The following is a 115,343-nucleotide window of genomic DNA, read 5'->3' as shown; positions in this document are numbered from 1 at the left end:
AGCTGCAAACCTGCCATCCCGACTAAGGCAAAAAGGGCGATTTTCTTCATTTTTTATGTTTAATTAGTTGTTTTCGATTTAACCTGTGAGCCTAACCAATTCGTTCTGAAATTTTGCATGGCAGGTGTTAAGGTTCCTCCTGTTTTTTCAATGCTCACAATTTCCATGGCCGGATTTTCGGTCAATGTTAATTTAGTAGTTTTTTCTATTCCCCGGTGCTGGTAAGTAATATCGAGGATGTCGCCGGGTTTATGATCGCTGTTAATTTTAACTACCTCCATCACGTTTTTCACTTTTATGCCGTCTATTGTTAATAAAATATCGCCAATATCCAGGCCTGCCTGATATGCCGGTGTTCCCGCCAGCGTTTGCGATAAAATAATTTTGTCGTCTATTGCGCCAATATTTCCAAAACCTGTATAGGCTTGCCCTGGGTTTGTCTTACGCAATACCAATCCTGCATTGAGCAGTAATTGTGCATAATCATTTTTTTCGGTGCCGTAAATATACTTTTTAAAGAAGCCGGAAGCAAAAGCTGGGTTTTTGGTTAAGCTTGCCAAAGTTTTTTCTAAATCCGGAATGGTATAGGCAATTTCCGGCTTTCCGTAAGCTTTCCACAGTGCACGCATGTAATCATCGAGCGTAAGCTTAAATTCTGCCCTTAAACGGAGATCTAATGCCAGCGCAGTTGCTGCCCCATAAGTATAGTAAGAGGTAAAAATATTGGCCTTGTTGGTTTGGTCGATCGCTACACCGGCATCGGCAAATACCGCGTATCTGCTCGCTTCGATGGGCGAAAAGTTGAGCGCTCCGGGCGAAAGCAGCACCGCGTTTGCTAAACCATTAAAAGTCTGGATGGCATTATCTTCTGTTTTTAAACCAGCACGGGTTAACAGCAGGTTGCCGTAATACTGGGTAAAACCTTCGGCGAGCCAAAGTTCGTTGCTCATGTTGGCATGTTCGAAATTAAAGGGCTCTAAGGTTTTGGGGCGTAAGCGCTCTACATTCCAGCTGTGGAAAAATTCGTGCGAAAATGTGCCCAGCAAATTGGATTCATAACCTGCAATTTTTGGCGTACGCTGTACAATGGAGGTCGAATTCCGGTGCTCCATCCCATCTCCGGCATTATCGGGGTAAACATCTTCTAAAAAGTAATAATGACCATAGTCGTAGGTTGGGAACTCGCCCCATACCGCTAAATGCTCATCAACCATTTTTTTAAGCATGCCTGCATAATTATCGATCGTTTGCTGATCATCATTTGAATGCGAAATGAGGTGGATGGTTTGCACTTTGCCGTCGGTATTTTTAACCTGCCAGCTTGCGGTTTTATAGTCTGCAATTTCAATGGGGCTATCCATAAAATATTGCAGGTTGGGTGCAAAATAACTTCCATCGGCCTCAGGTTTAAGCTGGGTGGCCACTTTCCAGTTTTGCTTACCGGTATAGTTAAACTTTACCTTTCTGGGGCGGTTATCCATTCCAATGGGGAAAGCAAAGGTTGCCGGAATATTCATGTGGGCGTGGGTTTCGTCGAAACCGGCATAGGTGCCGTCAATCCAGTTGCCGAAAATGGTATAGGTAATTTTAACGCTGTTGCCATGGCTGGGGATTTCGTAAACATCGCCTGCCGGCTGGTTAACCGTTAAGGCTTTTCCTGTACCATCGAAAGCTTTTAAATGGTATATGTTTTTGCCAAACTCGTGTGTGGCATAACGGCCCGGCGATGATCGGCTCATGCGCACCTTTAATGTGCCTGCCGGGACATTGGGAATTAGCATGCTGATTTCTGCCTCGTGGTGGATGGCATTTGGAAATGAAACGGCATAACTAATTTCGTTTTGGGCAAAAGCTGCAAGTGAGAGCAGGCTCCCGATTGCGGTACCTAGAAAATTCTTCATAAAAAGGGTATTATGAGGGCAATTTAATAAAAATGGGAGATTTTAAGCTAGCCTTTTTTGGCTAATGGTCGATAGTTAATGGTTAGATCGGGAACTGGCCGTTGACTATAAGCCATCAACTATAAACCATTGATAAACCTTTCACTTTCCCTATTCCCTCAAACCTAGCTGTCCCAGTCGTATTTTTCCAGGTCGCGGTAGGCTTTTCCTTTAATAATTTCCTTTCGTTTGGATGATTCTGAATCGACCCGGGTTTCGTGGATATTATCGGCGACTTCAAAATGAAAATCTTTATCTTTTTTAGAATGGTAGATCGAAACCTCATCTCCGTCGGCAATGGCATAATCGTAAGGGCCACGGGCGCTCATCAGTTTAACAAATACAGGCAAACATTCGAAGAAGATAAACAGCAGGCCAATAAAAGTTACTGCAATTGCGGTGTTATTGTCGCGGCTGCCATCTACGTTAAATTTAAGCTGACCAAGTGCCCAGTTACGATCGGCAAAACCTGCAATGTTGGCGAGGCTGTCTAATTGCTTTTTGGTGTATAGTTTTTCGGTAAACAGGCCATCAAATTCTTTGCGTTTATCAACAAAAGTTTCCGATTTATTAATGGTTGCTTTGAGCGAATCGAGCTCTGCTGTGCGTTGTGCAATTTCGGCTTCCTTGCGTTTGGCATAAGGGCCATAACCCATTACACCTGATGTTTCGGTTGTTTTATTCCCGAATATTTCAAAGTTCAGTTTTTGCCGGTCGGATTTAATGCCTTTTTCGAGCGAATCGCGGGTAGCTTTTTGCTGGTTTAAACGGCCAAATTCTACCTGGTATTTTTTCTCGAAAGCTTTATTCAGGGTATCTATTTTAGCGCGCTGGCCATTCAGGTAGCTCACTTTTAACCGTTCTTTAATCTCTTTATCAAAAATTTTAAGCTCAATTGGTCTCGAAATTACCATCCCAATCATAATGGCGAGTAAAATACGTGGCGTTGCCTGTAGCAGCTGCTTATTGGTACTTGCGCTTTTATTGATGCTGGATACGATGTAACGGTCCATATTAAAAATGGCAGCGCCCCACAAAAAGCCGAAAATGATGGCAAAAATTACCGCCAGATCATCGCCTTTAAATACAAAATACATGGCATAACCGCCTGAAAGGGCTGCAAATAAGCCTGTAAAAAAGATGGTGGCACCAATGCCGGTATATTTATTTTGTTCTGAAGGATATTTTTCCAGTGTCGGGATATGAGCGCCAGAGCAAAACCAAAAGAAACGGTTCAGTTTGTCCATTTGTAACTATTTATAATTAAACGCCTAAGGGTTTAAGTTGTTACAGTTTTTAGCAAAATTTTATGGCATTTTTTTGATGGAGGCAGTAAGGCTGATTTTCTTATATTTGCATAAATACATTTAATAAAATGAAAGAAATATCGGTACAAGAACTAAAAGAGAAAATCGACAACAATGAAGATTTTCAATTAATTGATGTTCGTGAAACATTCGAATATGAAGTTTCTAATCTAAACGGTGAAAATATTCCGTTGGGTGGAATTTTAATTGAGGCTGATAAGGTTGCGAAAGATAAACCAGTAATTATTCAGTGCCGTAGTGGTAAAAGAAGTGCTGCAGCTGTAATGCAGTTAGAACAACAATACGGATTAGATAACCTTTACAATTTAAAAGGCGGGATTTTGGCCTGGCAAGAGGCTTACGATCCGAATATGCCGGTTTACTAAATATAATTATTGAGTTTTTAATGAGTGAATGCTCAGGTAATAAGCCGACATTCGCTCATTAAAAATTTTCTCATTTAATCATTCATTTCCACGTGGGTAAAAAATTTGCTTTAAATATCTTCTATAACCTGGCCATTATCCTTTCTATTTTTGGATTGGTTTGGTGTTACAACAACGCGAAATATCTTCCTGCAGGATTTTTAGTGGGGGTAACCTGCTGCTTGTTTTATTTCAAGTATCAGCTTACCAAAGACATCAGGAAAAGCTTTAAGGAAAAAGATCCAAAATTATAAAAGGATTGAATTGTTGAATGACTGAATGATTGAATGTGCATTTTGGCTATTCATTCCACATCAGCTCATTAACACCTTCAAGTCCTAATCCGGGTAAATCTTTTAAAATATATCTTCCATTTTCGAAAGCCGGAGCGGTAAAAGGATTGTTTTTGGTTAACCATGGACCATCTAAATCTGCCCAGTTGCACAATGGTGCTAACGCGGCTGCAGCTAATGTTGCACAGCTGGTTTCGCTCATGCAGCCAATTAAAACCTTCATTCCAAAAGCACGGGCTTTCAAAATCATCTGATGGCCTTCGTACATGCCACAGCTTTTCATCAGTTTTACATTAATCCCGTGGTAAGCGCCTTTCAACTTGTCCATATCGGCTAAACGCTGTACTGCTTCATCGGCCAGTAGCGGAATCGGGCTGCGTTCGGTTAACCAGGCGTTACCAGCCAAATCATTTTTATCCATAGGCTGTTCAATTAGAACCACACCATTGTTATGCAGCCAGTAAATCAGATCAATGGCCTTAATGCGGTCTTTCCAACCCTGGTTGGCATCAACATATAGAGGCACCTGAGTCATGCTACGGATGGTTTCGATAATCTCCTGATCGTTATCTCTGCCCAGTTTAACTTTGATTACCTTAAAGGCACTGGCATCTTTCAGTTTTTCGCGGATAACTTCGGGCGTATCAATACCAACGGTATAAGAGGTAACAGGCATTTGGGTGGGGGTTGCCCCATAAATTTCATAGCAGGGTTTATTTAAAATTTTCCCTTGTATATCGTTCAATGCAATGTCGATAGCAGCTTTTATAGCGGGCTGTCCGGGCGCAATGCTATCGAGATAGCTAATAATCTCCCCAAAATTGAAAGGATGTTTAAACGCGCTTAAATCTACCTGTTTTAAAAAGCTTGAAGCCGTTTCGTAACTTTCGCCCATGTAAGGCACCATTGAGGCCTCTCCGTAACCTGTAATTCCCTCGTAAGTTATTTTAAGCAGCATTAAAGGTGTGCTGGTTCGGGTAAATTTGGATATCGAGAACGGGTGCTTTAATGCTAATTCAAATTCTTTGTAACTAATCTTCATGATCAATCGTCTTCTAAATAAATAGGGAAATTATTGCCTTACAAAAGTATATTTGTTTATTAACGCAAAAACCTCTGCCATGGAAAACGTTTCAAGATTACGGTATTTTATTTATTTATCCTTAATAATTATTGGAGGATGTACCACAGGAAAGAATGCGCTGCAAAAAGGCGACTACGATGCGTCGGTAAATAAGGCGGTTAGCAGGTTGCAAAACTCGCCTAAAAACACCGAAGCGATGCAGGTGCTTAAAACTGCTTATGATTTGGCCTTGCAGAGTCATTTGCGGAGAATTGATGAGGCCAAATTATCGAACGACTTGTTCAGATGGGAATCGATTATGTACGATTACCAGAAAATAAACCAGCTGGCCGATGATATCAACAGCTGTCCGGCTTGTTTGGCTATAGTGCCCAGCCCTTCGAAATATATCAATGAGCTTGCAGATAGTAAATACATGGCTGCGGGAGCGAGATACAACTCAGGCTTAGGTTACTTAAGGGAAAATAACCGTTTGGCAGCAAAAAAAGCTTATTACGAGTTCGAAAAAACACTGAACCTGCAACCGAATTACAAGGATGCGAAAGCAAAAATGGAAGATGCCTATTGGGCCGCGGTTACCCGTGTAGTGGTGCAACCCATTATTGTAAACAGCAGCCTGTATAAATTAAGTGCCGATTATTTTCAACAGCAAATCGATCAGTTTATTGGTAAATATGCGCGCAATAAATTTGTGATTTTTTATGGAGAGCAGCAGGCTACTGAGCAGAAAATTGTTCCCGACCAGGTATTGAGCCTAAATTTCGATAATTTTGTAGTTGGGCAGACTTACGTGAAAGAACGCGTGGAAAAGCTCAAACGCGATAGTGTAGTAATTGGCGAAACACGGGAAAGAAAACCCATTTACGGCACGGTTAAGGCCACGCTCAGTATTTTTGAAAAGAATATTTCATCTTCAGGCTTGCTGGATATGAGTATTATGGACTGGAATACTAAAAAACTGGTGCGCCAGCAAAAATTTCCGGGAACTTATGTATGGAGAGACAGTTGGGCGAGTTATAAAGGCGACGACCGGGCATTAAGCAAACAGCAACTGGCCATGACAAAACGCAGGGAGCTGCTTCCACCGCCACCAAGTACTTTGTTTCTGGAGTTTACCAAGCCGATTTATAACCAGCTGGTTGATGATATTGGCTATTATTATAATAATTATTAAGGAGCCTACGGGGTTCGTCATTAACGGCTATAGGCAATCCGTCATTCCCAACTTGATTGGGAATCGTAATGCATAAGTTTTAAGATTAGCTTTGCTGAGCACTACATGGTTCTCGACTTCGTTGCACTCCGCTCGAAATGACGACCATGGCTATGTTGTAATCTTTCAAGAATGGGGTATAGCAATTAAACCAGATATAAAAAGAGTCAGCTGGTAACAGCTGACTCCTCTTAAACAGATTCTTCACTATGTTCAGAATGACAGAAACTAGAAAATATACTTCGTACTTAAGAAGTTCGAATCATCTCCTTTAACAATCTCGTTCAAAAGTTTTTTATTGCTATCGGTAAACTTAGTGGCTACCAGTGATCTGATCGAGAACGAACGCAACGCATCTACAACCGAGAGTGTACCTTCGGCACTATCTTTACGGCCGGTAAACGGAAACACATCCGGGCCACGCTGGCACTGGCAGTTGATGTTTACGCGGCTCACCTGGTTAACCAAAGGATCGATTAACGAAGAAATAACCGCTGCGTTGTTACTGAAAATACTCACCTGCTGGCCGTGTGGCGAACCGATTAAGTACTCTATTGGTTCTTCTAAATCATCAAAAGGTACCACAGGTACAATCGGGCCAAACTGCTCTTCGCGGTAAAGTTTCATATTGCTGTTAACCGGATAAACAATGGCAGGATAAACAAAGGTTTCGAGGGTTTGTCCGCCGTTTTTGTTAATTACCTTGGCACCGTGTACAACAGCATCATCGATACAATCTTTTAAATATTCGGGTTTATTTAATTCTGGCAAGGGGGTAAGGTTTACGCCTTTTTCCCATGGCATACCGAATTTTAATTTTTCTACCTCGGCCGATAAACGTTTTAAGAACTCCTGCGCCAGGCTGCGGTGTACATAAACAATTTTAATTGCGGTACAACGCTGTCCGTTAAAAGAAAGCGAACCCAATACGGTTTCAGAAACTGCCAGATCAAGATCTGCATCTTTGGTTATAATGGCTGCATTCTTGGCATCAAGGCCTAAAATGGCCCTTAAACGGTTTACTTTAGGGTGTAGTTTTTTCAGCTCGTTGGCCACCTTGCTCGAACCGATCAGCGTAAGTACATTAATTTTCCCTGATTTCATTAAACCCGGAACAATAGTATTACCTCGGCCGTAAATGGTATTTACCACTCCCTTCGGAAAACTAGAGCGAAAAGCCTCTAATAAAGGGTAGTGCAATAAAGTACCGTGTTTAGGTGGTTTGAATAAAAGCGTGTTGCCCATAATCAAAGCCGGAATTAAAGTGGTAAAGGTTTCGTTTAAAGGATAATTAAACGGCCCCATACAAAGTACTACCCCAAGCGGCGAACGACGCACCTGGGCCACAATACCCTGCTCTATTTCAAAACGCGAAGATTGTCTGTCGATATCTTTTAACGCATCAATGGTAGCATAGATATATTCAACCGTACGGTCGAACTCTTTTACCGAATCGGCATAGGATTTACCGATTTCCCACATAATCAGTTTGGCAACAATCTCTTTTTGCTCAATCATTTTATGGGTAAAGTTTTCTACGCAGGCAATACGATCGGCAACGCTCATGGTTGGCCACTGGCCACGACCATTGTCGTAAGCCGCCACTGCAGCATCTAAAGCTTCTGTCGATTCCTTTTCGGTACATACCGGGAAACTTCCAATCCGTTTTCGTTTTAAACCTTCTGGAGTTTTAATACATACGGGAGAAAAAACTTCGTTAAAAGGTCCGTTCCAGGGTTTCATTTCACCATTGGAAAGGAATTCTTTCTGATTGATTTCTTCCTTGAGCCTAAATTCATCTGGAATCTGGCTCTCTTCAACGAAAATACTTTCGAGGTTTAGCGGTGTACTCAATTTTGGTTTGGTTGTTAGGGTTTATAATTGTTAGTCTATAGTTTAAGTATAGATTAACGTTTTTAAAAAAAGTATTAAGATTTAGGCACTTGTTATGATGCCTAAATCTTTTGTTTTGAATTATTTAACTTCTATCACTTTATATTTCGGAACAAGTGCTTTCATCACTGTCCATCCAATTAAATAAGCAATAGCACAGAAAGAGAAAACGATAAAATAACCTGCCTCTTTACCCTGGAAACCCATAAAAGTCATTTGGGTATCGCCGGCATAGGTAAACAGTACGCCTGAGCCTTTGTTGATGAAAAATGATCCTAAGCCTCCGGCCATACCGCCAATTCCGGTTACGGTAGCAATGGCCTGACGAGGAAACATATCACTTACGGTAGTAAATATATTTGCCGACCAGGCCTGGTGTGCAGCACCTGCAATACCGATGATAATTACCGGTAACCAGTAGGTGTAATGTCCTAAAGGTTGAGCCATTAAGGCCAATAATGGGAAGAAAGCAAAAATTAACATCGATTTCATCCTTCCATCGTAAGGGTTCATGTTTTTCTTACCGATAAAATAAGATGGCAACCAGCCTCCGATAATCGATAACAAGGTAATTACGTACAATATAAATAGTGGGAAAGCACTTTCAGTACCGCTCATTTTGTAAATATCTTTCAGGTAAGCCGGCGACCAGAACAGGTAGAACCACCAAACACCATCAGTCATGAACTTACCAAAAGCAAAGGCCCAGGTTTGTTTAAACTTAAGGCAATCGGTAAATGATAATTTCTTTGTTGGCGATGCTGCAGTAACCGTTTCGCTCACTTGCTCATGCGCAACAATATCCTGCTGGATATAAGCCAGCTCAGTTTTGCTTACACGTGGGTGGTTTTCTGGCTTGCCATAAAGTATAATCCAGAAGAACATCCAGATAAAACCTAAGGCACCAATGATAATGAATGACATTTCCCAGCCATAAGCCTCGGCAATGTACGGTATGGTAACAGGAGCGGCCAAAGCACCAACAGTTGCACCCGCATTAAAGATACTGGTGGCAAATGCACGGTCTTTTTTAGGGAAATACTCTGCGGTAGCTTTAATGGCTGCCGGAAAGTTTCCTGCCTCGCCCAGGGCCAGTACAAAACGGGCAAAAATGAACAGCGAAAGGCTGGTTGATAAAATTAAGGTCGTATTACCAACGGTAGAAAGTGCCTGCTTTGCTCCTGCAAAACTCATGGCCCAGGTACCCGTAATAATGCCTGAAGTGGCAATACCACAAAAAGCGTGGATACATGCACCTACCGACCAGATTCCGATGGCCCAGAGGAAACCTTTTTTGGTATCCATCCAGTCAACAAAACGTCCTGCAACCAACATCGATCCAGCATAAAAAAGAGAGAACAGTGCCGTAATGGTTCCATAGTCGCTATCTGTCCAATGAAATTCGGGAACAAAATAGTCTTTCCATGTAAGTGAGAGTACCTGTCGATCTAAATAGTTAATGGTGGTTGCAACAAATAACAGTGTACATATCGTCCATCTGTATTTGCTCATTTTTGTTTGGCTCATTTCGGTTGTGTGTGGTTAGGGATTGGGGTTATTTACTTTGTTTAATGAGGTTGAGTGCCAGTTGGGTATTTTCGTACAGTTCATCGTAAAGACCTTTGCTCATCACATCTTTACTGATTAGTTTACTGCCCATACCAACTGCGCAAACACCAGCTTTAAACCAGGTTTTTAAGTTATCGGCATCAATTTCTACACCTCCGGTTGGCATAAATAGCTGCCCGGCAAATAAATCTTTAATTGAAGAAATAAATTCGGGGCCTAAAATATTAGCGGGGAAAATTTTAATCAGCATGGCTTTGTGTTCTTGTGCCACGCTAATTTCGGTTGGGGTCATACAACCCGGAATCCATAGCATGCCTATTTTGTTGGCAATTTCGGCAACAGCCGGATTGATAATCGGCGCAACAATAAAATCGGTTCCGGCCTCAATAAAAGCATTCGCATCAGCAGGGGTTTTAATGGTACCAATACCCAAATAAAGGTCGGGCATTTCTGCATCGCGGATTTCTTTTAGCTTTTTAAAATTAGGCAAGGCTGATTTACCGCGGTTGGTGTATTCGAAAACACGAACACCGGCTTTATACAGGGTACGCAATATTTCTACACTTCCTACTTCGCTATCCTGATAAAAAAGGGGTAGCATGCCTTGCTCTAAAATGGCATCTAAAATTTTGTGCTTGTTACTGATCATGGTTATATAATTCGTTTTTCTATATCGGCCACGGTGCTGGTTGTGGCATCACTTGCAATGTATAATTTATCGTATGCGGCTGCGGTAGCAAAATTTAAGGTTTCTTTAGCCGGTAAACCGTTGTAGAAACCATAAATCAATCCGCCCATAAAGCAATCGCCGCTACCCACCTTGTCTAAAATTTCTTCCGAAACATATTCTTCTGAAACGGTTAGTTCGTTGTTGGTATAAATGGCGGTATAATAACGGATGCCTTTGCCGTGATCGAACCTGAAGGTATTGGCTACAGCTTTACATGCCGGAAACAAACTTAATATTTCTTTAGAAGTATCAGTTGCTTGTTGCAGTAACGTTTCTTTTGCATAACCTTCGGTTGGCAGCAAATCGGGGTGGAGTGCTGTACCCAGCATCTTATTTGCAGCCCAAACATTGCCCATAATTAAGGTACAATATTTAGCCAGCTCAGGTAAAATATCGATTGGCTCTTTGCCGTATTTCCAAAGCTTGGCGCGGTAGTTTAAATCTAAAGAGATGGTAATGTTTTTAGCACTGGCGGCTTTAAGTGCTTCCAGGCATACATCGGCAATATTTTGGTTAATGGCTGGGCAGATGGCGCTGAAATGGAACCAGGCTACATCTTCAAAAACTTCGTCCCAGTTAATTTGTCCAACTTTTAAACCCGCATAGGCCGAATTGGCCCGATCGTAAATTACACCAGCATTTTTAAGGTCTTTTCCTTTTGGTAAATAGTAGAGGCCCAAACGCTCGCCATCGTAAACCATTGGCGTAGTATCGATATTGCGGACATTAAGATATTCCACAATTTCGCGGGTTACAGAGTTATCGGGCACAGCCGACAAGTAAGCCGAAGGTACATTCCACAAGGCTAAGGCGGTGGCCACATTAAGTTCGGCACCTCCCACATAAAACGGCAGTTTGTTTTCTTTTAACCATTGGCCATCCATATCCGGACAGATGCGTAAAAGTATTTCACCAAAGCTTAAAACTTTTTTTCCTTTTTTTGATGAATCGAATATTTGGGTACTCATTTTTGTAGATAATCGGCTTTTTTCATGCTGTTTTCTGCAACGGTATGAAAATGGAAGTAAAACGTTTGAAATGCGTTGAATCCAATGAAATTCTTCGTTAAAGCCTGATTTTGGTTAAAATTTAAAGTAATTTTTTGCGTTAAAGTACGAAATATCCTGCACAATTTTACCAACCCACTCCAGGTCGTTAGGCAATTCTCCGTTTTCAATGTCGGTGCCAAACAGGTTACAAACAATCCTTCTGAAATATTCGTGACGTGGGAAAGAAAGGAAACTGCGCGAATCGGTAAGCATACCCACCAGGCGACTTAAAAGTCCCATGTTCGATAGTGCATTTAATTGTTTAATCATACCGTCTTTTTGATCTAAAAACCACCAGGCCGATCCAAACTGTACTTTGCCAGCTACCGAGCCATCGTTAAAATTGCCAATCATGGTGGCAATTAATTCGTTATCGGCAGGATTAAGGTTATAGATGATGGTTTTGGCCAGTTTATCCTGATTGTCTAAACGGTTTAAGAATTTAGAAAGCATACGCGCCTGGCTAAAATCGCCAATCGAATCCCAGCCGGTATCAGGGCCTAATTGCCTTAACATGCGGGCATTGTTGTTGCGTAGTGCACCTAAATGGTATTGCTGTACCCAGCCTTTTTCGTGGTCCCATTCGGCAAAATAAACCAGCATGGCTGATTTGAATTTCAGGTTCTCTTCGTAAGAAATTCCTTTTTTACCACGGATTTTATCAAAAATAGCGCTGATTTCGGCTTCGGTATAATCTTCGGCATAAATTTGCTCTAAACCATGATCAGATACCGAACAGCCATTAGCTGCAAAGTAATCGTGACGGCTTTTCAACGCATCGATATAATCCTGAAAACTGCTGATGGTTTTATCCACTACGCTTTCCAGTTTATCAATGTATTCGTTTAAACCTTCAATATCATCGCTGTTCATGGCCTTATCTGGACGAAAAGCAGGTAACATTTTAAGGTTTGCACCTTCTCTCGCCAATTGCTGGTGAAAGTTCAGGCTATCTAAAGGATCGTCGGTAGTGCAAACCGATTCTACATTCATTTTTGCCAATAAGCCACGTACCGAATATTCGGGTGTTTGCAGTTTAGCAGCGCATTCCTCGTAAATTTTCTGTGCGGTTTTGCCCGAAAGTAAATCAGTAATGCCGAAATAACGCTGAAGTTCTAGATGTGTCCAATGGTATAAAGGGTTACGCAAAGTGTAAGGGACGGTTTCTGCCCATTTCTCGAACTTTTCAAAATCTGAACCTGCGCCAGTGATATATTTTTCATCCACGCCATTGGCACGCATGGCCCGCCATTTGTAATGGTCGCCGGCCAGCCAAACCTGGCTCATATTGGCAAATTGTGTGTTGTTGGCAATTTGCTCCGGGATGAGGTGATTGTGGTAATCTATAATGGGTAATGGTTTGGCAAAATTGTGGTAAAGTTTCTCCGCAGTTTTGCTTTCCAAAAGAAAATTTTCGTCTAAAAAAGGTTTCATGCTATGGTTAGATGTACGATATGAATGTTGTTCTGGTCATATCTGGTTAATATTTCTGTTTGTTCCGGCTTGTGTCTCCACAAGCCGGAATTAAGATTAAGTTTAATCTTTGTGGTCAGTGCGGACACTGACCATGGCGCAATTAAAGGCTCACACCGCGTTTCCACGGAATAAAATCGTCTTGATTTAATAAGACGGCCTTTGGAATCACCTCGCCGCTTGCGGCTTTAATGCAGTATTCCAAAATATCCTCGCCCATTTGTTCGATGGTTTTTTCGCCTTCGATAACCGGACCACAATTGATATCGATAATATCGCCCATACGTTTGGTTAGGGCATTGTTGGTCGATACTTTAATGGTTGGGCAAACGGGATTTCCGGTAGGTGTACCCAGGCCGGTGGTAAATAAAATGAGGGTTGCGCCCGATGCCGCTTTACCTGTAGTGGCTTCTACATCGTTACCGGGTGTACAAACTAAATTGAGGCCTGGTTTGGTTGCAGGTTCGGTATAATCCAAAACATCTTCAACCGGCGATGTACCACCTTTCTTTGCAGCACCGGTGCTTTTTATCGCATCGGTAATTAAGCCATCTTTAATGTTGCCTGGTGAGGGGTTCATGAAAAAGCCCGAACCTACATTTTCGGCCGATTGGTTGTAAGCTGTCATTAACTGGATAAACTTACGAGCAGCAGTTTCGTCTTTAGTACGGTCGATTAGCTGTTGTTCCGCGCCGCATAGCTCAGGGAACTCAGCCAGCAGTACTGTTCCGCCTAAAGCTACTAATAAATCGGAGGTATAACCCACCGCAGGGTTAGCGCTAATGCCACTAAAACCATCGCTACCGCCACATTTAACGCCCAATACCAATTTGTTTAATGGTGCTGGCTGGCGTTCTATTTTATTGATTTCGGTTAAGCCGATAAAAGTTTTTCTAATGGCTTCTTTAACCAGTTGTTCTTCACTTTGCGATTGCTGCTGTTCGAAAACAAATAATGGTTTATCGAAATTAGGGCTGCGGTGTTTCAGGTCTTCCATAAAATCATGCACCTGCAGATTCTGGCAGCCCAGACTTAAAACGGTAACACCGGCCACATTGGGGTGATCGGCATAAGCCGCCAATAACTTGCTCAAAACGGCAGCATCCTGACGGGTACCACCACAACCACCCTGGTGATTTAAGAACTTTATACCATCAACATTTTTAAAAACACGGTTGGCTGATGGATTGGCCTGCCCGATGGATGCGGGATCAGCCTCTGCTAAAATTTCGCCGTTTTTATAAGCTTCTACCAGCTGGTGTGCGTACGATTTGTATTTGTCGGTTACAGCATACCCCAGTTCGTTATGTAAAGCTTCGCGAATTACATCAAGGTTACGGTTTTCGCAAAAAACAGTTGGGATGAATAACCAGTAATTGGCTGTTCCCACGCGGCCATCGCTGCGGACATAACCATTAAATGTACGGCCTTCAAATTTAGAAACATCAGGTGCCTGCCATTCGTAATGGTACGGACGGAATTCGAAAGGATCAGACGCATGTTTGGTATTTTCGGTATCCATTAAGCCACCTTTTAGGATGAAATGCTGTGCCTTTCCAACCAACACACCATACATAATAATGTGGTCGCCCTGGTTCATATCCTGCATAAAAAATTTATGCTTGGCCGGAATGTCATCCTGTAAAATATAGTCCTGCCCATCGTGGATAACAGTTTCGCCTTTTGCCAGGTTTTGAAGCGCAACCAAGACATTATCGTTAGGATGGATTTTTAAAATTCTCGTAACCATTTTATATTGTTCTTTCTGAATGCAAGTTACCTAAAGTTTCTTTTGCACCTTTATTTTGTAATAAATCAACGTACGATTTTACGGCCGCGTTAAAGCCGGGGTAATTGTTTAAGTTTTTATCCCAAAGACGTCTGTCGCCAAGGGTATTGTCTACCACAGATTCAGGATTTTTCCAGTATTCGTTTAAAATTCCGGCAAATTCATCGTCAATAGGGTAAGTTTTTCCGTTTAAGTTTGCAACAAAAGCATCGCCATCTTTAGCTACATTCATGAAAAGGATGTAGGCCGCTACACCCAGCGCAGTAAGCTGAGGCACCTCATTTTTTAAGGCGTAGTACCTTCTGATTAAAGGCATGTTGCGCATCTGCAATTTTGAAGTGTAGTTTAAGGTAATGGCCTGCCACTTGTGCTCTAATGCCGGGTTACTGAAACGGTCGATTACACTTTTTGCAAAAGCAAGGGCTTCTTCGTAAGTAATGTCTTCGTTTACCACAACTGGGGCAATTTCATCCTGCATCAGTTTTAGCACGTGGGCCGAAAACTCTTCGTTGGCCATGGCTTCTTTTACCGTATTAAAGCCGGCTAAAATGGCCAGCCCACAGCTAATGGTGTGGGTTCCGTTCAATAAACGGAGTTTTAATTCTTTAAATTTATCGATTGATGGAACAATGAAAATCCCTTTATCAGCTTTGGCAAACGATAAGATTTCTTTTACTTTTTCGCTCGATGATTCGATGGCCCAAAGTCTGAAAGGCTCTGCCATGATCATCAGTTCATCTTCGTAACCCAATTCGCTTTCAATGGCTTTTTGCTCGGCTGCAGGTAATTTTCCGGGTACAATCCGATCGACCAGGGTTTTGCAGAAATGATTGGCGGTTTTTAACCAGTTTTCGAAATCCCAGCCCAGTTTGTTCTGAATAGCCAGGTTCAGTACAATCTCTTTTAGTTTATCTGCATTATCGCTAATCAGTTCGGTTGGCACGATTACCATCCCGCTTTCTGCCGAACCGTTAAAGGCTTTGTAACGTTCGTGCAAAAAGGCAAGCAATTTGCCCGGGTAAGATTGTGGTGGGTTATCGGTAATTTTATCTTCACTTTTAACAATACCCACTTCGGTAGTATTCGAAATTACCACCTGCATTTCGGGCTGATGTGCTGCTTTTAAAATTTCAGCCCAGTCCTGTGTAGCCGATAGCACACGGCTGATTGATGAATTGATGGTATTTTCCTCAACGTTAACCCCATCTTCAATACCTTTAACACACAGGGTATACAGGTTGTCTTGTTGTGAGAAAGCATCGGCACCACCTTTTGAGGTCGATTTAACAACCAATACGCGGCCATTAAAAATACCCTGACGGTTGGCCTTATCGATGAAATAATCGGGTAAACCACGCAGTAAAACGCCTGTACCAAACTGGATTACTTTTTCTGGTAATGCCAAAATTTCAGCGCCTGGTTTGGTAACCTTTTCGCTGCTGATGCTGTTTAAATTTTCTTTGTTTAAAATCATTGGTCTTCCAATTTCCGTCATTGCGAGGCACGAAGCAATCTTAAAGCGGTAGTGATGCCCAGCTATAGTAGTAGGATTGCTTCGTGCCTCGCAATGACGAGTTATACAATGTTTATTTCCCGTTTGTGGCTAACCACTTCGGATATTCTTTTTCTATAAATTTTTGTGCCCAGCTACCGTACCAGGCATAACCGTTTCTGCGTTCGGGAATCAGCTCTTCCAGTTTTAACTTAATGCTGTTGTCCCTGTCGCCGAAAATCGGGATGTTTTTATCGAGGTCGTAAAAACGCGCCCAAACCACTGATGACTGATCGGCAACCAGTGCCGCACTTTTTTCTTTGGTTTTCGGGTCGGTGCCCCTTTCGAAACGATAACCTGCAATTTTGTAGGTATTAAACCAATTGTAGGCAGCGGTTATGGCGGCTTTAATTTCGGGCGAAGGATTTTTAAAACGCATTAAAAAACGGGTAATGCCCATCGATTCGCTTGTGCTTAAAGATGCAGGCTCAAAATTCCGTGCTTTTGCAGGTAACAGGCTGTCTTTATCGTATTGTGCAGCCCAAATGGTTAATGCCCCGTTTTGTTTAACCTGTGTTTTTAAAATGCAGCTTATGCCTTTTGAAACTGCTTTTTCCGCTTTTGGAATATAAGCCGCATTCACGACTTCAAAATCATTTTTTTGGGTTACAATGTCTTCGAGGATATCGAGTACATTAATCATGGCATCATCGTTATAGGTGATCTCTGAACGGTAAAGTGCTTTATCCGGATAATATTGTGGCCAGCCACCATTGGCATACTGTGCTTCCAGGATATAATCAATTCCTTTTTCAGCCGCCTTCAAATAGCTTGCGTTCTGTGTTTTTTTATACGCTTTAACTAAATAAACTACCTCCCTGCTGGTTGCTTTATTATCGAAGGTGGCATGTAAATCTTTAGTGGCTTTTATCCTGGCCAAAAGCTCAGGCGTTAAGCTTGCTCCATAGTTAACCACACTTTTATCTTCCAGTTGTTTTGGCCAGCCACCATTACCCAGCTGATAAACCAACATTTTTTCAGCGGTCGAATCTGTAGGCTGCTGCGCAAAGCACGACAGCATAAGTGTGCTACAAATCAGGGTTAATACTATTTTTATTTTCATTTTTTTGTTTGTTAGTTTTTGCCAGGGATGCCTGATCCGGGCCTGTTTGCTATGGAGGCACAGATTAACACGGAATGCTTTTCTTTTTCATGCGCCCATGGTTCGTGTCATCACGAACCATCATTTATTTCTTGCCCGGAACCTGCTTCGTTAGCCAGTTTACCAGATCGTTTGTTGCTTTAAAGTTTTCAAAATCTGTAGGTAACTTTCTGCCATCAATGTATTCGTTGTAAAACCAGGGATCTCCAACCGCGAAAACTGTTCCTTTACCATATTTTGCAGTAGCAATCAGTACATCGCCATTATCGGTCAATGCTGAAACGGCTGGCGCTTTAGCTACGATTGTCGAAATTTCTTTGATGTAAACTTTTTTAGCGGTTTTAAAAATTGCATTTCCTTCAGGGATTTTTACTGCCCCTTGTTCGAAGTTTGCACCCTGCACTTTATTGCGGCTGTCTTCATTGAATTTAATCCCGAAAGTTTCTGGCAGTACATTGAATTTGCTGATTTCGCAATTGCCCGCATCATTTAACAGCAAGACCAAAACTCCACCTGCTTTAACCCAGGCCGCTATTTGTTTAGCATAATCGGCATTCATGAAATTCGGATTGGCTGTTTCTTTTTCGGTATCCGGATCTACAATGATATAAATGTCGCTTCCTTTTAAGTTTGCGGCTGTTGGTGCGGCTTTAAGCGTAGTAGTTTTTGCACCTGCATCGTTAAATATTTTACCAAAAAGCGAGAATCCGTTGTTATCGTCTTCTTCCCAAACATAATGAAACGGGATTTTATCGCCCGTTGGCCCGGTTATGTATTCGTTGTTGAAGAAATTATCGACAGTTACGGTTAAGCTCTTGCCGGTTTTAGGCAACGCTGCAATTTCCATTTCGGCCGAAGCACAGATGAAAGCGCCAACTCCTTTCGGATCGTTGGTGATTACTTTTTCGCTGATGTAGTATTCAAAACTTCCATCACGGTATTTAGGTTTGCCGCCAAGCCCGGAAACGGAAACGGTTTTGGTGAGGTTGATCCTTTCGTTGCCGGCAGGCTCAACAAATTCTTTCTTTAAACCCGCGTATCCTTTATTAGCGGCAGCCATAAAAGATGAGGCTAACCAACCTTTGCGCACGCCTTTGGCCAGGCCATACACAAACATACTCGAAGCCGAACTTTCCAGGTAATTTCCTTTTCTGGTGGGCATATCTAAAATATCGAACCAAACACCCGATTTAGGATCCTGGTATTTTACAGCAGCAGTTGCCGTACGGTTTAGAATGGCTAACAATTCAGCTCTTTTAGGATGATTGGCGGGGAAATTATCGAGCACATCAACCAATGCCATGATGTACCAGCCCATAGCTCTGGCCCAAAAATTGGGTGAGCGACCAGTTGTTTTATCGGCCCATTGCTCAGCCCTGCTTTCGTCGTAGCCATGGTACAATAAGCCTGTTTTATTGTCGCGCGAGTTTTGCTCCATTAAAATAAACTGTTTGGCGATATCGTCAAAAGCAGCATCTTTTTTCATCAGTTTGGCATATTCTGCATAAAATGGCTCGCCCATGTACAATCCATCCAGCCACATTTGGTTCGGATAAATTTTCTTATGCCAGAAACCACCTGCTTTGGTTCGCGGTTGTTGCTGTAACTGATCATAAAGTTTGGTTGCCGCCAACAGGTATTTCTGCTGTCCGGTAACTTTGTAAAGCAACAGCAACGAGCGACCGTTTTTAACGTTATCGATGTTAAAATCTTCGGCTTTATAGGTGCTAATGTTGCCTTCTTTATCTAAATAGGCATCCATCGAGCTTTGCACATATTTAAAATATTTTCCCTCGCCTGTATTGCGCCAAACCGCTGCTGCACCTTCTAAAACTACGCCCATATCGTAAGTCCATTTCGGACCTTTCGCGCCTTTAAGTAAGGTGGTATCCTGAAACAGTTTTTCCATTGCCGTTAAGGTTAGCTGTTCAGATAATTTCTTTTGTGCCAAGCCATTTTGCACGAAAACAGTAAGGAACGCTAAGGTTGCTGTAAGGTATATGATTGATCGCTTCATCTTAATTATTTTGAAATCTCCAATACAGATTGATTTACTTCGGTGCCAAAAGCTGATGTTTTTTTGGCTTTTGAAACATCGGTTCCTGTTATTTTTAGGGCTTTTGTTTTTTCGCCAGTAATGTCGAACAAAAGTTCAGCACCATTTTTATACTGAAGCCCGTTGATATTGATATTGCTGCCATTTTGTACGTGCACAACCGGATTGGTATCTTTGGTAATAACCTTAACGTTTTTAAGGAAAATATTCGAAGCCTCAATAATTTCAATGCCTTTTTTAGATTGAATGGTTACGTTTTCGAGGTGAATATCCTTGATGTTCATTTCGGGTAAACCCCTGAAAAAGATTGCTTTTTCGGCACCATTGGCTACTACATCCTTAATGTAGAAATTTTTAAACTGAGGAGTTGCTTCGGTAGCCGGAACGGTAACGGTTTTAATGGCTTCGCGTTTTTCGCCTGCCAAAGGAACCGGATCAACAGCTGCATAATACATGTCGAACAAAATAGCTTCACCGGGGATATCGATCATGTTAATGTTGTTTACATAAATATTTTCGACCACACCGCCGCGACCACGCGTGGTTTTAAAACGCAGACCAATATCGGTGCCAATGAAAGAACAGTTGTATACCCAGATATTTTTGGCTCCGCCGCTCATTTCGCTTCCGATAACGAAACCACCATGCGCGTGGTAAACCACATTGTTTCTGATAATTACATTTTCGGTAGGTACACCACGTTTGCGGCCAGCTTCGTCCCTGCCAGATTTAATGCAGATACCATCATCGCCAACATCAAAAGTGCTGCCCTCAATCAATACATTTTTGCACGATTCTACGTCAACACCATCGCCGTTTTGTGCAAACCATGGGTTTTTAACTTGCAGGTTTCTCAAAGTCAGGTCTTCGCAAAGCAAGGGGTGCAGGTTCCAGGCGGGTGAGTTTTGAAAGGTTACACCTTCTAAAAGCACCTTTTTGCAACCGGTTAATACCACCAGGTTAGGGCGGAGAAAGTCTTTAATATCTTCATAATCGGCAGCAGTTTTACCCGCTTCAATTACCCCGGCATTTTTGGTGTTCGAGCCTTTAACCGTTTTTTCTGATGGGTACCACATTTTGCCATCGGCCCTTACCACGCCACCAGAGGCTACCAGTGTTTTCCATTGGGTTTCGGTAAGCTTATCTTTTTTTACCATGCGCCATGCACCGCCGTTTCCATCAATAATACCTGCGCCGGTAATGGCTATATTTTGTAGGTTAACCCCCGAAATAGGGCTTTGGTTACGCCAGGCCGGTTGTCCTTCCCAGTTTCCCTGAACCAGTTTATATTGGTTAAAGTCATCGGTGAACTGTAAGATGGCATCGCGTTTTAGATGTAGATTTACATTACTTTTTAATTCAATTGGTCCGGTTAACCATAGGCCGGAAGGGATTAACACCACACCGCCACCTTTTTGACTTACAGCCTCAATGGTTTTGTTAATGCTCTGTGTATTTAAAAAAAGCCCGTCGCCTTTAGCACCAAAGCTGGTAATGCTGGTGGTGTCGTTTTTAAATTTAACCTGCTGAATAACGGGCAATGCTTGCTTTTGTTGAGCAATAGCCGAACATGCAGCTGATATTAAAATACATGTGAGCGCTATTTTTGTCCGGCAGAAACTACCTGTTATCTGTTTCATTGTTGATGCTGTTAAATTATATTTGGTTAATCGTATAACAAGTGTACGTTGTTTGCTCCTAAAACAGAAGAGAAATCTATGCAATCGTTGCCGGAAAATAAACGCAAAAAGCACCTTGTTTAAGGTGCTTTTGTTTTGATTGTCAGTTATTTAAATGATTTATTTGCCCTCCGGAAGCCAGCCTCGGAAAACGTTTTCCAAAATATAGGCACTGTACTCAATATCCGTTAATTGGTGAGACCATTTGGCCCTCGCATTTGGATCTGCGCCCTTTCCAACACTTTTGTATTCAGCATAGTAGGCGGTTTGTTCATTGCTGGTCTTGCCCCAATTGTTCCAGCCTTCCGGGCGGATCAAATCGGGTAATGTGCAGTTTAGATAAGCCACTTTTGCATAAGGTCGCCAGGGCCTTCCTAAATAGAAGCTGTTTGCCGGGGCATCGCCTTTAACAGTACATTTGTTAAAAACATACCCAAATTTGGTAGTATCGGCGGTTGATGCTGCTGTAATGTAACCTGCCTTTTTGCAATAAAGCGTACAGTTTTCGAACCAGGCGGTTGCTGCGCCAAAAATGAAATCGACTGTACCTTCAATGTAACAGTTTTTATAATACTGGCGGTTGTTGCCGCCGTAGGTATAAAGCGTATCCTGAAAGCCCAAAAACCTGCAATTGATGAAAACCGATTTATCGCCACCGGCCCAAACCGCTACGGCCTGTCCAACCGGACCTGACGAATTTTCGAAAGTGATGTTCTCTGCCGAGAAGCTTTCGCCGTAAATGTAAAAGCTGGATGAACCTGAGGTGCCCTTTTCTTCGCCAAAGGTGTTTTTCTTTTGGGCATAATCATCGTAAGTTAAAATGGTTTCGTTAAGGCTTTCGCCAATCAGTTTCACATTTTTCTTCGATGCTGCTAAAATCAGTTTTTCTTTGTAAGTGCCTTTTTTAATGAAAATTACGGTGGTTTTATTTCGGAAATCGGGTACTGCATGGATGGCTTCCTGCACCGTTTTAAAATTCCCGCTCCCATCGGCAGCAACAATAAAATCGGGTTTAATCTCTTTTGCATGTGCTGCAAGGGCAATGACTATTAAAAAGAATAAGGCAATTGTTTTCATATCGATTTGGTTAGGTATAAAATAAAATCGGCCACGCAAAAGTATGAACTTCATCACGCAGCCGTGTTTTAAAATATATGATGAACAATTTTAAACATTAATATCCGCCGGAAAGAAGTTTTAGCGAAATTAAAAGATGCAAACGATGTCGGGAACGATTGCACAATATCTGTTTGCCTTGGAATAAAAAAAGGCTTAATCTTGTTGGTAAGCCATTGCTAGCCAAATATTACGAAAAACAGCATTGTAAAATGAAATACTTCCTTAGTTCGATCCTTATTATAGGTTTTGTTGCTGGCACATTTGCGCAGCAAAATCCGTCAAATAAATATGTTTCTAAAGTTTGGGTGTCGGATCAGGGCAACGGAACTTATCAAAATCCGGTTGTAAACGCCGATTATTCCGATCCGGATGCTATTCGAGTAGGCGACGATTTTTATACGATTGCCTCCAGCTTTGATGCTGTTCCGGGTTTGCCGATTTTGCATTCCAAAGATCTGGTGAACTGGAAAATTATTGGCCATGCCTTAAAGCGCCAGCCTCCTTTTGATCATTTTGAGAAAACACAACATGGCAATGGGGTTTGGGCACCTGCTATCCGTTACCACAATGGCGAATTTTACATTTATTACCCTGATCCGGATTTCGGGATTTATGTGACCAAAGCCAAAAAGATTACCGGCGATTGGTCTGCACCACAATTGGTTGCTGCCGGTAAGGGTTTAATAGATCCCTGCCCTTTTTGGGATGAAGACGGAAAAACTTACCTCGCTTATGCCTATGCAGGTAGCCGGGCTGGAATTAAAAGTGTTTTGGCCATTATGCCGCTAAGCAGCGATGGGATGAAAACAACAGCCAAAGGTCGCATTGTTTACGACGGACATGAGCTCGATCCCACTATTGAAGGGCCTAAGTTTTATAAACGCAACGGCTATTACTATTTGTTTGCACCTGCAGGGGGTGTTTCTACTGGCTGGCAGCTGATTTTGCGAAGTAAGAATGTTTACGGGCCTTACGAAAGAAAAGTAGCCATGGATCAGGGTAAATCGACCGTTAACGGCCCGCACCAGGGTGCCTGGGTGAATACTCAAACCGGCGAAGATTGGTTTTTACACTTTCAGGATAAGGATGCCTATGGCCGTGTGGTACACTTACAACCCATGAAATGGATTAATAACTGGCCGGTAATTGGTGTGGATAAAGACGGTGATGGTATTGGCGAGCCGGTTGCAGTTTATAAAAAGCCGAATGTGGGTAAAGTATATCCGATCGAAAATCCGGCTGAAAGTGATGAATTTGGAACAGTTGATTTAGGCTTACAATGGCAGTGGCAGGCAAACCCGCAAGCCACCTGGTGGTTTACCGATGCCAGCAAAGGAGTTTTAAAATTATATACATCTAAAATACCTGATGAGGCTAAAAATCTTTGGGATGTACCCAATTTATTGATGCAGAAGTTTCCTGCTGATGAGTTTAGGGTAACCACCAAACTTAATTTTAAGCCCAACCCTAAATTGGAAAATGAAAGCACCGGCTTGGTCATTATGGGGAGAAGCTATGCCCAGATTAGCGTTAAGCGTAAAAAGGATGGCTTATACCTGATGTATGGTGTTTGCCAAAGTGCAGATAAAGGCAAGCCTGAAAATGAAATGGAAATTGCCAGATTAAATCCGACAACTGTCGGATCGGTATCGGTGCAGTTAAGGGTGCAGGTAGTTAATGGAGCAAAATGCCGGTTTAGTTACAGCGAAGATGGTATTACCTTTCATCTGGTTGGCGACGAGTTTCAGGCTACAGCCGGGCAATGGATTGGTGCAAAAATGGGCTTGTTTGCCATACGCGATACACAGACAAACGATTCGGGAATTGCCGAATACGATTGGTTTAGGGTGGAGCCAATTAAATAATTGATCAGCAAAATGAAACACTCTAAAATTATTATTGCAGTTGTGGCTACTGGTTTTTTACTGATGTCTTTCATCACCAAACCTGGGCCCGTTAAGGTTTATTTAATTGGCGATTCGACTGTTGCAGATTATACCTTAGATGAGGGGTACTTGCAAAAGAAATATCCGCTTACCGGCTGGGGACAGGTTTTTCAATCCTTTCTGCAAAAAGATAGCCTGAAAAAATTAAGCCAACTGATAAAAAGTGATAGCGCTTTGGTGGTTGATAAGGCAAAAGGAGGCAGGAGCACGCGTAGTTTTTTTGAAGAAGGCCGGTGGAAAGAAGTTTTAGATAGTTTACAGAAAAACGATCTCGTATTGATTCAGTTCGGCCACAACGATGCCGCAAAAGATAAACCAGAACGCTATGTAGATATACCAGGTTACAAAGATTTTTTAAAAATGTATGTAAATGAAACCCGGGCAAAAGGTGCGTTACCCATCCTGATTACACCGGTTACACGCAATTACCCCTGGAAGGATGGTAAGTTGGGCAGTGCTCATGGCGAATACCCGCAAGCCGTAAAAGAGGTGGCCAAAGCATTGCATGTGCCGCTTATTGATTTAACCACACTTTCAGCCGGATTCTTTACCACAAAAGGTCAGGAATATGTGCGTAAAAATTACTTTATGAATTTAGATTCGGCCAGGTATGAAGCTTACCCGAAAGGGCAAAAAGACAATACCCATTTCCAGCCGGAAGGTGCTAAGGAAGTCGCAAGGTTAGTATTTGGGGAGCTAAAAAAGATTAAAAACCTATCAGATTTTTAAAATCTGATAGGTTTGGAAATTTTATCCAACAATTACTTTGGAGGTAATGGCAATTCTGTTCCAGGCGTTAATGGTAACAATGGCCATAATGATATTGGTGATTTCAGTTTCGCTAAAGAAACTGGCCACTTTGTTATAGGTAGCATCCGATACATGGTTGCTAATTAAAGTTACCTCTTCAGTTAAAGCAATAACCGCTTTTTCTTTTTCGGTAAACAGGGTGGTTTCTTTCCATGCGCTTAGCAAATACAGCCTTTGTTCGGTTTCGCCAATTTTGCGTGCATCGGCTGAGTGCATGTTTAAACAAAATGCACAGCCGTTAATTTGCGATGCCCTCATTTTAATCAGCTCTGAAAGAATCGGATCGATTTTACTGGCTGATAAATATTTTTCTAAAGCGTACATGGCCTGGTATGCTGCCGGATCTACTTTTGGGATATCAATTCTGCTTTCCATTTTTTTATTGTTTTTGATTACGATGTAAAGTTCCGCATCCTAAGCCTTAAAAAACTTAATGTAGTTTAAGAAATGCTTCATTCGTTTTCGTCATGTTAAATTTATTTCAATATCTCTCAGGTAATAGAGACCCTGAAATAAATTTAGGTTGACGGGATTTAGATTAAAAATTCAAAGAGAATTCCTTAAGGGATGAACACTCGTCCTATTTTCAATTAAATTGATCTCTTCGCTCTGATCTTACTCAAAAACTCAGGCGTAAAGCCAAGGTAAGAAGCCAGCATGTATTGTGGTACCCGCTGTACAAATTCGGGGAAGAGCTGGTTAAAGTGGCGGTATCTTTCCTCCGCAGTTTGGCTGTACAGATACCTGATCCGCATTTGGGAGGCCTGGTGGTTTTTTTGTAAAATCAGCCTGAAATACCTTTCCAGTTTAGGTAACTTATGGAACATTTCGTCGTAATGATGATGTTCAATGGCAATCATCTCGGTATTTTCTGCTGCCTGAATATAAAATTCTGAAGTTTTTTGAAAGAGGAAGCTGGTTAAGTCGGTAATCCACCAGTTTTCGATAGCAAATTGTGTGGTTTGCTCGGCACCTTTAATGTCGATAAAATAGAGTCGGAGGCAACCCTTTACCACAAAGTAATTGGCCCTGCAGGTTTGCCCTTCTTCCAATAAAAAAGCTTTCTTTTTAACCGAAAAAGATTTGAGTAATGAGGCAAGAAGTTCCTGCTCATCGTTACTCAAATCTATAAATTTATTAATATGGTTATAAAGTGCGCTGTACATTATTAATTTTCAAAGCTAAATTAATAATAATTCAGGCTTACATATCTGCCGCTTTCAAAATATCGCTGGCATAGTTGCCCCAATCTTTTAAAGCTCCTTTTAGAATATCGCTCAGCTGCTTTTTACTGACAGGTTTACCTTTAGCGGGCATTTTGAGCTGCGTAGTCGCTACTTCTGTATCTTTTACTGCGGTAGCAAACCAGGTAATATGCTCGCGCGGTAAAGCCACTCCTAATATCATACCTGGTAATCCGCTAAAAGTTTCAGGGCCGCCCGAAACCGGAATTAAATCAGTATAAAAGGCCACAACATAAATCGAATCCATGATTAGTGCATTTGCCCTGCGACAATTATAACCGGCAATTTCCCTGAATTCATCAGTTATTTTCCAGTTTATTTTACGTACAGAATCTTTAACCAGGTAGGTTTCCTCGTAAACCGATTTTTGATTGATACTGGTTGAGTTTTTTAAATTGGTTAAAATAATGTTGCTCTGCTTGGCCGAGGCAAAATTACTTGCCCAGTTGTTGCCAACACTTTCGTCGGGTATTGGATTAAAGTACGTTTGATCATTTTTAAAAATAAGTTCGCTTTTTAAAGTTTTAAACTGCGGATTATTTTTCTGATACTGTTCGAAGGCCTGCGCACTCCAGAAATTATCGGGGTAACGCTTAATCTGGTCTTTAAGCAAGGCGTATATATTTATCTTTTTCTCGAATTGAATCGTACCCTGGTGTACAAACCTTGCATGTTGTGCCATTGCATAATTTATCGTGCAAAAAAGCATCATTATGGCATATCTTAATTTCATTTTATAATAATTTTAAAAGATCAGGTATATAATATTTAGTCTTTTTTGGTTGATTATTTTTGAGGTGCTCCACCTCCCATTTTATTAAAATCCCAAACCAGCGAGAACATAAAATAACGGCTAATGTTGTTGTAGTTGGTTTGTGTGATCATGTTGGAATAAGCATACCTTCTGAAGCCACGGTTCTGGTTAAACAAATCGTTTCCGCGAATAGTAAATTTCAGGTCTTCCTTTTTAAAGAAAGATTTAGTGATGGAAGCATTAACCACAATCTGCTCGAAACTGGTATCAAAAGCTTGCGAACTTGGGGTATAAGTATATTCGCCATCGGCCTGAAGTTTAATTTTCTTCGGTAAGGTAAAGCTCATGCCTCCCCAGCCCTGCATACCCCATCCCTTGTTGGCGCGGTCTTTTTGTAAAGATGTTACCTGAGAATTGTAGCTTGGGCCAAAACTCAGATAAATTTCACTCTTATCTTTATAACGGTTAATGTTTATCGACGGACTGAAGCGGGTGGTTGTTATTTCGTTTAATTCGGTAACATCGCTTAACTGGCTTTTTACATAATTATAACTGGTATTGCCACCTGCATTTAAATTGAGGCCAATATTTGTATCAAATAAAAACTTCAGTTTTCTACTAATACCGCCATAAAAATTATAGTTAATAGGTGTTTTATCGGTTAAGTTAACCGATTTGGCGATTGTTTTACCAACAGCATCGGTTTGGGTGTTGCTTACAATAGCTTTGTTTACGAAACCAAAACTACCGCTGATATATAGTGACTGTTGTGTTAAAACTTTATAGGAGTTATAATTAACATTAAAACGGCTATCAAACGATGGTGCCAGATCTGGATTACCTTCAGGTTGATATAGTGGGTTATCGTTAACCCTTACTGGTTGCAACTGGCTAACTGAAGGTTGAGTGGTATTTCCGTTATAGCCAATGCGTAAAGATTTTTGGGCAGAGAATTTATAGAGGTAGCTTGCTTGCGGTAACCAGTTAACAAAACTTCTGTTGTAGGTTTTGTTCGAAAGCTGTTCTATCTGATCGAAATTTACTGCACTGATCCTGCTACCTAAACTAATGGTTGTTTTGGGTTTTCTGTAGTTAAAAACTGCTCCACCCTGATGGATGTATTGTGTAGCTTTAAAGTCGTTACTAAACTCTGTATCCAGTACATCGTAATTTCCCGGTGTAGACTGATTGAAAGATCTGCGGTCTGAGCGACTATCGTTAAGCACGAAACCATAGTTGAGTACCAAAGCCACTGCTTTAGTAATTGGTTCGTTATAGGTTACATTGGTGTTAAAAATGGCGCTTCGGGTATTATTGGTTTTGTACTGATCGGTTACTTCACCACTGGTTTGTGCTCCCAATGCATCGAAGTATTTAACATCCGAATGCAGAAAACCTGTGCCGTTAATCTGGTTTAATTTTTGACTAACACTAATCGAATAGTTTCGGCCTAATTTTTTAAGTTTTTTGGTATAAAGTGCAGATATATTAAAGTTCTGCTCCTTACCATCATTGCTGGTTGTTTGATCATTGCTGTTTAGCAAAGAATCATCACCTCTTCGACCCTTACTGTTTGAGCTGGAGGTATTGTCGCTATTTTTCAATGTGCCGTCAACAATTACTTTAAGGTTGCTTGTGGTATCTAATTTAATGGTATAGGTAGCATCCAGTTTTTGCCTGAATACATTCCGGTCAGAGTTTTCGTCGGTATTGGTGTTAATAATTCCATCTGGTAAATTGTTCTGGCTGATTGTATTTTTAGTGGTTTTAATGCCTAAAGCACCCAATTTGTAATTGGTATTTATGGTTTCTTTATCATCGTTCCACTTATTATCGTAATGCGCACCTCCTGTTATAGCTCTGGGTATACCTTCGCCATAATAGCTGCCACTTTCCAGTTCATCACCTCCGCCATAGCTAAACCACATACTGCCATCGTCGCTCACTTGCATATTATCGCCGCTTGTGCCTAGTTTATTATTGTCTTGCCAGCTCAAGCCGGTTGTACCATTATTACCGGCTGTTCCATAAACTGAGAATTTTTGTTTGGCTTTAAAACGGTTAAACAAAACCTGGCCTTTATAAAAATCGTCGGTACCATAGCCTAAATCTACCTTACCGAAATAGCCACTTTTTTTATCCTCTTTTAATTTAATATTGATGGTCTGTGTTTTCTGCCCGTCGTCTACTCCGGTAAATGCAGCCTGATCACTTGATTTTTCATAAAGTTGTACTTTATCAACCATATCAGCCCTTAAATTTTTGGTCACCAGTGTCGGGTCATCGCCAAAAAATTCTTCACCATCTACCAATACTTTCGGAACTGTTTTCCCTTGTGCCGTGATCTTACCGTCTTTATCAACCTGAATGCCTGGTAACTTTTTTAACAAATCTTCTACCTTATCGTTCGGCTGTATACTATAACTTGATGCATTAAATTCGGTCGTATCTCCCTTAATCTTGATAGCTGTTCTTTCTCCCTTAATAATTACATCTGAGAGGATTTTAGCCATCCCCGTTAGGTTTATTTTGCTGTAATCTTTAACCTGTGAAGTAGAATCGAGCGTAAAATGATCTACAAAGTCGGCATACTGGGGGTAAGAAACCAATAAGATAAACTTGCCGTTTTTAATGCCTGTAAGCTCAAAAGTGCCATTTTCTGCAGCTCTGGTAAATTTTACCAAAGTAGAGTCTTTTGCATTTAAAACTGCAATAGAAGCACTCGATAAAATGGCTGTCGAAGCGGTATCAACCGTTCGGCCTTTAATGGTATGCAGGCTCTGCGCTCTTGTGTACGATGCAATGGTAACAAAAAAGCACAGCGAGAGTAATAAACGTTTCATATAGAAAGAATCTGTTTTGTTTTTACGAATATAGAACTAATATATTAGTTGTGTGTTACGTTTTAACTTTTTTTAACATACTGTCTTTAATGCACCCTATCCTGACAATTTTTGGCCAAGCCATAAAACAATTTCGTATAGGTTATTCGGGCGTTCGTCTATAAATACATGGGCATGGTATAATAGCGTCTTTTTGCCTGAAACGTTTTGGATAATCGGCCGTCTTATTTACATAAAAACACCTGGTAATAAGGGATTTAAAATAAAAGGTTTATCCAACATAAAATATTAAGATCATGAAAAATTCTATTCAAAAATTATTTGCAGCTGCATTGGTAATGGTTACTTTAAGCAGCGCTACAGTGGCAGCTCACGCCACAGAAAACAATGCCAGCTATACCGCTTTAACCAATGTTAAAAACATCAGTAAGATTGTGGTATCGGGCAATGTGAAATTAATCCTGGTTCAGGATGCTAAAGAGAGTGTGGAGGTTTACGATCAATACTACGGCAAAAATGCGATGGTGCAACAACAAGGTGCTGAATTAAGAATCAGTTCTTTTGATAAAAATACCTTAATGGTTATCGCGCATGTTAATAATTTGGCTACAATCGAAGCTTCAAACACAGCAACGGTAAGTACAGCAGGCAAATTCAACCTGTTAAACCTAAACGTTGTGCTTAACGACAGGGCCTCGGCAGACATAGCTGCCAATACAGTTAATTTATCGACTGAGATTAAAGATGCTGCAACGTTAAAATTGTCTGGCTCTACCGAAGAACATACTGCTGTAATCGGGTCAGAATCGAAAATTAAAATGGGAGATTTTACTGCAGCTGAAAGTACTATTCAGGTAGCTGTAAAACCAGCTGTACTGGCCAACAGTAAGCTATCGCGCTATAGTGATATAGATGTAGCTTTATTAGAAAAACTATTCTAACTCCATCATACATTTTACCAAAAAGGCCCTGAATTTCTATCCAGGGCCTTTTTATTTTAAGAATATGTTCCTCGTTTACGATTAGAATTGCAGCGATCTGCATTTTTAATAGCGATAAAATCGCTTGTCTCACCGGTCTCCGTTGCAAACGGTGTGCACTGCATTTGTAATGCAACATTATCTACAAATCAAATTTGATACCCTGTGCAAGTGGCAGGGTATTGGCATAATTTATCGTGTTGGTTTGTCTGCGCATATAGGCTTTCCAGGCATCCGATCCACTTTCGCGACCACCACCGGTTTCTTTTTCGCCACCAAATGCCCCGCCAATTTCGGCGCCTGAAGTACCGATATTTACGTTAGCTATACCACAATCCGATCCGCTGGCCGATAAGAATTGCTCCGCTTCCCTCAGGTTTAAAGTCATAATGGCAGATGAAAGTCCTTGTGGAACACCATTTTGCAAGGCAATGGCTTCCTCCAGTGTTTTGTATTTGATCAAGTATAAAATTGGCGCAAAAGTTTCGTGCTGCACAATTTTAAAATCGTTTTTTACTTCAGCTATGCATGGTTTTACATAACAACCACTTTGGTAAGCTTCGCCCGATAATACGCCACCTTCTACAACAAAACGACCGCCTTCTGCTTTACATTTTTCAATCGAATCAAGGTATGCAGTAACTGCATCGGTATCAATCAGCGGACCAACATGATTGTTTTGATCTAAAGGATTGCCAATGCGGAGTTGCCCATAGGCATTAACCAGTTTTGTGACGAAGGTATCGTAAACACTTTCATGTATAATCAGTCGGCGGGTAGAGGTACATCGCTGTCCGGCGGTGCCAACAGCGCCAAATACCGCACCAATTAAACTCATATCTAAATCAGCATGTGCTGAAATAATAATGGCATTGTTGCCACCTAATTCGAGTAAACTCTTGCCCAGGCGTGCACCAATAGCAGTGGCAACGGCTTTACCCATTCGTGTAGATCCTGTAGCAGAAACCAAAGGAATGCGGCCGTCATTTGTCATCAGCTCACCAACTTCCTTATCGCCTAAGATCAAACTGCATACGCCTTCTGAAATTGCATTTGCTTTGAAAACCTGTGCAATAATGTGCTGGCAGGCAATAGCTGTTAAAGGCGTTTTTTCTGATGGTTTCCAGATGCATACATTACCGCAAACCAGTGCCAGCGCTGCATTCCAGCTCCAAACCGCAACCGGAAAGTTAAATGCTGAAATAATGCCCACAATACCAAGCGGATGCCATTGCTCGTACATGCGGTGGTTGGGGCGCTCGCTATGCATGGTTAAGCCGTATAGCTGGCGCGATAAACCTACAGCAAAATCGCAGATATCGATCATTTCCTGTACCTCGCCAAGCCCTTCCTGTAAGCTTTTTCCCATTTCATACGAAACCAGCGTACCCAAATCCGATTTGTTTTCGCGTAGGGCATCGCCAAACTGTCGCACAATTTCACCTCTTTTTGGTGCAGGGATGCTGCGCCATTCGGTAAACGCAGTTTGCGCCTGGCGCACCACAGTTTCATAATCAGAACCGGTGGCAACTTTCGCCGAGGCAATCAGTTTCCCATCTACAGGCGAAAAACTTTCCAATGTTTTTGCATTTGCTGCTCCTCCCCAATGGCTCCCTGTGCTAAATGCCGCATTATCGGCATTTATGCCCAATTTGTTTAAAATGGATTGAATATCTGTAATCATATCTCTATCGGTTTACACAAAACAACAAAAAAATAAAGGAAAGCAGCACACATTTGGAGCTTAACTTTATCACAATTCTTAATATCTTGCCCTAACATTTACTAAAACGACTACTCAATGAAAAACATTAAATTATTACTCATTGCTTTCCTGGGCTTTGGGCTTAGCCTTAATGCACAAACAAAAAAGGCCACCAATAGCCTGTTATGGGAAATTTCAGGAAAAGGCTTGAAGAAACCATCTTATTTATTTGGAACACATCATTTTACCAGCAGAAAGTTTGCCGATACCATGCGGGTTTTGCAGGAGAAACTGAAATCAGTTGATGGCGTAGTAGGCGAAATTGTAATGGATAGCACAGTACAGGGAAGAATGGCTCCGTTTTTAATGATGAAAAACAATACGCTCGATAGTTTATTTACACCGGAAGAGTATAAAGAAGTTGACGATTATCTGAAAACCAAAAATCCGGCTATTAATTTAAAACAAATGAACAGGTTTAAGCCAGCCATGGTTGGTGTATTGATTATGCTGCTCGAAAATCCCGAAATAAAGGAAGTGAACGATGGAATAGATGATAGCTTTCAAAAATATGCCAAAAGCAATGCAAAGTCCCTTTATGGTTTAGAGACCGCCGAATACCAGGGAGCACTTTTATTTGATGGCGATTTACAGAAACAACGTAAAGCCTTACTAAAATCTGTTAGAGAATCGGATAAGAATAAGCTTAAAATAAAGGAACTTACCACCTATTACCTTGCTCAGGATATCGATAAATTAAGCGATTTCTTTAAAACACAGGATGAAGAAACCAGGGAGTTTATGACCGAGATGCTCAAAAACCGGAACCAACGCTGGTTAGACCTACTGCCTGCTTTGATGGAAAAAGAATCGTTGTTTATTGCCGTTGGTGCAGGCCATTTGGTTGGTGATGAAGGCCTGATCAAAGGCTTGGCTGCTAAAGGCTACATTTTAAAACCCGTTGCAACCAATTAGTTTTAAATATTACTAAATTACCACAATTCTTAATACCTTGCCTCAAAGATTACTGACTTATTAAATCTTAAGAAATGAATAAAAATTTTATTGCCTGTGGGGTAATATTGGCTGCTGCTTTTATGGCCAATCCTCTTTTCGCACAGGAACAAACTGCTGAAAAATCAAATAACCTAAGTGTTTACCGCGTAACCGCAACCAAAGTTAACGACCTGGTACATACCAAACTCGATGTTTCTTTCGATTATGCAAAGCGCTATTTGTACGGCAAAGCCTGGCTAACTTTAAAGCCTCATTTTTATGCTACCGATTCGCTAACGCTTGATGCGCAAGGGATGGATATTAAAAGCATTGCGCTGGTTGGGCCAAAAGGGAATACACCACTTAAATACACTTACAACGATAATAAGCTGTATATCAACTTAAATAAAAAATATACCAACACCGAAAAATATACTGTGTACATTGCTTACACAGCCAAACCCGATGAGTTGAAGGTGAAGGGTAGCGCGGCCATAACCGATGCCAAAGGTTTGTACTTTATCAATCCGGATGGTGCCGATAAAAATAAGCCAACGCAAATCTGGACGCAAGGTGAAACAGAATCTTCATCGGCCTGGTTTCCAACCATCGATAAACCCGACCAAAAAACAACACAGGAAATTTCGATGACGGTAAAATCGAAATACACCACCCTGTCAAACGGAAAACTGGTGAGCCAGAAACCCAATACCGATGGTACAAGAACCGATACCTGGAAAATGGATTTGCCACACTCACCTTACCTGTTTATGATGGCCGTAGGGGAGTTTAAAATCACTAAAGATGCCTATAAAGGTAAAGAGGTGAGTTATTACTTGGAGCCCAAATACGCGCCTTATGCAAAGCAGATTTTTGGTAAAACACCTGATATGATTCAGTTTTACAGCAATTTGCTGGGAGTAGATTATCCATGGAATAAATATTCGCAGGTTGTGGGTCGCGATTACGTTTCGGGAGCAATGGAAAATACCACGGCTACCCTACATGGTGAGCACGTACAAAAAACAGACCGCGAGCTGTTGGATGGAAATGAAGAAGGTACCATTGCACACGAGCTTTTCCACCAGTGGTTTGGCGATTATGTAACAGCCGAATCATGGTCTAACTTAACCATGAACGAATCTTTTGCCACTTTTGGCGAGGTAATCTGGCATGGCCACGATGCCGGACAGGATGCTGAAGATAAATCGCGTTACGAAAAACTGCAATCTTACCTTGGTTCGACTAAAAAAGGCGAAAGCCCGGTGTTGGCCCGCTTTTATTATAACGATAAGGAAGATATGTTCGATAACATCAGCTATGCCAAAGGATCGATTATTCTTTATGCGTTGAAAAACCAGATGGGCGATGCTGCTTTTTACAAATCGCTTAACCGTTATTTAACTACCAATGCTTTTAAAAATGGCGAAACACACCAGTTACGCCTGGCGATGGAAGACGTAACCGGTAAAGACTGGAGCCCTTATTTTAACCAATGGTATTACAATGGAGGTCACCCGGTTTTAAGCATCGATTATGGTTACGAAAATGGTAAAGCAACCATTAAAGTTAAACAAACGCAAGATGCCAGCGTGCAGACTTTTACCCTTCCGGTTAAAATCGATATTTATGCCGGCGGACAAAAAATCAGAAAAGAAATCCTGATTAACAGCCGTGAACAGAACTTTAGTTTCGATGTAAGCAGCAAACCTGATTTGATCGATTTCGACGTGGATAAAATTGTGGTGGGCGAAACCAACGACAATAAAACAGCCGAGAATTATTACTTCCAGTATAAAAATGCCCCAAGCTATGCCAACCGGATTGAAGCATTGCAATTTATTATGCAGAGCAAAGCCAACAGCGGGCAGCAGGTATTGTTAGCGGCACTAAAAGATAAATCGGCCGATTTACGTGCGCTGAGCATTGATGGCCTGAATTTAGAAGATGCCCAAATTAAAGCTACGGCCTTGCCAATTTTGCTCCAACTAGCCAAAAGCGACAAAGATACCGAAGTAAGATCGGCAGCGATAAGCAAACTGGCAGAAACAGGCGACCAAACCTATAAAGCTTTAATGAACGAAAGTTTAAAAGACCGTTCATACAAGGTAATTGCTGCCGGAATTGGCGGTTTGGCAAAACTCGCACCACAGGAAAGTACTTCGGCTTTAGCAACTTTAGATGCCGAGACTAAAGACCATATTGCCGGTTCGGTTGCAACATTATACATCAGCGATCCAAGAGATGAACATCAGGCCTTTTACGAGAATATTATGGCTACCGGCGACAGAAGCAAAATTTTTGCCACCATTGGCCAATATTTTCAGTATTTAAGAGCTAACACTAACCCTGAGGTTACCGAAAAAGGAATCAAAAACATTGGTGGTGCAATTGAAAGATTGAAACTACAGGCTTATTTAAACAAACAATTGGCAGGTGCTTATACTGCAACCGTACAGGCTAAGCAAAAACAGGCTGCTGCGGCCACAGGTGCCGCTAAAGATAACCTGAACAAACAGGCCGAATTGTTTAAAAAAGGTGCTGCAGATTTAACTGAAAAATAGCATAAACGGGTTATAAGCCAATAAAACTTTGTGGTAACAAGAAGGCCTGTCGATTTAATCAACAGGCCTTCTTTATAAAACACTATTTAATCAGCATAATTTATCTGGCTGATTGATACGTTAACGTATCTGTTGCTGATCGGCTACTTGGACTGGTACCCCATTTAAATGAGATATAGAAAGTTTTAGTCGCCGGGTCATAGCGGCTATCGTATGCCGGATCGTTAATCAAAGTTGCATTGGCTGTACTTTTCATGGTTACCTTGTTGGTTACAGGGTTAACATTTATAGTTAAGCCATCAATACCACCAACACCACTACCGTTCGACCAAACCTGGCCAAAATCTACAGCGTTTGCACCATTACTCGGTAAATCTTTGGTTAAACCTTTAAAGTTTCCGGTTAAAATAGGGTCGCCTTCTCTAAAAACATAACCTTTGAAGCTATATTTTCCGTCATATCTGTTTCTTACAGCTACTTTAACCACTACCGAACCGAATTTTTTACTAATCACTTCTCCCGAAGCATCTGTAATGGTAACAGGTAAACCATAAGCTATTGCAGGATCGAGCGCTGTGCTTACAAATTTAACCGGAACCTGTACCCTACGCTGATTGGCGGGAATAGTAATCGTTGTTGGCATTGTAAATGCCGCCGAAGGCACCTGGGTTAATGCCGGATCTGAAGTATGTGCAGCATTATAAGCAGTAAGCGCTGCCGGATCGATTGACAGCGTTACCTTAATATCAGTTGCTTTGGTGCTTGATGCAGCATAATTAATGTAAAAAAAGTAATCGCTTGGTACATCCTGTTGAATAAGTGAGGTAGTTAAAGAATTTACACTGCCATCTCCAACCGGCGAACCAACCGGAATTTCTACCACAGGAGTTGTAGCCGAAAAATCGGGTTGCTCGTTTTTGTTTTTTAAACAAGAAGATAAACTTATTGCGCATATTGCTGCAATAAGTCCGTTAAATATGTTTTTATTTTTCATCGTTTTAATTGATTTATTTAACGTCCCAAAAAATTCTGGAAGTAAATTGGTTAATTGTACCTTCTGCAATTACATTGGCAGAGTTGGTATTGTATTCTCTTTGTGGATATAACATTCTTACCGGTATTTTTTTGGTAGTTACTGTTGAAGCAATAGAGATTGGCATATCTGCAGGAAGCTCTAAACGTCTGTAATCTGTCCAGGGCTCAATGTCGTTGGTACCGTTCATGGCCGCCCACTTTTGCTTAATAATCAAGGCCATTTTTTCTTCGTCGGTACCAGTCCATTTTGCCACAGCCTGATCGGTAAGATAAGTTGTTGCATCAGCCTCAGTCAAGCCAAGGTAAACGAAGTTAGCCGTAACGGCTGCTTTATAATTGGTTTCTGCACTGCTGGTAAGGTATCCTCTTTGTGCAGCTTCGGCCTGTAAGAATAAACTCTCAAAATCGGTCATAATCGGTTGCGATTGATCATATGATTTTAGTATTCCTTTACCGATACCCGATACTGTTGTTAGGGTTTGATCGAAATTAACATCCTGTCCCCAAACCAAACTTACGTAAGTACTGCCTGCACCGTCGTTAACGGTAGTGTAGAATTTACCTAATCTGGGATCATCATTATCCTGAAGAAAGTCTAATCCATAAGTGCTGGCCAACATGTAACCGTGCGAAGCGGTTTTTGTGCCATCAACACCATAGCCATAAACTGCCCAGAAAGGGTTTTGTTTACCGGCTGTGTTTAAATAACCCGGGTTGTTGGCAATTCCTTCGCCTTTTCCAATATATCCGAACCCATTTGCATTAATTTTTGCAATCTCATCTTTAATATATTGTGCTCTGCCTGGTATTTCCGATTGGCGCAATAGGATCCTTAATTTTAAAGTGTTGGCAAACCTTCCCCATTTTTTTAGGTCTCCCTTAGCATAAATATCTGCTGATGCATCGGCAGGAGAAACTGCTGCGGTTTTAAATAAGTTTGCTGCAGTATCCAGTTGTTTGGCCAGATCTTCATAAATCGCCTGCGCTTTATCATATTTTGGATTAAGGAAAGCAACCGATTTTGATGCTTGTGTATAAGGTACGTTACCATAGAAATCTACCAGATACTGGTAATCCCATGCTTTCATTGTTTTGGCAATAGCAACATAAAAGTTTTGTCCTGATGCTTTACTCTGTGTTTCTAAGTAAGTGTAATCGTTTACATTGTCGTAAAGATTAGCCCAAAGTGTTGTAGAGCCACTCCAGTTGGTGGTAAAGTTATAAGAACGTTCTTCGTACCAGCCAGAAACACCACCTGGTGTCATCCAGTAGTTCATCCATAAAGCGGCAAAGCTGTAAAAAATAGAACCACCGGTAGTATAGGCAGCTGTATTGTTTAAAGCACCTGTTAAAACCAACGCAGGCTTAACTACGGTAGCATTATTCGGATTATCGTTAATATCTAAAAATCCTTTTTTACATGCGCCAAGCAATAATACTGCCGACACTGTAAACATGTATATCAATTTCTTTTTCATGTCTTTTCGTTAATTATTAAAAGCCGATTGTTGCAGTAAAACCATAAATACGAGTAGGCGGTGTTTGGTTTAAGTTATTAACACCTTGCGCATTACCAGTACCCACGTTAATCTCCGGATCAGTGTAAATGTTGTCACTCGGTCTGAACATAAATAAATTTCTTCCTATCAGGGCTATACTCGCGTTTTTAATAAATTTCGCTCTGCTCTGTAACCATTGGGTAGGCACCTGGTAGGCCAGAGAAAGCTCTCTGATTTTCCAGAAAGCAGCACTCATTACATAGTTTGAAGCGGTATTGTTGCGGATTCCATCAGCCCAAAACGATCCATTACCATTTATTGTAGTTGTGTTTGTATTCGGTACAAATACGCCCGGAGAAGTTTGGATAACTGAGTTCGGATAAACAAAACGCTCACGGCCTGCCTGAGCAGATGTATAACTGATACCAGCAAAATCGAGGGTGCTGGCAAAACTATTATAGAAAACGTTACCACTGCGGTACTCTGCTACTCCTGATAAGGTAAAGTTTTTAAAGGTGAAACTCGTGTTGATACCTAAAACACTGCTTGGGTTAGTTTGACCAAAATCTTTATTAATTGGGCTCGAAAGCGGTAAACCAGTGTTCGCATCTACAATAACACGTCCTTGTGGATCTGTTTGGTAAGTACTTACCTGTAAAGATGGGAAGCTTTGGCCAACTACAATGTAGTTGTTATCGCCAATACCCAATTGGTTTTGTCCCTGGTATAACGATAATACTTTATTGGTGTTATAAGAGTAATTTACACCAACATTCCATCTGAAACCGTTGGCAAGGCCAATAACCGGAGCAGCATTTAAGCTAAACTCAATCCCTTTATTCTGGCCTTCACCTGTGTTGATAATGGCATTGGTGTAGCCGGTTGTACCAGATAAATCTATACCATTAATGATCTCCTGATCTTTTGTGTTTTGAAGGTATGCCGAAGTTTCTAAGGTAATGCGGTTATTTAAGAAACCAATATCGAAGCCTACCTCTTTGGAGATGGTTTGCTCTGGTTTTAAGTTCGGATCGTATACAACATTATCAATAGAGTAACCGGCAGTACTTCCGTAAGGGAAATTACTTGCTGGATTGATGGTAGAAACTAATTTGTACGGATCTATCTGTACAGCATAAACTTTAGATATACCCCCGCGGATTTTTAAGTTGCTGATCACTCTGCTTTCTTTTAATGCAGGAATTGCATCTGTAAGCGTTATGGCTGCATCAATGGCCGGGTAGAAGAATGAGCGGTTGCGTTTTGCCAATCTCGAATCCCAGTCATTTCTGCCCGAGATGTGGATCGTTAAGTAGTCATGATAAGTTGCGGTGATATCTCCAAAAACAGCCATTTGACGCGAGTTGCGTTCTGTTTCAGAGCCTACAATTTCACCTGTACGGTTATTAATGTTAAACAAGTTATCAACTACAAGGTTAGACCCCGACTGAGTCATGTATTTATAGTTTTTTTGGATCACCTGTGCACCACCAATTACGGTGAACTTAAATTGCTTAAACGTTTTAGTAGCCGTTGCAAGAAAATCTCCGGTATATCTGCTTTCAAATTCATTGTAATCGCCTACTGATGATTTGATGTATTGCGTGGCAGCAGTACCTTTGCCTGAGTCGTGTGCAAAATCAGAATAGGTATACGCGTAGTTTTTGTTTTTACCTTGCGTATTTTTTGTACTTAACCCACCCCTTGCCATTAAGCTAATCCAATCTAGTGGTTTATAGGTGAAAGATACATTACCCAACAAATCGTCTCTTCTTTCGTTGTTACGGTTTTGTTGTAAACCAAAATAAGGACTTTGGTAGTAATCGTTGTAATAATCGTTAGGGTTACCGTATTTGGAAGTTACATCACTATACTCCGTTAATGGCACGTTACCTGGTGTATTAATTACGTTGTTATATACCTGGTTGGTACTTTTATCGTAATTTCTTTGCGTGTAGTTAAATGAATAATCGGCTAAGAACTTGTTGATTTTGCGTGTTCCGTTAACGCGGATTGCTGTTCTGTTTGATTTATCGCCCGGTACATAACCTTTACTGTTTACACGTTGAAGGTTGATATACGTAGTTCCGTTTTCATTTCCACCTGAGTAGGCAATGTCGTTCTGCTCATCTATACCTGTTTCGAAGAAACTTTCTTTTTCGCCGTCTTTATAGGTATAAGGTACCATTTGGTAGCTTCCGTCTTCTAAAATACGTCCTAAAGGTCTTACGCTTCCATCAAAGCGTTCACCAAAGGTCTGGTTTTCGAAAGGTGTGTATAATCCAAATCCGAAATCATCCTGAGTAGTACCACCTCCAAATTCTGTTTGCATCTTTGGGAAGTAGCTTAAACGATTTAGTAAAGTGGAATTAGTATAAGTGATGGTACCTCCATCAGCAGATCCCCGCTTGGTACTTACAATCATTACCCCATTGGACGCATCCGATCCGTATAATGCCGCCGCATTTGCACCTTTTAAAATGTTTACATTTTCGATGTCATTCGGGTTAATCGAATTTAACTGGCTTAAGGGGACAATAATCCCGTCTAATACCAAAAGTGCTTGGTTATTTCCGGTAAACGACCTGTTACCACGCAATACTACCCTTACCTGGTCTCCGGCATCAATTTGGTTATTGGCCTGGTTAATCTGTAATCCAGCCACTTTTCCTGATAAACCGGTTGCTAAATTGGTTGGTCTGCTGGAAGTTAAAGCTTTGCCTGTTACCTGTTGTGTAGCATAACCAATTTCTTTTGGCTTACGTTTAATACCCAATGCGGTAGAAATGGTTACTTCACTCAGGCTTTTCGAATCGGGCTCCAGGCTAATGCTGAGGTTTGTTTGCGTACCAACAGTAATTTCTTTGGCAACAAATCCGATGTAAGAGAATTGAAGCACTTCATTCGGGTTAACGCTGATGGTAAATTTTCCATCTGAGCCAGTAGTTGTGGCTTTTTTTGTGTCTTTAATACGGATACTCACTCCTGGAAGGGGAAGTCCATCGTTTGATGCGACTATTTTTCCGGTAATACTTTTACTTTGGGCATTTACTTGCACAATGCTGCAAAATAAAAATATGAATAAACACAGTACGAGTTTTTTCATGGTTTTTAATCTTAGTTAAGTTAATAAATTGCGCGAAGTACCTTCTTTTTTGCCACTAAATCAAAAAAAAAGAGATTTATGTTAAAAATGTTATAAATTGCTTTTAAATATCTGCTAAAATGTTTTAGTATATTAACTTTTGTTAAGTTAAGCCATGCTAGTTCTTGTGTTTTTAGTTGTTTTCTTTGGTTTGTTTTGTTTTTTATTTTCGAATTATCTTATTTCTAAATGAAATAAACAGATGGAGTAAGTTTTATGGTTTTGAAATCAATTATTCTCATGAAAAAAATCTTTTTATTGCTGTTTCTGGTTTGTATTTTCGTTTCTTCCTATGCGCAAAATGTTACGGTTGGGACTGCGGGGAAACCACTTCGGGTATCTGTAGTGAAAAACAATATAGAAGGAAGTGCTTATTTTAATGAGGCCTATGCTGCTTGTAAAATAAAAACAGCTAACCAAGAAGAATTTACCCTAAAAGTTTTACGGTATAATATCGAAACCCAACAGCTCGAGTATTCTGAAAATAATAACGTTTATACTGTTCAAGATTCGGTACAATCTTTTATAGTACCCGATTCGTTAGGTAATGCCCATCATTTTGCCAAAATGAAAATCGATAATGCAGAAGGATTTTACGAAGTTGCCGTTAGTGGCAACATAATGCTGTTAAAACAGTATGTGATAAAAAAAGATGTGGCTGAAGACTGGTACACAAAAAAGAAGGTAACTAAATTGGGAATGTATATTAGTTACTCTGCGGGTAAAAACGGTACATTTCAAAAATTAATCCCATCTGCAAAGAATGTTGCGAATGCTCTGGTAAGCAAAAAAGATCAGATATTGGCTTATATCAAAAACGAGCAATTAGAGCCAAAGGAGGATCAAGACCTGATTAAAATATTTGAATATTACAACAGCTTAAATTAAGCCTGCCATTTAATCTTTGCAATCTTCCTTTCTTCTCGTATCAATAATATGAACAATCTGCCAGCCTTTATCGCCCTTTACCAGCTGAAAGGAATTTACACCGCAGTGGCTAAATTTATCGCCCAGGTAAAATTTGTAATCCGTCCAAACCGAAGCCAGCGGGCCGTCAATTAGTATTTTGGTAAATACAATCCGTTCATCATACTGTTCTGCATGTGGAGTGCCAATTAACTTGATGAAATTATTAACCGATTCGGTTCGTACACTCACTTTTCCATCTTTATTAACAATGGTTTGCATTACTGCGCCAGTAGCAAAAGCCGTACGCGTTAAGGTGCTATCGCTGGTTCTCATGCCGATAAAAAGATTATTTACTGCTTTTTTAACAGCGCTTTCCTCATCGTTTTGCGCAAAGGCCTGTAGGCCAAAGCAGATCCAAAGCAGGGCAAAAATGACTGATCCTTTCATGACTTCTTCATTACGTTTGTGTCATAAATTTATAGTATTTTTGTGAAAGAAGGGAAAAGGAACCGCGATGTTGCAAAAATCTATTGATTATCCACACATCTTAATCACACTTAATAAGCTTTATAGTCAGCTATTTACATCATTTTGAATGGTTGATGTTAATAATTATTTTAAAAACGGATAATTAAAAATAGTAAAATTATAATGTGTTTTTCTGCTAATTGGCACGGTTCTTTAATAGTATAATATATGGAAGAAGAATTCTTTTTTGAATCCAACGAAGACGCACAACGCTCAGTAGAACGTTACGAAGAAATGCTCCGCAATCAGGACCAATATTTCTTCGATGCAGGCGCTTTTGAATACATTGTAGATTTCTACATTGAGAAAAATGATCCGGTCAAAGCTTTGCAGGTAGTTGATTTTGCAATTAGTCAGCATCCTTACGCAACTGTTTTTTTAATTAAACAGGCTCACCTGTACATTTTAACCAACAACCATGAACAGGCTTTTATCGCTTTGCAAAAAGCCGAACTACTGGAACCATCAGAACCGGATATTTATTTGCTTCGTGGTAATATTTTTCAGAATACCGAGCGCTTTGACGAAGCTTTAGAGAATTATGAAAAAGCTTTGGGCCTTGCCGAAAGTACCGACGAAATTTTACTGCAAATGGCTTACGTTTACCAGAGCATGTCTGATTACGAAAATGCCATTACCTACATCAAGCTTAGTTTAGAGCAGAATATGGAAAACCAGGACGGATTATACGAGCTGGCTTTCTGTTACGATGTACTGGATAAGCAGGAAGAAAGCATTAAGTTTTATCAGCAATATATCGATACCGATCCGTATTCGTATGCGGCATGGTACAACTTGGGCAATAGTTTTCATAAACTAAATCTTTTCGAAAAGGCCATTGATGCTTACGATTATGCCATTCTGATTAAAGAAGATTTCAGTTCGGCATACTTTAACAAAGGCAATGCGCTGGTTCAGTTAGATAAGTATACCGAGGCCATTGACGTTTACAAACAGACTTTTGAGTACGAACCACCCAATGCCGATACCTATTGTGCCATTGGCGAATGTTACGAGAAGCTCGAGAAAATGGACGAAGCCCGTTCTTATTACAAAAAATCGGTAAAAATGGATCCTAAAATGGCTGATGCCTGGTTTGGAATTGGTGTTACGCTGAATTTTGAGGAGCGTTATTTCGAATCGCTTCATTTTTATAAAAAAGCAATCGATTTGGAGGCCGAAAATGCCGATTTCTGGTTTGCACTGGCCGATGCGTATTACAAACTGAACCAGATTGATGAATCAATAGAAGCTTACGAGAAGGTTTTAGAATTTAATCCGCTCGATATTGAAGCCTGGTTAGATTTTAGCACCGTATTGTACGAGCAGGGTAAACTACTGGAAGCATCGGAAACTATGGCCGAGGCCATTAAAAACAATCCGGAAGCAGCCGAGTTGTATTACCGCATGGTAGCCTACCTTTTTGCCCTGGGCAGCTATGCAGATGCATTAGGATATTTAGAAACCGCTTTAACAACTGATCCTGAAAAGCACTATATCTTATTCGAATATTTGCCACAATTACAAGATAATAGTGCCATTTTGAACGTTATAAACCGCTATATCAGGTAACGACCTTGTGAGAAAAATTTAACAAATAAATCTCAAAATTTTTTTCACTTTTGTACCCATATGAATTATCCATTATTAAACGTTCCCGAACGTCCATCTAAACCACGCCAGAAAGGCTTAACAATGGTTATGGATAAGGGATTAAGCCTGCGCCAGGTTGAAGATTTTATTGACGTTGCAGGCGTACATACAGATATCGTAAAATTGGGTTGGGCTACCTCACACGTAACACCGAACCTTAAAGAGAAATTAGCTTTATACAAAAGTGCAGGTATTCCGACTTATTTTGGCGGAACACTATTTGAAGCATTTATTATCCGTAATCAGTTTTCAGATTACCAACGGGTACTCGATCAGTATGGAATGGAGTATGCCGAAGTTTCGGATGGTTCTATTGATATTGAGCACGATAAAAAGTGTGCCTACATTAGCGAACTGGCCAAACAGGTAACCGTGATTTCGGAAGTGGGTAGTAAAGACGCTGCCAAAATATTTGCACCATACAAGTGGATTAAACTGATGCAGGCTGAAATTGAAGCCGGTTCATGGAAAGTTATTGCCGAAGCACGCGAAGGTGGTAATGTAGGTATTTACCGTGGAAGCGGCGAGGTACGCGAAGGATTGGTAGATGAAATCCTGACACAGATACCAGAAGAAACCATCATCTGGGAAGCACCCCAAAAAGAGCAACAGGTTTGGTTTATCAAGCTGATTGGAGCAAATGTAAACCTGGGTAATATTGCACCAGCCGAAGTTATTCCGTTGGAAACCATCCGTTTGGGATTAAGAGGCGATACTTTCGATCATTTCTTAAACTTAGGTAAATAATATAAAAATTTCTGCATTGCGAGGCATGGCTTACCCTGTTTGGGGAAGTACTGTCTCGCAATGAATGTATATAATGCTTATGAAAACTTACGGCTTAATCGGATATCCGCTCTCTCATTCATTTTCTAAAAAATATTTTACCGAGAAGTTTTTAAACGAGGGGATTGCCGATCATCAATACGAACTTTTTCCTATCGAAGATATTAAATCCTTACCCGATTTGTTGAGTGCAAACCCTACGCTTTGTGGCTTAAATGTAACGATCCCGCATAAGGTAAATGTACTTTGCTATTTAAACGAGGTAGATGAAGCTGCCGATAAAATTGGCGCGGTAAACTGCATTTCTATTAAAAGTTTTGAAGACAAAAACTATTTAAAGGGCTATAATACCGATGCCTATGGTTTTGAAGCATCATTAACACCTTTATTGGAACCGCAACATACCAAAGCATTGGTTTTTGGCGATGGTGGCGCAGCTAAGGCAGTAAAATATGTTTTAGAAAAGTTGAATATCGAATATCAGGTAGTTGTACGGAAAGCAGCTGAAGGGGCCATTTTGTATTCGGATATCACACCTGAAATTTTAACCTCACATCAATTATTAATCAATACTACTCCACTAGGCATGTCGCCAAATGTAGATACCTTTCCTGATATCGATTACAGTTTGGTTGGAGCTAACCATTTGGCTTACGATCTGGTTTACAATCCGCTCGAAACAGCATTTTTGATTAAAGCTGCAGCTAATGGGGCAAAAGTTAAAAACGGGCTGGAAATGCTACATCAGCAAGCCGAAAAAGCCTGGGCTATCTGGAATAAATAATTTGGTTTATCTTTATGCTGTTAACCATTAAGCAATCTTCTGAGGAATGAAACTAAAACTGCTGATTTTTTTACCCTTTGCACTGCTTTTATGTATAACAGCCTGCCAAAACCACGATTATAGTCCGAAACCAAAAAGTTATTTTCGAATTTATTATCCAGCAAGGGCCTATCAAAAATTTGCCACGAATGCACCGTTTAGCTTTGATTATCCGGTTTATGCTAAAATTGAAACCTATACTGGAAGAGATGCGCAGCCTTTTTGGTATAACTTGCATTTCCCTCAATTTAATGGATACATTCACCTCACCTATCATGGAGTAGCCGGAAAACCAGAATACGACAGGCTCTTGGAATATACCCGCGAGCTCGCCTTTAAACACACCATCAAGGCAAGTGCAATAGATCAGAAGCTCATCAACTATCCCGATCACAAGGTATATGGAATCTATTATGCCATTGAAGGAAATACTGCCTCATCGGTTCAGTTTTTTTTAACCGATAGTGCAAAACATTATTTCAGGGGGGCATTATATTTCAACGAACGTCCGCAGTACGACTCGATTGCGCCCGTAATCAATTTCATTAAAAAAGATATTGATAAACTTATTTCCACCTTTAGATGGAAAAATTAACAACAATATGATTACAGTAAAAACATTAACTTTTAATGCGTATAGCGAAAATACGTACGTTTTATACGATGAAACCGGAGAATGCGTAATTATCGATCCGGGAATGTACGAAGGCTACGAGCAGAATGAATTGGTTTCATTTATTAAAGAAAATAACCTTAAACCTGTTTTGTTGCTCAACACGCATTGCCATTTAGACCATGTTTTTGGTAATAAATTTGTGTTCGATACCTATGGTTTAAAGCCGCAGTTTAACAGGGGCGAATTGCCGATATTACAAGCTGTGCCAGGCTATGCGCCGCAAATGGGTTTTAACCATTACGAACTTTCGCCGGAGCCAGATACTTTTCTGCCTGAAACTGGAACCATTAGTTTTGGTAACAGCACACTGAGTTTAATTTTCGCTCCGGGCCATTCGCCTGCCCATTTGTGCTTTTACAATGCCCCAGATCATATTTTAATGGGAGGTGATGTGCTTTTTTATGGCAGCATCGGCAGAACCGATTTACCAGGCGGCAACCATCAGCAATTAATTCAAAACATTACCGATAAACTTTTTGTCTTACCAGATGAAACCAAAGTTTACCCCGGCCACGGACCGGCTACCAGCATAGGTTTTGAAAAGCAACATAATCCGTTTTTTTAATGTAAAATGTAAAATGTAAAATGTAAAATGGAAGATGGAAAAGGGTTGATAGAACTATACATTTTACATCATCCATCTTCCATCTCACATCATCCATTTTAACTATCTTTACCGCAGTGAACACATCCTTCTATATCGCCAAGAGGTATCTTTTTGCCAAAAAATCTACCAATGCCATCAACCTGATTTCGGGCATATCGATGGTGGGCGTAATGGTGGGCAGTGCTGCGCTAATTATCATTTTATCGGTTTTTAATGGTTTGGAAACGGTAGTACTGAGTATGTTCGATACCATTACCCCTCAAATTGCCATTACACCGGCTAAAGGAAAGACCTTCGACCCCAACACTTCCTATTTTAACCATTTGAGGGAAAATAAAGCCGTTTATGCTTTTACCGAGGTATTGCAGGAAAATGCCTTGTTAAAATACAACAATAAGCAGGCTGTGGGGATGGTTAAGGGCGTGAGCTTAGATTATTTGAAAAACAGCAAACTCGATAGTACGATAAAAGAAGGCCGTTTTGTTTTGCACAATAGCAGTGGAGCCAGCGCAGTAATTGGCTCGGCTTTGCAGAGCTATCTCGCCGTTAATACTGTCGACCCCTTTACCGAACTGGAAATTTATTCTCCTAAAAAAGATATTTCGGTGAACAATATCAACCCAGCCGACGATTTTGTAGCAAAAAGTATCCGTGTAAGCGGGGTTTTTGAAGTGCAGCAGGATTTCGATAATGGTATTATTGTTCCGCTCGATTTTGCCCGTGAGTTGCTTGGCGAAGATAAAAAAGTATCGGCTATTGAGATCAATCTGCAGCCGGGCACGGATGTAGACCGCTTTCAAAAAGAAGTGATTGAAAAGGTCGGAAAAGATTATGAGGTGAGGAACCAGGCAGAGCAGAATAAATCGCTCTATCACATTCTAAACACCGAAAAATGGGCAGTATATATTATTCTTACTTTTATCCTGATTATTGCTATATTTAATATCATCGGGTCGTTAACCATGTTGGTAATTGATAAGGTAAAAGATGTAGCCATTTTGAGTAGCCTGGGTGCCGGAAAAAAGTTAATAAAACGTATATTTTTATTCGAAGGGATGATGATTACCATGTCGGGCTGCGTGCTTGGCTTAATAATCGGACTTATTTTCTACTATTTCCAACACACCTATGGCTTTATTAAAATGGGTGAAGAGAATAAAACCTTGGTAAATGCTTATCCTATAGGGTTGAAGTGGAAAGATTTTGTTTTAGTTTTTGTTACTGTAGGCATCTTCTCATTTTTGGCATCTGCTTTGTCGTCCAATTTAAGTGTTAAAAAGATCGATCAAATAAATCAAACCATATAAAATGAAGTTATTTAAGCAAGCTTTTGTATTTGTTGTGCTCCTTGGCGTAGCGGTTACCGCTTGTAATAGAAAAGATAATGCCGAGGGAGAGAATAGTAACCTGAAAACGGTTAAGGGTTTGTATAGTTTTGGTCCCGAAATGAAATCGTTTACCCTCTGCGAAGACGGTCGCGAGTATTGGGTTAAAGACAGCGTAAGAACCCTTGAGCTATCTTACAGCAACCTGGGTTTCGAAAAGCCATATGAACCTGTTTACGTAGAACTGGAAGGCTTCTTTGCCAAATCAGATACCTCTACCGTTTCGGCTGATTTTGATTCAACACTGGTAGTTACCAAAGTCTTAAAAATCAGTAAGGAAATTCCTGATGGCCCTTGCGCGCAGTAATTACACGCCATGGCTTGTGTCTCCACGAGCGATATAATTTTACGCTATCGGTTGGTGTCCTGACCAACCGAAAATAGTGGTAATCCACCGATCAATTATTCCTCAGCAGGAACAGCTAGCCACCATGTATTATTCCATACGTCGGTAAAGCCAGCACTTAAACCATACTCCCTTTCATCAGGTGCTTGTACCGAAGTTGCCCCATTGGCAATAGCCTGATCGTAAAATGCCATTGCCCTGGGCGAAAAGATAAACAAAGCCGAACCATAGGGCGAATACATTTCGTTGGCTTGTGTAAACATAATTGTTCCTTTATCAATGGTGGCTTCTGCATGCATGGTGCTCCCATCCTCACGCGGTACAATTAATTTAATCTCAGCATCGAAAACAGTTTTAATGAAGTCGATAAATTGGCTCGCATCCTTAACACAGAGGTAAGGCATTATGGGTTGGTAGTAATCGGGTGCTTTCATAACATAGCTATTAACCTGTTGAATAAAGTTACCAATTCTCTTAACAAAAAAGGCTCACAATTTTCATTGCGAGCCTTTTGCATAATCTTGGTTTTTAATTTTACCAGAAAATAGAGTAAAGTGCAACTAAAATTCCGCACACTAACAGCGATCCAACTGCAAATGAAGGATGAACTTTAAACATACTTGTATCTACTTCTAAACCATGTGATTTATCTCCTTTGCTGTTTTCGAACATACTAATGGCATACATCACTACAATACAAATTACAAATACAAAACCCATTCTATCCAAGAAAGGTATTTCGTAAATCCCTTCAGCATTGGCTACCGAGAATCCGAAACTGTGTAGGAAAGATAGATCCATCATTCCTGGTAAGAATTTTAACAGTACCGATAAACCGAAACCACCAATTGTAGCAAATAAAGCTGCATTCGAAGTTGTTTTTTTCCAGAAGAAACCTAAAATAAACATGGCAAAAATACCCGGACTTACAAATCCTGTATATTCCTGAATAAATTCGAAACCACCTTTTTTGTCGATACCTAAGAAAGGCGAAATGGCGATTGCGATAGCCATTGCAACAATTACTACAGTACGGCCGGTTCTTACCAGCTTACGCTCGTTTGCTTCTGTGTTAATGTGTTTTTTAAAGATATCTAAAGTGAAAATGGTAGAGATACTATTGATTTTGCCCGCTAAAGAAGCCACAATTGCAGCAGTTAAAGCCGCAAAAGATAGACCTTTCAATCCTGTTGGCAAGATATTCAATAAAGTTGGGTAAGCCCTGTCCGGACGAAGTTCGCCACCTGGCATCATTGAATTTACATCGATACCTGTTTTTTCCTGATACAGCATGTAAACAGCGATACCCGGTAAAACCACGATTAACGGCATTAAAAGCTTTAAAAAGGCAGCAAATAAAATACCTGCTCTGGCCGTTTTTAAATCAGCACCTAATGCACGCTGGGTGATATACTGGTTACAGCCCCAATAGTTTAAGTTTACAATCCACATACCTCCAAGTAGTACAGTCATACCCGGTAAGGAAGCATAATTGGCACTATCTTTCTTAAATATCATGTGGAAATGGTCGGGTGCTTTTTCTCTTAAGAAGGCTAAACCATCCAGAACTCCGTTTCCGCCAAAGTGATCGCTCACTAAATTAAGTGCCAGATAGGTTGTTGCCAAACCACCGAAAATTAAGAATGCTACCTGGATAACATCCGTGTAACCAATTACTTTCATACCACCTAATGCTATAATTACAGCAAAAATGGCTAAGCCCATCATACAATACCAGAATCCAATGCCCGAAATACTGCTTACGGCTAATGCACCTAAATATAAGATTGAGGTTAAGTTAACGACAACATACAATAACAACCAAAACACTGCCATAATCATTGCAACAGTTCCATTGTAACGTTGACTTAGAAACTGTGGCATGGTGTAAATCTTGTTTTTAAGATACACCGGAATAAAAAATGTAGCAACAATTACCAATGTTGCAGCTGCCATCCATTCGTAAGTAGAAATGGCTAATCCCATTTTAAATCCGTCACCACTCATGGCTACAAATTGCTCAGCACTAATGTTCGAAGCAATTAACGATGTGCCAATTGCCCACCAGGTAAGTGAACCTTCTGCAAGGAAATAATCCTTACTGCTCATCTGCGTTTGCTTCTTACGGTGGTAAATCCAAAAACCATAAATTGCTACAATGGCAAAGTAGGCTAGAAAAATAATGTAATCTGTGACTTTCATTTAAGATAAGTTATTTGGTTTAGAGGGCTAAATGTAATAAAATCATTAGTTAAATTTCAAATTTTTTTGTTATAAAATGTTAAATTGACATTTATTATTTTGTAACCTAATCTTTTAGCCTGCAATTAGATGTACCTGTTAATTAAATTTTCCAGATACTCTTGTTTACCGCTGCGTACTTCTGGCTCGCCGTTTTCTGCTGCATAATTTCTTAAATCTTCTAAACTTAGTTTACCCTGCTCAAACTCTGCTCCTTTGCCGCTGTCGAACGAAGCATAACGGTCGGTCCTCGTTTTTTTGTAGTCCGATTTCTGTAAAATAGCATCTGCTGTTACTAGTGCTCTGGCAAAAATATCCATACCACCTACATGTGCGTAAAATAAATCTTTTGGATCCGTAGAGTTTCGACGGATTTTTGCATCGAAGTTTACACCGCCACCTTGAAGGCCACCACCTTCTAAGATGATCAGCATTGCTTCGGTAAGTTCATTGATATCGTTCGGGAACTGATCGGTATCCCAGCCGTTTTGGTAGTCGCCACGGTTGGCATCGATTGAGCCTAATAAGCCGCTATCTACTGCAACCTGCAGCTCGTGTTGGAAAGTATGGCCGGCCAAAGTAGCATGGTTAACTTCCAGGTTTAATTTAAAGTCGTTCAGTAAATCGTATTGCTGCAAAAAGCCCCTAACTGTAGCCGCATCATAATCATACTGGTGTTTAGATGGCTCACATGGCTTAGGCTCGATAAAGAAGGTGCCTTTAAAACCTTGTTTGCGGGCGTAATCTTTAGCTGTATGTAAAAATCTGGCTAAATGCTCCTGCTCACGTTTCATATTGGTATTTAACAGGCTCATGTAACCTTCTCTACCTCCCCAAAACACATAATTTTCACCGCCAAGGGCGATTGTAGCATCAAGGGCGGCTTTAACCTGGGCAGCTCCATGTGCCAGTACGTGGAAATCGGGATTGGTAGAGGCTCCGTTCATGTAACGTTTGTGACTGAATAAATTGGCTGTTCCCCAAAGTAACTTCACGCCGCTTTCGGCTTGTTTTTGTTTGGCGTAGGCCACCAATGCTTCAAGTCTGCGTTCGTTTTCTGCAATATCATCACCATAATCCACTACATCTACATCGTGGAAACAGTAGTAAGGAATTTGCATTTTAGTAATAAACTCAAAAGCAGCATCCATTTTATCTTTAGCTCTTTCTACAGCATCTTTCTTTTCATCCCACGGAAAAATATGGGTTGCACCACCAAATGGATCGGCACCGTTGCCATTAAATGAATGCCAGTACGAACAGGCGAATTTAAAATGCTCTTTCATGGTTTTGCCTGCTACTACTTTGTTGGCATCGTACCACCTAAATGCTAATGGGTTATGGCTTTCTAAGCCCTCGAATTGAATCTGATCAATACCTTTGAAAAATTCTTTCGCTCCTGTTACTACTTTTGTCATGGTGTTTTTTGTTGATGGTTTTTTGCCGATAGTTAAGGGCCAGTCAGGCTATTAACTATCAGCCATTGTCTATTTCCTGTTTATTTGTTTTACCAATATGTTTTTCCAGTCCTGATAAATTGGTTCGTATGCGTCGCTGTTTTGAGGTGTTAATGTTTTAATCGCCTCATGTTGTTTAAAAGCTTCTTCTGCGCTGCTAAAAATCCCCGACCCGATGCCGGCCCCTAAAGCTGCACCAACACTGCCATCGTTTTCATAGAGTTCCACCGGGATGCCGGTTACATCGACGAAGGTTTGGGCAAAAACATCGCTTAAAAACAGGTTGGCTCTACCTGCCCTGATCACCTGCGGCCTCATGCCGTTTTCCCGCATAATATCTAATCCATATCGGAAAGAAAAGGCAATGCCTTCCTGCACGGCCCTGAAAATATCGGCCTGGGTATGGATATTTAAATCGATGCCCAATAGTTGTGCGCCGGTATATTGATTATTTAACATACGTTCAGCACCGTTACCAAATGCAAGTACTTTTAGGCCATTGCTGCCAATCGGTGCACTTGCTGCTAAGCTGTTTAGTTCTGCATAGGTTGATTTTGGTGCAAAAGTGTGCTTAGCCCATCTGTACATGCTGCCGGTGCCGTTAATGCAAAGCAAAACGCCGGTGTGCTTTTGTGTTTCGCTATAAGTTACGTGCGCAAAGGTGTTTACCCTCGATTGTTTATCGCAGGTCAGGTTATTGCTTACGCCGTAAATCACGCCCGATGTTCCGGCAGTAGCGGCCACTTCGTCAGGTTTTAACACATTCAACGAAAGGGCGTTGTTTGGTTGGTCGCCTGATTTGTACGCCACCGGAATGCCTGTTGTTAAGCCAAGGTGTTTAGCAATATCTTCTTTTAAAAGTCCGTGGCTGGAGAACAAGGGTTTTATTTCTGGAATCAGGTTATAGCTGAACCCGTAATGGTTCATTACATCTTTCGAGATTTCGTGTCTTTCAAAATCCCAGAAAATACCCTCAGAAAGTGCCGAGATACTGGTAGTAATGGCTCCGGTTAATTTCATCGCAATAAAATCTCCGGGGAGCATAATTTTGTCGATTTTAGCATAGATATCGGGCTCGTTTGCTTTTACCCAGGCCAGCTTAGAAGCTGTAAAATTACCCGGCGAATTGAGCAGATGTTTTAACGATTTCTCTTGCCCAATAGCTTCAAAAGCCTGGTTGCCCAGTTCAACCGCCCTGCTGTCGCACCAGATAATGCTGTCGCGCAATACCTGCTGGTCTTGATCTACCACAACCAAACCATGCATCTGGTAAGCAATGCCTATTGCACTGATATCTTTAGGATTAAACAGGCCGGTTGCATTTAATTTCAAAATGGCTTGCTGCACATTTTGCCACCATTCGTTGGGCGATTGTTCTGCCCAGCCTGGTTTTAATGATTTGATTGGGGTTTCTTCTTCCGGATATTGGGCTGTTGCCACATTTTTTTGTGTTGCAACTTCTACAATTGCAACTTTTATAGATGAAGTTCCTAAATCAATCCCTAATAAATACATGGTTTTAAGCTAATTTAATATTTGGTTTATGCAAACGGTTGCATAAAGATAGCTGTTAAAATATAAAACACAAATTTTTTATAAAATCTGGGATATGAAACATGTTATGAGATAAACGGCTTAGGTAACATTTCTTTCATTTGATGGTATCGGAAGCAGATTTACACAGGAATTTATATTTTTGTTTCTTACACATTTAGATTAAAGTTATGCAAGAGATTAGCTGGGACGATTTCGAAAAAGTTGAATTGAGGGTTGGTACTATTTTAGAAGCCTTCGAATTTCCCGAGGCCCGAAGGCCTGCTTATAAGGTTAAGGTCGATTTTGGGGAGTTTGGAATAAAAATGAGTAGTGCACAGATAACCAAACACTACACCCTGGCAGAATTGCCTGGTAAACAGATTGTGGCGGTGACGAATTTCCCTAAAAAACAGATTGGTAAATTTATGTCGGAATTTTTGGTAACTGGTTTTGCCGATGAGAACGGGGATATCGTACTTACAGCTGTTGAACGTAAAGTACCTAACGGAAGTAAGCTGATTTAATATTCACGCCTTTCTGGGTTGCCAGCACTTTAGCTTTTGGAAACTTCGGAAGTGTTACCCTATCTTTACGCCATGAGTTTTTATAATTTCGAAGATACCGATCCTGAAGCAGAAGATATTCATTATATGAAACTGGCGCTTGAAGAAGCTAAAAAAGCTTTGGCTGAGGATGAAATTCCGATTGGGGCGATAGTGGTAAGTAAAAATCGGATTATTGGCCGTGGTTATAATTTAACCGAGCGCTTTAACGATGTAACTGCCCATGCCGAAATGCAGGCTTTTACCTCTGCAGCACAAACCATTGGTGGCAAATACTTAAAAGACTGCACTTTGTATGTTACCATCGAGCCTTGTGTAATGTGCGCGGGCGCGAGTTACTGGACACAAATTGGTCGCATTGTTTATGGTGCCAGAGAAGAAAAACGAGGCTTTATTTCTAAAGGAGCAAGTTTGCTGCATCCTAAAACGGTGTTGAAAGGTGGGGTAATGGCCGAGGAATGTGCAACATTAATGAAGGGGTTCTTCGCTAAAAAGAGGTAAGTTTTATGGCCTATAGTTGGTTAGTCGCTAAGTGATCTATAATCGAATCGAAGAAATCTGACTACCAACTATGTACCATCAAACATGAAGCATTTTTTATCTCCGGAATAAACAGCACTTATCGCCTTGATTGTCATAACTTTCAACTTCTGCAACATTACAACTTGCTAAAGAAAACCATTTGATGATAATAACATGAACAAATCTTAACGTTCTAATGTTATATTTGCTACAAGAAACATTTTTAAATCTTTAAACATAACATATTATGGCTTTTGAATTACCTGCGTTACACTACGCAACCGATGCATTAGAACCGCATATTGATAAAACTACCATGGAAATCCACCATGATAAACACCACCAGGCTTATGTTACCAACCTAAACAAAGCTTTAGAAGGTAAACCTGAAGCAACTGCTAAAATCGAAGACGTTGTAAAAAATATTTCAAAATTTCCTGCTGCTGTTAGAAACAATGGTGGTGGTCACTATAACCACTCTTTATTCTGGAACATTTTAGGCCCAAATAAAGGTGGTGAGCCAACCGGCGATTTAGCTAAAGCTATTAACGAAACTTTTGGTTCGTTTGCTGAGCTAAAAACTAAATTACAGGAAGCTGGTGCAACCCGTTTTGGTTCAGGTTGGGCCTGGTTATCAGTAAGTGCTGATAAAAAACTTCAGGTTTCTTCTACGCCAAACCAGGATAACCCTTTAATGGATATTGCTGAAGTAAAAGGTACACCAATTTTGGGTATTGATGTTTGGGAGCACGCTTACTACTTAAAATATCAAAACAAACGTCCTGATTACTTAGCGGCAATCTGGAACGTGATTAACTGGGATGCAGTTGCTGAGCTTTACAAAAAAGCATTGTAATTAAAACCCAATAAAATTTTGGAAAGTCCCGGTGTAAATCGGGACTTTCTTGTTTTAAGATAATTAAGTAACTTCGCAGATATTAAACGGTTAACATGAAAAGGCTTGTATTTTTATTTTTAATTCTTGTTGGTGTAAACGGATTGGTGCGTGCACAACAGAATAAAATGCCCACACCTACAGAAATTGCACAAAAGAATGTAGATGAGCTCGAAAAAAGGTTAAAACTGAATGGTACGCAAAAAAGTGTGATTTACAGTTTTACTTATAATCAAGCCAAAGAACAAGCCGAATTAATTAAGAGACAACAGGCAGGTAACTCGAAAGAGGAAGATGTAGATAAATTCTATAAACTTCAGAACGAAACCAGCAAAAATATCCGCAATGTTTTAAGACCTGAGCAACAGGTTGAGTACGATAAAGTTATTGAAGAACGTTTAAGCGGAAAAAGCCAGAAAAACAAGAAAAAGAAAAAAGGCGAGGAAGAAGTGGAAAGCGATATTAAAGGATTGTTATCTGCGCCTCCGGTAGAGAAACAAAATCAATAAGGGCTTAGCCAGTCTTTTTGCAAGATCTTATTCAATAAAACAGATGCCAGAAATTATCGTCGGCGCAGTTGTACTTGGACTATTATTATCACCCCAGTTGCTGGCTGGTTTTTTGGCTAAAAGAACCGGACGTAAATTCTGGTTCTGGTTTTTCATTTCTTTTTTAATTCCCGTTATCTCGCTCATTATCTTAATCTTTTTAGAAGATAAAAATCCGGCTACAACTGGCTATAAGCTGGCTGCGCATGTAGATAAGGATAAGGAATTAGCATCTTAGTTCGAAGAACTAGAACTCAAAGTGGCGATATTGGAGCAAGTAGCCTTAAATCCCAACAATATCCTTTTTCTTTTTTTGCTTCATGGCTTTCGGGATAATTTCCAATATCTCATCTTTTAAAGCATTCAGCATCCGCTTTTTAATGAAGTTTTTATGCGTTACCAAACTGATTTCGCGTACAGGTTCAGGCGATTTGAAATGACGTATTTTGCTTGTCTGTTTTGCATTGAGCTCCGCAATAGCCAATTCGGGCAAGAGCGTAGCCCCGCCATTTAAATCAACCATTCTAACAAGTGTTTCTACACTCCCTGTATTGTATTCCAGTCCCTGCAGCCTGTTGTTTTTGGTAGAACGGCAAATATTCAATACCTGGTTGCGCATGCAATGTCCTTCGTTTAACAGCCAGATATTTTCGTCGTTTAAATCTTCGGCATCTACAGCTTTCTTTTTATATAGTTTGCTGCTTTTACTAATGTAGCTTACAAAGTTTTCGTAATACAAAGGTGTTTCGGTAATATTTGGATCGGTTAAAGGTGTAGCCAAAATCCCGCAATCCAATACTCCCGTTTTTAGGTGATGGATAATGTCTTCGGTGGTATATTCCCAAATCAGTAATTTTAGTTCGGGATATTTCTCCAGCATAGCCGAAATTACTTCTGGTAATAAATAGGGTGCAATTGTTGGGATAACACCGATCTTCAATTCGCCTAAAACATCCTGCTGCTGACTGCTGATCAGCTCTTTGATTTTACCGCTTTCCTGCAATACAATTCTGGCTTGCGCAATAATTTGCACGCCAATTTCTGTTGGGCTTACCGGTTGTTTGCTCCGGTCAAAAATTTTAACATTCAGTAATTCTTCCAGCTTTTGCACCTGCATACTGAGCGTGGGCTGGGTTACAAAACACTTGTCGGCAGCGGTAACAAAGCTTCTGTAAGTATCAACTGCAACTACGTATTCAAGCTGGACTAAAGTCATATAGTTAAAATTTATTTATAGTATCAAATATATCAGTTTTAACTATAATAAAAAATGATTGCTACAGTAAATAAAAGAATGGCTGAATTTGAATGATTTATCAGATAAATAAACAGTTTGATGCTTTGCAGAATGAGACAATTAAACAAAAAATTGAATAGATTATATGAGTATTATTGATTTAATTAGTAGCATCTAACCATAAATCTTTTAAGCAGATTCAAATTTTGGCTTAACAGATTAATCAGATATCATAGCTTATGAACAAAATCGTTTTCAGGTTATTCCTTCTCGTAGTTTTTCTTCCACTGGCCTTTTCTGTAAATGCCCAGAATCAGCTTCCCGATTGGGCCTTAGGGCCATTTATACGGCCTGAAAATGTGAATCCCATTATTGCTCCAAAAGCTGAAAGCGTTTTCTTCGATCCGATGAGTAGGCAAAAAATTGCCTGGGAGGCGAGCGATGTGTTTAACCCTGCTGCTGCGGTAAACAAAAACAAAATATATGTGCTCTATCGCGGAGAGGATCGCTCGGGTAATGGAATTGGCAAGCGTACCTCCAGGATAGGAATTGCCGAAAGCAGTGATGGCATTAAAATGAAACGTAATCCTGAGCCTGTGCTTTATCCGAATGAAGATGGACAGAAAGAACATGAGTGGCCAGGCGGCTGCGAAGATCCGCGAATTGCAGTCACCGCAGAGGGGTTGTACGTAATGTTATATACCCAGTGGAACCGCAATGTATTCCGGTTGGCCGTAGCCACTTCCCGAGATTTAAAACACTGGACTAAACATGGTCCGGCGTTTAGGAAAGCCTATCACGGTAAATTTCAAGACCTCAAATGCAAATCCGGATCTATCGTTACCAAAGTAGAAAAGGGCAAACAGGTAATTACAAAAATAAATGGCAAGTACATGATGTATTGGGGAGAACGGTTTATGAATATTGCTACCTCGGTTGATCTTATTAACTGGGAGCCGGCTTTGAATGAAAAAGGAGACCTCGATTTGATTGTAAAACCCAGAAAACATTATTTCGACAGCGACCTGACCGAATGCGGGCCGCCAGCACTTGTTACCGATAAAGGTATTTTGGTTTTGTACAATGGTAAAAACAGAGGAGATGCTGACCGCGATTCTACTTATGTTGCCAACACTTATTCAGCCGGGCAAGTTTTGTTTGACTTAAATAATCCTTCAAAAGTTATAGCACGCCTTGATCAGCCTTTTTTTGTGCCTACAGCGCCTTTCGAAAAAAGCGGGCAATATCCATCGGGTACTGTTTTTATTGAGGGACTTGTTTATTTTAAAAAGAAATGGTTTTTATATTACGGTTGTGCCGATAGTCGTGTGGCGGTGGCGGTCTATGATCCGGCTGCCAAAAAATAGCGGGTAAATAATAAGTGCGCAGGATTTTAGGCTGCGCACTGTTGTAAGTTTATTTTAGTACCTGCTTTCGAAATCCTGATAAGCCAGGCCAATACCTTCTTCAAGTTCGATTGTATGTTTCCAACCCAGGTTATGGAGTTTGGATACATCCATTAGCTTGCGTGGTGTACCATCTGGTTTGCTGGTATCAAATACCAGTTCACCTTCATAACCCAGCACCGCTTTAATTAGCAAAGCCAGGTCTTTAATGGTTAAATCGTGACCGGTGCCGATATTGATCAGGTTAGGTTCGCTATAGTTTTGCATTAAGAAATAACATGCATCTGCGAGGTCATCAGCAAATAGAAATTCGCGCATAGGTGTGCCCGAACCCCATACTACCACTTCTTTTTCGTCGTTTGCTTTAGCCTCGTGCACCTTACGGATTAATGCTGGTAAAACGTGCGAGTTTTGTGGATGGTAGTTATCATTGTAGCCGTAAAGGTTGGTAGGCATTACCGAAATGAAATTACAGCCATATTGGTCGCGGTAGGCATCGCACATTTTAATACCTGCAATTTTAGCAATGGCGTAAGGCTCGTTGGTGTGCTCTAAAGTGCCGGTTAAAAGGTAATCTTCTTTTAAAGGCTGCGGTGCCATTTTAGGATAAATGCAGCTCGAACCCAGGAACATTAATTTTTTAACACCAGTTACATAAGCATTGTGGATCACATTGTTTTGGATGGCCAGGTTTTCGTAAAGGAAGTCGGCCCGGTAAGTATTGTTGGCTACAATGCCCCCTACTTTTGCCGCTGCGAGAAATACATAATCAGGTTTTTCTTCGGCAAAAAAATCGGTTACGGCCTGCTGGTTACGTAAATCCAATTCAGCTGAAGTTCTCGTTATAATATTGGTATAGCCTTCTTTCTGCAGTTTGCGGTGAATAGCCGAACCTACCATGCCACGATGGCCTGCAACATATATTTTAGCACTTTTTTCCAAAATCTGTTTCTTTAATAGCCTGCAAAAATACGATTGATTAATTAAAACAGACGAGTTATCGGCTGAAAAAACAAATTGCTAAATGATTTAATTGTAAATTTGTCTCAAAAAAGAAAACTTGGGCAAAGATAAACTTAGACGTTTTGCAGAGATAGAAACATTTGCAAACGTATACCAATTAGATGAAGGAAAAGCCTTAAAAGGTAAATGGGCTGCAGAACATTTTAAAAACAATAATCCGGTTGTATTGGAACTGGCTTGCGGAAAGGGCGAGTATTCGGTAAACCTGGCTCGACTGTTCCCTGAAAAGAATTTTATTGGCGTTGATTATAAAGGTAACCGCATTTGGCGTGGAGCCAAAACAGCAATTGAAGATGGGATTGACAATGTAGCTTTTTTAAGGATTCAGATCGAAAACCTGCTCGATTACTTCCATGAAGGTGAAGTGGATGAAATCTGGATTACCTTCCCCGACCCACAGCCGCAGGATAGCCGCGAGAAAAAACGGTTAACCTTTCCGGTATTTTTAAACCGCTATAAACAAGTGCTTAAGCCAGGTGGTTGTGTAAATTTAAAAACCGATAACGATCAGCTATACGCTTATACCTGCGAAAAGGTAGCGGAGCTGGGTTTAGTTGTGCACAAAAACACCGATCACCTCTATACTTCTGATTTGGTTGATGAAGTATTGTCGATCAAAACGTATTACGAAAAGAAATATTTATTACACGATAAGAATATTAATTATATTCAGTTTTCTTTTGAATAATGGACACCAACTTTTACGAACAGGTTTATGAGATTGCACGACTCATTCCGAAAGGAAGGGTTACTTCTTATGGAGCCATTGCTAAAAGTTTGGGAGCGGCTAAATCGTCGCGGATGGTTGGCCATGCCATGGCCTATGCCGGAACAGCAGAACCTAAGGTGCCTGCGCATCGAGTGGTAAACAGTAGTGGCTTGCTTACCGGCAGGTTTCATTTCGATCCACCCGAAGCCATGGAAGAACTGTTAAGAAAAGAAGGTGTTGAAGTTAAAAACGATAAGGTGCTTAACTTTAAGAAAGTATTCTGGAATCCGCTGGAAGAAATCAACTTCGATTAAATGCATTGAATTTAAGGCCAATGCGCATTCACTCATTAAAAAATCAACATTCAATAATTTGAATACATGGGAAAGTTAGTAGAAGAATTTAATAGCTATCGCGAAAAAATGAACGATAGGATTATGGAAACCGCAAATACCAACATTAAACGTTTCTTTGCTCTCGATACCACTTCCTATGCTGATGGTGCGCTGGATGTGAAAACCAAAGAAATGCTAGGTCTGGTGGCTTCGATGGTGCTGCGTTGCGACGATTGTATCAAATATCACCTCGGAAAATGTTTCGATGCAGGCGTTAACAACGATGAAATGAACGAAATTTTCATGATCGCTAATCTGGTGGGTGGAAGCATTGTAATTCCGCACTACAGAAGAGCTGTGGAGTATTGGGATGAATTAAGTTTGGAGTCGGGAGTTTAGCCGAAGAACAGGCCGAAAATCGTCATGCTGAACTCGTTTCAGCATCTCTCCTCAAATCACACTAAGTAGACCCTGAAACAAATCCGATAGCTATCGGATCAGGTTGACGATAAGGAATGAGAATTAATTTATAATTTAACCTTCAAAATTCGCCTAATATGACTCAAGATTCATCAATCCGCTGCTCCTGGGCCGGTTCCGATCCGCTGTACATTAAATACCACGATGAAGAGTGGGGTAAACCCGTTTACGACGACAAGATTTTATTCGAGTTTCTGATACTGGAAGGCGCGCAGGCAGGTTTAAGCTGGATTACCATTCTCCGCAGGCGCGAAAATTATCGAAAGGCTTTTGCCGGTTTTGAGGTAGAAAAAGTTGCTGCTTTTACTGAAAAGGATGTAGAAAGGTTGATGAACGACGAAGGCATTATCCGGAACCGTTTAAAAGTGAATGGGGCCATAACCAATGCCAGGTTATTTATCGAAATCCAGAAAGAATTTGGCAGTTTTTCCAAATACATGTGGAATTTTGTGCCAGACGGAAAACCGATTTTAAATCCCATCGAAAAAATGAGTGATGTACCTCCGCGTACTGAATTGTCTGACCGCATTAGCAAAGACATGAAAAAGCGTGGTTTTAAATTTTTTGGTACTGCCATTTGTTATGCACACATGCAGGCAACCGGAATGGTGAATGATCATTTGTTAAACTGCTGTGCCAGATAATGTTTGCACCGGCTACATTACATACCGACAGGTTTTTACTGAGGCAATTTTGTCCTGATGACCTGCCATTTGTTTTTGAAGGATTATCGCACCCCGATGTAATCCGTTATTATGGTGTAAATTACTCTACACTTGAGGAAACCAACAGTCAACTAAGCTGGTTTCGTGAAATTCAGGAAAATGAAACGGGTATGTGGTGGGCAATTTGCGATAAAAAAACGCTGAGTTTATTGGGGTCCATCGGATTTAATGATTTAAGCAAATCTGATCAAAGGGCCGAAATAGGTTTCTGGTTATTGCCCGAATATTGGGGCCTGGGCATCATAAAAGAAGCAGCCGCTGCAGTGTTTGGTTATGCATCGAAAGTGTTAAACCTGGCGAAAATTGTAGCGTTGGTTGAAACAGAGAACAATAACAGTAAAAAACTAGTGAAAAAGCTAGGCTTTATTTATCAGGAAACTTTATGGAATTGCGAGATTAAAAATGATCATCCAATCAGTTTAGAAATTTACAAAAAGAACATTCAGGAATAGGTTGCTGTTATTTCTTGATCGAATTATATTCTTTTACAAAATTAATTACATCACGGCTGTTAAATTCGGCGCTGGTTTCCACTTTGGCTTTTAGGGCAGGCTGATCGCCCATTTTTTGTAATAGGATATTTTTAACCTCAACTTTTTTAGCATCATCGGTTATGGCTTTCATGGGCACTTCTTGTAGCGGTCCAGCTCCAGGTTTTTCGATGAAATAACGTACAGCAGGTGCACCTGCTGGTCGTTCGGGAGCCGAATTGTTACCGCCTCCAATGCTGATTCCACCACCCATTCCCGTGCCACCAAAGCCTCCGGTCCCGGTGCCAATGCCAATGGAAGGTCTGAATTTTACCTTTTTTTCTTTCACGGCCGGAACAAGCGTACCACCTCCAAACGAATAAAGGTTAACGGTGCCCATCTCGATTACTTTTACAAAACGGTATTCGAAATTGCGTCCGTTTGCAAAACCTTTACTGACGAAGCTATCGCCGTTCCAGAAAAAATTCTTGATGTCTTTAGCTGGTAATATTACATCGGCTTCATCATTAGCACTAATAAAAACTGAAAAGTAATCGGTGCCTTTTATGGTGCCACGAATTACGTCATCGTTATTTTTAACGATAAAATCCTGGGCATGGATGGCGTATGTAGTAGTAAAAATAAGTATAATCAGCGTTAGGGCTTTTTTCATATCCATTCGGTTTTTTAAAAATAAGGCAATTTTACCGGTTTTGAGATACAGTTCATAAAATTTCATATTATTAGTTCTATAGATTGTTAACTTTGATCTTTAACAATCCGATAAATCAGTTTATCGAAGCTATCACAAAATCGGTGTAATCATAATATGAAAAAACTCTTTCTTCTCGACGGTATGGCGCTAATGTACAGAGCGCATTTTGCATTAAGTAAAAATCCACGCTTTACTTCAACAGGAATCAATACCTCGGCGGTAATGGGCTTTACCAATACTTTGCTCGATGTTTTAAAGAAAGAGAAACCAACACATATTGCGGTGGTTTTTGATACCGAAGCCCCTACCGAAAGACATACCACTTTCGAAGCTTATAAAGCCCAGCGCCAGGCCATGCCCGAAGATTTGGCCGCTGCCATGCCCTATGTAGTTAAACTAATTACTGGCTTTAACATTCCTGTAATTACCTCCGATGGTTATGAGGCCGACGATATTATCGGTACACTGGCCAAAAAAGCAGAGAAAAAAGGATACCAGGTATACTGCATGACACCTGATAAGGATTTCGGACAATTGGTATCCGAAAATATTTTCATTTACAAGCCCGCACGTATGGGCAACGATATGGAAATACTTGGTGTAAAAGAAATTCTGGCTAAATGGGAAATAGAACGGGTAGATCAGGTTATTGATATTTTGGGCTTATGGGGCGATGCGGTAGATAACATCCCCGGCATTCCTGGAATTGGTGAAAAAACGGCCAAGCTTTTAATTAAGCAATATGGCACGATGGAAAATATTATTGCCAACTCGCACGAGTTAAAAGGCAAACAACGGGAAAATGTAGAGAACTTTGCCGAACAAGGTTTGATTTCGAAAAAACTGGCTACCATTTTATTGGATGTTCCGGTTGAGTTGGATGAGGAAAGTTTAGAACTTTGCGATCCAAGCCGCGATTTATTGGATCCTTTGTTTACAGAATTGGAATTCAGAACGCTGGGTCGCAGGGTTTTTGGTGATGAGTTTTCGGTTACTACGGCCAAGTTTCAGGAAGGTACACAAACTGATTTGTTTGGCAACCAGTCTGGAGAGGTAATTCAGTATACCAATACGCTTGAAGAAGAACCAGAAGAAAAATTGCCTGCTAAGAGCATAGAAAATACTACGCACGATTATCAGCTGGTTGATACTGCTGAGCAACGTGCTGCATTAATTAAGTTGTTACAGGCCGAGAAACGGATTTCGTTCGATACCGAAACAACCGGTACTGATGCGAATATGGCAGACCTGGTTGGTCTTTCGTTCTCGGTAAAGCCGGGTACAGGTTACTATATTCCGGTTTCGGCTGTTCGCGAAGAAGCGCAGGCCATTGTAGATGAGTTTAGGGTTGTGCTGGAAGATGAAAACATTGAAAAGATTGGTCAAAATACCAAATACGATATTTTAGTATTGAAATGGTATGGCGTGGAGGTAAAAGGAAAACTTTTTGATACCATGCTGGCGCACTACTTAATTGATCCCGATACCCGTCATGGAATGGATGTTTTGTCGGAAAATTACCTCGGTTATTCGCCGATATCCATTACTAAGCTGATTGGGCCAAAAGGAAAAGGGCAATTGAACATGCGCGATGTTGCCGTAATTGATGTGGTTGATTATGCCGCAGAAGATGCCGATGTTACTTTGCAACTGGCACATGTATTCGAACCGAAATTAACCGAACTGAACGCAGCCAAACTGGCCGAAGAAATTGAAAATCCTTTGGTATATGTACTGGCTGATATCGAAAAGGAAGGGGTTCGGATTGATATTGAAACCTTGAAGGCTTATTCTAAAGAGCTTGAAACCGATATTATTAAGTTTGAGCAGAATGTTTATGATAAGGCAGGGATTAAATTTAACCTGGCTTCGCCAAAACAACTGGGCGAAGTTTTATTTGATAAACTGCAGCTAGATCCCAAAGCAAAAAAAACCAAAACAGGGCAATACCAAACCGGTGAGGATGTTTTAACCGCTTTGGCAAGTAAAAGTGATATTGTACAGGACATTCTGGATTTCCGCCAGTTGCAGAAGCTTAAATCAACTTATGTGGATGCACTGCCACTAATGGTTAATCCTAAAACCGGCAGGGTTCACACTTCTTACAACCAGGCTGTAGCAGCAACCGGACGCTTAAGTTCCAACAACCCGAACTTGCAGAATATTCCGGTCCGCACCGAACGTGGACGGGAAGTGCGCAAGGCCTTTATTGCTCGTGATGAAAACCACATGCTGTTATCTGCCGATTATTCGCAAATCGAGTTGCGTATCATAGCAGAAATCAGCAAGGAACAAAATATGCTCGATGCATTTAACAAAGGCATTGATATTCATACCGCTACCGCTGCAAAAGTATATGGCGTAAGTATTGAGGAAGTAGATGGTACGCAGCGTAGAAATGCCAAGGCGGTGAACTTTGGTATCATTTACGGTCAATCGGCTTTTGGTTTATCGCAAAATCTGGGTATTCCGCGTAAAGAAGCCGCCGAAATTATTGAGCAGTATTTTACGCAGTATCCTGGTATTAAACAATACATGAGCGATACCATGAACTTTGCCCGCGAAAATGGTTTTGTTGAAACGATCATGGGAAGAAGGCGCTATTTAAGAGACATTAACTCTGCTAACCAAACTGTAAGGGGATTTGCGGAGCGAAATGCCATTAATGCACCTATTCAGGGTTCTGCAGCCGATATGATCAAGATTGCTATGATCAATATCCACAAAGAGATGAAGGCACAAAATTTAAAATCGACCATGACCATGCAAGTGCATGATGAGTTGGTTTTCGATGTACTGAAAACAGAAAAGGAAGCCATGAAAGCCATTATCCAGGATAAAATGACCAATGCCATTAAACTTACCGTACCCATTGTTGTAGAAATAGGCGAAGGCGATAACTGGTTGGCGGCACACTAGTATGAAAACGCTCATTACGCTCTTTGCCTGCTTTATTTCGTTTGGATGCCTGGCTCAAAAAAGTGATACTTTAATTACTTATAACTTTAACGGAATCCCCACAAAAAAGATTAGTAAAGCAACCTCGATATATAAAATATTTAAAAAAGATAGTACAACCTGGATAAGAATAACATCTGACAAAAATTTCGTAATTATGAAAAGAGAAACTTTTTCAGATTCGCTATTAACGGTGCTGAACGGATATTACCTGGAATATAAAAATGGAAGAGCATTTATGAAAGGGATTTATATTAATAATAATAAATCTGGTGCATGGCTTAGCTACGATTCTACGGGGGTTGCCCTAAGTTCTGAAATGTATTTGAATAATGAGTTGAATGGGCCTTCTGTTTTTTATTGGCCAAATTCTTCAATTTATTCAGAAACAAATTATATGAATAATAAACATGTTGGCGAAAGGAAGGTTTTTTATGATAATGGTAACCTGGCAATAAAAGAAGTGTATGATGAAAAGAGCAATTTAACAGATACCTCATATTTTGATATTGAAGGGAAGCCAACATCGATGAATAAATTGCAAAAAGAACCTAGCTTTCCTGGAGGCATAAATAAATTATATCAATTTATAGCAAAGGGCTTAAAATACCCTGAATTAGCCCTCAAGGAAAGGGCTCAGGGGCGAGTTTTTCTTTCTTTTATTGTAAATGAGTTTGGTAATTTGGAAGATATAACCCTAACGCGTTCTCCAAATAAAAGCTTGGGTGAAGAGGCGTTGAGGATTGTAAAAACTTTTCCAAAGTGGATTCCGGGTACACTACTGAATAAGCCTACACGTACAAAATATAACATCAACATAAATTTTACTTTGAGTGGCATCGGTTATTAGAAAATAAAAATATTCGTTATCTTCATTAAATCTTCATTCCGAATAATGAACTTTATATCAACAAAATAAACGAGTAAAATAAAAATCGAAAAGGCGAAATCTCGGAGTAAAACGAAGACGCTTCTAACCACTAAAAAAACAAAATCAAAGAGTATGAAAAAGTTATTGAGTTTAATCGCAATCGCAGCATTTGGTTTAACAACAGCATTTGCTCAAACCCCTGCCACTACAGCACCAGCTAAAGCTAAAACTGTAGTTAAAAAAGAAGTAAAAACTACTGTAGCTCCTGTTAAAGCAGGCGTTAAGCAATCGGCAAAAAAAGTAGAAACTAAAACCACTACCACAGCTGCTAAAGTAAAAGCAGATGGTACGCCTGATATGCGTTTTAAAGAAAATAAAGCAAAAGCAGTAACTAAGGTTGCTGGCCCAACTAAAAAAGATGGTACAGCTGATATGCGTTATAAAGCAAACAAAGCCGCTGCTAAAAAGAACTAGGTTTAGGTTTTATAATTTGAAAGGGTCCCGGTGCAAATCGGGACCCTTTTTTATTTTGGTGCGTGCGGATAAAACCGCCGTGATCTCGATTGAGATAACCGATTTTTTTATCTGAAGCAAAATGGAGAGATCTGTCTCTAGGCAGATCTCTCCATTTCGTTGCACTTCAGTCGAAATGACGACACTACATTATGTTGGTCGTGATTTGCAATCACTGCCGTTCGAACTATGGATTTGTAATCCGTATAAAACTATAAACTTATCGTCTCACCTATCTCTGGCAACAATAAGGTTTTATTTTCGCGTTTAAACTTATCTAAAGCTACAGCTGTATCGATTTCAATAACCGGAAAGGTATTGTAATGTACGCCAATTACCTTGTCGCAATCGAAATATTTGGTAGCAACCAATGCATCATCTACATCCATAGTATAGTTACCGCCAATTGGTAAAATGGCATAGTCTAAATTGTAGATGTCGGCTAAAACCTTCATTTCAATGGTTAGACCGGTATCGCCGGCAAAATAGATTTGTTTACCATCTGCTTCTAAAACAAAGCCTGCAGGGTTACCACCATAACTTCCGTCAGGCAGCCCTGAAGAATGCGTAGCAGGTACCATGCGTACTGTTCCCCAATCAAAAGTAAATTTGCCAAAGTTCATTCCGTGTACTTTTTCTACACCTTGTTTGCTAGCCCAGTCGGTTACTTCGGGCATCGCAATTACAGTTGCCTGGGTTTGTTTCGCTAAAGCTACCAAATCAGCTACGTGATCACCGTGACCATGGCTTACCAATATATAATCGGCTTCAATAGCCTTAATATCTATGTTTTTGGCCAGCGGATTCTGCGAAATGAAAGGATCGAATAAGAGTTTTTTGCTAGTAGTTTCGAGCAAAAAACATGATTGGCCGTAATATGTATATTTCATAATTGTTGTTGCAAGTATCTGGTACGAGGAGCTTAATTTCTTATTGTCCGAACATGCCACCTAAGCCGCCCAGCATATCCTGTGCTGAAGCCTGCATTTCGGCTGCACTTACCTGTTCGGCACTGATTAAGGCTTTATTAATGGCAGTAAGAAGCAGTTCTTCTAGCTCTTCTTTATCTGCATTCTTCAAAAAGTCCTCATCTATAGCAATGCCTGTGATGGCTTTATTTGCTGTTGCAGTAATTTTAATGGCACCGTTTTCAACCTCACCATATACCGATATGGTATCTAAACGCTTTTTAATTTCTTCAGCTTTTTGTTGAGCCGCGAATAATTTATCGAACATACCTTTGTGTCTTTTATTTTATATTAAACGTTAATTCTGTAAAATGTATATCTCTCAAAGAGAAATTAATCGCAGTTAATCTTCATCCGAGCCTGGCAAACTTCCATTACCATGGTACGCTCCCTTACGTATAACTGGCATATTAAAATGCTTGTATAGCTCATCCAAATGCATTAAACTGCCATTAGTTAAATTACCTAAAAATATAATAACAATATTCTTATTTAAATCTCTAACGTAAATGTGGCGAAAACCGTGCCACCATCCTGTGTGATAAACCACTTTATCCATATTTTCACCATCGAACATTCTCCAGCCATAACCGTAGTTAAAATGGCCGTTTATAGGTTTATTACGACCTACATAGGCCGAATCGAGACTCTTTTTGGTGAGTAATCTTCCGTTTTTCAGGTATTTATCAAATAATACTAAATCGTGTACCGTGCTGTAAATACCTTTATCTCCAACAGGCCCATCCAAAAAGTTTTGCGCAACAGAATATCTAAAGCTATTGCGGTCATGTCCAACTACATCAACGGGTATTTTTTCGTATTCAGTAGTGCTATAGACATGGGTATGTTTTAAGCCTGCAGGTTTAAATACATGTTCCATCATGTATTGCGAATAGCGCTGACCGGTAACTTTTTCAATAATGGCACCCAGTACCATAAAGTTAGAGTTGTTGTAGTGGAAACGGTTATCGGGTTTAGTATATGGATTAGGTTTCCTTTCGGCAATTACGTTCATTACCTCCTGGTTGGTTACGCCTTTTTTCATGTTGCGTTTTTCCTTGCGCCAGATATCATCAATGAAATACACATAGTTCATCATACCGCTGCGGTGCGAAAGCAGGAGCTTTACGGTGATGCCTTCATAAGGGAAGTTGGGGTAGAATTTCTTAACGTTATCGTTCAATGAAAGTTTTCCCGCCTCTACCAATTGCATGATAGCGGTACCTGTAAACGTTTTAGTAATAGAAGCCAGCTCAAATTCTGAGTTAATGGTTAAGCTATCACGGTGCAGGTAATCGGCCCAGCCAACGGCTTTTTCGTAAAGGATTTTACCATCTTTGGCCACTAGCATATTGCCGTTGAAACCAAATTTTCTGTGCAGGTTATCTACAAAATCAGCAATCCACTTATCCCCTTTTTGTGGGTTGTAAACCAATAACAGACTATCGGCTTTGTCATCGTCTTTTGTGCGTATTTTTTTTTCGGCGGCCTTTTTCTCTTCAGATTTTTTGCTTGAGCAGGCAGTTATTAAAGTTACGGAGAGGGCTAATGCGGAACATATATATCGAAAATTCATTTATATCGGGGATAGTGTATTTAAAACCCGAAAATTAAAGAATTTTAGACGGTTACAACGAAAGAGTTTTACACATTTTCGCAATTTTGATTGTACCAGCATTCAAATAAATGCCCTTTGCTACCATAAACTGGGTCGCTGTCCGGATTTTTTACTTTTGCAATATCTTCATCAGCCTCTGGGCGCTCATCGGCCTTGCCATATTTAATGTTGTAATCGGCTCCATTCGGATAAGCACCCACAACGGTAAAGTCGTCGGTTGAGTTGAGTTTTTTATGTGCTACACCTGCTGGAATAATCACCACATCGCCTTTATCGAGCTCAATGCAAACACCATGGTCTCCACCAAATTGTACATCGGCCTTGCCACAAAATACGCCCATTACTTCGTGTGTATTGCTATGGTAATGGTGATAATCAAAAATACCATCAACCCAGGCATTGGTATATCCGTTCTGCGCAAAAACTTTTTTAATTACTTCTTCATTGTCATCCGGATGGAGCCTCAAGGTGCCTTTGTAAACCATTAAAGGAAGAACCGGATTATTAGGGAAGTTTCCGTTTTCTTCTATTTTATGCGCAACCAAATAGGCTTCCTGTATTAATTTTTCTTTATCCATGGCTAGGGTGTTTTATTAATTAACAAAGTAAGTGCGAAAGGGTTTAGAATTTTCTTTTATTGAGATGGGTTTTAGGTTATCGCAAAATTTAACCTTGGGTTTAAACCCAAGGCTAAATAATTACAATCTTTGCGAAATTTAAACCCTTCGCAAAAAGGCTAAAAAATTTATTTCTGGCTTTCTGCCCAGGCATCCATCTTAGCTTCGAAAACGGAAAGCGGGAAAGAGCCATCTTTTAAAACAGCGGTATGAAAAGCTGATAATTTGAACTTTGATCCAAGTTCCTTTTCATATTTGGTTCTTAATTCCCTTATTTTCATTGCGCCGGTTTTGTAACCCAATGCCTGTGCCGGAATTCCCATGTAACGTTCAATTTCTGCAGTTGCCCCATCTGTACTGATGGCTTCATTGTCGGTCATATATTTAATGGCTTGCTCACGGGTCATGTTTTTGGTATGGATGGCCACATCAACCACCAGGCGGATGGCACGGTGCATTTCATCGCCCAATGCACCCATATGCTGGTATGGATCCTGATATAAGCCCAATTCTTTTCCTAACGATTCGCAATAGAGTGCCCAACCTTCTACATAAGCATTATGGCCACCAAAGCGGCGGAAATTAGGCAATGATTTATTTTCCTGAGTTAAAGAGATCTGATAATGGTGACCAGGAATGGCTTCGTGCAGAAAAAGTGATTCCATACCTGAAGTAGTATTGAACGTTTTGGCATCTAAAATCGGAACATAAAAGATTCCCGGACGTTTTCCATCTGCCGAACCCTGATTGTACTCAGCGCTGGCCGATGCTGCCCTGAAAGCCTCTGTTTGTCGGATTTCGAATGGTGTTTTAGGCTCCACATCAAACATCTTTTTCAAATTGGGTTTCATGCGCTGATGAATGTCTTCAAAAGCTGCCAATACCTCTTTTGGCGTTTTGTAGGGCATGAACTTTTTATCTGTTTTCATGTATTCGAAAAAGGCCTTTAAATCGCCCTTAAAACCAACCAAATTTTTGATGCTATCCATTTGCCCTTTTATACGGGCTACCTCTTTTAAGCCAGTCTGATAAATCTCTTCGGGCGTTTTATTTGTAGTGGTTTGTTGTTTTACAAGGTAAGTGTACCACTCCAAACCGCCTGGCATCGCAGACCATCCAGAAGTGTTTCTTGCTTTCGGCAGATATTCGTTTTGCAGAAAATCTGCCAGTTTTTTATACGTAGGTACAATAACGGTGGTGATAGCATTGCGATATGCTTCTGTTAATTTTTGCTTATCAGCAGCAGAAAAATCAGCGGGTAGTGAATTAATTGGCCCATAAAATAAACTTTTTTCAGGAGTGCTAACCACCATACTTTGCATCTGTGGAATCATTTTAACCACCAAAGCTTTTGGCAAAACAATACCTGCGGCTTCACCTTTTTTAAAGTTGGCTATGGCTGTATCAGCCCAAACCGAAAAGGCAGCAGCACGTTTCAACCAGTTTTCATAATTTTTTACCGTTTTAAAGGGTTGTGCGCCGGTACCCGAACCCAGTTGACCGATGGTTAAAGGCAAGGCAAACATTTGATTAAACGGAAGATATTCTGAATGGTACTTTAAACCTTCTAAACTGATACTTAACTGATCTTTCAGATAGTCGAAAGAGAGCTTATCATTGGCATTAAGGTTTGCCCTGTCGTATTTACCCAGGCTATCCAGATAACGCTCGTTAAATGCCTTGTATGCTTTAATGTAAGCCTGTGAGCCATCGTTTGGCAGGAGATCATCATAACGCTCGTCTCCAATATAAGTTGCGCCGATTGGGTTAAGCTTTAAACCGTCCTGATAGTATTGCTCGCACATGCTCGCAAATGCCTTGTTTTCTGTACTGGTATCAGATTTGGTTCCTTGCTTGCAGGCAGATAAAGAAGCAATGCAGGCTGTAAAAAGAAGTATTTTCTTCATATGGTTTAAGTTAGTGTTTAACCAAAAATAATAAATTAAACGCCATTTTGTAAGGCAGGCGCAAAGCAAAAAAGCCACCCCGGTTAGGGATGGCTTTAATTTATGTTTTCAGTTTTAAAAACTGATTATGCTAATAATCTGATTGGTTCTTCCAATAAACCTTTTAAAGTTTGTAAGAAAGCTGCTCCGGTTGCACCATCAACCACACGGTGATCGCAACCTAAAGTTAACTTCATTACGTTACCTGGAACAACAGCACCATTTTTAACAACAGGAATGGCCTGGATAGCACCAACTGATAAAATTGCACCATCAGGAGAGTTGATAATTGAGGTAAACTCATCGATACCAAACATACCTAAGTTAGAAACAGTGAAAGTAGAACCTTCCCAATCTGCCGGTTGTAATTTTTTAGCTTTAGCTTTTGCACCAAAATCTTTAACTTCTGCAGAGATGTGCGATAAAGATTTACCATCTGCAAAACGCACAACAGGTACTAATAAACCATCTTCAACAGCCATAGCTACACCGATGTTAGTGTGCTCGTTGAAACGGATTTTATCGCCACCCCATGATGAGTTAACAGCTGGGTGTTTTTTCAATGCAACAGCAACCGCTTTAATAACGATATCGTTGAAAGAAACTTTAACTGGAGCAACTGCATTGATTGCCGTACGGGCAGCCATTGCGTTATCCATATCAATGCTGATTGTTAAATAAAAGTGTGGAGCAGTAAATAAGCTTTCAGCTAAACGTTTTGCAATAACTTTACGCATTTGCGAAACAGGAGCTTCAGTAAATTTAACTTCACCAACAAACGTTGGAATTACCGGAGCTGCAGCTGGTGCACTTCCTGCTTTCGGAGCTTCTGCCTGAGGAGTAGCCGATGGTTTGAAGTTCTCGATATCTTTTTTAATGATACGGCCACCTTCAGCACTACCCGAAACCTGCGATAAATCGATTCCTTTATCTTTAGCGATTTTCTTCGCTAACGGAGATGCTTTAACGCGGCTATCAGCTGATGAACTTTCAGCAACTGGTGCAGATGAACTTGCAGCAGCAGTTGTTGCTTGTTTTTCTTCTTTCGGAGCTTCAGCGCTTTCAGTTTCAGTTTTAGGTTTTGAGCTTTGAGCTCCGCCAGCTAAAATACCGCTAACATCAGTACCTTCAGGACCAACAATGGCAATAATGCCGTTAACTTTTGCTGCCGAACCTTTTTCAACACCGATGTGTAATAAAGTACCGGTTGCATAGCCCATAACCTCCATAGTTGCCTTATCGGTTTCTACATCAGCTAAAACATCATCATCTTTTACTTTATCACCAACTTTTTTATGCCATTCAGCAATTACGCCTTCAGTCATTGTATCGCTTAACAAAGGCATGCGGATTACCGTTACGCCTTTTGCTGCTAATTCTTCTTCACTTAATCCGCCACCCTGAGCAGGAGCGGCTTCTTCTTTTGGTGCTTCAGTGCTTTCTGCTTTTGGTTTTTCGCCTTCTGCCGCACCTTGCTCAGCAGCTAAAGCAGCTTTATAATCTTCACCTTCTTTACCAATAACGGCCATGATGGCATCAACCGGAACAGCCTGACCTTCTTCTACACCTACGTATAAAAGGGTACCATCCCAATAAGATTCCATGTCCATTGTTGCCTTGTCAGTTTCTACTTCTGCCAAAACATCGCCGCTTTTCACTTTATCGCCCACTTTTTTATGCCACTTCGCCAAAACCCCTTCGGTCATGGTGTCGCTCATTTTGGGCATTTTAATTACATCAGCCATTATATCTAATTAATTGAAATCTTATTAATATTAGTCCATTACGTAAGGGTAGTTCTCAGTTACATAAACATCTTTGTATAACTCAGATGCCTCTGGCCAAGGAGATTCTTCGGCAAATTTCACTGCCTGATCTACTGTAGCTTTAACTTTAGCTTCTACTTCTTCAATCCAGGCCTGGTCTGCATACTTTTCTTTCAAAATAGTTTCTCTTGCAAACTCAACAGGATCTTTTGCTTTATAATCTTCTAACTCTTCTTTAGTACGGTATTTTGCCGGATCTGACATGGAGTGACCGCGGTAACGGTAAGTTCTCATTTCTAAGAAAGTTGGTCCTTCACCTTTACGTGCACGTTGGATGGCTTCGTCCATTGCGTTGTGAACCGCAACCGGATCCATTCCGTCAACAGGAGCACAAGGCATATCGAAACCTAAACCAATTTTATAAATATCGGTCATGTTGGTAGTACGTTGTACCGAAGTACCCATTGCGTAACCATTGTTTTCGCAAACAAAAACTACTGGTAGTTTCCATAACATGGCCATGTTAAACGTTTCGTTTAATGCACCCTGACGTACAGCGCCATCGCCCATGTAACAAATGTTAACATTATCTGTTCCTTTATATTTTTCTGCAAAAGCAACACCTGCACCTAGTGGAATCTGACCTCCAACAATGGCGTGGCCACCATAAAAGTTATGCTCTTTACTGAACATGTGCATTGAACCACCTTTACCTTTAGAACAGCCGGTAGCTTTACCATACATTTCGGCCATAATGCTATCTGCACTAACGCCTAAAGCCAAAGCATGAGCATGATCACGGTAAGTTGTAATCATAGAATCGCCTTTTTGCATTGCAGATATTGCACCTGCAACTACAGCTTCTTGTCCAATGTATAAATGACAAAATCCACGTATTTTTTGTTGTCCGTATAACTGGCCAGTTTTCTCTTCGAACTTGCGCATCAGCAACATCGACTCAAACCACTTTAACCAGGTATCTTTATTTATTTCTACTGCACTCATTTTAGGGTATTTGTTTTTTTGCGACAGCAAATCTAATTTTTTTATTGTAATTTTTGGCACTTTCGAGTGTAAAAACATCATATTCCCGGCCATAAAATTACATTTAACACTTGTTTTACAATTGAATATGATTGGGAATCGCCTTTTCTAATCTTGTAAAGATTATAAGCCGATTTTTTATAATTAAAACAACACCCTTTATCGTAATCTGGAATTAAATTATTCTAAAATTTAATTTTGCGTATGCTATTATTTACATAATTTAAAATATTGCCACTTTGTGCGCTTTAGCCTGCCTGTTGAAAGGAAAAATTTTTGTGACAAAAGATGATTTTTCAGCAATTATTTAACTCAAAAAGGATTGCGTGAAAATAGAAATGTTAATAACTTTTACTTTTTAACATCTAACATTTGGATAACATTTGTATAATTAATACTTTTGGCAACCAACAATAAGCCCATGTGGTGTACGTTAATGTGTAAGTGAATACCCAAACATAACTGTATAACATGATTAAAAAATTTTTGTTTTCTACTCTAATCGCTATTTGCACGCTCTCAGCAGCATTTGCGCAAACTAAAACAAAAGAATCTGGTAAAGAATTAAATGACCCCGATAATCTTGCATCGCAGTATTTCTCGCAGGTAATGGGTGTTGCAGTAGATGCAACTTCGAATTTAAAGCTATACAAATTTATATACGAGTGGATCGGAACGCCATATAGTTATGGTGGAAATACCAAAAGAGGCATTGATTGCTCTGCTTTTACTAAAGCGATTTACGATAAAGTTTTCAACACTACTATCAGAAGAAATTCTCGCGATATTTTTAGCATGGTAGATCCCTTGTCTAAAGAAGATTTAAAAGAAGGTGATCTTGTTTTCTTTAAGATCAAAAGCAGAAGTATTTCACACGTAGGTATCTATCTGGGCGATAACAGATTTGCACATGCATCAAGTTCTCGCGGAGTGGTTATCAGTAACCTGAACGAGCCTTACTACAGCCGTTATTTTTACAAGGGCGGGCGCGTACTGGAATCGTTTAAGAAGGAGTTTACGGTAGAATAATCAGGTCGCAGTTTACAGTTATCAGTTTATAATTCTCAAAACTTAAAATATACAGTCCTCCTGAAGAAATTTTGGAGGATTTTTTGTTTACTACAAGCCCAAGCAGTCATTTCGAGCGAACCCGATAGCTATCGGGTGAAACGTAGTCGGGAAATCTGTTAAGATAGATCTCTCCGTTCCACTACGTTCCAGTCGAGATGACTACTTAAAAAAATGAATCCCTAATGAAGCTCATTAACACCATCTTAATCTTTCCCATTGCACTTATTATTTTAATCGGTTGTACCAGCAACAACGCTCAGGTTATTACTGCGCCAGTAGCCAAACAGGATACGGTAATTAGAAAGTTAAAGGATACGATTTCTATCACCGCTGTTGGCGATATTATGCTGGGGTCGGCTTTTCCATCCAAAACGAACCTTCCTCCCGACGATGCTGTAAATAGCTTTCAGGCTGTAGATAGTTTGCTTAAAGGCGATATTGTTTTTGGTAACCTGGAAGGCTGTTTCCTGAATTCGGGGAACTCTAATAAATGCAATGGCATTAACCCAAATAGCTGTTACGCTTTCAGGATGCCCGAACGTTATGCCGCGATCTATAAAAAAGCAGGGTTCAATGTACTGAGCATTGCCAATAACCATGTAGGCGATTTTGATACGAGGGGAAGAAAAAATACTGCACGGATTTTAGATTCTTTACAGATTCATTACGCCGGACAGGTAAACAAGCCCTTCGAAATTTTTGAAAAAGACAGTATTAAATATGCGTTTTGTGCTTTTGCCCCGAACGAAAATACGGTATCTATAAATAAGATAGATAGTGCTAAGGCACTGGTATCGCGCTTAAAAACTATGGCCGATATTGTAATTGTGTCTTTTCACGGTGGCGGCGAAGGTGCCCGATTTGAACATGTGCCACGCAAAAACGAAATCTTTTACAAAGAAAATAGAGGCAATGTTTATGCTTTTGCACATGCGGTAATTGATGCTGGTGCGGATGTGGTTTTAGGGCATGGCCCGCATGTAAGCCGCGCAGTTGAGGTGTATAAAAACAAATTTATCGCCTACAGTTTGGGTAATTTCTGTACTTATGGCATGTTTAGCTTAAAAGGAAATAATGGAATTGCGCCTTTACTCCAGCTTAAGATTAATTCAAAGGGCGATTTTCTATACGCCGATGTGGTATCTGTTCAGCAGGATAAAATTAACCGCTTAACCATTGATGATAGCCACAGAGCTTTTAAACGGATTAAAGAATTAACAGATATTGATTTTATTGGTCATCAGCTAAAATTCGATAACAATAAAATCAGTTTAAAAGATTAATTTTCTCCGACATCAATCTCGGTTTATTTCAGAATATTTGCGCTATGAAAAAAGGATTAATACTTCATTACATTATTGGTATCGCCGCAGTAATATTGGTATTGGCAGCAGCATATTATATTCAGCAAAATCCAAAGAATTTACTATCGGCGGGTATTATTATTCTGGCAGGTTGCCTTGTAGCTTTTAGCCAGTATCAGATTATCAAAAACAAAAAGAAGCAATAATATGCCTGCTGTTATTTTGCAGGTAAACCAAACCGATAATTTTAAAGATGGTATTTATTTAGCACTTGCAATCGGTGCGGCAATTCTCTTATTTGTTTTATCAAGGAAATTTAGAAGGAAGGGTTAACTCTCATCCTTCGTATTCTTTACTAATCCAATTCCGGATACAAAGAAAATTAATCCGATTATTCCATAAACCAGCAATCCCCTGCTGTTCTGATTGTGGTTAACAAAGCCATATCCGGCGTAAATTAAGCCGATAATACCTAAAATGGTTAATATGGTTCCGAAGGTTCGTTTTACGTTCATGATTTTTTTAGATAAGACAAAAAAATAAACCTTTTTGTTTTAACCCAATAAAAAAGTCCATTTCAATTCAAGAAATGGACCTTTAACTTTCTTAACTAAAATCTTAACTTACCATACGCCTAATCTTTTTGCGGGCGCCACATACATTTTTGCCGTGACAGGAATATTAAATGCTTTATAGAAGGCCTCCATGTTATAAACAGGGCCATTTACCCGGAACATTTCCGGACTATGTGGATCGGTTTTTAAGCGTACGCGCATACTTTCGTCGCGGTCTTTAATTCTCCAAACCTGGGCAAAACTTAAAAAGAAGCGTTGATCTGGTGTAAAACCATCAATTTTTTTGTCGTCTTTTGCTTGTTCGGTTAGTTTAAATGCATCATATGCAATATTTAGTCCGCCAATATCAGCCAGATTTTCGCCTAGTGTTAGCGATCCGTTTACATGTTGGTTGTCAAGTAAAGTGAAATTGTTATAAAAGGCCTCTACTTTACCTGCTTTAACTTTAAATTGATCTGCATCGGCTTTGGTCCACCATTCTTTTAAGTTACCTGCAGCATCGTACTGGCGACCCTGATCATCAAAGCCATGTGTCATCTCGTGCCCGATTACCGCACCAATTGCACCGTAGTTAATGGCGTCATCTGCAGCAAAATCAAAGAAAGGAAACTGTAGGATACCGGCAGGGAAAACAATTTCATTAAAAGATGGATTGTAATAGGCATTGACAGTAGGCGGTGTCATGCCCCATTCTGTTTTATCGACATTTTTACCGAGCTTATCGATCATTTCTTTATAGGCATGTTTATTTGCCGATTGGAGATTTGCATAATAAGTATTTTTCGAAACTTCAACATCGTCATATTTTTTCCACTTATCTGGATAGCCGATTTTTTTAATAAATGCGTTTAATTTTTCTAATGCCTTCTTTTTGGTTTCCGCTGTCATCCAGTCTACATTCTGGATTCTTTCTGCATACACTTTTTGTAAATTGTTTACCAAAGTTAACATGCGTTCTTTGGCTTCCGGCTTGAAGTATTTCTCAGCATATAACTGGCCCAAAAGCTCGCCCAGACTACGATCTGTAGCATTTACAATGGCTTTCCACCTTTCGGTGGGGGCTTGCTGTCCATAAAGTGTTTTAGAAAAGAAGTCGAATTTAGCATCTCTGAACTTCTTGGTAAATGAATTTGCAGATCTGCTTAAAGCATCAAATTTTAGCTTTTCCTTCCAGATTTCTATTGGCTGACTTTTTACCAGTGCTGATAAAGCCTGATAGTATTTTGGCTGTCGAACAATAACCGTGTCAGTTATAGTGCCCAATTTGTTCAAAACAGATACCCATTCGATGTTTGGGGTCTGTTTCTGAAAATCGGCCACTGTCATTTTATTATAGTTTTTCTGCGGATCACGTAATTGCACCGGGGTAGAATGCGATTGCGCAATACTTGTTTCAAGTTTTAAAATATTTTCAGCGTATTTGGCTGCATTTACCGAATCGCCTGCCAGGCTAAAAATTTTTGTGATGTATTTAGTATATTCAGCTCTTATTTTCTTTGCCTTTTCATCCTGTTCTAAGTAGTAACTCCGATCAGGCAAGGTTAAGCCGGCTTGTGAAAATGATAATGCATTTTTTGTACTTAATTTATCGTCCGGATCTATACTAAATCCCAATAAATCCCCTTCCCCATTTTTATAGCCATCAGCAATAAAACCGACTAAATCTTTATCATTTTTAATGCCATCTATTTTGGCTAGAAGTGGTTTTATGGGATCAATACCTAATTTTTCTATAGTTAATGTGTCCATACCACTGGCGTAAAAATCGCCCACTTTTTGTTCTACACTCCCTTTTGCCGCAACCGCTGTCGAAGCATTTTCGAGAATCTTATTCAGATTTTTAAGGTTGTCGTTATGGAGCGTATAAAAAGAGCCCCAGCCGGTTTCTGTTTTTGGGATTTCGGTATTTTTTATCCATTTGCCATTGGCATATAAGAAAAAATTATCTCCGGGTTTTACAGTAGTGTCCATCCCGGCTTTATCAAAAAATTCGGAGCGGTTAGTCACAACATCCGCATCTTGATGTTGCTTATTTTGGCACGCAGCCAACAGTAAAGAGCCAGCAGCAGCAAAGATTAGTTTAATTTTCATTGTTTATAAGTTAGCTAGAAAGCTTAAAGCTACAAAATGCCTGATGGAGTTTGTATGAATTTTTATAACTTCATAAAAAAATCTAATTATGCAATACACACTTTACATTCTCATCGCGCTTGGGGTAATTATCCTGTTAAGCTCATTTGTAACCGTTAAACAGGGTACAATAGCGGTAGTAACCGTTTTTGGCAAATACCAAAGATTACTTAGACCAGGGTTGAATTTTAAAATCCCTTTAATTGAGCAGATTTACTCGCGTATATCGATCCAGAACCGCTCGGTTGAATTATCTTTCCAGGCGGTTACACAAGATCAGGCCAACGTTTACTTTAAAGCCATGCTTTTATATTCTGTAATTAACCAGGACGAAGAGACCATCAAAAATGTGGCTTTTAAATTCGTTGATGCGACTAACCTGATGCAGGCTTTGATTAGAACCATTGAAGGTTCGATAAGGGCTTATGTGGCTACGCAAAAGCAGGCCAATGTATTGGCACAGCGTAACGAAATTGTACTGCACGTTAAAGAGCAAATCGATCAGGTTTTGGATGGCTGGGGTTACCACCTTCAGGATCTTCAGTTAAACGATATTACTTTTGATGAGGAAATTATGCGCTCAATGAGCCGTGTGGTGGCATCGAACAACTTAAAAGCGGCTGCCGAAAACGAAGGTCAGGCTTTATTGATTACCAAAACCAAAGCAGCCGAGGCAGATGGTAATGCCATTAAAATTGCAGCTACAGCCGAACGCGAAGCTGCCCAGTTACGTGGTCAGGGTATTGCCTTGTTTAGAGAAGAGGTAGCAAAGGGTATGACCAACGCTGCACACGAAATGCAACAGGCCAATTTAGATACTTCGGTAATTTTATTTACGATGTGGACAGAGGCAATTAAACAATTTGCCGAGTATAGCGAAGGTAATGTGATCTTTTTAGATGGCAGTACCGAAGGCATGAATAAAACAATGAAAGAAATGATGGCGATGCAGCAATCGCAAAATAATGCTAAAAAGGCTTAAAAATTCAAAGCTAAGAAGTAGATAGCATGTTCAGGTTTTATCCTGATTTTTCAATTTGATCTCAATAAAAAAGCCTATCAGATTTTTTACTGATAGGCTTTTTTATGATTAAGTATTTTACTACTTGTTAATTTTCTCTGCTGCAGGGATGCCCAGGTTCATTACATAATTACCCGATTGTTGCATAAAATCGCCCATTACTTTTAACGATTCATCTTCAATAAAATCGAAAGCGTCTTGTTTGGTAATTTTATCACCTTTTTTAATTGCTGGCAAGCCTCTTAATGCTCTTAATTCATTCTGTCTGGCAAGCGATTTAGCTTCCTGTGCATCACGCTCTGCTTTAAGTTTAGCTTCGTTCAAGGTTACAGAAGTTTCAGCATCACGTTTTTTCAGATCAGCAATATCTTGTTTCAGGTATTTAAAATCTAAAGAGCTGGCAATGCGTTGCTCACTGTTTTTAATCAGTTGAGCTTTTACAGCAGTTAAATTGGCTACAGGTTTAAAGTTAGAGCTGGCAATCACATCCCATGGCAGGGCAGATGGTTCGGTATCTTCTCCAATTTTATCCATTGGGTAAACAGAAGGGAAAACCACATCAGGTGTTACGCCTTTATGCTGTGTACTGCTACCAGCAACACGGTAAAACTTAGCCATGGTTAAATTAATCTGCCCCAGGTTAATATCTGCCGGGTTGGCCGAACTTGGAGAAGTACCAACGGTTTTATCTTTAGCAATTAATCCGGCTACCCTTTGCAACATGCTTGGGTTTACCAGTTTGTTCAAATCGATTGATGATTGAACAGTACCTTTACCATAGGTTTGGCTGCCCATTACAATACCACGGCCATAATCCTGAATTGCTCCGGCAAAAATTTCGGATGCTGAAGCACTTAAACGGTCTACCATTACGCCAAACGGACCGTTCCAGGCTACACCGCTGTTTTCATCTTCATCTACTTCTATTTTACCTCGTAAATCTTTCACCTGAACAACAGGGCCTCTATCAATGAATAAACCGGTTAACGAAATGGCTTCAACCAATGAGCCACCACCGTTTCCGCGTAAATCCAATACAATAGCATTTACTTTATCGATGTTTTTTAACGAATCAACCAGCTTTCTTACGTCACGGGTTGTGCTTTTATAGTTTTTATCACCTGCGTTTGCGGCTTTGAAATCTGCATAGAATGCCGGTAATGAGATGATACCGATTTTATAATCTTTACCGTTTGAGGTAATGGTTTTAACTTTTTTCTTAGCCGACTGATCTTCAAGAATGATTTTCTCTCTTACAAGCTCAATAATTACCGGCTTAGACGACATTTCTTTCCCGACAGGAATTACTTTCAAACGTACTTTGGTGCCTTTAGGTCCTTTAATTTTGGTTACAGTAACGTCAAGTCTCCAGCCAATAACATCAACAAACTCACCATCACCCTGTGCTACAGCAATGATCCTGTCGCCGGCGCTTAATTGTTTGCCTTTAAAAGCTGGTCCACCCGGAATAATTTCTGAAATTTTAACGACCTCGTTTTCCAATTGTAAACGGGCACCAATACCTTCGAAAGAACGCGACATTTCTTCGTTAAATTCTGTAGCCCTTGCCGGCACAAAATAATTGGTATGCGGATCGATAGATTCGGTAAAGGCATCCATCAGGATTTGGAAAACATCCTGGTTATTGGTTTTCGATGTTTGCGATTGTAAATTCTGGTAACGTTTGGTTAGAGTTTCTACGTTTTTAGCATCTGTGGTGCCAGCCAGGTTTAAGTTAACCAGTTCGTATTTAACACGTTTTTTCCAGGTATCGTTTAACGCAGCTGAAGTAGCAGCCCATGGCATTTTCTCGCGGTCGTAAACGTAGCTATCAGTCTGGTTAAAATCGAATTTGGTTTTAATCTGCGCCAAAGAATAAGTAAAGTATTCATTTAATCTTTTTGCGTAAACATTGTAGATGTAAAACGGACCGCTTAAATCGCCGTTTTTAAAGTCATCGTCAAGTGTATATCTGTATTTTTCGAACTCTTTGATATCAGTAGCAAGGAAGTAGTTTCTTCCCGGGTCTAAAGATTTGATGTACTTATCTAAAATAAGCGAAGATATAGAATCGTTGACCTGAATTTTTTTGTAGTTGTAGCTCTCAATTAAATTAACAACTTCTTTAATAACGAGTTGTTGTTGCTCATCTGGTTTCACATTCGTAACACCCTCAACCATTGGCTGAGTTTTAGGTGCAGCATGACAAGCAAGTACTGCTGCAGTAAAAATTACAAAAAATATTCTTCTTAACATCTCTTTAAATGATTTAAAATCCATTTCCAATTCTATATAGCCAATATGATACCATTTTAGCAAAAAAACAAAAAAGAGACAGCATTATTACCGTCTCTTGTTAAAACTTGATCAAATCTAGCTAAAAGCTTTTTATTTAACAATAACAATAGGAGAACGTTAGCGCTAATTTTTTGTTTTAACAAGCTATCGAAATTTGACCATTTGCAGACGATAAATGGTCAGTTTAGTACGAAAATCAATTTGCAAGACACTAATGTTTAGGCATGTTCGTATTGCTTTGCACAAAATGAGCTGCCAAATGAATAGTAACAATTAAATAATTGGGGCAGGAGCGCTTTATTTTAGCCCTTTTTTCCAGCGGTTTTACTGGCAATTACATCACGCGCATCTTTAATCTGGCTTTTGTATTGGGTTGTTTTAACAGAATTGGCAAACCATTCGGCCGATTTTAAATCGCGGAGGGCCAGGCTAAAATCTTTCTTTTTAATTTTAACCTGCACAATGCCCAGCATCGATTCGATGTAGGAATTATTGCTTTTTAATTGCTTAGCCAATATGCCCTGCTGGGTGTAAAACCACATGGATTGCGTGTATTTGGTATTGGCGAGATAAACTTTGCCTAAAAGGCTATAAGTATTCATCACACCCACCCTGTTGCCGGTTTTGGAATAATTTTTTAAAGCAACGTTTAACAGGATTTGTTCGGCATCAGAAAAGCGGCCCAATTGATAGTGCATGGTGCTCATTTTGATCACAGCCTGGCCATAGCGGTTAAAATTCTTTACCGCGTTATACTCGAATGCTGCCTTGCCAAATAGGGTTAGCGCTTCATTGTAGTCACCTTTTCGTTCTAAATCTTCTGCTTCCTCAAAAAAAGAGTTGCCGTCTTCCAATTCAAATTTAGATACGGCAATATTGATTGCGTTACCTCCGTTTGGTTCCTGGATTTCTGGTTTATCGATATTTTGAGCACGTAGTTGTACTGATGCAAAAAGGCAAATTAAAGCCAATACAATCCTGGTCATGCAACAAAAATAATACTTTAAATTTAATTTCAGCTAAATACCTGTAAATTAACATCGAAAGATGCCCAAACCATGTATGGATGAGAATCGCAGTGGTACACTTCGCCTGCTGCAGATATGCCTATAATGCCTGCAAAGCCATCAAAAGCTTTAAGTTCGGCGAAAGATTTATCGGCAGCATCTTTTAAAGAAAAACCATCCGTAACCCGTGTTACAATTTTAGCTGCCAGTGCACCGCTTACAATATCTTCGCCTACACCGGTGCACGAAATACCCGCATGGGCATTGGCAAAATTGCCTGCTACTGTGGCCGAATCGCTTACCCGGCAGGGAATTTCGAAGCCTTTACCTCCGGTAGAAGTGGCCGCGGCTATATTTCCAGCTGCATCGAGGGCTACACAACCAACGGTACCTTTGTTATTTTTTTGATTTAATTTGGCTTCGTATTCGGCTTGGCGCTGCGCAATGATAGGATTGAAGTACTCGAATCCGTTTCTGCGTGCAAAATCCTGCGCACCCTGTCCGCTTAAAACGCGGTCATCGTATGTTAGCAGGTTTTGCGCAATTTTAATCGGATTTTTAACATCTTCAACATTAATTACACCGCTGAACTTTTCAGTTTTACCATCCATTAAGGCCGAACTTAAGCGCACTTTTCCATCGCTTTGAATCTGTGAGCCAATACCTGCATTAAACAGTTCGTTATCCTCGAGTAAGGCAACGGTGTAAACTACAGTTTCTAAAGCGGTGTGGTGCTGCAAATAAGCATGGCCAAGGCTTACAATTTCTGCGAGTGCATCTTGCTTCGCTTTTTTGGTTTCCTGGTTGGTAGACGATTCGCTAAAAAAGCCTCCGTGTATAATTAGTTTCATTTTGTTAGGATGAAGTAGTATGATTTAGTATCAAGTTAGCAATAATTGCCCACTGATTACGCTATCGGCGCTACTTTTGGGTGCTGGATAATCAAACTATGGTCGTTCAGGTCGTAAACATCGCCATCGCACATTACATGCACCACCATGTTCTTGATCGATACCGGTTGCCCCATTTCAACATCTGTTAAATTGGTATCGGCCATTGTACGTCCATCCACTAAAATTACCATGCCAGAGCCTATGGCTTCCATCACGTGCCCATCCGAAATGAAAAGGCCGGTGTCTTCGCCAAGGCCAATGCCTAAGATACCCGGATTACTGGCTGCTGCATATAGTAAACGACCAATTCTGCCGCGTTGTACAAAATGTGTATCTACAATTACATCATCAATAAAGCCAAGTCCGCCAGTAATTTTAACTTCACCTTTCAATAAGGCATCTTTACTGCTGCCCTGGTAAATCATGTTTTTTGAGCTGGCTGCTGCTCCGGCCGATGTACCCGCAATAACCACTGGTTCGGTTCTGTATTTTTCGAGCAGGAGCTGATGGATTTTAGTGCCGCCAAAAATAGATGAAAGGCGAAGCTGGTCGCCGCCGGTAAAAATAATTACTTCTGCCGCTTTAATACGTTCGTAGTTTTCGTCGGCATTGGCCTCTTCACGGTTGGTAATGTTTAATACCCCAACATTGTGCACATCTAATTGCGCGTAGGCTTTAATGTATTCTTCGCCTACTTTTTCAGGCATTAGGGATGCTGTTGTGATAATTTCGAAACGTGATTCGGTATCTTTTACAGACTCGGTTGTAATCCGCTTTAAAATTCCACGCTCAAAAAAGTTCATGTTATCAGGCAATCCGAATTGAGTTTCGGCAAAGCTGCCTGTGTTTATTGCGCCTCCAATAATGATGAGTTTACCTTCCGGAACCATTTTTTGTGTATTTGATATCAAAAAATCCAAATATATAGGCTTATGATAAAAAACGCGACTTTTTTTGTCAATATTATTTAAGTTATTAACAAAAGTTGAAATAATATAACATAAAATTAACAAGCATGTACCTAAAAATAAAACAAATACCCATTAAAATTGATTTAACCAAAGGTAGGCGCTATTCTGAGAATAAATGCATAATTTACAGTCAGCATTTTATGCTGTAAACTGACTGGTAATTGGCCACCCCAACGCCTTGATTAACATTAAAAAGCGAGCAAAACATTACATGAAGATATCAAACATACAAGTACTAAGAGGGCCAAATATTTGGTCGATTAACAGGAAAAAGCTAATTCAAATGCGTTTGGATTTGGAGGATATGGAACAGAAGCCAACCAACGTGATCGAAGGATTTAGCGAAAGGATTGAGAAATTGCTGCCCAGCATGTTTACCCACCGTTGTTCTAAAGGTGTAGAGGGAGGCTTTTTTACCCGCGTGAAAGAAGGCACCTGGATGGGACACGTAATTGAGCACATTGCTTTAGAAATTCAAACCCTTGCGGGGATGGATACTGGCTTTGGCAGAACACGTATGACCAAAACCGAAGGCATTTACAATGTGGTGTTCAGTTATCTGGAAGAAAAAGTTGGCGTTTATGCTGCAGAAGCTGCCGTGCGGATTGCTGAAGCACTTATCGACAATAAAGAGTACGATCTGGAGCACGATATCCGCCGGATGAAAGAAATCAGAGAGCTTGAAGCACTGGGACCAAGTACTGCTTCTATTGTTGAAGAAGCGGTGAGCAGAAGCATTCCATGGATCAGGCTGAATAAAAGTTCGTTGGTGCAACTGGGCTATGGTAAAAACCAGGTCCGTTTCAGGGCAACCATGACCGAAAAAACAAGCAGCATAGCTGTAGATATTGCCAGTAACAAAGAGGAAACAAAGCGTTTGCTTACTGAGGCTGCCATTCCGGTTGCAGCAGGGGTAACCATTTCGAATATCGATGATTTAGAAGCGTCGGTTAAAAAAGTGGGCTTCCCGCTGGTATTTAAACCTTTGGATGGCAACCATGGCAAGGGAGCAACGATTAACGTGAAAACCATGGAAGCCGCAGTAGCTGCTTTCGAATATGCCAAAACTTACTCACGAAGGGTAATTATTGAAAGGTTCATAACCGGATACGATTTCCGGGTATTGGTAATCGACCATAAAGTGGTAGCTGCAGCGCAACGCGATCCGGCGCATGTAAGAGGAAACGGAATCCATACCATTCAGGAGTTGATTGATTTGGAAAATGAAGATCCACGCCGCGGCTACGGGCACGAAAATGTGTTAACAGAAATAGCAGTTGACCGCGATACGCTGGATTTATTGGCCAAGAAAGAATATACTTTAACAACTATACCCGAAAAGGGAGAAATTGTTTATTTAAAATCGACAGCTAACTTGAGCACAGGCGGAACATCGATCGATGTAACCGATGTGGTACATCCACAAAATATTTTTATTTGCGAAAGGATTTCGAGGGTAATTGGTTTGGATATTTGCGGGATAGATATCATGGCGCAAAACCTTACCCAGCCATTAACCGAAAACGGAGGGGTTGTTTTGGAAGTAAACGCAGCTCCAGGTTTCAGGATGCACTTAGCGCCAAGCGAAGGCTTACCCCGAAATGTGGCTGCACCTGTTATCGATATGCTTTATCCTCAGGGAAAGCTGTCGCAGATTCCAATCATTGCCGTAACCGGAACAAACGGAAAAACCACCACTACGCGTTTAATTGCACATATTATCCGCAGTAATGGTAAACGTGTAGGTTTTACTACCAGCGATGGGGTATACGTACACAATACGATGTTAATGAAAGGCGATACCACAGGCCCGGTGAGTGCCGAATTTATTTTAAAAGACCCAACGGTAGAATTTGCTGTGCTTGAAACAGCCCGTGGAGGAATTTTAAGGGCCGGATTAGGTTTTAATACCTGCGATATCGGCGTGGTAACCAATATTCAGGAAGACCACCTGGGGATTTCAGACATCCATAACCTCGACGATTTAACCCGTGTAAAGGCCGTTGTCATCGGGGCGGTTAGGCGTAAAGGCTGGGCGGTATTAAATGCCGATAACGGTTATTGTGTACGCATAGCGAAAGATGCCCGCTGTAATGTGGCTTATTTTAGCATGGATGAAAATAATCCGGTAGTTAAAGAGCATTGTAAAAAAGGTGGTATTGCCGCCATTTACGAGAACGGTTACATTACCATAAAAACTGGCGACTGGAAATTAAGGGTAGATAAAGCCACCCACATTCCGCTAACTTTTGGCGGCTCTGTAAATTTTATGATCCAGAATGTGCTTGCTGCAACATTGGCAACTTATTTATGGGGCTACAAACCTGAAGATATCCGTCTGGCATTAGAAACTTTTATTCCTTCTGCTGCACACACGCCGGGAAGGATGAACGTTTTCAGGTTCAAAGATTTTAAGGTGCTGGTAGATTTTGCACACAACCCCGATGGCTTTAATGGTGTTAAAGGTTTCCTGCAAGGTGTAGAGGCAACTGAACATGTGGGGATTATTTCGGCAACCGGCGACAGAAGAGATGAAGATATTATAGAAACAGCCCGCATTTCGGCTCAGATGTTTGATAAGATTTACGTATGTCAGGAGAAGTACCTTCGGGGACGAGCACAGCAGGAGCTAGTTGATTTACTGGTAAAAGGGATTAAGGAAGTTGATCCGAACAAGGAAATTATTATAAACAATAAAAGTACCGAATGTTTGCAAATCGCAATTGAGACCGCTAAAAAAGGTTCTTACTTAACCATTCTAAGCAATACGATCGATAATACCATTCAACGGGTTACCGAACATTTAGATAAAGAATTAGAAGCTTAGTTTTGTACTTCGAACATCGTCATTTCGAAGTGTAACGGAGTCGAGAAATCTCTTCTGCTTGCAACTTGAAAAAAAACTCCCCAGGTTATAAACTAGGGGAGTTTTTTCGTTTTTATATAAGTTATCAATTAGGCATGAGCGTCGCGCAATCTTTTAATTTCATCGTGCGAAGTCCTGAGTGATGCTTTTTGATCCGAAATCAACTCTCTGATGTTAGCTGGAAGATCTTCGCTCTCTAAAGCCATTTTATAAGCATTTTGGGCAGCATCTTCGCCAAATTCGCAATTATTTAAAACCGTTTGACGGTCGTTTCCAGTAAACATGGCCTTCACGTCCATCCAAACCCTGTAAATTTTACCCGAGTTGGTGGTTCCGGTTTCAATATCTTCGCCTAAGGCCGATACTTCAGTCGCCAAAGCCATTTTATATTTCTGGCTTTCGCCAATCATATTGAGGAAAAGTGATTTTAAATCGGCATCGCCATCTTTTAATTCCTGACGGCCCTTTTCGTAACCTTCAATGCGGTCGTTATTAATTTGGATGAGATCGTTTAATACTTCTGCGGTTGCTGTTGTTGTTTTCATGTTTTTATTTTTTATAGTTTCGATGTATAAAAAGAACATGACCGCTTAAAAAAAGGTTTGTCATTTTTTTAATAACTTACAACAAGAAGCTATAGCATTGATTGGCTTTTTAGCAAACTGCTATTTTTTAGAAAAGTATTGTGTTAGTTTTTCTTTAACAAAACGCCTGATTCGGGTTACCATATTTCCCTTCCTTTTGGCCAAAAATCCTCTTATCGATTTGTATGCGCTAGCATCTTCAGCAATTATTGTTGGGAACTCCGTTATGGCTTTCGGATTGATAATTACATTATAAATGTCGTTTATGCCAGAGTGTACACCGGTTCCATCGTGCCCGATATTATTGACCAGAGATTGCGAGGGATTAAGTGTTAAGCCGCCTTTTAAAAAAATAGAAGCATACCACCTGATGGCCCAGCTATTGTTTTTGCCTTTTTTAAATTCCAGCATCTGTTTCCAGAAATTCATGGTATGATCGATAGAAAAGGCTTTTCTCTTTTTCTTGTCGAACTGTTTCATTAGAAGGTTAATATCCGGTTCGAAGTTTTTCCAGGCCCTTCCCCAGGTCGCCCATCCCCAGCTGGTGGCAGCACGATAAAAAAACGATTGGGGGAGCTTTTCTGCAACCAGCGGATACATGTAGGCACCAATGTGCATTACTTTTTCCTCCTCGCGGTAACGGTTTAAAGCATCGTTAAAATAGCTTAAGGTATGCGGCGAAGTAACCAGATCGTCTTCAAAAACAATTACCTGGTCGTATTCGTCAACCAATTGACTTACACCAGCAATTACTGAATTGGCCAAACCGGCATTTTCCTGCCGCGCTATTACTTTAACCGATTTGAAACCTTTGGTTTTATTGATGATTGCCCTTACCTCTTTAACCTTCTCTTCATCCTGCGGAGTTTTGGCTCCATCAGAAAAAATAAATAACTGACTTTCGGCTGCCAATTCATTCTGTTGCAAAAAGTTTAATGTGCGCTCGGTATGCTGCGGACGGTTATAAACGAAAAGGGCTATGGGGGCAAGTTTTTGCATGTTTGTTTTATTTCAATTACCTATCAATAAATTGGACAATCGTTTTGCGCCTCGTCATCACGACCGGAACGCAGTGAAGCGGAGAGATCTACCTCGAGACAGATTCCTTGCCTTCGCTTCTCTTTACTCGAAATGACGATCATGCAGTCGTGCACTACTACCTAAAATATATGCAGGTTATGATCTGATTTTTGAGTGAGTACGGTATAAGCATTGGCAAACTGTTCTTGTTTTTTCTTTCCCAGTAAATTGCCTAAAGCTTTTTTAATACGATATTCCAGTTCTATTTTTAAGTTTTTGGTAAAGGTCTTCGGGGCTTTGCGGTTAATAAACTCATTAAATTTTACGGTTTCGGTGGCCGTCATCGAAACTTTATCGGCTAAAATCTCCAGGCCTTCACTTTGTAGTAAAAATCTTAGCGAAGTAGGGGTGTACATGTTAATGTGCCCATAATCCAAAAAGTGTTTCATGCGTTTGTCTACGCCAAAACGGTAATCCTTGGGTACTTCTACTACAATATATTTTGCTACCCGTTTTAATTCGCGGATAAGAATGCGTTCGTGCTCTACGTGTTCTAAAACATGCGCTAAAATCACCAGATCGAAAGCATCATCCTCGTAAGGGATTTTATAGCCATCAAAGGTTTGCACTTCTTTCAGTTTAGATAGGTTACGTTCTTTAATGATATCGACACCGCTTTGTGCAATTTCCAAAGCATAAAGTTCGGGTGCGAAGGTCCATTCGTTTAAAAAATGTAAGATACTGCCATCGCCTGCTCCAACTTCTAAAACTTTTTTGGGTTTAATGCCTTTGCAAACTTCGACAATGTTTTGTGCTTTATATTTGGCACCCAGCATTCGCCAGGCTACATCACTATTGGTATAAAAATTATCGTAGGCCGTTTTTACTTCTTCGCTTAGCATAACATAGTAGGATTAAATGCCTAAACAGTTGTTTTCCTTGTAAAAAACAGAAGTAGCCTTTTCGTAAAATAAGCCGGGCGAAATTCCGCTGAAACTGATTTCTTTGAAGCCTTGCGCTTTTAAAAGCACACGTGCTGGCTGGTAAACTTCGCGCTCACTATCATCTAAAACCAGAACACCGTTTGCCGATAAAGCATCCACACTGTATTTGCAGCAATTTACGCGGTCGCGGCCATCTACAATAATGATATCGAATTTACGGTTAAGCAGGGTTGCTTTTTTAGCGTATTCGCCATCTTTTTCTAACTGGCAGAATATCATTTCCGCATTAGCCGGGCTTGTATTTTTTACATTATCGTACCAACCCTTATCGTGCTCTACCGATGTAACTGAACCTGCGCGCTCTGCATAAAATAATGTAGAGCTGCCTGATCCATATTCGAAAATATGCTGCGTTTTGTTGATTCGTTCTTTAATGAAATCGATAAAGGAATAGGTCACCCAGGGTAATGCTCTCCCATTTCCATCCACGGCTTGTTTTTTATCAAAGGCCGTAAACCAGCCAATGCTGTTTAAGTATCCTTTATGTCCGTATGATAATAATGCCTTAAGCCTGTTTGGTTTGGCAATTAGTGTTGTTAATGCTTTAAGAGTACTCAACGTTTAAATATTTTTTGAAATGCTGTAACCAAAAGTAATGATTTTAACATCATTATACCCTGTTGGCGGGTTTTTGGGATTAATAATAGATAAAATGTGGAAACAAAACAAGCGATAAGGGTTGCAATTGACGCTCCAACACCACCATATCTTGGAATAAGCACAAGATTTAATAAGATATTAATTAACGCACCGGCCGCAGTTCTGTAAAACGAAATTTTTGTGAAACCTTCTGCTACTAAATATTGAGAACTTGCTGTGCCTAAAAAGACAAAAATTCCTGACCAAATGTGAATAGATAACATAGGGCCGGCACCATCATATTTTCCTTTATAAACGAGATGAATAATGTCTGAACCGAAAAAACTAATAAACAATGCAACCGGAAGGCTTATAAAAACCAATAAATCATAAAGGTTTTTTAAGCGTTTTTGGTAACGCTCAAGGTCAGTTTTACGGGCATTTAGTAATGCGGGGAATACAGAAGTTACAATTGCAACCGGGATAAAATACCAGGCCTCACTAAGATTTTGGGCAGAACTGTATATTCCGATTGCCTTGCTTCCTATACTTTTAAGCATTAGAACATCTATTTTCATGTAAATAGAAACCATAACCGCCGAAAGGATTAGCGGCGAAGATTGCTTTAATAATGATTTGGCCCTTTGTTTATCAAATGTCCAGTTAAAAATGCTAAAGCCTCTTTTTTGATAAACGATTACCAGTCCGGCCGCTAGAATTAGTCCCTCCAAAACGTAAGCTCCAACGATATAGATTAGTGGCAGACCTAAAACAATAATAGCAACCTTTATAATCGATACTGTAATTAGGCAGATATTTTGTACCTGAACCACATATTTGGATTGCACCTGCGATTGAAAATAGGCATCGATTATATTAAAGGATTTGAAAAAAGAAGCAAAAGCAAGCAGGCCAACCAATAAAGTTAAAGGAGGACCAGGATTAGGTGACAAGTTATGGCTGATTAAGTAAATACCAAGAGCAACAGGGATAAGTAGCGCATTGGCAACCATTCTAAGCCATAATGATGTTCCCAGAATTTCATCTCGTTTAGCAGGTTCCTGAATAATTTCGCGGATGATAAAAGTGTCGAGACCAAGGGCCCCAACTGCGGCAAGAATGGCAACCAGAGATAGGCCAAAGCTCAAATCACCAAATAAAACGGGGCCAAGATAGCGTGTGATTAAGACGTTTACGATCAAGCTTAATGCCTTCCCGAACATAACCCAACCTGTATTTTTAAAATACTTGTTAAATGCTTCTTCGTCAAAACCTTTTATGGCGGGTAATTTCATTAACGCAAAGATGTAAAAAAATGTGCGTTAAGCGCGATATTGAAAATTCAAATTGTGCAATAACTATTTCCCTTCGGTTTTGGCTTCTATGGCTTTGGTTTCGGGTGTTTTGGTTTCGACAGCCGGAGGAGGAACTACGATTGGGGCTGGTTTGCTGTTTAAGGGAGCACCAACGGCAATGTCGCAACGGTGGTTAGGTTGCCCGTGTGGTGGATTTAAGCCTTTGCCCACTTTAATATTCGAAACCTGTGTAACCGTAGGCTGAGCCGGCATTGTTTTGGCTATAGCCAAAGGCTTAGAATCTAAGGGGGCACCCACTGCAATATCGCACCGGTGACCAGGTTCGCCATGTTTGGGATTTAATTTTTTGCCTGCGGTATTGGCTACAGGCACTGCAGGTGCTGGAGCAGGTTGGGTTACCACCGCTGGTTTGGATTGAACGGCAGCCGTTCTGTTTAAGGGTGCTCCTACTGCCAATGCGCAGGTATGTCCGGCCTCGCCATGTGGTGGATTAAAAATAAGATTACTTTTTGTGCTGGCTGTTGGAGCAGCTGTTGTATTACCTTTCTGAAGTCCCTGTATCCCTGCAGGTGTAGGGATCATGGCCTGTGCGGTTTCTTTTTTTTCGCTTTTGCAGGCGCAACAAAAAATAAGGGCTAACAGATAAAAAGCGTTCTTCATGAGGTTGAGTGTTAAGGATTACTCAAATATGGTGAAATTAATTTACGCCAGAAAACTCTTTTCTATTCTTTCTAACTGCCTTAGGTGATGTTTTAAATGAATTTCGATAAACCTTAGCCATTGTTTGGCATTTAAATACCCTAGCCTTGGATGTTTGGTTTTGCAGGTAGCGGTAGCTAAGCCAACCAAAGGATAGTTGTCATCTAAAGCCTCTTCAAACTCTAAAATAATATCGAGTGCTTCCGTTTTGCTGATTTTTTTAACCCTGTCGACCAGCCTTTGAGGTACTTTATACTGCTGCGCCGGAGGAAGTGCCCCTAAAAGCAAAATGAGTTTAACCGCAAAATGAGTGGGTTTATCTTCGCCTTTACCTTTTGCAGCGTGTTCTAAAGCCATAAGCGATAACAGGCTCGAATCGAAAATATGTGAATATACTTCGCTGTAACTCCAACCGGCTATTGGCGGTTGCTGCTGAAAAATATCATCAGCATAAGCAGAAAGTTTTGATTTATAGGCATCGACCGTTTTATGTATCGATGCCTTAATTTTTGCAGCCCTCATAGAATAAAGATAAGCGAATTATTCTTTAGCAATGAAATTCAAAAAATCATCTTTATAGTTGAAAAATTCGAACGTTTCGGCAATTGTAAAATAATTTTGTGGGTCTATAACCGTTTGATACAGGCTTTTTGCAATTTTTAAACGTTCAGCATCAAAAGTAAATGATTTGAGTATGAGTTTGCATTGACTGCTGGAAAATGAAGCTTTCTTATTTACTGCATTGATAAGCCTCACCCTTTCGTTATCAAAACTTGATTTTTTATAGCTGGTATAAAATTCCTGAAAAGCTTCGGGTGATAATAGCCTGTAGTTTAGGTCGGCAAGTGTTGGCTGAATAGAAGCTGTATTGGGATCTCCGGTATAACCATAAAAATCATCTAAAGCATATTGATTGTTACGGAACAGACTAAGTTGTTTAATTACATTCAACCTGCCGTTATCGAAACCTAAAAGGAGGCGTTCCTGTGCATTTACGTTAATCCGCTCTTTTAGGATTAACCTATCGCCCTGCATTATAGACAGCTCGGGTTTAGAATTATATACATCGTAAAAACGGAATCTGCCCGTGGCCGATCCCACAAGTTCATCGTCTAAGTATACGGTATACTTGCCGGTTTTGGTAATTTGCAGGAATACTTCAGCTGAATTGCGGTTGTTTTGAGCAAAACTTAGGGTAGCAAAGAGCATTGCCAGGCCTAATAGGATGGTTTTTTTCATGTTAATTAAGGTTTCATTTGTGTGTGTATTGAAACCTTGCCAAAGCAATGCCAAAACCAAACAAAAAAGGAGTAAACTTAAAAAAGTTTCAACAACTCTTCTAGGTGAACAATTTGATGCTTCACATCTTGCGGTTTCTCTTTTTGCATAGGGTTGAAAAAGATGGCTTCCATACCAAAGTTTAATGCGCCGTAAATATCTGCTTCAAGACTGTCGCCAATCATAATGCTTTCTGCTTTTAGTGCTTTTGCTTTATCGAGTGCATATTCGAAAATAACGGGATTGGGTTTATTAACGCCCACATCTTCTGATATGATCACATTTTCGAAATAGGGATTTAGCTTCGATAAATTCATTTTGGTTAAAGTTGTTTCCTTAAAGCCATTCGAAATAATATGCAGGGTATATTTTTGTTGAAGATAAGCCAATACCTGCTCGGCACCTGCAAACAAATTGGTTTTTGTTGGCGAAATGTTTACGTAATCGGCTTCAAACTGGTGTGGCACCGCATCCGGATGGATACCCAGTTGAATGAAGGTTTTACTGAACCGCTCAGCCCTTAAGAAATCCTTGCTAATTTTTCCTAAATGATAATCGGCCCATAGCAAGTGATTGTTTTCGGTATAAATGCTGATGAAATCGCTACAGGATGTAATACCCAGTGTGTCTAATTTATAGGTCTGGTAAAGCTCTTTCAGGGTTTCTTCGGCATTGCGGTCAAAATCCCAAATGGTATGATCAAGGTCAAAGAAGATATGTTTTTTCATTAATGTAATTGTCGTTTTTGCAAAGGTAGGTGCTATTGCTGCTGGAATTATAAATAAGCCGTCATTTTTGATTGAATCTCTTCCACCAGTTCTTCGTCCATATATTCGTAATCATCAGGGATGTTCAGAATGATGATTTCTTTCTCTAATGCTTCATCTTCGAAACGTTCGGTAAGGATTTGTTTATGCTTTTTCTCCATTACAAAAATTGCATCGGCCCACAAAATAAGCTTTGCATTGATTTTAGTCCTGGCAGATGCTGCGGTGCCAGCCGAACGCACATCATGATCCGGGTGGTTTTTGTAAAGGGTTTCAGCAGTGGCACTACGCCATTTGTTTCTACTGCATACAAATAGAATATTCACAGGTTTTGCGTTATAGGTTTTAAAAAGGTTATTACTTAAACCTTTTCTCCGTAGGCCAGGTCGCCGGCATCGCCTAAACCCGGAACAATGTAGGATTTGCTGGTCATTTCTTCATCAATGGCCCCAAGCCAAAGTTTTGCTTTGGGTAAATTGGCCCTAACATGGGTAATGCCTTCAGTACTGGCTATGGCGGCGACAATATGCAATTCGGCAATTTTATAGCGGTTAATCAATTCCTTACAACACATCACCATACTTTGGCCGGTGGCCAGCATCGGGTCGGCCATAATCAAAACCCTGCCTTCCAGATCGGGTGTAGAAACATAATCCATCTGGATAATAAAATCGCCACTCTTTTTAACTTTCCGGTAGGCCGAAATGAAACAGCATGGTGCTTTATCGAAAATGTTAAGCAAACCCTGCTGTAGTGGCAAACCTGCACGGAGTATTGTCGCAAGCACAGGTTGTTCGGTTAATACTTCGCATGTTGACAATCCAAGCGGGGTGGTAATTTCTGTGGTTTTATATTTAAGTGATTTACTGATTTCGTAAGCGAAAAACTCTCCAACCCTTTCCATATTTTTGCGAAAACGCATCGAATCTTTCTGGATATTTTCATCCCGAAGTTCGGCAATAAAGGTATTGGCGATAGATTGGGTTTTGCTTAGATCGAAAATCATAATATCGGTTTTGCTGTGCCCTGTTTAAAGATAGACGGTTACAGTTTTTCTGCCCTAAATTTAGCAATTTTAAGCTTAAGAATTTAAACTAAAATCAATTACCTGCGTAATTAAGCATCTCGTTAAACACCCTTTTTAATTTCTTGTACCTGGGGTTCTCCGATAAACTTTTTAGCTGCCAGCTACTGTGAAAAGTACCGTTTACCACTTTTACCGCATCAACATATTGGTTCACCGTTTTTATGGCAGCATCGGTAGTTAAATACTGAAGTACATGGTCGGTTAGGCAGTAAGGGTTTACGGTTAAAGGCGTAACCTTTTCGAGTTGTAAATCGTACCAGTTAAAAGGTGTGCAGGTTCCTGCCCTGAAACCGGGTACTGTGCTGTAGCCCATGGAATAATCAGTAGTGATACCCGAGTTGAGGATATTCAGGTAACAAATTGGAAATTTTAAAATTTCCAGTTGCTGGCTGCTTAAAGGAATAATATTCGGGCGGATTTTCTTCAGTTTTGCCAGGCCGTCTTTAATTTCGCTTATCTTTTGTTTATCGCTTGCACATGGCCTTAATAAGCCAACGGCTTTGGCCGTTAGGGCTTTTGAGATCACATTTACATTGCTGTGAGCTAGTGGTATCTGCTGGAAATCAACAAAATATAAAGGCTGGTGCCTTTTAGTACGGAATAACCCGTTTACCTGATCCAGTACTTCCTCGCTTTTTACATCGACACCTGTTAGCTGATCAAATTTTGAACGGAAATAGCTGTTTTCCTTTTTGAAAACCGAACTAAAAATAAATCTGGTCTTATTTAGAACACCTTTCGGCATTTTGGGTGTAATGTTGAAATTGATGGTGGGTTGATGATGGAATTTTTTCTCATGGAATTTAAAATTCGGATGTTTTTTCCGGATCATGCTCTTGATGATCAGTGCCCACTCATCGATAACCGGCCGGTTTAAAACCTGCCATTTGTGTTGCCTGCTTTTAGTAGGGTTAAAATCGGTAGCGGAAACTTTTTGATGGAGGTATTCTTCATATCTGCTGATGATGAAAAAAGAAGCTGCAAAAACATCAAAAGTCAACGCAGAGCCTTCCACTGCAAACGGAACCTGATAATCGCCAAACGAAATGCTTTTAAGTTTGATTTCTTCGAGCTTGTTCGAGAAAAGCAGCGGTGTACTTTTAAAAAAAAGTTCATCACCCAGGGCTTCATCGCCATAGCTGATTTTTACCTGCTCGCTTTGCAGAAAATACTGACTATTGCTTGTAAATTCCACTTCCGTTTTCAGTATATCCTTAAATATAAAACTGAAAATATATTTAATCCGAGGCGTTAATATGTTGGAGAAGATGATTAGGTGCATAACTTATTTTAACAACACGGATTTAAAAAAAGATAACAAGAAATATTCCTCAGCTCATACTAACTTAAATAATATAGCTATTAAAATTAATGGTAATTTAACGCCTAACCATTATCTAATACAAAAATTACAATTAAAAGTTTGCAGCAAACTTCTTTTCAGGGTAGAGTATCTTGCTGCTTTTACGGACAGGACCTTTCACAATATGTATAATACTCATCTGGTCGTCAAATAGATCGTACAGAATGGTATTGTTAACTTCAATCGATTTTACAGTTGATATTTTTTCAACTTCAAGGTAAATATTGGTGGCTTCGTGGTCTATTTCATAGCCAATGTAATTTATGGTTGTTGCTTTTCCATTAGCCTTAACCTGTAAATGCGATAACAAATATTTTTTAACCAGCTCATCCATCGCACTTTTCATGTTTGGGTTGCTTAGGTCTGTTTTTTGTTTGTATAATCTGGCTAAAATCGATTCAAAATCATCCGAAAAAATTTTGCAGCTAATTTCGAGCGTTTTGTCTTTTGCATTAAAGTTTACTTCGGTGGTACTCACATGTAAAGGATGCTTAACGCCAGCCTCAACAGCAAAAAATGTACAACACAACAACAGAACAACAAATTTTAATTTACGCATCGGTATATTTTGGACTATAACGCAAAGTTAACAGATAAATTGGCTACTTGTTAAATGTAATCAAGGTGTTATGTCCACGGCGTTCTACCTGCAGGTTTTTAAAATCAAAACGGCCAAATATTCTGCTCAGTTTCTGGTGCGACGGGTGTACGTTTAATATTAAAATTTTCGTTGAGCCAGTAACTAAGCCTGATCAATAATTTTTTTAATCCGCGTTCTTTTGCGGGGCCTTCCTGAAGAAACTTCTAATTGTTAGCCCAAAACCTTCAAAATGCCATATAAAATGAATTAAATTACCCGTATGAATATACCGTGTTGTCCATGTATAATGAAACAACAGTTTAGTTTACAACTGTAAACACAGGTGTTTCTTAAAACTTACCGTTCTAAAAACGGTAACAAATTTGGGATTTATCTTTTTCTGTAAAGGATATTTGGTGTTTTTATAATTAAAAGCATAATTTTAGTCTTTATAAACTATTTTTAATTGAGATAGTTAGCTTACTATTCATGCCGTTACAAGATTTTATCTTTTATTTTAAACTGGGTTGGGAACACATTATCAGTATTGATGCTTTGGATCATCAGCTTTTTGTTTTGGCGCTTGTTGCTATTTACAGCTATACAAACCTGAAACAAGTGCTCATACTGGTTACTGCTTTCACCATTGGTCATTCGCTAACTTTGCTTTTAAGTGTTTTAGATTACATCAGGTTCGATAGTAAGTGGGTAGAATTTTTAATCCCTTGTACCATTGTAATTACCGCTGTCAGTAATATGTTCAGGAAGAACTTTTCATTGAAATCGGTCAAAATTAACTATTCCCTGGCCCTGGGTTTTGGTTTAATACATGGGATGGGCTTTGCCAACTCAATAAGGATGATGCTGGCCAAAGACCAAAATATAGGTTGGGGGTTATTTGGCTTTAACGTTGGCCTGGAGGCAGGACAGATTTTTGTGGTGATGATTGTGTTACTCATTACCTTTTTAATTTTTAACTATACCCGCATCAAGCGATTGAGCTGGGTTTTATTTATATCAGCAGCCGTATTTAGCCTGGCTTTAAAGATGGCTTTAGAACGAATTCCTTTTTAACTAACATCATAATGAATAAACTGTTTACTTTAACAGGCCTGCTACTTTTTTCTGGTAGCTTAGCTTTTGCCCAAAATACCCAGAATAATCCTGGTAGTAACCACGGTAATAAATTTGAGCAATTGGGTACCATTTTACCAACCCCAAATGAGCAGCGTACTGCAAGTGGCGCACCGGGAGTTAAATATTGGCAGCAACGTGCCGATTATAACATCAAATGTGAATTGGATGAGAAAAATCTATTACTCACAGGGTCAGAAACGGTAACTTATACCAATAATTCGCCCGATCCGTTAACCTATATCTGGTTACAACTCGATGAAAACGAACACAGCACCGATAAAAATGCCAATTACCAGGATGCAACTAAAATGCCTGCTTTCGGCACCACACAAAGTTTAGATCAGCTGAGTGCAAAAGGCAATAATGGTAACGGCATCAACATTACTAAATTAACTGATGCTACTGGTAAGAATTTAAAATATACCGTTAACAAAACCATGATGCGTGTTGATTTACCTGTTGCGCTAAGAACCGGACAGAAATTGATCTTCAACATTGATTGGAATTATAAAATTACCGACCGTATGGCGGTAGGCGGCCGTGGAGGTTACGAGTTTTTCCCGGCTGACGGGAATTATTTGTTTACCATGACGCAATGGTACCCGCGTCTATGCGTATACAGCGATTTCCAGGGATGGCAAAACCACCAGTTTACAGGCAGAGGCGAATTTGCCCTGACTTTCGGCGATTTTAAAGTGCAAATGACAGTTCCGGCTGATCACCTTGTAGGTTCAACAGGCGAATGTATTAACTACAGTGCGGTTTTAAATCCAACACAGTTAAGCAGATATAATGCAGCCAAAACTGCTGCCGCTCCGGTTGAAATCCAGACTTTAGCTGAGGCTAAGGCTGCCGAAGCTAAGAAATCGACAGCCAAAAAGACCTGGGTTTTCAACGCCAACAATGTGCGCGATTTCGCCTGGACTTCTTCACGTAAGTTTATCTGGGATGCCATGCCTCAAAAAATACAGGCCAATAACAATACGGTAATGTGTATGAGCTTTTATGGGAAGGAAGCCTATAACTTATATAGCAAATTTTCTACCCGTGCTGTAGCCCATACCATTAAAACTTATTCTGATTTTACGATTCCTTATCCGTACCCGGTTGCACAAAGTATTGAGGCAGCTAATGGAATGGAGTATCCGATGATCTGTTTCAATTATGGCCGTACAGATGCAGATGGAACTTACAGCGAAAGTACCAAAAACGGTATGCTGGGTGTAATTATTCACGAAGTTGGGCACAACTTTTTCCCTATGATTGTAAATAGTGATGAGCGTCAATGGACATGGATGGACGAAGGTTTAAATTCTTTTGTTGAGTATTTAACCGAAGAGCTTTGGGACAATAAATTTCCGAGTAAAAAAGGACCGGCCTACACGATTGTTGATTACATGAAGCTGCCAAAGGATGAGTTGGAACCAATTATGACCAATTCAGAAAATATTGCCCGTTTTGGTCCGAATGCCTATTCAAAACCTGCAACTGGTTTAAATATTCTTCGCGAAACGATTATGGGCAGAGAACTATTTGACTATGCATTTAAAGAATATGCCAGAAGATGGGCCTTTAAACACCCCGAGCCTGCAGATCTTTTCCGTACCATGGAAGATGCCAGTGGCGAAGATTTAGATTGGTTTTGGAGAGGCTGGTTTTACGGAACCGACCCATGCGATATTGCTTTGGACAGTGTGAAATTTGCGAAAGCCGATTTCCCGAAAGAAGTGCCTGCAGCAAGATCGAGAATGATTAAGATTGATAAACCAGCTGTAAATGCCTTTGAAGATATTTCGAAAATCAGAAACCGCGAAGACAAGAAAATCAATTTCTATGTAGATAAAAATACTGCAGCTCAGGATTTCTACTATAAATATGACCGTGGAATGGTGAGCATCGATACCACTGTTGTAACCAAAATGGAAGGTACTATCCCGGTTGAAGTAGTCTCATCAGCCGATCAGGATAAATATGAAAATAAATTCCTTTACGAGCTAAGTTTTAGCAATAAAGGCGGTTTGGTTATGCCAATCATTGTTGAGTTTACCTATAAAGATGGCACCAAAGAAATTGACCGTATTCCGGCGCAGATTTGGAGACACAACGAATTGAAAACTTCTAAGTTTTACGTAAAAGATAAAGAGGTGGCTTCTATTTTAGTCGATCCATTACGCGAAACAGCTGATATCGATACCAGTAACAATGGCTGGGGCGGTAAAGCGAAAGAAAGTAAATTTAAAGTTTACAAAGCAAAAACCGGTGGTGCGGTTAGAGGCCAGTCGGTTGGGAAGAACCCAATGCAGCAAGCTGCAAGTAAATAAATCGTTTACAGCTGACGTTTTCTGTCAAATCCCCATTGAAGAAATTCAATGGGGATTTTTGCTTAACAGTTGGTTTAGTTTTTATTTTGAATTTACATAGTTTCTATTTTGAAATTACATAGCTTTCATTTTGAAATTACATAATTATGTAAGCGCTGTTTTCTTTGCTTTTTGAATTTTACTTTTTTGTTTTTCCAATTCCTCCACACAAAATTACTTTTCGATGGTTGAATAAAGCGTGCTAAATTGTTTAGCATCATAAAATTTCAGTAAATTTGGTTACCAATGAAATTTAAAATCACCTCAGAATATCAACCTACCGGAGATCAACCCAATGCCATCAAACAACTGGTTGATGGTGTAAACGCCAACGAGCATTATCAAACTTTACTCGGCGTAACCGGATCAGGCAAAACTTTTACGGTAGCAAACGTAATTGAGCAAACCCAAAAGCCAACATTAATTTTAAGCCACAATAAAACACTGGCGGCACAGCTTTATGGCGAATTCAAGAATTTTTTTCCTGAAAATTCTGTCAATTACTTTGTTTCTTACTACGATTATTATCAGCCAGAGGCTTTTATCGCTTCGAGCAACACTTATATCGAAAAAGACCTGAGCATTAACGAAGAGATTGAAAAGCTGCGCTTGCGCACCACATCATCTTTAATGAGTGGCAGGCGCGACATCATCGTGGTATCGTCCATCTCGTGTATTTATGGTATGGGTAATCCCGAGGATTTTTCTAAAATGGTTTTCCGTTTTGGAGTTGGATTAAGAATTTCGCGGAATGCCTTTTTGCACAGTCTGGTAGAAATTTTATACTCCCGTACCACAACCGATTTTAAACGCGGAACATTCCGGGTTAAGGGCGATACGGTAGATATTTATCCTGCTTACCTCGATCACGCTTACCGCATTTCGTTTTTTGGCGATGATATTGAAGAGCTTTCTACTATTGATCCGGTTTCTGGTAAAACTTTAGAAAAATTAGAAGACATGGCAGTTTATCCGGCCAATCTTTTCGTAACGCCTAAAGATCGTTTCAATTCTTCTATCTGGGGCATTCAGGAGGAGCTCGAGATTAGAAAAAACCAATTAATAGCCGACAGGCATTTACTCGAGGCCAAACGTTTAGAAGAACGAACCAATTTTGATATCGAAATGATGAAAGAACTGGGCTATTGCTCAGGTATTGAAAATTATTCGCGTTTCTTCGATGGCAGGCAGCCGGGCATGCGCCCTTTCTGTTTGTTAGATTACTTTCCGGATGATTATTTAATGGTAATTGATGAAAGTCACGTTACAGTACCACAAATCAGGGCCATGTATGGTGGCGATAGGTCGCGTAAGCTCTCGTTGGTTGAATATGGTTTCCGTTTGCCGGCTGCGCTGGATAACAGGCCTTTAAATTTTAACGAATTTGAAGCACTTGCTCCACAAACGATCTACGTAAGTGCCACACCGGCCGAATATGAACTGGAAAAATCAGAAGGGGTAGTAATTGAGCAGGTAATCAGGCCAACGGGCTTGTTGGATCCAATTATCGAAATCAGGCCTGCCATTAACCAGGTTGATGATTTACTGGATGAGATAGACCTGACCATTAAAGATGGCGGACGGATTTTGGTCACAACTTTAACCAAGCGTATGGCCGAAGAGTTAACCAAATATCTTGATCGTTTGAATATAAAAACGCGGTATATCCACTCTGAAATTAAGACATTAGAGCGGGTAGAGATCCTTCGTGGCCTGCGATTGGGCGAATTCGATGTTTTGGTAGGGATTAACCTGTTGCGTGAAGGTTTGGATTTACCTGAAGTAACACTTGTTGCCATTTTGGATGCCGATAAGGAAGGTTTTTTACGTTCAGAAAAATCATTAATTCAAACCATTGGCCGTGCAGCACGTAATGATAGAGGCCGGGTTATTATGTATGCTGACGGGATGACTGACAGTATGGAGAAAACCATTGATGAAACCAACCGCCGCCGGGAAAAACAGATTGCTTATAATTTGGAGCATGGTATTACACCGAAGACAGTTGGCAAATCGCGTGAAGCAATTTTAGAACAGACTTCCGTACTCGATTTCTCGCAAAAGGCAAGTGATAATAAAGCCAGAGCCTATGTCGAAAATGCTGAAATCAGTATTGCTGCCGATCCGATTGTGCAGTACATGGGCAAGGGAGAATTGCAGCGTGCCATTGATAATACCCGTAAAGATATGCAGAAGGCAGCCAAAGAAATGGACTTTTTACAAGCCGCAAAATTGCGTGACGAAATGTTTGCTTTGGAGAAAATGTTTAACGAGAAATTCGCTAAGTAACGTTTTGGTTTTAATAAGTGATTTTTAGATAATTTCAATTAGAATTGCAATTCAATAAGTTATCTAAAAATCATTAAATGAAATCTTTAAAACTAGTAACGCTGATCGTGCTCAGCGCTATCGGGCTGGATGGTTATGCCCAAAACCAGGGAATTATTACACTTCCGCTTGGTGGTAATGCTTACAGCTCATTACATCAGGATTCTGAGAGAACACTGTCAAATAGGGGAATTGTAAACTGGTCAAATTCGAAAGAGTATTTTACAGCATATTTTAGAGTGGCTAAACCGGGTACAGTAATCGTTTCTGTAAATGAAAAACCAGTTGTTGAAGGGCAGTCAACCTTATCGTTTTCAATTAACAATCAACCGAAAGAAGTAAACTTTGATGAAAGTAAGACTTTGGATGGCAAAATTGGCGAGTGGACGGTTAAAGATACAGGCTACGTTGCCCTCACCATTAAAGGCTTAAGCAAAAGTGGTAGCAAATTTCCATCTCTGGCAAATTTAGCAATCAGCGGATCGGCTGTTGAAGGTAAAACAGCCTATGTTAAAAATAATGAAGGCAATTTCTTTCATTGGGGCCGTCGTGGGCCATCTGTTCATTTGAACTACCTGCAACCCGAAAATGTAAATGCCGAATGGTACTACAACGAAGTTACCGTGCCCAAAGGCGAAGATATTCTGGGCTCTTATTTTATGGCTAACGGCTTTGGCGAAGGTTATTTTGGGATGCAGGTTAACAGTCCTACCGAAAGACATATCCTGTTTTCGGTTTGGAGTCCTTTCAATACCGACGATCCTAAAAGCATTCCTGAATCGCACAAAATTAAAATGTTAAAGAAAGGCGAGAATGTACATACCGGCGAATTTGGCAATGAAGGAGCAGGCGGACAGAGCTATTTAAATTACATGTGGAAAGCTGGAAACACCTATAAGTTTTTACTACATGGTGTTCCGGGAAGAGATAGCCTAACCACTTATACCGCTTACTTTTTTGCCCCTGAAACCAATAAATGGCAATTGATAGCCAGCTTTACCAGACCACAAACCAAAACTTATTTAAAACGTTTCCATTCCTTTTTAGAAAATTTTTCGCCGGTTCAAGGAGATCTATCCAGGAAAGTACTGTTTAATAACCAATGGATATGCGATGATAAAGGCGTTTGGACGGAGTTGAAATCGGCCAGGTTTACGACCGATAATACAGGCATGAAGGGTTACAGGATGGATTATCAGGGTGGAATTAACAAAGGATCTTTTTATCTCAAAAACGGCGGTTTTTTTAATGATTATACCTCGCCAAGAAAAGTGTTGAACAGAACCACTGTTGGTAAGCAACCAGAAATAGATTTCAGTAAATTACCATAGATATTCAAAATTATTGTGGAATTTTGGTGTTTCATTCATCATCACAATACAGCACAATGGACGGGCAGAACAGAAAAGATATTTATCCGGGATTAGAAGTCGGAATTATTTTGAAGAAAGATCAAAGATCGGGAAACATTACCTACGGCGTAGTAAAAGATCTGCTTACTTCATCCGCATTCCACTCCAGGGGAATAAAAGTTCGGCTCGAAGATGGCCAGGTAGGCCGCGTTGCTGAAATTGTAGAAGATTAATGAAACACCTTTATTTTTGCTTTTTAATTTTTGCATTAACTACTACTGCATTTGCCCAGGAATCTATTAATACGAAGGCAACTATTAGTCCTGTTGCCGATCGGAAGATAGTTATGATTTGCAGGGTTTCAATTCCAATAAGCAAGTCTCCCTTGTATGTGGTGAATGGTGTCGTTGTTGATAGTGCGGCAATAACAGATTACATCCGTCCTTCCAGCGTCCTGGCTATAAATGTGCTAAAAGATGCCTCTGCCACAGCGGTATATGGAAGTAGGGGACAAAACGGGGTAATCTTAATAGATCTAAAAAAGGATTTGAAGTTATGGAGTTTGAAGGATTTGTTTAAAAACTTCAGGATTAGAAAGAAGAACTGGAATTGGCCTGTATTTGTGGATGCAAAAGAATTGCCTAGCCGCCCTGATTTCTTTATCGTTAACGATATTGTAGCAGGTGTAAAAGTTGTATCAGTTGAAGATAAATTGCCTGGTAAAGACAAGGTGATTAAAATCTCCCTAAAACCTTTATAGCGCTTTATACGTATTATATTTGTAATCAAATTGCAATTAAAGACCTAAAAAGTAACAAAATAAATTTTGTGTCGTCTATATTTGTAATAAGCGTAAATTATTAACATGACATTAATAAAATTCATTTTCATAACAATATTGGTGCTCTGGCTGATCAGAATGTTGATCAGGTTGATACTACCTATGCTGTTTAATAACCTGGCAAGCAAGATGCAAAGTCAGGCCACAGGTCAGCAGCAACAAAGAAGATCTAAACCCGAAGGTTCTATTTCAATAGATTATATGCCGCCACGGCCCGATCAGAGTAAAACAGATAAACTCGGCGATTTTGTCGATTACGAAGAAGTAAAATAATTCTAGCCCTGAACTTGTTCAGGGTTTTTTGTTTTAAGGGAGTTCTGCTGCTAACTTTATGACTTGATTTCGGGCAATTAGTAATTTACACATATAACGCTTCAAAAATAACAGATCGACCAAACGACCAAGTAAACCCACGGGCGATTGGAATGCAAAAATATCCGTCATTTCGGTATATGCATTTGTTAAAGTAAAATGGTGCTGATGGTGCAGTTTTTTAAAAGGTCCGCTTAGCATTTCATCAACAAAATAAAACGGAGGTTTCATTGCCGTAATTTTGTTTGTCATCTTAAAACTTAACCCAAAATGCCTGGCCTGCCAGGTAACGTTCTCGCCAAGTCCGATTAAACCACTCAATTTTCCAGCTATCACTTTTTCTTTAGTACCTTTCATCGACTCCATGTGCAGGTCTAAATTTCTGGCTAAATCGAAGCACTTTTCTACTGGTGCATAAATTCTTGTTTTTAACAATAAGGTGGGCATCACGTCTGTTTTGAGATTTTTAATGGATTCGGTTATGCATGCAAAAACTTATTTTAAAATAGCTTCAACCGCACATTCAATGCTTGGGTATTTAAACTCAAATCCGGTATTTAACAAGATTGTAGGTTTAACCCACCTGCTTTTTAAAATCAGTTCAGTCTCAGTGCCTATAATTTTAGCACCTATTGCCAGGAACCATGCGGGTGCTGGAAAACCAAAGGTTATTCCACAGGTTTTTCGGATGGCGGACATTAGCAGGTAATTTTTAACCGGTTCAGGAGCCGTACAGTTAATAACCCCGCTAATTTTTTCCTGTTCGAGCAACCATTGGATACTGAGGGCAGCATCCTGCTCGTGCACCCAGCTTACATATTGCTCGCCATTGCCCTGCTTGCCGCCCATACCTGCTTTTGCAAGATTTAGGAGCCGTGGAAAGGCACCATCTTTTTTACCGAGTACTATGCCCATTCTTAAAGCAATTTTCCGGGTATGCGAGGTATTATTCTCAAAAAAGCTGCTTTCCCAGGCTTTACATACCTCGACAGAAAAACCTGTACCGATTTCTCCGTTTATTTCATCCTGATACCGGTCTTCGGCATGGCGATATATCGTAGCAGAAGTAACATTGATCCAGAGTTTAGGTGGGTTATCCATTTTCTGTAGAACCTTTCCCAACAAAGCCGTAGGTTGTAGTCTTGATTGAATAATTTCTTTCCTGTTTTTGGTGGTGTACCTGCAGTTTACGTTTTTACCGCAGAGATTTACAAGCAGGTCGGCATTGTTGAGTGCTTTAGTCCACTCGTTTGTTGTTTTTCCATCCCAAACCACAGTTTCAATATTGCCGTTTTTGGGTTGTGCTTTCCTCGAAAGGATAATAATTTCATCGGTTATTGGACTGAAATGTTTGGCCAGTACGCCACCCAAATAGCCGTTTCCACCTGCCAGGACAATTTTTCTAAACTTCATGATTTTAAAATAATAGGATTAGTATTAAAACAATTAAACGATAAAGTACCCAGCTAATACTCATGGCCCAGCCGAGGTTTAAAATTTTGCTTCGGCGCAAATGCTCCAGCAACATGAGCCCTGCTACGATTAAAAAATAGAGAATAAATAAAATAGGATCGAGATGAAAGTAATGAGCAGCTGTAAGTACGGGTAAAAGCAAGATTGCTCCGGCGAAAGAGATGGTCATCATGTTACCGAGGTAATCCCAGAGTTTATCTTTTCGGTAAATAAGGATAATTATGCCTTGAAATAACATCTGTCCACCACAAATCAAATATTCCCTATAGCTAGTACCCAAGGGTACAAAGCGGGTTAGCAGATGAGCATAAGCCGTTAAAATATAAGCCGTAACCAGCCAGGTAAAAAGTAAATAAATCAGGCGGTATTGTATTTTGAAATCTGGCTGAATTGCATTCGTTTTGGGTCTTACAGGAATGATAACTTTTCTGTTGTAAGATATAAAAGCATAAAATTTTTGCATGAAATAAACAAAGGACCCAAATGAAAAAAGCGTTTTGAAGATAGGTAAGGCATGGCCAATAATTTTAAACAAGCTTTGTATGCCATAAGTTACCTCGCCTGTTAGGGTATTTACCAGTGCAATTTCATTGGCTGCCCGCCGACGATCAACCAGCGGGCAAATATTTGCGGGCATGTTTTGATAAGCTTCACGCCCATTTTTATCGAGCATACCGGTTTTGATAAATGTTTTGGTATAGGCATAACACATGGGGCATTCATCATCGAACAGGATAACATGATTTTGAAGTGTTTTCATTTTATTTAAATTTTAGTATTTTCAATAAATATTGAAACATGTGGTTAAAAAATAAAGCCAGGTTTAATACACTAGCTTAGCTTTTTTTTGATACTTACTACTTAGTTCTTATTCTTTGCTTCCTACTCGATACCTTACTATTCTCCTATTTACTTAAACACTTTCAATATTGATCCCCAGAACCAGTTTTCTTCTGCTTTAAGCATGGTTTCGAGGGTTTTATCAACATTGCCAGCCAATTTGTTTATATCGCTAATCGATTTTTTGAAAGTCTTAAACTCAGGGTCTTTATCATCGCCTTCAACGTTCGAGAGCTCGTTTAATACCTTTAAAACAGGTTCAAGTTCTCTTTTTTTGCGTTCTTTAGCTACTTGGCGTGCAATGTTCCACACGTCTTTATCGGCAAAGAAGTACTCTTTACGCTCACCGGCTTTGTGTTGTTTTTCAATTAATCCCCAGCCAATCAAATCGCGGAGGGTCATGTTGGCATTTCCCCGAGAGATACTCAGCGTTTCCATAATCTCTTCAGTGGTAAGTGCTTCTGCAGAAATTAACAGTAAAGCATGAACCTGTGCCATGGTACGGTTAATGCCCCATTCTGAGCCAAGTTTGCCCCAGGCTTCTATAAACTTTAATTTTGCTGCTGCTAATTCCATAAACAAATATAAAATATTTTATTAAACTTTCAAAAATTATTGAAAGTTTATTTGTTCTGAATTTTGTTACTATCCTGTTGCAATTGATCTAAAATACCCGACCAGCTTTTTTCTTTACCATTAACTGATTGGAGCACCTCGACTAAGCCAGGGTCAAAATAGACGGCTAATTTTAATACGGGTAATGCCAGCTCTGGTTTAAACATGGTTCCTGGGGCAAATCCTGCTTCATTATTTTTCGCCCGGTCCCGGTCGAACTTTACAGTGGTATTTACATATTCTTCGTGCTGTTTTTCGCCTTTAATGTATGGGATTAACCAATTGACTGACTTTTGAATCGATGAACCCCTGGGCGATTCGTAGCTATAAAAATTGATTCCTTTTGCATGGTCAATCATGATCGCCAACCTTAACATAGGCTCCAAATCGTAAATGTGGTAATGCATGGCATCACGTTCTTTAAAATCCAGGCTGGTGCCATCGGCATATAAATTAATGTTAATGTGGCTTTTGAGGTTATCGATAGTCCAGTTAATAAAATCAAGGTTGTTTAATGCGTAGCCAATTTCGCCAACTACTTTTAAGCGGTGGGCATTCCAGTTGTTAATGGCGGTGGCCCTTCCCGCTTTCATCCGCTTGCTGTTAATTTCAGTTAGTGCAGTTTCAGCAAGCCACTTTTTAATTGTGTTTTTAGCTGCAGGATTGATATCAGCCTTAATCAGGTCGTAAGCTTCTATGGCTTTATCCAGGTTGGTGTCATCAATTGGATCGCCGTTGGGCTGGTTTGTTTTTGCCCAGGCTTCAAGAAACTCTACACATTTGTGGAGATATTTTTCATCATCACTTAAACGGTACTGCAAAGCCAGTGCAAACATTTTGTTCATATCGGCCAGTGCCTGCCGCGTACGTTCTTTTTTAGGATTACCTTTTAATAAACCTTCAGTGCGGATGGTATCAACAGCATTAGGCTGCTCTTCGAGGTAATTTAATGCATTTTTTGCGAAGCCTGCATATAATTTTTGAGTTTCTGAGTTGTTTTTAAGCTGGGCTTTAAGTTTTTTAATTTCATTGGTATTTAGGCTAACCACTTGCGAAAAAGCAGTTAAAGCCAGACTCAGTAATGCGATTGTAACAGCAAACTTTCTCATCTTTAAATAGATTGAATTTTTATTCTCTTCTACAAATCTAGTTTTTATTGCGTTGCATTTAATTTATTACTTTTTTATACCGCCCATTTTTTTATTTTTGACGTTCGTTTAAACTTAAACAAACCTTAATGAATAACTGGTTTAATAAAAATGGCATACACCTGGCCATTATTGCATTTTTTGTAGTCATTACATTTGCCTACTTCAGTCCTGTTTTGGTAGGTAAAGCTCCTGCGCAGAGCGATGTGATTCAATCACAAGCTATGCAAAAGGAAATTATGGAATTTAAAGAAAAAGATGGTAAGGCACCACTTTGGACTAACCAGATGTTTGGCGGTATGCCCGCCTATCAAATTTGGGTACCCTATGCTTATAACGGTGCAACTTATGGAATTGCTTTAATTACTAAAGCGCTACCAAACCCTACTGGAACGGTTCTTTTATTGCTTTTTGGCGCTTATTTCTTATTCATTGTACTAAAAGTCAATCCCTGGCTGGCAGCTGCGGGTGCAATAGCCTTTACATTCACAATGTATAATTTTGTTTTAATTGCCAGCGGGCATAGCAGCAAGGCGCTTGCAATTGGCTTTTTTGCGCCCATAATAGCAAGTATATTATTAACCCTTAGGGGAAAATATTGGTATGGAGCAAGTTTAACCGCATTGTTTTTAGCCCTCGAAATAAGAACAAACCACGTTCAGATGACTTATTATCTGATGTTGGCTATATTTATTTTTGTTGTTATCGAAATCTATCAGGCCGTTAAAAATAAGACTGTTTCGAATCTCTTAAAGTCATTTGGGTTTCTTGCTTTTTCTATAGTAATCGCGATAATGATCAATGCAAGTTTACTATGGTCGACAGCAGAATATGCCAAAGAAACAAATCGTGGTAAATCTAATTTAACCTCAACAGAGACTGCATCCACAGAAAAAGAGAGCGGGATGTCGAAAGAATATGCTTACCAGTGGAGTCAGGGGGTTGGAGAAAGCTTTACATTTTTGATTCCTGATTTATATGGAGGACCGTCTGGTGTAGAGGAACTGGTAAAACCAGAAGGCAATATGTATAAAGCAGTTGCTGAAATCACTGGTGGTGATCCAACTCAAACTTCACAAGCCATTCAACAATTGGGTGGACAATTAAATATGCAACAGTATTGGGGCGAAAAACCTTTCACGCAAGGTGGATATTATTTTGGTGCTATTATCTGTTTCCTGTTTGTTTTTGGATTATTCATTGTTCGGAGTCAATTAAAATGGTGGATATTAGCGACAACTACATTATTTATCTTGCTTTCATTCGGCCGTCACCTTCCTTTTGTTAGTAACTTGTTTTTTGATTATTTCCCACTGTACAATAAGTTCCGTGCAGTTGAGTCTATTTTGGCCGTTGTTGGATTAATGGTTCCAATTTTAGCGGTTTTAGCCGTTAAAGAGGTGCAGGAGGGAAATACAGATCAAAAGGTGTTGATTAAAAAATTAACCTGGTCTGCTGGAATCACAGGTGGTTTTGCTCTAATTGTAGCAATTGTACCTACATTGTTTTTTAGTTTTAAGGCTTCAAATCATAACCAAATTGTTGAAGCTTTAACTCAGACTTTACAAAACAATGCTTCTATCGCCCACAAAATTGCAAATGGATTGGTTGAGGATAGAATTGCTATAGGGCGCGCAGATGCTTTGCGTTCGTTTTTCTTTGTAATTATCGGATTTGGAATTATTTGGGCGCTAATAACTAAAAAATTAAATACACAGTTTGCTTTAGGTTTGTTAGCGCTGGCAGTGCTGATTGACATGTGGCAAGTAGATCGCAGGTATTTAAATAATCAGAATTTCGAATTTAAAAAAACGGCTTCAGATTTCTTCAAACCAAGAGATGTGGATAATTTTA

General features: G+C 40.1%; 105 protein-coding genes (2 of these 105 cut by a window edge). 43 read left to right on the top strand and 62 right to left on the bottom strand.

The window, feature by feature from the left end:
- The 3 genes from HWV58_RS08450 to HWV58_RS08440 all read right to left on the bottom strand — a co-directional run.
- Window positions 1–50, bottom strand: partial view of a M20/M25/M40 family metallo-hydrolase gene (locus tag HWV58_RS08450; RefSeq protein WP_175633683.1) — the beginning only. 1,258 nt of this gene lie to the left of the window's left edge; the window shows 50 of its 1,308 coding nt (coding positions 1–50); the start codon lies at window positions 48–50; the stop codon falls past the left edge of the window.
- 9 nt (window positions 51–59) lie between these two features.
- The gene (locus HWV58_RS08445; protein ID WP_175633682.1) at window positions 60–1,901 is read right to left on the bottom strand and encodes a M61 family metallopeptidase; all 1,842 of its coding nucleotides are present in this window, start codon (window positions 1,899–1,901) and stop codon (window positions 60–62) included.
- A gap of 164 nt (window positions 1,902–2,065) precedes the next feature.
- Window positions 2,066–3,187, bottom strand: coding sequence for a DUF4407 domain-containing protein (locus HWV58_RS08440; RefSeq protein ID WP_175633681.1), 1,122 nt, complete (start codon window positions 3,185–3,187; stop codon window positions 2,066–2,068).
- 128 nt (window positions 3,188–3,315) lie between these two features.
- Between HWV58_RS08440 and HWV58_RS08435 the strand changes: the two genes are divergently transcribed.
- Together HWV58_RS08435 and HWV58_RS08430 are read left to right on the top strand one after the other, a co-directional pair.
- A complete protein-coding gene (locus HWV58_RS08435; protein ID WP_124561952.1) occupies window positions 3,316–3,633 on the top strand; it encodes a rhodanese-like domain-containing protein in 318 nt (105 codons plus the stop codon).
- A gap of 92 nt (window positions 3,634–3,725) precedes the next feature.
- On the top strand, window positions 3,726–3,926 hold the full coding sequence (locus tag HWV58_RS08430; RefSeq protein WP_124561953.1) for a DUF6358 family protein: 201 nt from the start codon (window positions 3,726–3,728) through the stop codon (window positions 3,924–3,926).
- A gap of 46 nt (window positions 3,927–3,972) precedes the next feature.
- Here the strand turns inward: HWV58_RS08430 and HWV58_RS08425 are convergent, their stop codons facing one another.
- Window positions 3,973–5,007, bottom strand: coding sequence for a dipeptide epimerase (locus HWV58_RS08425; RefSeq protein WP_175633680.1), 1,035 nt, complete (start codon window positions 5,005–5,007; stop codon window positions 3,973–3,975).
- Between the two features lie 79 nt (window positions 5,008–5,086).
- Here HWV58_RS08425 and HWV58_RS08420 point away from each other — a divergent pair, with 79 nt between their 5' ends.
- Complete coding sequence (locus HWV58_RS08420; protein ID WP_175633679.1) at window positions 5,087–6,223, top strand: hypothetical protein; 1,137 nt, start codon at window positions 5,087–5,089, stop codon at window positions 6,221–6,223.
- A 267-nt stretch (window positions 6,224–6,490) separates the two neighbouring features.
- Here the strand turns inward: HWV58_RS08420 and HWV58_RS08415 are convergent, their stop codons facing one another.
- The 11 genes from HWV58_RS08415 to HWV58_RS08365 all read right to left on the bottom strand — a co-directional run bounded on the left by HWV58_RS08415 (window position 6,491) and on the right by HWV58_RS08365 (window position 22,231).
- Window positions 6,491–8,116 (bottom strand): NADP-dependent glyceraldehyde-3-phosphate dehydrogenase, encoded by a 1,626-nt coding sequence (locus tag HWV58_RS08415; protein ID WP_175633678.1) that lies wholly within the window; start codon window positions 8,114–8,116, stop codon window positions 6,491–6,493.
- A 120-nt stretch (window positions 8,117–8,236) separates the two neighbouring features.
- Window positions 8,237–9,682 carry an MFS transporter gene (locus tag HWV58_RS08410; RefSeq protein ID WP_175633677.1) on the bottom strand — a complete coding sequence of 482 codons (1,446 nt, stop codon included), beginning with the start codon at window positions 9,680–9,682 and terminating at the stop codon, window positions 8,237–8,239.
- Window positions 9,683–9,710: 28 nt separating this feature from the next.
- A complete protein-coding gene (locus tag HWV58_RS08405) occupies window positions 9,711–10,373 on the bottom strand; it encodes a beta/alpha barrel domain-containing protein (protein WP_175633676.1) in 663 nt (220 codons plus the stop codon).
- Between the two features lie 2 nt (window positions 10,374–10,375).
- Entirely contained in the window at window positions 10,376–11,422 is a 1,047-nt protein-coding gene (locus HWV58_RS08400; RefSeq protein ID WP_175633675.1) for a sugar kinase, read from the bottom strand.
- Window positions 11,423–11,536: 114 nt separating this feature from the next.
- Entirely contained in the window at window positions 11,537–12,937 is a 1,401-nt protein-coding gene (gene uxaC, locus HWV58_RS08395) for a glucuronate isomerase (RefSeq protein WP_175633674.1), read from the bottom strand.
- Between the two features lie 142 nt (window positions 12,938–13,079).
- Window positions 13,080–14,726 (bottom strand): UxaA family hydrolase, encoded by a 1,647-nt coding sequence (locus HWV58_RS08390; protein WP_175633673.1) that lies wholly within the window; start codon window positions 14,724–14,726, stop codon window positions 13,080–13,082.
- Window position 14,727: 1 nt separating this feature from the next.
- Window positions 14,728–16,239: a tagaturonate reductase gene (locus tag HWV58_RS08385; RefSeq protein ID WP_175633672.1), complete on the bottom strand. Its 1,512-nt coding sequence runs from the start codon at window positions 16,237–16,239 to the stop codon at window positions 14,728–14,730.
- Window positions 16,240–16,351: 112 nt separating this feature from the next.
- The gene (gene pelA, locus HWV58_RS08380) at window positions 16,352–17,380 is read right to left on the bottom strand and encodes a pectate lyase (protein ID WP_175633671.1); all 1,029 of its coding nucleotides are present in this window, start codon (window positions 17,378–17,380) and stop codon (window positions 16,352–16,354) included.
- Window positions 17,381–17,504: 124 nt separating this feature from the next.
- The gene (locus tag HWV58_RS08375; protein WP_175633670.1) at window positions 17,505–19,436 is read right to left on the bottom strand and encodes a glycoside hydrolase family 88/105 protein; all 1,932 of its coding nucleotides are present in this window, start codon (window positions 19,434–19,436) and stop codon (window positions 17,505–17,507) included.
- Window positions 19,437–19,441: 5 nt separating this feature from the next.
- Complete coding sequence (locus HWV58_RS08370; protein WP_175633669.1) at window positions 19,442–21,115, bottom strand: glycoside hydrolase family 28 protein; 1,674 nt, start codon at window positions 21,113–21,115, stop codon at window positions 19,442–19,444.
- A gap of 159 nt (window positions 21,116–21,274) precedes the next feature.
- Entirely contained in the window at window positions 21,275–22,231 is a 957-nt protein-coding gene (locus tag HWV58_RS08365) for a pectinesterase family protein (RefSeq protein ID WP_175633668.1), read from the bottom strand.
- 251 nt (window positions 22,232–22,482) lie between these two features.
- Between HWV58_RS08365 and HWV58_RS08360 the strand changes: the two genes are divergently transcribed.
- Entirely contained in the window at window positions 22,483–24,138 is a 1,656-nt protein-coding gene (locus tag HWV58_RS08360; RefSeq protein WP_175633667.1) for a glycoside hydrolase family 43 protein, read from the top strand.
- Between the two features lie 12 nt (window positions 24,139–24,150).
- Window positions 24,151–24,948, top strand: a complete 798-nt coding sequence (locus HWV58_RS08355; RefSeq protein WP_175633666.1) for a rhamnogalacturonan acetylesterase — start codon at window positions 24,151–24,153, stop codon at window positions 24,946–24,948.
- 21 nt (window positions 24,949–24,969) lie between these two features.
- Here the strand turns inward: HWV58_RS08355 and HWV58_RS08350 are convergent, their stop codons facing one another.
- The 4 genes from HWV58_RS08350 to HWV58_RS08335 form a co-directional block, all read right to left on the bottom strand.
- Window positions 24,970–25,404 carry a carboxymuconolactone decarboxylase family protein gene (locus tag HWV58_RS08350; RefSeq protein ID WP_175633665.1) on the bottom strand — a complete coding sequence of 145 codons (435 nt, stop codon included), beginning with the start codon at window positions 25,402–25,404 and terminating at the stop codon, window positions 24,970–24,972.
- Window positions 25,405–25,619: 215 nt separating this feature from the next.
- Window positions 25,620–26,195: a Crp/Fnr family transcriptional regulator gene (locus HWV58_RS08345; RefSeq protein WP_175633664.1), complete on the bottom strand. Its 576-nt coding sequence runs from the start codon at window positions 26,193–26,195 to the stop codon at window positions 25,620–25,622.
- 37 nt (window positions 26,196–26,232) lie between these two features.
- On the bottom strand, window positions 26,233–27,006 hold the full coding sequence (locus HWV58_RS08340; protein ID WP_235972681.1) for a GLPGLI family protein: 774 nt from the start codon (window positions 27,004–27,006) through the stop codon (window positions 26,233–26,235).
- A 53-nt stretch (window positions 27,007–27,059) separates the two neighbouring features.
- Window positions 27,060–29,870 carry a TonB-dependent receptor gene (locus HWV58_RS08335; RefSeq protein WP_175633663.1) on the bottom strand — a complete coding sequence of 937 codons (2,811 nt, stop codon included), beginning with the start codon at window positions 29,868–29,870 and terminating at the stop codon, window positions 27,060–27,062.
- 296 nt (window positions 29,871–30,166) lie between these two features.
- Between HWV58_RS08335 and HWV58_RS08330 the strand changes: the two genes are divergently transcribed.
- Window positions 30,167–30,811 carry a GIN domain-containing protein gene (locus HWV58_RS08330; RefSeq protein WP_175633662.1) on the top strand — a complete coding sequence of 215 codons (645 nt, stop codon included), beginning with the start codon at window positions 30,167–30,169 and terminating at the stop codon, window positions 30,809–30,811.
- A 181-nt stretch (window positions 30,812–30,992) separates the two neighbouring features.
- Here HWV58_RS08330 and amaB read toward each other — a convergent pair whose 3' ends face one another.
- Window positions 30,993–32,534, bottom strand: a complete 1,542-nt coding sequence (gene amaB, locus HWV58_RS08325; RefSeq protein WP_175633661.1) for an L-piperidine-6-carboxylate dehydrogenase — start codon at window positions 32,532–32,534, stop codon at window positions 30,993–30,995.
- Window positions 32,535–32,651: 117 nt separating this feature from the next.
- On the opposite strand from amaB, the gene HWV58_RS08320 reads away from it, so the two are divergent.
- Together HWV58_RS08320 and HWV58_RS08315 are read left to right on the top strand one after the other, a co-directional pair.
- Window positions 32,652–33,530, top strand: a complete 879-nt coding sequence (locus HWV58_RS08320; protein WP_175633660.1) for a TraB/GumN family protein — start codon at window positions 32,652–32,654, stop codon at window positions 33,528–33,530.
- A gap of 74 nt (window positions 33,531–33,604) precedes the next feature.
- Entirely contained in the window at window positions 33,605–36,115 is a 2,511-nt protein-coding gene (locus HWV58_RS08315) for a M1 family metallopeptidase (protein ID WP_175633659.1), read from the top strand.
- 100 nt (window positions 36,116–36,215) lie between these two features.
- Here HWV58_RS08315 and HWV58_RS08310 read toward each other — a convergent pair whose 3' ends face one another.
- From HWV58_RS08310 to HWV58_RS08300, 3 genes are read right to left on the bottom strand one after another with little or no spacing between them, the layout of a single operon-like run.
- Complete coding sequence (locus tag HWV58_RS08310) at window positions 36,216–37,109, bottom strand: DUF1735 domain-containing protein (RefSeq protein WP_175633658.1); 894 nt, start codon at window positions 37,107–37,109, stop codon at window positions 36,216–36,218.
- A gap of 13 nt (window positions 37,110–37,122) precedes the next feature.
- Window positions 37,123–38,628: a SusD/RagB family nutrient-binding outer membrane lipoprotein gene (locus tag HWV58_RS08305; RefSeq protein ID WP_175633657.1), complete on the bottom strand. Its 1,506-nt coding sequence runs from the start codon at window positions 38,626–38,628 to the stop codon at window positions 37,123–37,125.
- A gap of 16 nt (window positions 38,629–38,644) precedes the next feature.
- The gene (locus HWV58_RS08300; protein ID WP_175633656.1) at window positions 38,645–41,755 is read right to left on the bottom strand and encodes a SusC/RagA family TonB-linked outer membrane protein; all 3,111 of its coding nucleotides are present in this window, start codon (window positions 41,753–41,755) and stop codon (window positions 38,645–38,647) included.
- A 279-nt stretch (window positions 41,756–42,034) separates the two neighbouring features.
- On the opposite strand from HWV58_RS08300, the gene HWV58_RS08295 reads away from it, so the two are divergent.
- On the top strand, window positions 42,035–42,682 hold the full coding sequence (locus HWV58_RS08295) for a hypothetical protein (protein WP_175633655.1): 648 nt from the start codon (window positions 42,035–42,037) through the stop codon (window positions 42,680–42,682).
- 9 nt (window positions 42,683–42,691) lie between these two features.
- On the opposite strand, the gene HWV58_RS08290 is transcribed toward HWV58_RS08295, so the two are convergent.
- On the bottom strand, window positions 42,692–43,150 hold the full coding sequence (locus tag HWV58_RS08290; RefSeq protein WP_175633654.1) for a nuclear transport factor 2 family protein: 459 nt from the start codon (window positions 43,148–43,150) through the stop codon (window positions 42,692–42,694).
- Between the two features lie 249 nt (window positions 43,151–43,399).
- Here HWV58_RS08290 and HWV58_RS08285 point away from each other — a divergent pair, with 249 nt between their 5' ends.
- The 7 genes from HWV58_RS08285 to HWV58_RS08255 all read left to right on the top strand — a co-directional run bounded on the left by HWV58_RS08285 (window position 43,400) and on the right by HWV58_RS08255 (window position 49,468).
- Window positions 43,400–44,803: a tetratricopeptide repeat protein gene (locus HWV58_RS08285; RefSeq protein WP_175633653.1), complete on the top strand. Its 1,404-nt coding sequence runs from the start codon at window positions 43,400–43,402 to the stop codon at window positions 44,801–44,803.
- Window positions 44,804–44,863: 60 nt separating this feature from the next.
- The gene (locus tag HWV58_RS08280; protein WP_175633652.1) at window positions 44,864–45,631 is read left to right on the top strand and encodes a phosphosulfolactate synthase; all 768 of its coding nucleotides are present in this window, start codon (window positions 44,864–44,866) and stop codon (window positions 45,629–45,631) included.
- Window positions 45,632–45,710: 79 nt separating this feature from the next.
- On the top strand, window positions 45,711–46,454 hold the full coding sequence (locus HWV58_RS08275) for a shikimate dehydrogenase family protein (protein WP_175633651.1): 744 nt from the start codon (window positions 45,711–45,713) through the stop codon (window positions 46,452–46,454).
- Window positions 46,455–46,500: 46 nt separating this feature from the next.
- Window positions 46,501–47,088: a gliding motility lipoprotein GldD gene (gene gldD / locus HWV58_RS08270; protein WP_175633650.1), complete on the top strand. Its 588-nt coding sequence runs from the start codon at window positions 46,501–46,503 to the stop codon at window positions 47,086–47,088.
- Window positions 47,089–47,095: 7 nt separating this feature from the next.
- Window positions 47,096–47,734 (top strand): MBL fold metallo-hydrolase, encoded by a 639-nt coding sequence (locus HWV58_RS08265; protein ID WP_175633649.1) that lies wholly within the window; start codon window positions 47,096–47,098, stop codon window positions 47,732–47,734.
- Between the two features lie 116 nt (window positions 47,735–47,850).
- Window positions 47,851–49,083: an ABC transporter permease gene (locus HWV58_RS08260; protein ID WP_175633648.1), complete on the top strand. Its 1,233-nt coding sequence runs from the start codon at window positions 47,851–47,853 to the stop codon at window positions 49,081–49,083.
- Window position 49,084: 1 nt separating this feature from the next.
- Window positions 49,085–49,468, top strand: coding sequence for a hypothetical protein (locus HWV58_RS08255; RefSeq protein ID WP_175633647.1), 384 nt, complete (start codon window positions 49,085–49,087; stop codon window positions 49,466–49,468).
- Between the two features lie 95 nt (window positions 49,469–49,563).
- On the opposite strand, the gene HWV58_RS08250 is transcribed toward HWV58_RS08255, so the two are convergent.
- From HWV58_RS08250 to HWV58_RS08235, 4 genes are all read right to left on the bottom strand, one after another.
- The gene (locus HWV58_RS08250) at window positions 49,564–49,941 is read right to left on the bottom strand and encodes a VOC family protein (RefSeq protein ID WP_175633646.1); all 378 of its coding nucleotides are present in this window, start codon (window positions 49,939–49,941) and stop codon (window positions 49,564–49,566) included.
- A 100-nt stretch (window positions 49,942–50,041) separates the two neighbouring features.
- On the bottom strand, window positions 50,042–51,709 hold the full coding sequence (locus tag HWV58_RS08245; RefSeq protein WP_175633645.1) for a sodium/sugar symporter: 1,668 nt from the start codon (window positions 51,707–51,709) through the stop codon (window positions 50,042–50,044).
- Between the two features lie 125 nt (window positions 51,710–51,834).
- Window positions 51,835–53,166 (bottom strand): xylose isomerase, encoded by a 1,332-nt coding sequence (xylA, locus tag HWV58_RS08240; protein ID WP_175633644.1) that lies wholly within the window; start codon window positions 53,164–53,166, stop codon window positions 51,835–51,837.
- 69 nt (window positions 53,167–53,235) lie between these two features.
- Window positions 53,236–54,720, bottom strand: a complete 1,485-nt coding sequence (locus HWV58_RS08235) for a xylulokinase (RefSeq protein ID WP_175633643.1) — start codon at window positions 54,718–54,720, stop codon at window positions 53,236–53,238.
- A 209-nt stretch (window positions 54,721–54,929) separates the two neighbouring features.
- Between HWV58_RS08235 and HWV58_RS08230 the strand changes: the two genes are divergently transcribed.
- From HWV58_RS08230 to HWV58_RS08210, 5 genes are all read left to right on the top strand, one after another.
- Window positions 54,930–55,265, top strand: a complete 336-nt coding sequence (locus HWV58_RS08230) for a tRNA-binding protein (RefSeq protein ID WP_175633642.1) — start codon at window positions 54,930–54,932, stop codon at window positions 55,263–55,265.
- A gap of 72 nt (window positions 55,266–55,337) precedes the next feature.
- The gene (locus HWV58_RS08225; protein ID WP_175633641.1) at window positions 55,338–55,805 is read left to right on the top strand and encodes a nucleoside deaminase; all 468 of its coding nucleotides are present in this window, start codon (window positions 55,338–55,340) and stop codon (window positions 55,803–55,805) included.
- A 268-nt stretch (window positions 55,806–56,073) separates the two neighbouring features.
- Window positions 56,074–56,682, top strand: coding sequence for a superoxide dismutase (locus tag HWV58_RS08220; RefSeq protein ID WP_124561989.1), 609 nt, complete (start codon window positions 56,074–56,076; stop codon window positions 56,680–56,682).
- Window positions 56,683–56,777: 95 nt separating this feature from the next.
- Window positions 56,778–57,230, top strand: coding sequence for a hypothetical protein (locus HWV58_RS08215; RefSeq protein WP_175633640.1), 453 nt, complete (start codon window positions 56,778–56,780; stop codon window positions 57,228–57,230).
- 43 nt (window positions 57,231–57,273) lie between these two features.
- Entirely contained in the window at window positions 57,274–57,507 is a 234-nt protein-coding gene (locus tag HWV58_RS08210; protein WP_124561991.1) for a hypothetical protein, read from the top strand.
- Window positions 57,508–57,552: 45 nt separating this feature from the next.
- Here the strand turns inward: HWV58_RS08210 and HWV58_RS08205 are convergent, their stop codons facing one another.
- Complete coding sequence (locus tag HWV58_RS08205; protein ID WP_175633639.1) at window positions 57,553–58,485, bottom strand: hydrogen peroxide-inducible genes activator; 933 nt, start codon at window positions 58,483–58,485, stop codon at window positions 57,553–57,555.
- Between the two features lie 260 nt (window positions 58,486–58,745).
- Between HWV58_RS08205 and HWV58_RS08200 the strand changes: the two genes are divergently transcribed.
- Window positions 58,746–59,873, top strand: coding sequence for a glycoside hydrolase family 130 protein (locus HWV58_RS08200; RefSeq protein WP_175633638.1), 1,128 nt, complete (start codon window positions 58,746–58,748; stop codon window positions 59,871–59,873).
- Between the two features lie 54 nt (window positions 59,874–59,927).
- Here the strand turns inward: HWV58_RS08200 and fcl are convergent, their stop codons facing one another.
- A complete protein-coding gene (gene fcl / locus HWV58_RS08195; protein ID WP_262890321.1) occupies window positions 59,928–60,857 on the bottom strand; it encodes a GDP-L-fucose synthase in 930 nt (309 codons plus the stop codon).
- A gap of 115 nt (window positions 60,858–60,972) precedes the next feature.
- On the opposite strand from fcl, the gene trmB reads away from it, so the two are divergent.
- The 5 genes from trmB (at window position 60,973) to HWV58_RS08170 (ending at window position 63,636) form a co-directional block, all read left to right on the top strand.
- Window positions 60,973–61,623 carry a tRNA (guanosine(46)-N7)-methyltransferase TrmB gene (gene trmB / locus HWV58_RS08190; RefSeq protein WP_175633636.1) on the top strand — a complete coding sequence of 217 codons (651 nt, stop codon included), beginning with the start codon at window positions 60,973–60,975 and terminating at the stop codon, window positions 61,621–61,623.
- Entirely contained in the window at window positions 61,623–61,958 is a 336-nt protein-coding gene (locus tag HWV58_RS08185) for an MGMT family protein (RefSeq protein ID WP_175633635.1), read from the top strand. Before trmB ends, HWV58_RS08185 begins: the two co-directional genes overlap by 1 nt.
- A 66-nt stretch (window positions 61,959–62,024) precedes the next feature.
- Complete coding sequence (locus HWV58_RS08180) at window positions 62,025–62,378, top strand: carboxymuconolactone decarboxylase family protein (protein ID WP_175633634.1); 354 nt, start codon at window positions 62,025–62,027, stop codon at window positions 62,376–62,378.
- Window positions 62,379–62,536: 158 nt separating this feature from the next.
- On the top strand, window positions 62,537–63,103 hold the full coding sequence (locus tag HWV58_RS08175) for a DNA-3-methyladenine glycosylase I (RefSeq protein WP_175633633.1): 567 nt from the start codon (window positions 62,537–62,539) through the stop codon (window positions 63,101–63,103).
- A complete protein-coding gene (locus HWV58_RS08170; protein ID WP_175633632.1) occupies window positions 63,103–63,636 on the top strand; it encodes a GNAT family N-acetyltransferase in 534 nt (177 codons plus the stop codon). The genes HWV58_RS08175 and HWV58_RS08170 overlap by 1 nt, the downstream gene beginning before the upstream one ends.
- A 7-nt stretch (window positions 63,637–63,643) precedes the next feature.
- Here HWV58_RS08170 and HWV58_RS08165 read toward each other — a convergent pair whose 3' ends face one another.
- Window positions 63,644–64,327 carry a hypothetical protein gene (locus HWV58_RS08165; protein ID WP_175633631.1) on the bottom strand — a complete coding sequence of 228 codons (684 nt, stop codon included), beginning with the start codon at window positions 64,325–64,327 and terminating at the stop codon, window positions 63,644–63,646.
- A 156-nt stretch (window positions 64,328–64,483) separates the two neighbouring features.
- Here HWV58_RS08165 and polA point away from each other — a divergent pair, with 156 nt between their 5' ends.
- The 3 genes from polA to HWV58_RS08150 all read left to right on the top strand — a co-directional run bounded on the left by polA (window position 64,484) and on the right by HWV58_RS08150 (window position 68,672).
- Window positions 64,484–67,288 carry a DNA polymerase I gene (gene polA, locus HWV58_RS08160; RefSeq protein ID WP_175633630.1) on the top strand — a complete coding sequence of 935 codons (2,805 nt, stop codon included), beginning with the start codon at window positions 64,484–64,486 and terminating at the stop codon, window positions 67,286–67,288.
- 1 nt (window position 67,289) lies between these two features.
- Window positions 67,290–68,177, top strand: a complete 888-nt coding sequence (locus HWV58_RS08155) for an energy transducer TonB (protein ID WP_175633629.1) — start codon at window positions 67,290–67,292, stop codon at window positions 68,175–68,177.
- 153 nt (window positions 68,178–68,330) lie between these two features.
- Entirely contained in the window at window positions 68,331–68,672 is a 342-nt protein-coding gene (locus HWV58_RS08150) for a hypothetical protein (protein ID WP_175633628.1), read from the top strand.
- Window positions 68,673–68,923: 251 nt separating this feature from the next.
- Here the strand turns inward: HWV58_RS08150 and HWV58_RS08145 are convergent, their stop codons facing one another.
- The 7 genes from HWV58_RS08145 to pdhA form a co-directional block, all read right to left on the bottom strand.
- Entirely contained in the window at window positions 68,924–69,601 is a 678-nt protein-coding gene (locus HWV58_RS08145) for a metal-dependent hydrolase (RefSeq protein WP_175633627.1), read from the bottom strand.
- A 40-nt stretch (window positions 69,602–69,641) separates the two neighbouring features.
- Complete coding sequence (locus HWV58_RS08140; RefSeq protein ID WP_124562004.1) at window positions 69,642–69,947, bottom strand: YbaB/EbfC family nucleoid-associated protein; 306 nt, start codon at window positions 69,945–69,947, stop codon at window positions 69,642–69,644.
- Between the two features lie 75 nt (window positions 69,948–70,022).
- Complete coding sequence (locus HWV58_RS08135) at window positions 70,023–71,255, bottom strand: serine hydrolase domain-containing protein (protein ID WP_175633626.1); 1,233 nt, start codon at window positions 71,253–71,255, stop codon at window positions 70,023–70,025.
- A gap of 68 nt (window positions 71,256–71,323) precedes the next feature.
- Entirely contained in the window at window positions 71,324–71,875 is a 552-nt protein-coding gene (locus HWV58_RS08130; protein ID WP_175633625.1) for a cupin domain-containing protein, read from the bottom strand.
- Between the two features lie 167 nt (window positions 71,876–72,042).
- Window positions 72,043–73,821, bottom strand: a complete 1,779-nt coding sequence (locus HWV58_RS08125) for a DUF885 domain-containing protein (RefSeq protein WP_175633624.1) — start codon at window positions 73,819–73,821, stop codon at window positions 72,043–72,045.
- A 125-nt stretch (window positions 73,822–73,946) separates the two neighbouring features.
- Window positions 73,947–75,605 (bottom strand): dihydrolipoamide acetyltransferase family protein, encoded by a 1,659-nt coding sequence (locus tag HWV58_RS08120; protein ID WP_175633623.1) that lies wholly within the window; start codon window positions 75,603–75,605, stop codon window positions 73,947–73,949.
- Between the two features lie 30 nt (window positions 75,606–75,635).
- Window positions 75,636–76,631 (bottom strand): pyruvate dehydrogenase (acetyl-transferring) E1 component subunit alpha, encoded by a 996-nt coding sequence (gene pdhA, locus HWV58_RS08115; protein WP_124562009.1) that lies wholly within the window; start codon window positions 76,629–76,631, stop codon window positions 75,636–75,638.
- Between the two features lie 510 nt (window positions 76,632–77,141).
- On the opposite strand from pdhA, the gene HWV58_RS08110 reads away from it, so the two are divergent.
- The 3 genes from HWV58_RS08110 (at window position 77,142) to HWV58_RS08100 (ending at window position 79,251) form a co-directional block, all read left to right on the top strand.
- On the top strand, window positions 77,142–77,699 hold the full coding sequence (locus HWV58_RS08110; RefSeq protein WP_029274974.1) for a C40 family peptidase: 558 nt from the start codon (window positions 77,142–77,144) through the stop codon (window positions 77,697–77,699).
- Window positions 77,700–77,923: 224 nt separating this feature from the next.
- Window positions 77,924–79,024: a CapA family protein gene (locus tag HWV58_RS08105; RefSeq protein ID WP_175633622.1), complete on the top strand. Its 1,101-nt coding sequence runs from the start codon at window positions 77,924–77,926 to the stop codon at window positions 79,022–79,024.
- A 44-nt stretch (window positions 79,025–79,068) separates the two neighbouring features.
- Window positions 79,069–79,251 carry a hypothetical protein gene (locus HWV58_RS08100; RefSeq protein WP_175633621.1) on the top strand — a complete coding sequence of 61 codons (183 nt, stop codon included), beginning with the start codon at window positions 79,069–79,071 and terminating at the stop codon, window positions 79,249–79,251.
- Between the two features lie 123 nt (window positions 79,252–79,374).
- Here the strand turns inward: HWV58_RS08100 and HWV58_RS08095 are convergent, their stop codons facing one another.
- Together HWV58_RS08095 and HWV58_RS08090 are read right to left on the bottom strand one after the other, a co-directional pair.
- Complete coding sequence (locus HWV58_RS08095; RefSeq protein WP_175633620.1) at window positions 79,375–79,560, bottom strand: hypothetical protein; 186 nt, start codon at window positions 79,558–79,560, stop codon at window positions 79,375–79,377.
- A 108-nt stretch (window positions 79,561–79,668) separates the two neighbouring features.
- Window positions 79,669–81,711, bottom strand: coding sequence for a M13 family metallopeptidase (locus HWV58_RS08090; protein ID WP_175633619.1), 2,043 nt, complete (start codon window positions 81,709–81,711; stop codon window positions 79,669–79,671).
- 88 nt (window positions 81,712–81,799) lie between these two features.
- Between HWV58_RS08090 and HWV58_RS08085 the strand changes: the two genes are divergently transcribed.
- Window positions 81,800–82,732 (top strand): SPFH domain-containing protein, encoded by a 933-nt coding sequence (locus tag HWV58_RS08085; RefSeq protein ID WP_124562014.1) that lies wholly within the window; start codon window positions 81,800–81,802, stop codon window positions 82,730–82,732.
- A 120-nt stretch (window positions 82,733–82,852) separates the two neighbouring features.
- Here HWV58_RS08085 and HWV58_RS08080 read toward each other — a convergent pair whose 3' ends face one another.
- The 4 genes from HWV58_RS08080 to HWV58_RS08065 all read right to left on the bottom strand — a co-directional run bounded on the left by HWV58_RS08080 (window position 82,853) and on the right by HWV58_RS08065 (window position 87,859).
- Window positions 82,853–85,027, bottom strand: coding sequence for a carboxy terminal-processing peptidase (locus tag HWV58_RS08080; RefSeq protein WP_235972680.1), 2,175 nt, complete (start codon window positions 85,025–85,027; stop codon window positions 82,853–82,855).
- A 344-nt stretch (window positions 85,028–85,371) separates the two neighbouring features.
- Window positions 85,372–86,055 carry a hypothetical protein gene (locus HWV58_RS08075; protein WP_175633617.1) on the bottom strand — a complete coding sequence of 228 codons (684 nt, stop codon included), beginning with the start codon at window positions 86,053–86,055 and terminating at the stop codon, window positions 85,372–85,374.
- A gap of 29 nt (window positions 86,056–86,084) precedes the next feature.
- Window positions 86,085–86,927: an isoaspartyl peptidase/L-asparaginase gene (locus HWV58_RS08070; RefSeq protein WP_175633616.1), complete on the bottom strand. Its 843-nt coding sequence runs from the start codon at window positions 86,925–86,927 to the stop codon at window positions 86,085–86,087.
- A 56-nt stretch (window positions 86,928–86,983) separates the two neighbouring features.
- Window positions 86,984–87,859 (bottom strand): cyanophycinase, encoded by an 876-nt coding sequence (locus HWV58_RS08065; RefSeq protein ID WP_175633615.1) that lies wholly within the window; start codon window positions 87,857–87,859, stop codon window positions 86,984–86,986.
- Window positions 87,860–88,151: 292 nt separating this feature from the next.
- On the opposite strand from HWV58_RS08065, the gene cphA reads away from it, so the two are divergent.
- Window positions 88,152–90,767: a cyanophycin synthetase gene (cphA, locus tag HWV58_RS08060; protein ID WP_175633614.1), complete on the top strand. Its 2,616-nt coding sequence runs from the start codon at window positions 88,152–88,154 to the stop codon at window positions 90,765–90,767.
- A 128-nt stretch (window positions 90,768–90,895) separates the two neighbouring features.
- On the opposite strand, the gene HWV58_RS08055 is transcribed toward cphA, so the two are convergent.
- The 13 genes from HWV58_RS08055 to HWV58_RS07995 form a co-directional block, all read right to left on the bottom strand.
- Window positions 90,896–91,351 carry a PA2169 family four-helix-bundle protein gene (locus tag HWV58_RS08055; RefSeq protein WP_175633613.1) on the bottom strand — a complete coding sequence of 152 codons (456 nt, stop codon included), beginning with the start codon at window positions 91,349–91,351 and terminating at the stop codon, window positions 90,896–90,898.
- Between the two features lie 120 nt (window positions 91,352–91,471).
- On the bottom strand, window positions 91,472–92,389 hold the full coding sequence (locus HWV58_RS08050; RefSeq protein ID WP_175633612.1) for a glycosyltransferase: 918 nt from the start codon (window positions 92,387–92,389) through the stop codon (window positions 91,472–91,474).
- A 161-nt stretch (window positions 92,390–92,550) separates the two neighbouring features.
- Window positions 92,551–93,312: a class I SAM-dependent methyltransferase gene (locus HWV58_RS08045; protein ID WP_175633611.1), complete on the bottom strand. Its 762-nt coding sequence runs from the start codon at window positions 93,310–93,312 to the stop codon at window positions 92,551–92,553.
- 12 nt (window positions 93,313–93,324) lie between these two features.
- Window positions 93,325–93,972, bottom strand: a complete 648-nt coding sequence (locus HWV58_RS08040; protein ID WP_175633610.1) for a class I SAM-dependent methyltransferase — start codon at window positions 93,970–93,972, stop codon at window positions 93,325–93,327.
- Window positions 93,969–95,288 carry a flippase gene (locus tag HWV58_RS08035; protein WP_175633609.1) on the bottom strand — a complete coding sequence of 440 codons (1,320 nt, stop codon included), beginning with the start codon at window positions 95,286–95,288 and terminating at the stop codon, window positions 93,969–93,971. The genes HWV58_RS08040 and HWV58_RS08035 overlap by 4 nt, the downstream gene beginning before the upstream one ends.
- A 63-nt stretch (window positions 95,289–95,351) precedes the next feature.
- Window positions 95,352–95,969: a hypothetical protein gene (locus HWV58_RS08030; protein ID WP_175633608.1), complete on the bottom strand. Its 618-nt coding sequence runs from the start codon at window positions 95,967–95,969 to the stop codon at window positions 95,352–95,354.
- Between the two features lie 42 nt (window positions 95,970–96,011).
- The gene (locus HWV58_RS08025) at window positions 96,012–96,530 is read right to left on the bottom strand and encodes a DinB family protein (protein WP_175633607.1); all 519 of its coding nucleotides are present in this window, start codon (window positions 96,528–96,530) and stop codon (window positions 96,012–96,014) included.
- An 18-nt stretch (window positions 96,531–96,548) separates the two neighbouring features.
- A complete protein-coding gene (locus HWV58_RS08020) occupies window positions 96,549–97,247 on the bottom strand; it encodes a DUF4476 domain-containing protein (RefSeq protein WP_175633606.1) in 699 nt (232 codons plus the stop codon).
- Between the two features lie 77 nt (window positions 97,248–97,324).
- Complete coding sequence (locus HWV58_RS08015; RefSeq protein WP_175633605.1) at window positions 97,325–98,014, bottom strand: YjjG family noncanonical pyrimidine nucleotidase; 690 nt, start codon at window positions 98,012–98,014, stop codon at window positions 97,325–97,327.
- A 47-nt stretch (window positions 98,015–98,061) separates the two neighbouring features.
- Window positions 98,062–98,379, bottom strand: coding sequence for a low molecular weight protein tyrosine phosphatase family protein (locus HWV58_RS08010; protein WP_175633604.1), 318 nt, complete (start codon window positions 98,377–98,379; stop codon window positions 98,062–98,064).
- A gap of 35 nt (window positions 98,380–98,414) precedes the next feature.
- Window positions 98,415–99,059 (bottom strand): uracil phosphoribosyltransferase, encoded by a 645-nt coding sequence (upp, locus tag HWV58_RS08005; protein WP_175633603.1) that lies wholly within the window; start codon window positions 99,057–99,059, stop codon window positions 98,415–98,417.
- Between the two features lie 94 nt (window positions 99,060–99,153).
- Window positions 99,154–100,335 (bottom strand): DUF7033 domain-containing protein, encoded by a 1,182-nt coding sequence (locus HWV58_RS08000; RefSeq protein ID WP_175633602.1) that lies wholly within the window; start codon window positions 100,333–100,335, stop codon window positions 99,154–99,156.
- A 220-nt stretch (window positions 100,336–100,555) separates the two neighbouring features.
- The gene (locus HWV58_RS07995) at window positions 100,556–101,062 is read right to left on the bottom strand and encodes a DUF6702 family protein (RefSeq protein ID WP_175633601.1); all 507 of its coding nucleotides are present in this window, start codon (window positions 101,060–101,062) and stop codon (window positions 100,556–100,558) included.
- Window positions 101,063–101,572: 510 nt separating this feature from the next.
- Between HWV58_RS07995 and HWV58_RS07990 the strand changes: the two genes are divergently transcribed.
- The 7 genes from HWV58_RS07990 (at window position 101,573) to HWV58_RS07960 (ending at window position 109,374) form a co-directional block, all read left to right on the top strand.
- A complete protein-coding gene (locus tag HWV58_RS07990) occupies window positions 101,573–102,157 on the top strand; it encodes a HupE/UreJ family protein (RefSeq protein WP_175633600.1) in 585 nt (194 codons plus the stop codon).
- 11 nt (window positions 102,158–102,168) lie between these two features.
- A complete protein-coding gene (locus HWV58_RS07985; protein ID WP_175633599.1) occupies window positions 102,169–104,541 on the top strand; it encodes a M1 family metallopeptidase in 2,373 nt (790 codons plus the stop codon).
- Window positions 104,542–104,826: 285 nt separating this feature from the next.
- A complete protein-coding gene (gene uvrB / locus HWV58_RS07980; RefSeq protein ID WP_175633598.1) occupies window positions 104,827–106,869 on the top strand; it encodes an excinuclease ABC subunit UvrB in 2,043 nt (680 codons plus the stop codon).
- 77 nt (window positions 106,870–106,946) lie between these two features.
- Window positions 106,947–108,239, top strand: a complete 1,293-nt coding sequence (locus HWV58_RS07975; RefSeq protein ID WP_175633597.1) for a DUF3472 domain-containing protein — start codon at window positions 106,947–106,949, stop codon at window positions 108,237–108,239.
- 56 nt (window positions 108,240–108,295) lie between these two features.
- Complete coding sequence (locus HWV58_RS07970; protein ID WP_090497912.1) at window positions 108,296–108,493, top strand: YwbE family protein; 198 nt, start codon at window positions 108,296–108,298, stop codon at window positions 108,491–108,493.
- Complete coding sequence (locus tag HWV58_RS07965; protein ID WP_175633596.1) at window positions 108,493–109,020, top strand: hypothetical protein; 528 nt, start codon at window positions 108,493–108,495, stop codon at window positions 109,018–109,020. Before HWV58_RS07970 ends, HWV58_RS07965 begins: the two co-directional genes overlap by 1 nt.
- Before the next feature lie 105 nt (window positions 109,021–109,125).
- Complete coding sequence (locus HWV58_RS07960) at window positions 109,126–109,374, top strand: DUF4834 family protein (protein WP_175633595.1); 249 nt, start codon at window positions 109,126–109,128, stop codon at window positions 109,372–109,374.
- A 33-nt stretch (window positions 109,375–109,407) separates the two neighbouring features.
- Here the strand turns inward: HWV58_RS07960 and HWV58_RS07955 are convergent, their stop codons facing one another.
- From HWV58_RS07955 to HWV58_RS07935, 5 genes are all read right to left on the bottom strand, one after another.
- On the bottom strand, window positions 109,408–109,860 hold the full coding sequence (locus HWV58_RS07955) for an SRPBCC family protein (protein WP_175633594.1): 453 nt from the start codon (window positions 109,858–109,860) through the stop codon (window positions 109,408–109,410).
- A 48-nt stretch (window positions 109,861–109,908) separates the two neighbouring features.
- Complete coding sequence (locus HWV58_RS07950) at window positions 109,909–110,826, bottom strand: TIGR01777 family oxidoreductase (protein WP_175633593.1); 918 nt, start codon at window positions 110,824–110,826, stop codon at window positions 109,909–109,911.
- Window positions 110,827–110,830: 4 nt separating this feature from the next.
- Complete coding sequence (locus tag HWV58_RS07945) at window positions 110,831–111,646, bottom strand: DUF393 domain-containing protein (protein WP_175633592.1); 816 nt, start codon at window positions 111,644–111,646, stop codon at window positions 110,831–110,833.
- A 149-nt stretch (window positions 111,647–111,795) separates the two neighbouring features.
- Window positions 111,796–112,302 (bottom strand): GbsR/MarR family transcriptional regulator, encoded by a 507-nt coding sequence (locus tag HWV58_RS07940; protein ID WP_175633591.1) that lies wholly within the window; start codon window positions 112,300–112,302, stop codon window positions 111,796–111,798.
- Between the two features lie 47 nt (window positions 112,303–112,349).
- Window positions 112,350–113,450: an alginate lyase family protein gene (locus HWV58_RS07935; protein ID WP_175633590.1), complete on the bottom strand. Its 1,101-nt coding sequence runs from the start codon at window positions 113,448–113,450 to the stop codon at window positions 112,350–112,352.
- Between the two features lie 128 nt (window positions 113,451–113,578).
- Here HWV58_RS07935 and HWV58_RS07930 point away from each other — a divergent pair, with 128 nt between their 5' ends.
- Window positions 113,579–115,343, top strand: the 5' portion of a protein-coding gene (locus tag HWV58_RS07930) for a YfhO family protein (protein ID WP_175633589.1). The gene runs 749 nt beyond the window's last position; only the first 1,765 of its 2,514 coding nucleotides appear in the window; its start codon is at window positions 113,579–113,581; its stop codon lies off the right edge, out of view.

Source organism: Pedobacter ghigonis, assembly GCF_903166585.1.
In the GTDB taxonomy this organism is placed as follows: domain Bacteria; phylum Bacteroidota; class Bacteroidia; order Sphingobacteriales; family Sphingobacteriaceae; genus Pedobacter; species Pedobacter ghigonis.
Note: the sequence above shows the minus strand (reverse complement) of the source record. Positions and strands in the feature narration are given on the sequence as shown.

Coding starts and splice junctions, on each gene's coding strand:
- uvrB (WP_175633598.1), top strand. CDS start 104,827: ATGAAATTTAAAATCACCTCAGAATATCAACCTACCGGAGATCAACCC.
- HWV58_RS08425 (WP_175633680.1), bottom strand. CDS start 5,007: ATGAAGATTAGTTACAAAGAATTTGAATTAGCATTAAAGCACCCGTTC.
- HWV58_RS07945 (WP_175633592.1), bottom strand. CDS start 111,646: ATGAAAACACTTCAAAATCATGTTATCCTGTTCGATGATGAATGCCCC.
- HWV58_RS08200 (WP_175633638.1), top strand. CDS start 58,746: ATGAACAAAATCGTTTTCAGGTTATTCCTTCTCGTAGTTTTTCTTCCA.
- HWV58_RS08255 (WP_175633647.1), top strand. CDS start 49,085: ATGAAGTTATTTAAGCAAGCTTTTGTATTTGTTGTGCTCCTTGGCGTA.
- HWV58_RS08210 (WP_124561991.1), top strand. CDS start 57,274: ATGCCAGAAATTATCGTCGGCGCAGTTGTACTTGGACTATTATTATCA.
- HWV58_RS08350 (WP_175633665.1), bottom strand. CDS start 25,404: ATGGAAAGCAGAATTGATATCCCAAAAGTAGATCCGGCAGCATACCAG.
- HWV58_RS08085 (WP_124562014.1), top strand. CDS start 81,800: ATGCAATACACACTTTACATTCTCATCGCGCTTGGGGTAATTATCCTG.
- HWV58_RS08155 (WP_175633629.1), top strand. CDS start 67,290: ATGAAAACGCTCATTACGCTCTTTGCCTGCTTTATTTCGTTTGGATGC.
- HWV58_RS08100 (WP_175633621.1), top strand. CDS start 79,069: ATGAAAAAAGGATTAATACTTCATTACATTATTGGTATCGCCGCAGTA.
- HWV58_RS08220 (WP_124561989.1), top strand. CDS start 56,074: ATGGCTTTTGAATTACCTGCGTTACACTACGCAACCGATGCATTAGAA.
- HWV58_RS08065 (WP_175633615.1), bottom strand. CDS start 87,859: ATGGTTCCGGAAGGTAAACTCATCATTATTGGAGGCGCAATAAACACA.
- HWV58_RS08110 (WP_029274974.1), top strand. CDS start 77,142: ATGATTAAAAAATTTTTGTTTTCTACTCTAATCGCTATTTGCACGCTC.
- HWV58_RS08170 (WP_175633632.1), top strand. CDS start 63,103: ATGTTTGCACCGGCTACATTACATACCGACAGGTTTTTACTGAGGCAA.
- HWV58_RS08375 (WP_175633670.1), bottom strand. CDS start 19,436: ATGAAGCGATCAATCATATACCTTACAGCAACCTTAGCGTTCCTTACT.
- HWV58_RS08070 (WP_175633616.1), bottom strand. CDS start 86,927: ATGAAACTAATTATACACGGAGGCTTTTTTAGCGAATCGTCTACCAAC.
- HWV58_RS08145 (WP_175633627.1), bottom strand. CDS start 69,601: ATGAAATATACATATTACGGCCAATCATGTTTTTTGCTCGAAACTACT.
- HWV58_RS08125 (WP_175633624.1), bottom strand. CDS start 73,821: ATGAAGAAAATACTTCTTTTTACAGCCTGCATTGCTTCTTTATCTGCC.
- HWV58_RS08390 (WP_175633673.1), bottom strand. CDS start 14,726: ATGGTTACGAGAATTTTAAAAATCCATCCTAACGATAATGTCTTGGTT.
- HWV58_RS08365 (WP_175633668.1), bottom strand. CDS start 22,231: ATGAAAACAATTGCCTTATTCTTTTTAATAGTCATTGCCCTTGCAGCA.
- HWV58_RS08135 (WP_175633626.1), bottom strand. CDS start 71,255: ATGAATTTTCGATATATATGTTCCGCATTAGCCCTCTCCGTAACTTTA.
- HWV58_RS08230 (WP_175633642.1), top strand. CDS start 54,930: ATGCAAGAGATTAGCTGGGACGATTTCGAAAAAGTTGAATTGAGGGTT.
- HWV58_RS07950 (WP_175633593.1), bottom strand. CDS start 110,826: ATGAAGTTTAGAAAAATTGTCCTGGCAGGTGGAAACGGCTATTTGGGT.
- HWV58_RS08410 (WP_175633677.1), bottom strand. CDS start 9,682: ATGAGCCAAACAAAAATGAGCAAATACAGATGGACGATATGTACACTG.
- HWV58_RS08345 (WP_175633664.1), bottom strand. CDS start 26,195: ATGTACAGCGCACTTTATAACCATATTAATAAATTTATAGATTTGAGT.
- HWV58_RS08405 (WP_175633676.1), bottom strand. CDS start 10,373: ATGATCAGTAACAAGCACAAAATTTTAGATGCCATTTTAGAGCAAGGC.
- HWV58_RS08385 (WP_175633672.1), bottom strand. CDS start 16,239: ATGATTTTAAACAAAGAAAATTTAAACAGCATCAGCAGCGAAAAGGTT.
- HWV58_RS08370 (WP_175633669.1), bottom strand. CDS start 21,115: ATGAAACAGATAACAGGTAGTTTCTGCCGGACAAAAATAGCGCTCACA.
- HWV58_RS08290 (WP_175633654.1), bottom strand. CDS start 43,150: ATGAAAGGATCAGTCATTTTTGCCCTGCTTTGGATCTGCTTTGGCCTA.
- HWV58_RS08215 (WP_175633640.1), top strand. CDS start 56,778: ATGAAAAGGCTTGTATTTTTATTTTTAATTCTTGTTGGTGTAAACGGA.
- upp (WP_175633603.1), bottom strand. CDS start 99,059: ATGATTTTCGATCTAAGCAAAACCCAATCTATCGCCAATACCTTTATT.
- HWV58_RS08055 (WP_175633613.1), bottom strand. CDS start 91,351: ATGAAAACAACAACAGCAACCGCAGAAGTATTAAACGATCTCATCCAA.
- HWV58_RS07960 (WP_175633595.1), top strand. CDS start 109,126: ATGACATTAATAAAATTCATTTTCATAACAATATTGGTGCTCTGGCTG.
- HWV58_RS08335 (WP_175633663.1), bottom strand. CDS start 29,870: ATGAAACGTTTATTACTCTCGCTGTGCTTTTTTGTTACCATTGCATCG.
- HWV58_RS07955 (WP_175633594.1), bottom strand. CDS start 109,860: ATGCCCACCTTATTGTTAAAAACAAGAATTTATGCACCAGTAGAAAAG.
- HWV58_RS08435 (WP_124561952.1), top strand. CDS start 3,316: ATGAAAGAAATATCGGTACAAGAACTAAAAGAGAAAATCGACAACAAT.
- gldD (WP_175633650.1), top strand. CDS start 46,501: ATGAAACTAAAACTGCTGATTTTTTTACCCTTTGCACTGCTTTTATGT.
- HWV58_RS07940 (WP_175633591.1), bottom strand. CDS start 112,302: ATGGAATTAGCAGCAGCAAAATTAAAGTTTATAGAAGCCTGGGGCAAA.
- HWV58_RS08105 (WP_175633622.1), top strand. CDS start 77,924: ATGAAGCTCATTAACACCATCTTAATCTTTCCCATTGCACTTATTATT.
- HWV58_RS08175 (WP_175633633.1), top strand. CDS start 62,537: ATGACTCAAGATTCATCAATCCGCTGCTCCTGGGCCGGTTCCGATCCG.
- HWV58_RS08205 (WP_175633639.1), bottom strand. CDS start 58,485: ATGACTTTAGTCCAGCTTGAATACGTAGTTGCAGTTGATACTTACAGA.
- HWV58_RS08150 (WP_175633628.1), top strand. CDS start 68,331: ATGAAAAAGTTATTGAGTTTAATCGCAATCGCAGCATTTGGTTTAACA.
- HWV58_RS08275 (WP_175633651.1), top strand. CDS start 45,711: ATGAAAACTTACGGCTTAATCGGATATCCGCTCTCTCATTCATTTTCT.
- HWV58_RS07975 (WP_175633597.1), top strand. CDS start 106,947: ATGAAATCTTTAAAACTAGTAACGCTGATCGTGCTCAGCGCTATCGGG.
- HWV58_RS08300 (WP_175633656.1), bottom strand. CDS start 41,755: ATGAAAAAACTCGTACTGTGTTTATTCATATTTTTATTTTGCAGCATT.
- HWV58_RS08445 (WP_175633682.1), bottom strand. CDS start 1,901: ATGAAGAATTTTCTAGGTACCGCAATCGGGAGCCTGCTCTCACTTGCA.
- HWV58_RS08020 (WP_175633606.1), bottom strand. CDS start 97,247: ATGAAAAAAACCATCCTATTAGGCCTGGCAATGCTCTTTGCTACCCTA.
- HWV58_RS08090 (WP_175633619.1), bottom strand. CDS start 81,711: ATGAAAATTAAACTAATCTTTGCTGCTGCTGGCTCTTTACTGTTGGCT.
- HWV58_RS08400 (WP_175633675.1), bottom strand. CDS start 11,422: ATGAGTACCCAAATATTCGATTCATCAAAAAAAGGAAAAAAAGTTTTA.
- HWV58_RS08075 (WP_175633617.1), bottom strand. CDS start 86,055: ATGACCAGGATTGTATTGGCTTTAATTTGCCTTTTTGCATCAGTACAA.
- HWV58_RS07935 (WP_175633590.1), bottom strand. CDS start 113,450: ATGAGAAAGTTTGCTGTTACAATCGCATTACTGAGTCTGGCTTTAACT.
- cphA (WP_175633614.1), top strand. CDS start 88,152: ATGAAGATATCAAACATACAAGTACTAAGAGGGCCAAATATTTGGTCG.
- HWV58_RS08360 (WP_175633667.1), top strand. CDS start 22,483: ATGAAATACTTCCTTAGTTCGATCCTTATTATAGGTTTTGTTGCTGGC.
- HWV58_RS08180 (WP_175633634.1), top strand. CDS start 62,025: ATGGGAAAGTTAGTAGAAGAATTTAATAGCTATCGCGAAAAAATGAAC.
- HWV58_RS08095 (WP_175633620.1), bottom strand. CDS start 79,560: ATGAACGTAAAACGAACCTTCGGAACCATATTAACCATTTTAGGTATT.
- HWV58_RS08315 (WP_175633659.1), top strand. CDS start 33,605: ATGAATAAAAATTTTATTGCCTGTGGGGTAATATTGGCTGCTGCTTTT.
- HWV58_RS08185 (WP_175633635.1), top strand. CDS start 61,623: ATGGACACCAACTTTTACGAACAGGTTTATGAGATTGCACGACTCATT.
- HWV58_RS08235 (WP_175633643.1), bottom strand. CDS start 54,720: ATGTATTTATTAGGGATTGATTTAGGAACTTCATCTATAAAAGTTGCA.
- HWV58_RS08320 (WP_175633660.1), top strand. CDS start 32,652: ATGAAAAACATTAAATTATTACTCATTGCTTTCCTGGGCTTTGGGCTT.
- HWV58_RS08225 (WP_175633641.1), top strand. CDS start 55,338: ATGAGTTTTTATAATTTCGAAGATACCGATCCTGAAGCAGAAGATATT.
- HWV58_RS08140 (WP_124562004.1), bottom strand. CDS start 69,947: ATGTTCGATAAATTATTCGCGGCTCAACAAAAAGCTGAAGAAATTAAA.
- HWV58_RS08420 (WP_175633679.1), top strand. CDS start 5,087: ATGGAAAACGTTTCAAGATTACGGTATTTTATTTATTTATCCTTAATA.
- amaB (WP_175633661.1), bottom strand. CDS start 32,534: ATGATTACAGATATTCAATCCATTTTAAACAAATTGGGCATAAATGCC.
- HWV58_RS08265 (WP_175633649.1), top strand. CDS start 47,096: ATGATTACAGTAAAAACATTAACTTTTAATGCGTATAGCGAAAATACG.
- uxaC (WP_175633674.1), bottom strand. CDS start 12,937: ATGAAACCTTTTTTAGACGAAAATTTTCTTTTGGAAAGCAAAACTGCG.
- HWV58_RS08355 (WP_175633666.1), top strand. CDS start 24,151: ATGAAACACTCTAAAATTATTATTGCAGTTGTGGCTACTGGTTTTTTA.
- pdhA (WP_124562009.1), bottom strand. CDS start 76,631: ATGAGTGCAGTAGAAATAAATAAAGATACCTGGTTAAAGTGGTTTGAG.
- HWV58_RS08080 (WP_235972680.1), bottom strand. CDS start 85,027: ATGTTAAGAAGAATATTTTTTGTAATTTTTACTGCAGCAGTACTTGCT.
- HWV58_RS07995 (WP_175633601.1), bottom strand. CDS start 101,062: ATGCGTAAATTAAAATTTGTTGTTCTGTTGTTGTGTTGTACATTTTTT.
- HWV58_RS08030 (WP_175633608.1), bottom strand. CDS start 95,969: ATGAAGAACGCTTTTTATCTGTTAGCCCTTATTTTTTGTTGCGCCTGC.
- HWV58_RS08245 (WP_175633645.1), bottom strand. CDS start 51,709: ATGAAAGTCACAGATTACATTATTTTTCTAGCCTACTTTGCCATTGTA.
- HWV58_RS08285 (WP_175633653.1), top strand. CDS start 43,400: ATGGAAGAAGAATTCTTTTTTGAATCCAACGAAGACGCACAACGCTCA.
- pelA (WP_175633671.1), bottom strand. CDS start 17,380: ATGAAAATAAAAATAGTATTAACCCTGATTTGTAGCACACTTATGCTG.
- HWV58_RS08165 (WP_175633631.1), bottom strand. CDS start 64,327: ATGAAAAAAGCCCTAACGCTGATTATACTTATTTTTACTACTACATAC.
- polA (WP_175633630.1), top strand. CDS start 64,484: ATGAAAAAACTCTTTCTTCTCGACGGTATGGCGCTAATGTACAGAGCG.
- HWV58_RS07970 (WP_090497912.1), top strand. CDS start 108,296: ATGGACGGGCAGAACAGAAAAGATATTTATCCGGGATTAGAAGTCGGA.
- HWV58_RS08305 (WP_175633657.1), bottom strand. CDS start 38,628: ATGAAAAAGAAATTGATATACATGTTTACAGTGTCGGCAGTATTATTG.
- HWV58_RS07985 (WP_175633599.1), top strand. CDS start 102,169: ATGAATAAACTGTTTACTTTAACAGGCCTGCTACTTTTTTCTGGTAGC.
- HWV58_RS08045 (WP_175633611.1), bottom strand. CDS start 93,312: ATGCTAAGCGAAGAAGTAAAAACGGCCTACGATAATTTTTATACCAAT.
- HWV58_RS08050 (WP_175633612.1), bottom strand. CDS start 92,389: ATGCAAAAACTTGCCCCCATAGCCCTTTTCGTTTATAACCGTCCGCAG.
- HWV58_RS08250 (WP_175633646.1), bottom strand. CDS start 49,941: ATGAAAGCACCCGATTACTACCAACCCATAATGCCTTACCTCTGTGTT.
- HWV58_RS08015 (WP_175633605.1), bottom strand. CDS start 98,014: ATGAAAAAACATATCTTCTTTGACCTTGATCATACCATTTGGGATTTT.
- HWV58_RS08280 (WP_175633652.1), top strand. CDS start 44,864: ATGAATTATCCATTATTAAACGTTCCCGAACGTCCATCTAAACCACGC.
- HWV58_RS08035 (WP_175633609.1), bottom strand. CDS start 95,288: ATGAAATTACCCGCCATAAAAGGTTTTGACGAAGAAGCATTTAACAAG.
- HWV58_RS08440 (WP_175633681.1), bottom strand. CDS start 3,187: ATGGACAAACTGAACCGTTTCTTTTGGTTTTGCTCTGGCGCTCATATC.
- HWV58_RS08340 (WP_235972681.1), bottom strand. CDS start 27,006: ATGAAATTAAGATATGCCATAATGATGCTTTTTTGCACGATAAATTAT.
- HWV58_RS08295 (WP_175633655.1), top strand. CDS start 42,035: ATGAAAAAAATCTTTTTATTGCTGTTTCTGGTTTGTATTTTCGTTTCT.
- HWV58_RS08025 (WP_175633607.1), bottom strand. CDS start 96,530: ATGAGGGCTGCAAAAATTAAGGCATCGATACATAAAACGGTCGATGCC.
- xylA (WP_175633644.1), bottom strand. CDS start 53,166: ATGACAAAAGTAGTAACAGGAGCGAAAGAATTTTTCAAAGGTATTGAT.
- HWV58_RS08120 (WP_175633623.1), bottom strand. CDS start 75,605: ATGGCTGATGTAATTAAAATGCCCAAAATGAGCGACACCATGACCGAA.
- HWV58_RS08330 (WP_175633662.1), top strand. CDS start 30,167: ATGAAAAATTCTATTCAAAAATTATTTGCAGCTGCATTGGTAATGGTT.
- HWV58_RS08310 (WP_175633658.1), bottom strand. CDS start 37,109: ATGAAAAATAAAAACATATTTAACGGACTTATTGCAGCAATATGCGCA.
- HWV58_RS08130 (WP_175633625.1), bottom strand. CDS start 71,875: ATGGATAAAGAAAAATTAATACAGGAAGCCTATTTGGTTGCGCATAAA.
- HWV58_RS07965 (WP_175633596.1), top strand. CDS start 108,493: ATGAAACACCTTTATTTTTGCTTTTTAATTTTTGCATTAACTACTACT.
- HWV58_RS07990 (WP_175633600.1), top strand. CDS start 101,573: ATGCCGTTACAAGATTTTATCTTTTATTTTAAACTGGGTTGGGAACAC.